This is a genomic window from Actinoplanes sp. NPDC026670 (assembly GCF_040638175.1).
Classification (GTDB): Bacteria; Actinomycetota; Actinomycetes; order Mycobacteriales; family Micromonosporaceae; genus Actinoplanes.
The window spans coordinates 55297-168645 of record NZ_JBEZXU010000002.1 but is presented as its reverse complement, the minus strand read 5'-3'; the positions used below and the strand labels follow the sequence as shown (position 1 = coordinate 168645).

General features: G+C 70.7%; 109 protein-coding genes, 1 tRNA gene and 2 pseudogenes (2 of these 112 cut by a window edge). 63 read left to right on the top strand and 49 right to left on the bottom strand.

Annotation, left to right across the window (positions count from 1 at the left end; all coding sequences use genetic code 11):
* Positions 1–1217, bottom strand: the 5' portion of a protein-coding gene (locus tag AB0E94_RS02535) for an MFS transporter (RefSeq protein ID WP_360321338.1). 10 nt of this gene lie to the left of the window's left edge; 1217 of the gene's 1227 nt are visible here — the first part of the coding sequence; its start codon is at positions 1215–1217; the stop codon falls past the left edge of the window.
* A gap of 74 nt (positions 1218–1291) precedes the next feature.
* Here AB0E94_RS02535 and AB0E94_RS02530 point away from each other — a divergent pair, with 74 nt between their 5' ends.
* The gene (locus AB0E94_RS02530; protein ID WP_360321335.1) at positions 1292–2047 is read left to right on the top strand and encodes a DeoR/GlpR family DNA-binding transcription regulator; all 756 of its coding nucleotides are present in this window, start codon (positions 1292–1294) and stop codon (positions 2045–2047) included.
* A 95-nt stretch (positions 2048–2142) separates the two neighbouring features.
* On the top strand, positions 2143–3321 hold the full coding sequence (locus AB0E94_RS02525) for a GTP-binding protein (protein WP_360321332.1): 1179 nt from the start codon (positions 2143–2145) through the stop codon (positions 3319–3321).
* On the opposite strand, the gene AB0E94_RS02520 is transcribed toward AB0E94_RS02525, so the two are convergent.
* Complete coding sequence (locus AB0E94_RS02520) at positions 3283–4125, bottom strand: hypothetical protein (protein WP_360321329.1); 843 nt, start codon at positions 4123–4125, stop codon at positions 3283–3285. The genes AB0E94_RS02525 and AB0E94_RS02520 overlap by 39 nt on opposite strands.
* A gap of 300 nt (positions 4126–4425) precedes the next feature.
* On the opposite strand from AB0E94_RS02520, the gene AB0E94_RS02515 reads away from it, so the two are divergent.
* The 5 genes from AB0E94_RS02515 to AB0E94_RS02495 all read left to right on the top strand — a co-directional run bounded on the left by AB0E94_RS02515 (position 4426) and on the right by AB0E94_RS02495 (position 9450).
* Positions 4426–5172, top strand: a complete 747-nt coding sequence (locus tag AB0E94_RS02515; RefSeq protein WP_360321326.1) for an NAD(P)H-binding protein — start codon at positions 4426–4428, stop codon at positions 5170–5172.
* 120 nt (positions 5173–5292) lie between these two features.
* Positions 5293–5967 (top strand): hypothetical protein, encoded by a 675-nt coding sequence (locus AB0E94_RS02510; protein WP_360321323.1) that lies wholly within the window; start codon positions 5293–5295, stop codon positions 5965–5967.
* 39 nt (positions 5968–6006) lie between these two features.
* Complete coding sequence (locus AB0E94_RS02505; protein ID WP_360321320.1) at positions 6007–7116, top strand: TetR-like C-terminal domain-containing protein; 1110 nt, start codon at positions 6007–6009, stop codon at positions 7114–7116.
* A gap of 40 nt (positions 7117–7156) precedes the next feature.
* Positions 7157–8371, top strand: a complete 1215-nt coding sequence (locus AB0E94_RS02500) for an MFS transporter (protein WP_360321317.1) — start codon at positions 7157–7159, stop codon at positions 8369–8371.
* A 140-nt stretch (positions 8372–8511) separates the two neighbouring features.
* A complete protein-coding gene (locus AB0E94_RS02495) occupies positions 8512–9450 on the top strand; it encodes a DUF2332 domain-containing protein (RefSeq protein ID WP_360321314.1) in 939 nt (312 codons plus the stop codon).
* On the opposite strand, the gene AB0E94_RS02490 is transcribed toward AB0E94_RS02495, so the two are convergent.
* On the bottom strand, positions 9423–10004 hold the full coding sequence (locus AB0E94_RS02490) for a hypothetical protein (RefSeq protein ID WP_360321311.1): 582 nt from the start codon (positions 10002–10004) through the stop codon (positions 9423–9425). The two genes, AB0E94_RS02495 and AB0E94_RS02490, sit on opposite strands and share 28 nt — an antisense overlap.
* An 11-nt stretch (positions 10005–10015) precedes the next feature.
* Between AB0E94_RS02490 and AB0E94_RS02485 the strand changes: the two genes are divergently transcribed.
* The 4 genes from AB0E94_RS02485 (at position 10016) to AB0E94_RS02470 (ending at position 14588) form a co-directional block, all read left to right on the top strand.
* A complete protein-coding gene (locus tag AB0E94_RS02485) occupies positions 10016–10540 on the top strand; it encodes an NUDIX hydrolase (protein WP_360321308.1) in 525 nt (174 codons plus the stop codon).
* Positions 10537–10728, top strand: coding sequence for a hypothetical protein (locus tag AB0E94_RS02480; protein ID WP_360321305.1), 192 nt, complete (start codon positions 10537–10539; stop codon positions 10726–10728). Before AB0E94_RS02485 ends, AB0E94_RS02480 begins: the two co-directional genes overlap by 4 nt.
* Before the next feature lie 564 nt (positions 10729–11292).
* Complete coding sequence (locus AB0E94_RS02475; RefSeq protein WP_360321302.1) at positions 11293–13581, top strand: serine/threonine-protein kinase; 2289 nt, start codon at positions 11293–11295, stop codon at positions 13579–13581.
* A gap of 140 nt (positions 13582–13721) precedes the next feature.
* A complete protein-coding gene (locus tag AB0E94_RS02470) occupies positions 13722–14588 on the top strand; it encodes a metallophosphoesterase (protein ID WP_360321299.1) in 867 nt (288 codons plus the stop codon).
* A gap of 237 nt (positions 14589–14825) precedes the next feature.
* On the opposite strand, the gene AB0E94_RS02465 is transcribed toward AB0E94_RS02470, so the two are convergent.
* Positions 14826–16253, bottom strand: a complete 1428-nt coding sequence (locus tag AB0E94_RS02465) for an MFS transporter (RefSeq protein WP_360321296.1) — start codon at positions 16251–16253, stop codon at positions 14826–14828.
* 83 nt (positions 16254–16336) lie between these two features.
* Between AB0E94_RS02465 and AB0E94_RS02460 the strand changes: the two genes are divergently transcribed.
* Both AB0E94_RS02460 and AB0E94_RS02455 read left to right on the top strand, forming a co-directional pair.
* On the top strand, positions 16337–16993 hold the full coding sequence (locus AB0E94_RS02460; RefSeq protein WP_360321293.1) for a TetR/AcrR family transcriptional regulator: 657 nt from the start codon (positions 16337–16339) through the stop codon (positions 16991–16993).
* Positions 16990–17799 (top strand): phosphotransferase, encoded by an 810-nt coding sequence (locus tag AB0E94_RS02455; protein ID WP_360321290.1) that lies wholly within the window; start codon positions 16990–16992, stop codon positions 17797–17799. The genes AB0E94_RS02460 and AB0E94_RS02455 overlap by 4 nt, the downstream gene beginning before the upstream one ends.
* Here the strand turns inward: AB0E94_RS02455 and AB0E94_RS02450 are convergent.
* Entirely contained in the window at positions 17794–18354 is a 561-nt protein-coding gene (locus AB0E94_RS02450) for a suppressor of fused domain protein (protein ID WP_360321287.1), read from the bottom strand. The two genes, AB0E94_RS02455 and AB0E94_RS02450, sit on opposite strands and share 6 nt — an antisense overlap.
* A gap of 116 nt (positions 18355–18470) precedes the next feature.
* Here AB0E94_RS02450 and AB0E94_RS02445 point away from each other — a divergent pair, with 116 nt between their 5' ends.
* Positions 18471–19631, top strand: coding sequence for a site-2 protease family protein (locus AB0E94_RS02445; RefSeq protein WP_360321896.1), 1161 nt, complete (start codon positions 18471–18473; stop codon positions 19629–19631).
* Here AB0E94_RS02445 and yidC read toward each other — a convergent pair.
* The 3 genes from yidC to AB0E94_RS02430 form a co-directional block, all read right to left on the bottom strand.
* Entirely contained in the window at positions 19615–20397 is a 783-nt protein-coding gene (yidC, locus tag AB0E94_RS02440) for a membrane protein insertase YidC (protein WP_360321284.1), read from the bottom strand. The genes AB0E94_RS02445 and yidC overlap by 17 nt on opposite strands.
* A gap of 70 nt (positions 20398–20467) precedes the next feature.
* Complete coding sequence (locus AB0E94_RS02435) at positions 20468–20749, bottom strand: DUF6412 domain-containing protein (protein ID WP_360321281.1); 282 nt, start codon at positions 20747–20749, stop codon at positions 20468–20470.
* A gap of 9 nt (positions 20750–20758) precedes the next feature.
* A complete protein-coding gene (locus tag AB0E94_RS02430; protein WP_360321278.1) occupies positions 20759–21067 on the bottom strand; it encodes a TM2 domain-containing protein in 309 nt (102 codons plus the stop codon).
* A gap of 135 nt (positions 21068–21202) precedes the next feature.
* Between AB0E94_RS02430 and AB0E94_RS02425 the strand changes: the two genes are divergently transcribed.
* From AB0E94_RS02425 to AB0E94_RS02400, 6 genes are all read left to right on the top strand, one after another.
* Entirely contained in the window at positions 21203–22288 is a 1086-nt protein-coding gene (locus AB0E94_RS02425; RefSeq protein WP_360321275.1) for a glycoside hydrolase family 19 protein, read from the top strand.
* A gap of 66 nt (positions 22289–22354) precedes the next feature.
* A complete protein-coding gene (locus tag AB0E94_RS02420) occupies positions 22355–24559 on the top strand; it encodes a tetratricopeptide repeat protein (RefSeq protein WP_360321272.1) in 2205 nt (734 codons plus the stop codon).
* Positions 24560–24667: 108 nt separating this feature from the next.
* Entirely contained in the window at positions 24668–25339 is a 672-nt protein-coding gene (locus AB0E94_RS02415) for a FadR/GntR family transcriptional regulator (RefSeq protein WP_360321269.1), read from the top strand.
* A gap of 132 nt (positions 25340–25471) precedes the next feature.
* Positions 25472–28192 (top strand): glycoside hydrolase family 95-like protein, encoded by a 2721-nt coding sequence (locus AB0E94_RS02410; RefSeq protein WP_360321266.1) that lies wholly within the window; start codon positions 25472–25474, stop codon positions 28190–28192.
* Entirely contained in the window at positions 28189–29349 is a 1161-nt protein-coding gene (locus AB0E94_RS02405; protein ID WP_360321263.1) for a ThuA domain-containing protein, read from the top strand. The genes AB0E94_RS02410 and AB0E94_RS02405 overlap by 4 nt, the downstream gene beginning before the upstream one ends.
* Before the next feature lie 12 nt (positions 29350–29361).
* A complete protein-coding gene (locus AB0E94_RS02400; protein WP_360321260.1) occupies positions 29362–32145 on the top strand; it encodes a PQQ-dependent sugar dehydrogenase in 2784 nt (927 codons plus the stop codon).
* Positions 32146–32180: 35 nt separating this feature from the next.
* Here the strand turns inward: AB0E94_RS02400 and AB0E94_RS02395 are convergent, their stop codons facing one another.
* Entirely contained in the window at positions 32181–33203 is a 1023-nt protein-coding gene (locus AB0E94_RS02395; protein WP_360321257.1) for a LacI family DNA-binding transcriptional regulator, read from the bottom strand.
* Between the two features lie 163 nt (positions 33204–33366).
* Between AB0E94_RS02395 and AB0E94_RS02390 the strand changes: the two genes are divergently transcribed.
* The 5 genes from AB0E94_RS02390 (at position 33367) to AB0E94_RS02370 (ending at position 41817) form a co-directional block, all read left to right on the top strand.
* On the top strand, positions 33367–34644 hold the full coding sequence (locus AB0E94_RS02390) for an extracellular solute-binding protein (RefSeq protein ID WP_360321254.1): 1278 nt from the start codon (positions 33367–33369) through the stop codon (positions 34642–34644).
* Positions 34645–34707: 63 nt separating this feature from the next.
* A complete protein-coding gene (locus AB0E94_RS02385; protein ID WP_360321251.1) occupies positions 34708–35589 on the top strand; it encodes a sugar ABC transporter permease in 882 nt (293 codons plus the stop codon).
* Positions 35586–36410 carry a carbohydrate ABC transporter permease gene (locus AB0E94_RS02380; protein ID WP_360321248.1) on the top strand — a complete coding sequence of 275 codons (825 nt, stop codon included), beginning with the start codon at positions 35586–35588 and terminating at the stop codon, positions 36408–36410. Before AB0E94_RS02385 ends, AB0E94_RS02380 begins: the two co-directional genes overlap by 4 nt.
* On the top strand, positions 36407–39064 hold the full coding sequence (locus tag AB0E94_RS02375) for a LamG domain-containing protein (protein WP_360321245.1): 2658 nt from the start codon (positions 36407–36409) through the stop codon (positions 39062–39064). Before AB0E94_RS02380 ends, AB0E94_RS02375 begins: the two co-directional genes overlap by 4 nt.
* Entirely contained in the window at positions 39061–41817 is a 2757-nt protein-coding gene (locus AB0E94_RS02370) for a discoidin domain-containing protein (RefSeq protein WP_360321242.1), read from the top strand. Before AB0E94_RS02375 ends, AB0E94_RS02370 begins: the two co-directional genes overlap by 4 nt.
* On the opposite strand, the gene AB0E94_RS02365 is transcribed toward AB0E94_RS02370, so the two are convergent.
* Genes AB0E94_RS02365 through AB0E94_RS02350 form a run of 4 tightly spaced genes read right to left on the bottom strand, consistent with a single transcriptional unit; the run spans position 41804 to position 45182 of the window.
* Positions 41804–42412 (bottom strand): LUD domain-containing protein, encoded by a 609-nt coding sequence (locus tag AB0E94_RS02365; RefSeq protein ID WP_360321239.1) that lies wholly within the window; start codon positions 42410–42412, stop codon positions 41804–41806. The genes AB0E94_RS02370 and AB0E94_RS02365 overlap by 14 nt on opposite strands.
* Positions 42409–43809 carry a lactate utilization protein B gene (locus tag AB0E94_RS02360; RefSeq protein ID WP_360321236.1) on the bottom strand — a complete coding sequence of 467 codons (1401 nt, stop codon included), beginning with the start codon at positions 43807–43809 and terminating at the stop codon, positions 42409–42411. Before AB0E94_RS02360 ends, AB0E94_RS02365 begins: the two co-directional genes overlap by 4 nt.
* Complete coding sequence (locus AB0E94_RS02355; RefSeq protein ID WP_360321233.1) at positions 43806–44501, bottom strand: (Fe-S)-binding protein; 696 nt, start codon at positions 44499–44501, stop codon at positions 43806–43808. The genes AB0E94_RS02360 and AB0E94_RS02355 overlap by 4 nt, the downstream gene beginning before the upstream one ends.
* A gap of 12 nt (positions 44502–44513) precedes the next feature.
* On the bottom strand, positions 44514–45182 hold the full coding sequence (locus tag AB0E94_RS02350; RefSeq protein ID WP_360321230.1) for a GntR family transcriptional regulator: 669 nt from the start codon (positions 45180–45182) through the stop codon (positions 44514–44516).
* A 115-nt stretch (positions 45183–45297) separates the two neighbouring features.
* Between AB0E94_RS02350 and AB0E94_RS02345 the strand changes: the two genes are divergently transcribed.
* Genes AB0E94_RS02345 through AB0E94_RS02295 form a run of 11 tightly spaced genes read left to right on the top strand, consistent with a single transcriptional unit; the run spans position 45298 to position 57159 of the window.
* Complete coding sequence (locus AB0E94_RS02345) at positions 45298–46350, top strand: substrate-binding domain-containing protein (RefSeq protein ID WP_360321227.1); 1053 nt, start codon at positions 45298–45300, stop codon at positions 46348–46350.
* 12 nt (positions 46351–46362) lie between these two features.
* Positions 46363–47448 (top strand): mandelate racemase/muconate lactonizing enzyme family protein, encoded by a 1086-nt coding sequence (locus AB0E94_RS02340; RefSeq protein WP_360321224.1) that lies wholly within the window; start codon positions 46363–46365, stop codon positions 47446–47448.
* Entirely contained in the window at positions 47445–48506 is a 1062-nt protein-coding gene (locus AB0E94_RS02335) for an ABC transporter permease (RefSeq protein WP_360321221.1), read from the top strand. The genes AB0E94_RS02340 and AB0E94_RS02335 overlap by 4 nt, the downstream gene beginning before the upstream one ends.
* Positions 48503–49477, top strand: coding sequence for an ABC transporter permease (locus AB0E94_RS02330; protein WP_360321218.1), 975 nt, complete (start codon positions 48503–48505; stop codon positions 49475–49477). Before AB0E94_RS02335 ends, AB0E94_RS02330 begins: the two co-directional genes overlap by 4 nt.
* The gene (locus AB0E94_RS02325; protein ID WP_360321215.1) at positions 49477–51000 is read left to right on the top strand and encodes a sugar ABC transporter ATP-binding protein; all 1524 of its coding nucleotides are present in this window, start codon (positions 49477–49479) and stop codon (positions 50998–51000) included. The genes AB0E94_RS02330 and AB0E94_RS02325 overlap by 1 nt, the downstream gene beginning before the upstream one ends.
* Positions 50997–51956 (top strand): aldo/keto reductase, encoded by a 960-nt coding sequence (locus AB0E94_RS02320; RefSeq protein ID WP_360321212.1) that lies wholly within the window; start codon positions 50997–50999, stop codon positions 51954–51956. The genes AB0E94_RS02325 and AB0E94_RS02320 overlap by 4 nt, the downstream gene beginning before the upstream one ends.
* Complete coding sequence (locus tag AB0E94_RS02315) at positions 51953–52780, top strand: amidohydrolase family protein (RefSeq protein ID WP_360321209.1); 828 nt, start codon at positions 51953–51955, stop codon at positions 52778–52780. Before AB0E94_RS02320 ends, AB0E94_RS02315 begins: the two co-directional genes overlap by 4 nt.
* Positions 52777–53610, top strand: a complete 834-nt coding sequence (locus AB0E94_RS02310; RefSeq protein WP_360321206.1) for a fumarylacetoacetate hydrolase family protein — start codon at positions 52777–52779, stop codon at positions 53608–53610. Before AB0E94_RS02315 ends, AB0E94_RS02310 begins: the two co-directional genes overlap by 4 nt.
* Positions 53607–54887 carry an enolase C-terminal domain-like protein gene (locus AB0E94_RS02305; protein ID WP_360321203.1) on the top strand — a complete coding sequence of 427 codons (1281 nt, stop codon included), beginning with the start codon at positions 53607–53609 and terminating at the stop codon, positions 54885–54887. The genes AB0E94_RS02310 and AB0E94_RS02305 overlap by 4 nt, the downstream gene beginning before the upstream one ends.
* Positions 54878–56413 (top strand): aldehyde ferredoxin oxidoreductase N-terminal domain-containing protein, encoded by a 1536-nt coding sequence (locus AB0E94_RS02300; protein ID WP_360321200.1) that lies wholly within the window; start codon positions 54878–54880, stop codon positions 56411–56413. The genes AB0E94_RS02305 and AB0E94_RS02300 overlap by 10 nt, the downstream gene beginning before the upstream one ends.
* Positions 56410–57159 carry an SDR family NAD(P)-dependent oxidoreductase gene (locus tag AB0E94_RS02295; RefSeq protein WP_360321197.1) on the top strand — a complete coding sequence of 250 codons (750 nt, stop codon included), beginning with the start codon at positions 56410–56412 and terminating at the stop codon, positions 57157–57159. Before AB0E94_RS02300 ends, AB0E94_RS02295 begins: the two co-directional genes overlap by 4 nt.
* Here AB0E94_RS02295 and AB0E94_RS02290 read toward each other — a convergent pair.
* The 3 genes from AB0E94_RS02290 to AB0E94_RS02280 form a co-directional block, all read right to left on the bottom strand.
* Positions 57145–58137 carry a glycerophosphodiester phosphodiesterase family protein gene (locus tag AB0E94_RS02290; RefSeq protein WP_360321194.1) on the bottom strand — a complete coding sequence of 331 codons (993 nt, stop codon included), beginning with the start codon at positions 58135–58137 and terminating at the stop codon, positions 57145–57147. The genes AB0E94_RS02295 and AB0E94_RS02290 overlap by 15 nt on opposite strands.
* A 22-nt stretch (positions 58138–58159) precedes the next feature.
* Positions 58160–60637 (bottom strand): rifamycin-inactivating phosphotransferase, encoded by a 2478-nt coding sequence (rph, locus tag AB0E94_RS02285; protein WP_360321191.1) that lies wholly within the window; start codon positions 60635–60637, stop codon positions 58160–58162.
* A 110-nt stretch (positions 60638–60747) separates the two neighbouring features.
* Positions 60748–61359 carry a PilZ domain-containing protein gene (locus tag AB0E94_RS02280; RefSeq protein WP_360321188.1) on the bottom strand — a complete coding sequence of 204 codons (612 nt, stop codon included), beginning with the start codon at positions 61357–61359 and terminating at the stop codon, positions 60748–60750.
* Positions 61360–61463: 104 nt separating this feature from the next.
* Here AB0E94_RS02280 and AB0E94_RS02275 point away from each other — a divergent pair, with 104 nt between their 5' ends.
* Positions 61464–61907, top strand: coding sequence for an AAA family ATPase (locus AB0E94_RS02275; RefSeq protein WP_360321185.1), 444 nt, complete (start codon positions 61464–61466; stop codon positions 61905–61907).
* Positions 61908–62051: 144 nt separating this feature from the next.
* On the opposite strand, the gene AB0E94_RS02270 is transcribed toward AB0E94_RS02275, so the two are convergent.
* Together AB0E94_RS02270 and AB0E94_RS02265 are read right to left on the bottom strand one after the other, a co-directional pair.
* On the bottom strand, positions 62052–63044 hold the full coding sequence (locus AB0E94_RS02270) for a HEAT repeat domain-containing protein (protein WP_360321182.1): 993 nt from the start codon (positions 63042–63044) through the stop codon (positions 62052–62054).
* A 22-nt stretch (positions 63045–63066) separates the two neighbouring features.
* Entirely contained in the window at positions 63067–63591 is a 525-nt protein-coding gene (locus AB0E94_RS02265; protein WP_360321179.1) for a GNAT family N-acetyltransferase, read from the bottom strand.
* A gap of 465 nt (positions 63592–64056) precedes the next feature.
* Between AB0E94_RS02265 and AB0E94_RS02260 the strand changes: the two genes are divergently transcribed.
* A complete protein-coding gene (locus tag AB0E94_RS02260; RefSeq protein WP_360321176.1) occupies positions 64057–64437 on the top strand; it encodes a hypothetical protein in 381 nt (126 codons plus the stop codon).
* Positions 64438–64516: 79 nt separating this feature from the next.
* Here AB0E94_RS02260 and AB0E94_RS02255 read toward each other — a convergent pair whose 3' ends face one another.
* The 3 genes from AB0E94_RS02255 to AB0E94_RS02245 form a co-directional block, all read right to left on the bottom strand.
* Positions 64517–65236, bottom strand: a complete 720-nt coding sequence (locus AB0E94_RS02255) for an FKBP-type peptidyl-prolyl cis-trans isomerase (protein WP_360321173.1) — start codon at positions 65234–65236, stop codon at positions 64517–64519.
* 65 nt (positions 65237–65301) lie between these two features.
* A complete protein-coding gene (locus AB0E94_RS02250) occupies positions 65302–65919 on the bottom strand; it encodes a hypothetical protein (protein WP_360321170.1) in 618 nt (205 codons plus the stop codon).
* 90 nt (positions 65920–66009) lie between these two features.
* Positions 66010–66453, bottom strand: a complete 444-nt coding sequence (locus AB0E94_RS02245) for an SRPBCC family protein (protein ID WP_360321167.1) — start codon at positions 66451–66453, stop codon at positions 66010–66012.
* Between the two features lie 179 nt (positions 66454–66632).
* On the opposite strand from AB0E94_RS02245, the gene AB0E94_RS02240 reads away from it, so the two are divergent.
* Both AB0E94_RS02240 and AB0E94_RS02235 read left to right on the top strand, forming a co-directional pair.
* A complete protein-coding gene (locus AB0E94_RS02240; protein ID WP_360321164.1) occupies positions 66633–66818 on the top strand; it encodes a hypothetical protein in 186 nt (61 codons plus the stop codon).
* A complete protein-coding gene (locus tag AB0E94_RS02235; RefSeq protein ID WP_360321161.1) occupies positions 66785–69523 on the top strand; it encodes an AAA family ATPase in 2739 nt (912 codons plus the stop codon). The genes AB0E94_RS02240 and AB0E94_RS02235 overlap by 34 nt, the downstream gene beginning before the upstream one ends.
* Before the next feature lie 62 nt (positions 69524–69585).
* Here the strand turns inward: AB0E94_RS02235 and AB0E94_RS02230 are convergent, their stop codons facing one another.
* The 5 genes from AB0E94_RS02230 to AB0E94_RS02210 form a co-directional block, all read right to left on the bottom strand.
* Positions 69586–70305, bottom strand: coding sequence for a methyltransferase domain-containing protein (locus AB0E94_RS02230; protein ID WP_360321158.1), 720 nt, complete (start codon positions 70303–70305; stop codon positions 69586–69588).
* Between the two features lie 354 nt (positions 70306–70659).
* Complete coding sequence (locus AB0E94_RS02225; protein WP_360321155.1) at positions 70660–72795, bottom strand: hypothetical protein; 2136 nt, start codon at positions 72793–72795, stop codon at positions 70660–70662.
* 42 nt (positions 72796–72837) lie between these two features.
* Positions 72838–72964, bottom strand: a tRNA-OTHER gene (locus AB0E94_RS02220).
* A gap of 44 nt (positions 72965–73008) precedes the next feature.
* Positions 73009–73605, bottom strand: coding sequence for a permease-like cell division protein FtsX (locus AB0E94_RS02215; RefSeq protein ID WP_360321152.1), 597 nt, complete (start codon positions 73603–73605; stop codon positions 73009–73011).
* 21 nt (positions 73606–73626) lie between these two features.
* Positions 73627–74520 (bottom strand): SDR family NAD(P)-dependent oxidoreductase, encoded by an 894-nt coding sequence (locus AB0E94_RS02210; RefSeq protein ID WP_360321149.1) that lies wholly within the window; start codon positions 74518–74520, stop codon positions 73627–73629.
* A gap of 104 nt (positions 74521–74624) precedes the next feature.
* On the opposite strand from AB0E94_RS02210, the gene AB0E94_RS02205 reads away from it, so the two are divergent.
* Together AB0E94_RS02205 and AB0E94_RS02200 are read left to right on the top strand one after the other, a co-directional pair.
* Entirely contained in the window at positions 74625–75290 is a 666-nt protein-coding gene (locus AB0E94_RS02205) for a TetR family transcriptional regulator (protein ID WP_360321146.1), read from the top strand.
* Positions 75291–75333: 43 nt separating this feature from the next.
* On the top strand, positions 75334–75786 hold the full coding sequence (locus AB0E94_RS02200; RefSeq protein ID WP_360321143.1) for a hypothetical protein: 453 nt from the start codon (positions 75334–75336) through the stop codon (positions 75784–75786).
* Here AB0E94_RS02200 and AB0E94_RS02195 read toward each other — a convergent pair.
* Together AB0E94_RS02195 and AB0E94_RS02190 are read right to left on the bottom strand one after the other, a co-directional pair.
* Entirely contained in the window at positions 75753–76943 is a 1191-nt protein-coding gene (locus tag AB0E94_RS02195; RefSeq protein ID WP_360321140.1) for a HAMP domain-containing sensor histidine kinase, read from the bottom strand. The genes AB0E94_RS02200 and AB0E94_RS02195 overlap by 34 nt on opposite strands.
* A complete protein-coding gene (locus tag AB0E94_RS02190; RefSeq protein ID WP_360321137.1) occupies positions 76940–77593 on the bottom strand; it encodes a response regulator transcription factor in 654 nt (217 codons plus the stop codon). The genes AB0E94_RS02195 and AB0E94_RS02190 overlap by 4 nt, the downstream gene beginning before the upstream one ends.
* Before the next feature lie 120 nt (positions 77594–77713).
* Between AB0E94_RS02190 and AB0E94_RS02185 the strand changes: the two genes are divergently transcribed.
* From AB0E94_RS02185 to AB0E94_RS02165, 5 genes are read left to right on the top strand one after another with little or no spacing between them, the layout of a single operon-like run.
* The gene (locus AB0E94_RS02185) at positions 77714–78751 is read left to right on the top strand and encodes a peptidoglycan-binding protein (protein WP_360321134.1); all 1038 of its coding nucleotides are present in this window, start codon (positions 77714–77716) and stop codon (positions 78749–78751) included.
* Positions 78748–79410 carry an ABC transporter ATP-binding protein gene (locus AB0E94_RS02180; RefSeq protein WP_360321131.1) on the top strand — a complete coding sequence of 221 codons (663 nt, stop codon included), beginning with the start codon at positions 78748–78750 and terminating at the stop codon, positions 79408–79410. The genes AB0E94_RS02185 and AB0E94_RS02180 overlap by 4 nt, the downstream gene beginning before the upstream one ends.
* The gene (locus AB0E94_RS02175; RefSeq protein ID WP_360321128.1) at positions 79407–80603 is read left to right on the top strand and encodes an ABC transporter permease; all 1197 of its coding nucleotides are present in this window, start codon (positions 79407–79409) and stop codon (positions 80601–80603) included. The genes AB0E94_RS02180 and AB0E94_RS02175 overlap by 4 nt, the downstream gene beginning before the upstream one ends.
* A gap of 46 nt (positions 80604–80649) precedes the next feature.
* Entirely contained in the window at positions 80650–81255 is a 606-nt protein-coding gene (locus tag AB0E94_RS02170; protein WP_360321125.1) for a DUF402 domain-containing protein, read from the top strand.
* A gap of 2 nt (positions 81256–81257) precedes the next feature.
* Positions 81258–82133, top strand: a complete 876-nt coding sequence (locus AB0E94_RS02165) for a hypothetical protein (protein WP_360321122.1) — start codon at positions 81258–81260, stop codon at positions 82131–82133.
* A 134-nt stretch (positions 82134–82267) separates the two neighbouring features.
* Here AB0E94_RS02165 and AB0E94_RS02160 read toward each other — a convergent pair whose 3' ends face one another.
* The 7 genes from AB0E94_RS02160 to AB0E94_RS02130 all read right to left on the bottom strand — a co-directional run bounded on the left by AB0E94_RS02160 (position 82268) and on the right by AB0E94_RS02130 (position 89142).
* A complete protein-coding gene (locus tag AB0E94_RS02160; protein WP_360321119.1) occupies positions 82268–82795 on the bottom strand; it encodes a GNAT family N-acetyltransferase in 528 nt (175 codons plus the stop codon).
* A 131-nt stretch (positions 82796–82926) separates the two neighbouring features.
* Positions 82927–83655 carry a phosphotransferase gene (locus AB0E94_RS02155; RefSeq protein WP_360321116.1) on the bottom strand — a complete coding sequence of 243 codons (729 nt, stop codon included), beginning with the start codon at positions 83653–83655 and terminating at the stop codon, positions 82927–82929.
* A 10-nt stretch (positions 83656–83665) separates the two neighbouring features.
* Positions 83666–84628 (bottom strand): DUF1152 domain-containing protein, encoded by a 963-nt coding sequence (locus tag AB0E94_RS02150; protein WP_360321113.1) that lies wholly within the window; start codon positions 84626–84628, stop codon positions 83666–83668.
* A 5-nt stretch (positions 84629–84633) separates the two neighbouring features.
* On the bottom strand, positions 84634–85326 hold the full coding sequence (locus AB0E94_RS02145; RefSeq protein ID WP_360321893.1) for a VOC family protein: 693 nt from the start codon (positions 85324–85326) through the stop codon (positions 84634–84636).
* A gap of 2 nt (positions 85327–85328) precedes the next feature.
* Positions 85329–86252: a phosphotransferase gene (locus tag AB0E94_RS02140; protein ID WP_360321110.1), complete on the bottom strand. Its 924-nt coding sequence runs from the start codon at positions 86250–86252 to the stop codon at positions 85329–85331.
* 42 nt (positions 86253–86294) lie between these two features.
* Entirely contained in the window at positions 86295–88331 is a 2037-nt protein-coding gene (locus tag AB0E94_RS02135; RefSeq protein ID WP_360321107.1) for a prolyl oligopeptidase family serine peptidase, read from the bottom strand.
* Positions 88267–89142 carry a helix-turn-helix transcriptional regulator gene (locus AB0E94_RS02130; RefSeq protein WP_360321104.1) on the bottom strand — a complete coding sequence of 292 codons (876 nt, stop codon included), beginning with the start codon at positions 89140–89142 and terminating at the stop codon, positions 88267–88269. Before AB0E94_RS02130 ends, AB0E94_RS02135 begins: the two co-directional genes overlap by 65 nt.
* Before the next feature lie 88 nt (positions 89143–89230).
* Here AB0E94_RS02130 and AB0E94_RS02125 point away from each other — a divergent pair, with 88 nt between their 5' ends.
* Complete coding sequence (locus tag AB0E94_RS02125) at positions 89231–90244, top strand: NAD-dependent epimerase/dehydratase family protein (RefSeq protein ID WP_360321101.1); 1014 nt, start codon at positions 89231–89233, stop codon at positions 90242–90244.
* Between the two features lie 167 nt (positions 90245–90411).
* On the opposite strand, the gene lepB is transcribed toward AB0E94_RS02125, so the two are convergent.
* Positions 90412–91023 (bottom strand): signal peptidase I, encoded by a 612-nt coding sequence (gene lepB / locus AB0E94_RS02120; RefSeq protein WP_360321098.1) that lies wholly within the window; start codon positions 91021–91023, stop codon positions 90412–90414.
* 131 nt (positions 91024–91154) lie between these two features.
* Between lepB and AB0E94_RS02115 the strand changes: the two genes are divergently transcribed.
* The 3 genes from AB0E94_RS02115 (at position 91155) to AB0E94_RS02105 (ending at position 92724) form a co-directional block, all read left to right on the top strand.
* A complete protein-coding gene (locus tag AB0E94_RS02115) occupies positions 91155–91508 on the top strand; it encodes a hypothetical protein (protein WP_360321095.1) in 354 nt (117 codons plus the stop codon).
* A 10-nt stretch (positions 91509–91518) separates the two neighbouring features.
* Positions 91519–92043 carry a hypothetical protein gene (locus tag AB0E94_RS02110; protein WP_360321092.1) on the top strand — a complete coding sequence of 175 codons (525 nt, stop codon included), beginning with the start codon at positions 91519–91521 and terminating at the stop codon, positions 92041–92043.
* A 156-nt stretch (positions 92044–92199) separates the two neighbouring features.
* On the top strand, positions 92200–92724 hold the full coding sequence (locus AB0E94_RS02105) for a DUF4303 domain-containing protein (RefSeq protein WP_360321089.1): 525 nt from the start codon (positions 92200–92202) through the stop codon (positions 92722–92724).
* Here the strand turns inward: AB0E94_RS02105 and AB0E94_RS02100 are convergent.
* The 3 genes from AB0E94_RS02100 to AB0E94_RS02090 form a co-directional block, all read right to left on the bottom strand.
* Positions 92697–93002 (bottom strand): hypothetical protein, encoded by a 306-nt coding sequence (locus AB0E94_RS02100; RefSeq protein WP_360321086.1) that lies wholly within the window; start codon positions 93000–93002, stop codon positions 92697–92699. The two genes, AB0E94_RS02105 and AB0E94_RS02100, sit on opposite strands and share 28 nt — an antisense overlap.
* Positions 93003–93080: 78 nt before the next feature.
* A complete protein-coding gene (locus AB0E94_RS02095; protein WP_360321083.1) occupies positions 93081–93506 on the bottom strand; it encodes an ankyrin repeat domain-containing protein in 426 nt (141 codons plus the stop codon).
* Positions 93507–93606: 100 nt separating this feature from the next.
* Positions 93607–94488 (bottom strand): LysR substrate-binding domain-containing protein, encoded by an 882-nt coding sequence (locus AB0E94_RS02090; protein ID WP_360321080.1) that lies wholly within the window; start codon positions 94486–94488, stop codon positions 93607–93609.
* 114 nt (positions 94489–94602) lie between these two features.
* Here AB0E94_RS02090 and AB0E94_RS02085 point away from each other — a divergent pair, with 114 nt between their 5' ends.
* Together AB0E94_RS02085 and AB0E94_RS02080 are read left to right on the top strand one after the other, a co-directional pair.
* Positions 94603–95736: an amidohydrolase gene (locus AB0E94_RS02085; protein ID WP_360321077.1), complete on the top strand. Its 1134-nt coding sequence runs from the start codon at positions 94603–94605 to the stop codon at positions 95734–95736.
* Positions 95736–96797 carry a pyridoxal-phosphate dependent enzyme gene (locus AB0E94_RS02080; RefSeq protein WP_360321074.1) on the top strand — a complete coding sequence of 354 codons (1062 nt, stop codon included), beginning with the start codon at positions 95736–95738 and terminating at the stop codon, positions 96795–96797. Before AB0E94_RS02085 ends, AB0E94_RS02080 begins: the two co-directional genes overlap by 1 nt.
* Here the strand turns inward: AB0E94_RS02080 and AB0E94_RS02075 are convergent.
* Positions 96782–97735 (bottom strand): WYL domain-containing protein, encoded by a 954-nt coding sequence (locus AB0E94_RS02075; RefSeq protein ID WP_360321071.1) that lies wholly within the window; start codon positions 97733–97735, stop codon positions 96782–96784. The two genes, AB0E94_RS02080 and AB0E94_RS02075, sit on opposite strands and share 16 nt — an antisense overlap.
* Before the next feature lie 98 nt (positions 97736–97833).
* Between AB0E94_RS02075 and AB0E94_RS02070 the strand changes: the two genes are divergently transcribed.
* Positions 97834–98229 (top strand): RidA family protein, encoded by a 396-nt coding sequence (locus tag AB0E94_RS02070; RefSeq protein ID WP_360321890.1) that lies wholly within the window; start codon positions 97834–97836, stop codon positions 98227–98229.
* Between the two features lie 23 nt (positions 98230–98252).
* Entirely contained in the window at positions 98253–98729 is a 477-nt protein-coding gene (locus tag AB0E94_RS02065) for an HIT domain-containing protein (protein WP_360321068.1), read from the top strand.
* Between the two features lie 8 nt (positions 98730–98737).
* Here AB0E94_RS02065 and AB0E94_RS02060 read toward each other — a convergent pair whose 3' ends face one another.
* Entirely contained in the window at positions 98738–99376 is a 639-nt protein-coding gene (locus tag AB0E94_RS02060; protein ID WP_360321065.1) for a DUF4241 domain-containing protein, read from the bottom strand.
* A gap of 89 nt (positions 99377–99465) precedes the next feature.
* Between AB0E94_RS02060 and AB0E94_RS02055 the strand changes: the two genes are divergently transcribed.
* A complete protein-coding gene (locus AB0E94_RS02055) occupies positions 99466–99879 on the top strand; it encodes a hypothetical protein (RefSeq protein ID WP_360321062.1) in 414 nt (137 codons plus the stop codon).
* Between the two features lies 1 nt (position 99880).
* On the opposite strand, the gene AB0E94_RS02050 is transcribed toward AB0E94_RS02055, so the two are convergent.
* The gene (locus AB0E94_RS02050; RefSeq protein WP_360321059.1) at positions 99881–100264 is read right to left on the bottom strand and encodes a hypothetical protein; all 384 of its coding nucleotides are present in this window, start codon (positions 100262–100264) and stop codon (positions 99881–99883) included.
* Between the two features lie 137 nt (positions 100265–100401).
* Positions 100402–100863: a peptidoglycan-binding protein gene (locus AB0E94_RS02045; RefSeq protein WP_360321056.1), complete on the bottom strand. Its 462-nt coding sequence runs from the start codon at positions 100861–100863 to the stop codon at positions 100402–100404.
* Between the two features lie 193 nt (positions 100864–101056).
* Between AB0E94_RS02045 and AB0E94_RS02040 the strand changes: the two genes are divergently transcribed.
* Positions 101057–102067, top strand: a complete 1011-nt coding sequence (locus AB0E94_RS02040; protein ID WP_360321053.1) for a hypothetical protein — start codon at positions 101057–101059, stop codon at positions 102065–102067.
* A 511-nt stretch (positions 102068–102578) separates the two neighbouring features.
* Here the strand turns inward: AB0E94_RS02040 and AB0E94_RS02035 are convergent.
* The 3 genes and pseudogenes from AB0E94_RS02035 to AB0E94_RS02025 all read right to left on the bottom strand — a co-directional run.
* Positions 102579–103922: pseudogene (locus AB0E94_RS02035) on the bottom strand (glycoside hydrolase family 43 protein); the annotation flags it as partial.
* An 11-nt stretch (positions 103923–103933) separates the two neighbouring features.
* A complete protein-coding gene (locus AB0E94_RS02030; protein ID WP_360321887.1) occupies positions 103934–104056 on the bottom strand; it encodes a hypothetical protein in 123 nt (40 codons plus the stop codon).
* Positions 104057–104134: 78 nt separating this feature from the next.
* Entirely contained in the window at positions 104135–105202 is a 1068-nt protein-coding gene (locus AB0E94_RS02025; RefSeq protein WP_360321050.1) for a ricin-type beta-trefoil lectin domain protein, read from the bottom strand.
* Positions 105203–105590: 388 nt separating this feature from the next.
* Here AB0E94_RS02025 and AB0E94_RS02020 point away from each other — a divergent pair, with 388 nt between their 5' ends.
* Positions 105591–106925 (top strand): endo-1,4-beta-xylanase, encoded by a 1335-nt coding sequence (locus AB0E94_RS02020; protein WP_360321047.1) that lies wholly within the window; start codon positions 105591–105593, stop codon positions 106923–106925.
* 2 nt (positions 106926–106927) lie between these two features.
* Here AB0E94_RS02020 and AB0E94_RS02015 read toward each other — a convergent pair whose 3' ends face one another.
* Positions 106928–108019 carry an NYN domain-containing protein gene (locus AB0E94_RS02015; protein WP_360321044.1) on the bottom strand — a complete coding sequence of 364 codons (1092 nt, stop codon included), beginning with the start codon at positions 108017–108019 and terminating at the stop codon, positions 106928–106930.
* A gap of 156 nt (positions 108020–108175) precedes the next feature.
* On the opposite strand from AB0E94_RS02015, the gene AB0E94_RS02010 reads away from it, so the two are divergent.
* The 3 genes from AB0E94_RS02010 to AB0E94_RS02000 all read left to right on the top strand — a co-directional run bounded on the left by AB0E94_RS02010 (position 108176) and on the right by AB0E94_RS02000 (position 110458).
* Entirely contained in the window at positions 108176–109147 is a 972-nt protein-coding gene (locus tag AB0E94_RS02010) for a histidine kinase (RefSeq protein ID WP_360321041.1), read from the top strand.
* Entirely contained in the window at positions 109144–109788 is a 645-nt protein-coding gene (locus AB0E94_RS02005; RefSeq protein WP_360321038.1) for a response regulator transcription factor, read from the top strand. Before AB0E94_RS02010 ends, AB0E94_RS02005 begins: the two co-directional genes overlap by 4 nt.
* A gap of 73 nt (positions 109789–109861) precedes the next feature.
* Positions 109862–110458 (top strand): hypothetical protein, encoded by a 597-nt coding sequence (locus AB0E94_RS02000; protein WP_360321035.1) that lies wholly within the window; start codon positions 109862–109864, stop codon positions 110456–110458.
* 43 nt (positions 110459–110501) lie between these two features.
* Here AB0E94_RS02000 and AB0E94_RS01995 read toward each other — a convergent pair.
* Positions 110502–110771: pseudogene (locus AB0E94_RS01995) on the bottom strand (hypothetical protein); the annotation flags it as partial.
* A gap of 140 nt (positions 110772–110911) precedes the next feature.
* Here AB0E94_RS01995 and AB0E94_RS01990 point away from each other — a divergent pair.
* Positions 110912–111067, top strand: a complete 156-nt coding sequence (locus AB0E94_RS01990) for a hypothetical protein (RefSeq protein WP_360321032.1) — start codon at positions 110912–110914, stop codon at positions 111065–111067.
* Between the two features lie 62 nt (positions 111068–111129).
* Here the strand turns inward: AB0E94_RS01990 and AB0E94_RS01985 are convergent, their stop codons facing one another.
* Positions 111130–112896 carry a DUF6461 domain-containing protein gene (locus tag AB0E94_RS01985; protein ID WP_360321029.1) on the bottom strand — a complete coding sequence of 589 codons (1767 nt, stop codon included), beginning with the start codon at positions 112894–112896 and terminating at the stop codon, positions 111130–111132.
* Positions 112897–113007: 111 nt separating this feature from the next.
* Here AB0E94_RS01985 and AB0E94_RS01980 point away from each other — a divergent pair, with 111 nt between their 5' ends.
* Positions 113008–113349: the 5' end (the start) of a 2-oxoglutarate and iron-dependent oxygenase domain-containing protein gene (locus AB0E94_RS01980; protein WP_360321026.1), read on the top strand. The gene runs 621 nt beyond the window's last position; only the first 342 of its 963 coding nucleotides appear in the window; its start codon is at positions 113008–113010; its stop codon lies off the right edge, out of view.

Sequence of the window (113349 nt, the reverse complement as noted above, 5' to 3'; positions counted from 1 at the left end):
GGGGACGGGGACTTGACCGCGGGCTCTCGGATCGGGAGGGGGCGGACCGCGGTGGCGATCAGGGCGGCCAGGCCCAGCAGGGCCGCTACCAGGATCAGGGCACGTAGGACGGTGATCCGGTCGCCGAGGAAGCCGATCACCGGTGGGCCGGCCAGGAAGGCGCAGTAGCCGATCGAGGCGATCACGCTCACCCGGGCGGCGGCGCGGGTCGGGTCGTCGCCGCCGGCGCTCATGCCGACCGGGAAGCCGAGGGAGGCGCCCAAACCCCAGAGCAGGGCGCCCGCGTAGGCGAGGATCGGGTTCGGGGCGAAGACGAACAGGGCCACTCCGGCGGTGCCGATCAGGGCCAGGACACGGATCACCGGGGTACGCCCGTGGCGGTCCAGTATCGCCGGGCCGTACCAGCGTCCGATGGTCATCGCGGTGAGGAACCCGGCGAAGGCCAGCGTGCCGAGCGCCGGGGAGACGTGGTGGCCGTCGATGGCGGCGATGCTGATCCAGTCGTTGCCGACGCCCTCGGTGAACGCGAAGGCCAGCACGAACACGCCGATCAGCAGGGTGCGCGGCTCCTTCCAGGCGGTCAGGGCGCTGACCTTCGGCGCCGGTTCGGACGCGTCGTGCGTGGTCTCGTCGTGGGAGTGGTCGGCGACGAAGTGGCGGGCCTGCCACACGACGGCCGCCACGACCAGCACGGTCACGCCGGTGAGGTGGGCGGCGACCGGCACGTGCAGGGCGACCATCCCGGCGCCGAGGAGGGCGCCGGCGACGGTGCCGAGGCTGAACCCGGCGTGGAAGCGGGACATGATCGAGCGGCCGAGGTGGCGTTCGACGACGGTGCCCTGCACGTTCATGCCGACGTCCCACGCGCCGTTGGCGAAGCCGAGCAGGAACAGGCCGATCACAACCGGGACCACGCCGGCCAGGGAGCCGAGGGCTGCGGTGGTCAGGCCGACACCGAGCAGGAGGGCCATCGCCATGACGGTGCGCGACGAGCCGATCCGGGTGACGACCGGGCCGGAGAGCGGGAGCGCGAGCAGGGACCCGGCGGCGATGGCGAGCAGGACGAGGCCGAGGGCGGCCGGGTCGAGGCCGAGCTGGTCGCGGACCTGCGGGATGCGGGAGGCCCAGCTGGCGAACGCGAAGCCGGAGCCGATGAAGGCGACGTAGGTGGCCGTGGTGGCTGCCCGGACCGTCTCCGGCCGTACGGTTGTGAACATGTTTTCGAACATAACAAACAGATCTGATGTTCGAAACGTTGTGACGGGGCCATCTTTACGGTTCAATGACGGGCATGACTCTCACCGACCGCCACCGGCAGATCCTCGACGCGGTGAAGCAGGACGGGACGATCACCGTCCGGGAGCTGTCCAGGCTGACCGCGACCTCGGAGATGACCGTCCGCCGCGACCTGGAGCAACTCGCCGAGCGCGGCATGATCACGCGGTTTCGTGGCGGGGCCCGCAGTCTGACGCTGCGGGGTGAGGAGCCACCGTTCATGCTACGCGCGCAGAACGGTCAGGAGACGAAACGCCGGATGGCCGCGGCCGCGGTCGGCATGCTCGCCGACGGTGAGGCGATCGTGCTGGACAGCGGCACCTCCTGTGTCGAGGTGGCCCGGTTGCTGCCGGGCCGGCGGCTGACCGTGATGCCGATGTCGCTGCATTCGGTCGACGTACTGATCGGCGAGCACGGGGTGCGGCTCCTGCTGCCCGGTGGCGAGCCACGCCCCCACGAGCTCGCGCTGACCGGCCCGCTCGCGCTGGCGTCGCTGGCGGCGCTCCGGTTCGACACGGCGATCATCGGCTGCTGCGGGCTGACCCCCGACGGCATGACCGCCTACGACCTGGAGGACGCCGCGATCAAGCGCGCGGTGATCGCCTCCGCGCACCGGGTGATCGCGCTGGCCGACCCGGCGAAGTTCACCCGGACCGCGCTGGCGTTCGTCGCGCCGGTCTCCGCCTTCGACGTCGTGATCACCACGGACGACGCCCCCGAGGAGCAGACCGACGCCCTCGCCGCGGCCGGCACGGTCGTGCACCGGGTGTGACGCCCACGCCGGAGGCGTCCGGCGTGGCTGCCGAAGCTGGACTCGGCGACATGCCGCTACTTTACAATGAAAACCGTTTCCAACAAGATGGTCCGGTGAGCGTCCAACTGACCACCACCGCCGTCACCGTGCTGTCCGGGTTCGTCCCGAGCGCGGTCCAGGCCACCGCCCAGGCCCTCCTGCTCGCCGACGACCGGCTCGTCTCGGTGAGCCACGACATCACCGGCATCCGGGACGGGATCGTGCTGCGGACCGTTCGTACCGCCACCGAGGTCCTCGAACACGAGACGGTCCGGATCGAACACGGGTGCGTCGCGTGCACCCTGCGCGAGGACGTCGTACCCACCCTGGCCCGCCTTGCCACCGGACGACCCGGACATGATCTGCTGCTCGTCCTGCCGCCCACGATCGAACCGGAAGCCGTCGCGACCGCCTGCACCCCGCTGGCCGAGGTGCGGTTCGACTCGTACGTCACCGTCGTCGACACCGACCGGTTCCTCGACGACCTGGTCAGCACCGACGACCTGCGCCATCGCGGGCTGCACGCCGCCGACGACGACCACCGCGCAGTCGCCGACGTGGTCGTGCACCAGGTGGAGTTCAGCGACACGGTCGTGCTGTGGAGCCGGCCCGGCAGCGATCCCGACCACCTCGACCGGCTCGGCGCGCTGGTGCACCGGCTCGCGCCGTGGGCCGTCCAGATCCCCACCGGCACCACCCACAGCCTCGACATCGGCGGACTGTCCACCCTGGTCCGCGGCACCCGCCGGCACGACCCGGAACGGCCCGGCCTGCTCGGGCTCGCGCTGGAGGGCCGGGCGATCGGCGTGCACGACCCGGAGACCAGTGTGGTCTTCCGCGCCCGGCGGCCGTTCCACCCGCAGCGCCTGCACGACGCGCTCGACGAACTGACCGCCGAGGCGATCCGCGGGCGCGGCCAGCTCTGGATCGCCAGCCAGCCGGACACCGTGATCGCGTTCGAGTCGGCCGGCGGCGGACTCAGCTTCGGCAGCCTCGGCTACTGGCTGGACGCCCTGCCCGCCGACCGGTGGATGGAGGCCGGCGGCCAGCGGCGGATCGCGGCCGACCTGTCCTGGCACCCCTACTACGGCGACCGCAACACGGTGCTCGCGCTGATCGGTTTCGGCCTCGACGACACAGCGTTGATCGGGCTGCTCAGCTCCTGCCTGCTCACCGACGACGAGGTGGCCGCCGGGTTCGAGGCCTGGCGGGCGCTACCCGATCCGTTCGAGGGCTGCTTCCCACTCCAGTGACGGGTTCGCGGCGGCGTCGGTGGCCAGTCCCGGGTCGTCGAGCAGGGCGGTGATCCGGCCGGTGGGCAGGCGCGGGCAGCGGGCCGCCGCCGCGCGGACCCGTCCGGCCGGGTCACGGGTCAGGAGGTCGGCGACGGCCGGATCGAGGGCCGGGTCGCGCAGGGCGAGGCAGCGCACCTCGGCGTCGTCGTGGACGGCGAACCGGGCCAGGCCGTGGATCGGGAACTGTGGCCGGGCCGGCAGCGCGTGCCTCGCCTGGCCGTCGAGGAAGCAGCGCAGCAACAGTTCGCCGGGGACGCCCGGGTGGGTGGTGGCGAGCTCTCGCCGTACCGCCGGATCGGGGTCGTCGGTGAGCACCGCAACCAGATCGGAGGGCAACCCGGTGACCGACGCGGCCCGACGGCGAAGCCGCGGGTTGTCCGATCGCGCCCACCGCATCGCGCGCGGCAGATCCGGCTCGGGCAGCGACAGTGCGGCCCGGTCGTCGTCGCTGACATAGGCATACTGCTCGATCGTGATGCGGACCGCCTGGTCCGGGTCGGCGGCCAGCGACCGGATCAGATCATCGGGCAGGCCGGGCCGGGCGGCAACGGCCCGGCGGACCGCCGGGTCCTCATCGAGGGCGAGCCGCCGCACCTGCTCAGGAGTGAGGTCCTGGCCGGTGAGCGCCTCCCGGATCGGGGCGTGCGGGTGCCGGGACAGGGTGTCGATCAGGTCGGGCGGGGTGGTCGGGTTCGCGGCGACCGACGCCATCGCCGACAGGTCGCCGGATGCCGCCACCTGTTCGGCCAACTCGCGTGACAACGGCAGGTGCAGCGTGGTCCAGAACGCAGGGCCGCCCGCAGGGTGAGATCGGCGGCCGGATGGGTGCCGAGGGCGGATCGGATCTTCCGCGACGGGTGCACCGCCATCGCCTCCTGCACCGGCCTCGGCAGGGTGGCCCGAACGGAAAGTCCGCAGCTCATCGCGTCCGGCCAGTCCGGCAGCAGGCGCAGGAGGGCGGCCGCCGGCACCGACGGGTTCCGGGCGAGGCCGCGCACCACCTGTTCACGATCCACCGGGCGAAGACTGTCACATTTCCGCGGGCCGGTCCGTCCTGTGGGCATGAAGCGCATCCTCGTCACCGGTTCCACCGGCACCCTCGGCCGCCCGGTGGCCGAACTCCTCACCTCCCTCGGCCACGACGTCCGCGGGCTGAGCCGCCGTCCCGGTAGCGCCTACCAGGGCGATCTCGCCTCCGGAGCCGGGCTCGACGCGGCCCTCGACGGCGTCGGCACGGTCGTGCACTGCGCCAGCGACACCCGCCGGCAGGGGAAGACCGACATCCAGGCCACCCGCAACCTGCTCGACGCGGCCGCCCGGGCCGGGCGGCCGCACGTCGTCTTCGTCTCGATCGTCGGCGTCGACCGGATCCCGTACCCCTACTACCGGATCAAGCTGGAAGCCGAAGGACTGATCGAGGCCTACGGCGGCACCACGCTGCGGGCCACCCAGTTCCACGACTTCGTGCTGGCCGGCGCCCGGATCGCCGCCAAACTCCCGATGGTCCTCGCGCCGGACGTCAAGGTGCAGCCGATCGCCACCCACGACGTCGCCGCCCGTATCGCCGAACTCGTCGACCAGCCGGTCGCCGGGCGCGCCGACGATCTCGGCGGACCCGAGGTGCTCTACGCGCCCGACCTGTTCCGCGACTACCTCGCGCGGATCGGCAAACACCGCCGGGTGGTCCCGGTCCGCCTTCCCGGCGCCGCGTTCCGCGCCTTCCGGGACGGCGAACACCTCACCCCGGAGCATCGGTCCGGCGGCGAGCGCTGGTCCGGCTTCCTCGGCGGTACGGCCATTCAGCGCTGATCCGACGCGGCACCGATGTCGCGCGCTGATCCGGCGCGGAACGGCCGCCGGGTGCTGATCTGATTCGGGCGGCCCGGTGCCCTCGCCGGGCCGCGATCACGCTGTGTCATCATCACCGGCATGAGTGCTTGGGTCTACAACGACCGCCCCGAGGGTGTGAGCTTCCTGCCTGCCCGGATCACCGGTCCGGCGCGCACCGAGATCGAGGAGGAGATCTGGACCTGGATCGTCCGGGGCGAGGACGACCCGGCCGAGTTCGTCGACTACCTCGAGGACGACGAGGAGCGGCACGGGCTCACCGATGAGGAGCTGACCGCGGCGTACGAGACGGCGCTCACCGCCCGCCGCGATCAGCAACGGTCATGGGGTGAGGTCCGCAGCAACCTGACGCGGGCCTTCGACGAGCTCAACTCGGTGGGTGTGCTGGCCCGGGAGAACTTCAGCTGCTGCGGCACCTGCGCGTCGGCCGAGATCCACGACGAACGCGACGACTCCCGGCACTGGCACGGCTACGTCTGGTACCACCAGCAGGACACCGACTCGCTGATCGCCGACCCGAGCGGCTCGGTGTACCTGGGTTACGGCGTCTACCCGCCCGTCGACTTCGACGAGAACGCCTACGAGAAGCTCTCCGACCAGGAGAAGCAGGCGACCTACCAGGCCGACCTGGAGAAGCTGATGGACGAGGTGGTCTTCCCGATCCTCCAGGACCACGGCATGCAGGTCGTCTGGAACCGCGACCAGGCCAAGCGCATCCTGGTCACCGGCGCCCGCTGGTACACCCCCATCGACTGACCCCCGGCCCGGTTGCGCCGGGTCCATAGCTTCGATCGCGTGGATGACCTTGACCCGGAGTTCGTTCGAGCCTTCGTCGACGCGGTCGAAGCCGAGTACAGCCCGCGCTGGGGGTCGCGGGCCTTCCCGGTGCAGGCGGTCGCCAGGCGGCTGAACATGGACGTCGACGAGCTGAAACGGATCTGCCCCGATCCCGACCTGTTCTACGCCAGGGAACTGGGCCGGACCCGCGAGATCCTCGACGAACCGGATCACCCGAGCACCCGGGGCGATCTCGCCCGCATCCTGACGTGGCTGGCCGGCAACTACCACGGCCAGTCTCCGACCAGCAGGAGACTGCTGGGCCTCGCGTTGACGCCGACCTATGACAACACCCGGGCCGAACAGATCCGCGAACTCGGCGACGGCGGCTGGCGAGCCGTTCTCAAGGCTTCGCTCGAACGTGGGATCACCCGCGGGGACCTGCCGCCGGACACCGACATCGACACCATCGTCGACGTGCTGGCCGGTGCGCTCACCTATCACAGTGTCTACGGCACGAACTGGGATCGGGTGGTACGGATGCTGCTCGACGCGGTGTTCTCCGCGGCGGTGCCGGTCCGCGCGCTGGAACAGGAACGGTTCGGCGGACAGCCGGCGACCGCCACCCCCGCGGTCGAGCGGGCGTTCAAGTGGATCGACCAGGTGCCGATGGGCACCGTGCTGCCGGCCGCCGATGTGCCGTTGCTCCTGATGACCCAGGCGCCGCAGAAGACAGCGGTGCTGAACGGCTGCCCGGTCACCGTCTCGGTACGGCTCAACCGGAACCTCTCGGCCGGGATCCTGTCCCGCGATCCGCTGATCCAGGACACCGACGCCCACGGTCGCCTCACCGCGTCGGTCCGGGTGAGCACACCCAAGCCCGGCATGCTCCCGCCCTACCTGCGCGCGGACCGGATCCTCGTGGCGCACGGCGACCAGGTGTGGGTGGCGCCGCTGGCCGCACCGTATCCCCCGGCCAGGCTCACCCGCGAGATCACCGCCGGTGCACGCCTGGGCCCGAAGTGGGAACCGGGGGCACGGGCCGACGTGGTGGTCCGGCTGCACGCCCCGGACGACTCGTTCGGCCTGGTCCGCCTGATCGACCAGACCATCGACTCCACCGAGTAATTCAGCGGACTCGATGAGCCGGTTCTGTTAGACAGTTTCGATGCCCGGACGCCGACGACTGATTCCGCTCGCTCTGGCGCTCGCCGTCGACATGTTCGGCAGCGGCCTGTTCCTGCCGGTGTCGCTGCTGTATTTCACCCATGTGGCCGGGTTGCCGCTGGCCACGGTCGGTGTGTTGCTGAGCGTGGCGGCGATCGGGTCGCTGCCGGTGCCGCTGCTGGTCGGGCAGGTGGTGCATCGGTTCCGGCCGGTCGACCGGGTGATCCTGGCGCAGGTGGTGCAGGGGGCGGCGTTCGCGGCGTACGGCTGGGCGCACACCCCGGCCGCGGTGCTGGCGGTGGCGATGCTCGCGGCGATCGGGCAGCGGCTGTTCTGGTCGTCGTTCTTCTCGGTGGTCGCCGGCCTGGCCGAACCGGGTGAGGACCGGGCGAGGACCGACCGCCGGTACGCGCTCACCGGCATGATCCAGATGGCGTCGATGGGCGCCGGCACGCTGCTCGGCGGGCTGGTCGTGGCGTACGGCTGGGATCAGCCGGTGATGTGGTTCAACGCGGCGTCGTTCCTGGTCTCGGCGGTGCTCCTGACGCTGGTCCCCCGCCACCGGACGGCCGTGCCCGCGGGTGCGGCCGTGGGCGGCTACCGGGCGATGCTGCGGGACCGGCCCTATCTGCTGCTGATCGCGGTGAACACGATCTTCGCGCTGTGCAGCGTGTTCATCGGGGTGGCGCTGCCGGTCTACCTGATCGAGGCGCTACCCGCCCCGGACTGGCTGGTCGGGCCGCTGCTCGCGGCCAACACGGTGCTGCTCGCCTCCGGGCAGGCGCTGGCCGTCCGGCTGGTCCGGCCGCTGTCACGGCCACGGGGCCTGGCGCTGGCCGGTGTGCTGTGGGTGGTGTGGGCGCTGCTGTTCGCGGCGGCGGTCAAGGTGCCGGGGGCGGCGCTCGTCCCGTACCTCATGGTGGGGTTGATCTTCTTCGCGGCCGCCGATCTGATCCACGCGCCGCTGTCGAACGCCCTGTCCGCGGCGGCCGCGCCACCCGCGCAGCGGGATCGGTATCTGGCCGTCTACCAGTACTGTTTCGCGTTCGCGAGCATCCTGGCGCCGGCGTTCTTCACGCTCCTGTACGCCCGCGGCCCGGCTGTGCCGTGGCTCGCGCTGGCCGCGGTGACCGTGGTCGCGACGGCGGTGGTCCACCTCCTGGACGCGCCGCTGACCGCGCGGGAAACCGCCGATCAAAATCTGCAAACCCGCTGATGGGTACGAACGACGACGGTACCCTCATAACGGAGCATTTCTGGCATCTCGTGGCCAGATCAATCTGCCTCCGCGATGACCGGAATCGGACACGGGTGACGGGGCGGCACTCCGCGAGCGCCTGTGCCAAGATCGTCTGAGTGACGACAGCTGAGTTGTATGCCGAGTTCGCCGCCCGGGAAGCCCACGGAATCTCCCCCACCTACGAGCGCCTGGCCCGGGCCGTCGCCGGTGACACGGCGATCCACGAGTTGCTGGCGGCGGTTCCGGAGGCCAAGCGGCAGCCGAACCTGCTGTTCGGGGTGGTGCGGCTGCTCGGTGGACCAGTCGACGACCCGGAGGCGTTCCACGAATTCACGGTGGCGCGCTGGGCCGACATCGCACCGAACCTGCGGTCCCGGGCGACCCAGACCAATGAGCCCGGCCGATGTGCGCTGCTGTTGCCCGTACTGCAGAGGCTGCCGCAACCCCTCGCCCTGCTGGAGGTCGGCGCATCGGCCGGCCTGGGGCTTTATCCCGATCGGTACGCCTACCGCTACGGTGACCGGCGGATCGGGGCCGGAGATCCGGTCCTGGAGTGCGAGCTGACCGGGATCGAACCGGCGGACCGGCTGCCGGAGGTGGTGTGGCGGGCCGGGCTCGACCTCAACCCGCTGCGCGTGACCGATTCCGACGATGTCGCCTGGCTGGATGCGCTGATCTGGCCGGAGCACGAGCATCGCCGTGCGCGACTGAAGGCGGCCGCCGCGATCGCCGCCGCCGATCCGCCGCACCTGATCCGTGGCGATCTGGTCGACGACCTGCCGGGCCTGGCGGCGCAGGCACCGGCCGGGGCGACCCTGGTGATCTTCCACACCTCGGTGCTGTACCAGGTGCCGGACGAGCGTCGGCAGGCGTTCGAGAAGCTGGTCGGGACGCTGCCCGGGCACCGGATCTCGGTCGAGGCGCCGGGGGTCGTCCCGTTCGAGGACCTGCCGCCGGCCCCGGACGACACGCTGCACAACGTGGTCGCCCTGGACGGGGTGCCGCTGGCCTGGGCCCGCGGCCACGGTCAGGCGATGTCCTGGTTCGCGGGCTGACGTTGCCCGTCGATCCACCGGCGCAGCTCGGCGGCGGACTCCTGGACCGTCCGGCCGGTCGTGTCGATGACCGAAACCGACCAGGTCTCCGGACGTGCCCAGCGCATCTGGTCCCACCCGCCGTTCATGATCACTTCCGGCCGGTGATCCGGGTCGGCGGCGTGGGCCCGTTGCCATTGCGCCCAGCCGATGAACGCCTCGGTGGCGCCGGCATCCCACCGACCGGGGTCACGCTGAGCAAGGCGCTGCCGCCGCACCTCGTCGTCCACGTCGAGCAGGCAGGCGGCGATGCCATTCAGCTCCGGCGCGGACGGGCAGGCCAGCACCTCGCCGAGCGGGGACTGGCCGGTGAGCAGCATGTCCAGACCGGCGGCCTGGTAGCCCAGGGCCCGCCGGATCCAGCCTTCCAGACTGCGCTGCCGCCACACCACGTCGGCGTCGCCTGGCACGCCGATCTCGTCGAAGTCGTGCCAGACCAGACCCTCGACCGGGCCGCAGGCGCGGACCGTGGTCGTCTTTCCGGAACAGCTCGAACCGGAGACCGTCAACAGCATCGGAGTCCTCCATGGAGCAGGTGAACAGCCGCGTCGTCTACCAGAACCCGTGGATGACGGTACGGGAGGACGAGGTCCGCCGCCCGGACGGCAGCCCCGGCATCTACGGCGTGGTCGAGAAACCCGACTTCGCGCTGGTGCTGCCCCGGTGGGAGCACGGGTTCTGGCTGGTGGAGCAGTTCCGGTATCCGGTCGGGCGGCGGGCGTGGGAGTTCCCGCAGGGCAGCTGGGGCGCCGGCGGCGAGGGTGATCAGGCCGCGCTCGCCCGGCGGGAGCTCGCCGAGGAGACCGGGCTGCGGGCCGACCGGATGATCCATCTCGGACATCTCTACGAGGCGTACGGGTACTGCACCCAGGGCTTCGACGTCTACCTGGCGACCGGTTTGGCCGAGGGCGAGCCCGACCGGGAGGCCACCGAGCAGGACATGATCCATCGTGCGTTCACCGACGACGAGGTCACCGCCATGATCCGCAGCGGGGAGATCGTCGACGCCCCCTCGCTGGCCGCCCTCACCCTGTACCGTCTCGCCGGGTGAACACGGTAGAGCGACGCGCCGACACCGCCCGCATCGTCGGCACCATGGCCATCGGCGTCGGACTGTTGATCACCCTGATCGGGCTGGTCACCGATGCCACTCCGGCGAAGGGGTACTTCTTCGCCGGCGTGCTGGTGGTCATCGGGTCCGGGCTACGTCTGGAGACCGCGATCACCCGCCGGAAATAGCCACTTCACGGCGGATTCGTCCTCCGACCAGCCTTGTAAATCTTGCATGTTTCTCCATACTCGCGGCGATCTTGCATGGTTCTTCACGTCTGGGCATGGTTTGTCGTGCAAGGTCCACTGCGCCGGGGAGACCTTGCAGCTTTCTTCCTGCCGGGACGAGGAAAGGGCTGCAAGATCGGCGCGAGGGCGATGAATCGTGCAAGATCGGCGCGAGGGGCAAACTTGACTTTCGCACTTTTGTGAAGCCGCTGCCTGACCCCGCCCCCGGAGTCTCCGCAGGTGACGCCGGTCGCGGACTTCAACGCCGGGAATATCGCGACTCCGCGCTGACCTCGACAAACGCAAGATCCATCGCTACGGCGCGCCCTACCAGCGAGGACTCGGCTCTAAAGTGCGAAAGTCGAGGGCAAAGAATCGTGCAAGATCCGCGAGCAGCAAGCCATCCTGGTGCGGACCGGCCGGTCCTGACGATGGGGTGCCGCTCGGTCCGAGGTCGGCTGATCGGGACAGATCGGTCCGTTTCGTGGCGCTGAGGACGAGCGCCGGAGCGGTAAGTTCGTCGATATGGAGAGGGTGGTCGCCGGCCGTTACCGGCTGCTGGCGCTGCTCGGGCGCGGTGGCATGGGTGCGGTCTGGCGGGCCCACGACACCCTGCTGGGCCGGGACGTGGCGATCAAGGAGATCTGGTCTCCCGGCGAGGAGACCGCACCGCCGGCACCGGCCGTGGTCCGGCGGGCGCTGCGGGAGGCGCAGGCCGTCGCGCGGCTGCGGCATCCCGGCATCGTGACCGTGCACGACGTGGTCACCGAGGCGGACCGGCCGTGGATCGTGATGGAGCTGATCGACGGACGATCCCTCGCCGGGGCCATCGAGGACCACGGCTTCCTGCCCGAGCGGCGGGTGGCCGAGATCGGACGGCAGGTGCTGCTCGCGTTGCGGGCCGCCCATCGCGGCGGTGTCGTGCACCGGGACGTGAAACCGGCCAACATCCTGCTCGACGGTGACCGGGTGATGCTGACCGATTTCGGGATCGCGGCCGTCGACGACGCCACGGCGCTCACCGCCACCGGGCAACTGGTCGGCTCCCCCGGATATCTGTCGCCGGAACGGATCAACGGCAAGCCGGTGACGGCGGCCGCCGATCTGTGGGCGCTCGGGGTGACCCTGTACACGGCGGCGACCGGACGTTCACCGTTTCGCCGGGACGACACCCCGTCCACCCTGGCCGCCGTTCTGGCGAGCCGACCCGATCCACCGGCCCACGCCGGACGGCTCTGGCCGGTGATCAAAGGTTTGCTGGTCAAGGATCCGGCTGGGCGTCTGGGCGCCGAGCAGGCGCTGCGGCTCCTGGAAGCGGTGGCCGCGCCGCCCGTGCAGCGTCGCGCGCCCCGGTGGTGGCGCCGGAGGCCACGGTCCACGATGGCCTCGGGTGCGACTTCCGCCGTGGCTGACACACCGCCGACGGTCGTCGCGCCGCCGCCGACCCTCGCCGCGACGACCGAGCACCGCCCGGCGGCCCGGTCCACCGCTCCGGCCGATGACGCGGCGCCCGCCCGATCCGAAACCTTCCCAGACGGGCCAACCGAAACAAACGGGCAAACTGAAACGGCCGGGCCAACCGAAACGGCTGGGCTAGGCGAACGTGTCGGGCCAGCCGAAACGGGCGGGCCAGCCGAAACGGGCGGGCCAACCGAAACGGCTGGACCAGGCGGACCTGTCGGGCCAGCCGAAACAGGCGGGCCAACCGAAACGGGCGGGCCGGGCGCGCCTGTTGCCGGGGTTCGGGTCCGGCGGCGCTGGCGGCGCCGGGTGAGTGTCGGCGTCGTGCTCGTGGTCCTCGCCGTGGCCGGTACGGTCGCCGCTGTCTGGCCGGGCGTGCTCAAGCCGCTGCTGGGGGCGACGCCGTCCACGGGGTCGTCGCCGTCTGTTCCGGCCACGGCGGGGGCGCGGCCTTCGGTGGCGGCGAGTGCGATCGCCACGGACCCGTTCGTGCTGGCATCCGGGATCGCCGAGACCTGGGACTTCGCGGTGAGCCGGAACGGGAAGGTCCTGGTCACGCATGACCGGCAGAGTGTGCGGTTCTTCGATCTGGCCGGTCCCCGGTCACTCGGCGGGCCGCTGGCCACGTCGGTCGGTGACATCTGGTCGGTGGCGCTCAGCCCCGACGGCACCCTGCTGGCGGTCGGCGGGAAGGACGGCCGGTTGCAGCTGCTGGACGTGGCCGGCCGCAAGCCGTCGGGCCGCACCCTGACCGGGCCCGACCCGGTGTCCGCCCTGGACTTCAGCCCGGACGGCCGGCGGCTCGCCGCCGCACACTGGGAAGGCGAGGTCACCCTGTGGGACGTCCCGGCCCGCAGATCGCTGGGCACCCTGTCCAACGGCCGGGGCGGCTGGCTGAACACGGTCGAGTTCAGCCCGGACGGCCGGACGATCGCGGCCGCCGGGATCGCCGGGGCCACCCTGTGGGACGTGGCCTCACGGCGGCGCACGCATCTGGCCCACGACGACCCCGCCTACACGGCCGTGTTCAGCCCGGACGGGCGTACCGTCGCCACCGGCACCACCCGCGCCCGCGTTCACCTGTGGGATGTCCGCACCGGCAAGCGGACCGCCGCACTGGATGGCAAGACCGACAGCAGCACCGACTTCGTCGCGTTCAGCCCGGACGGCGGGTGGCTGGTCGCCAAGCCGTTGCGGATCTGGAACCTCGGCACCCGGTCGGTCGTCGCCCGCGCCGCATGGGCCGGGTTCGTGCCGTCGCAGGCCCGGTTCACCCCGGACGGCAGGTACCTGATCGCGGTCCGGCTGGAGTACGGCGACGTCACCCTGTTCGACGCGTCCTGGATGGGCTGACCCCGAATCGCCTTGCCGCCGGCTCCCCCACCGGCCTAGCCTGGGCGGACACGACTGGCGCGGGTGGGTCACCACCGGGGAGTGACGTCGGGGGCATCGACCGCCTGGGTGCTCATCCATCACTGGATGAGGAGCTGCCCGTGATCACCCATCGCATTCTGCATCTGTCCGACACGCACGTCACAGGTTCCGGCTTCGACGAGGACGGGGTCGACGCGGCGGGCTCGCTGGACCGGATCCTGCACGACGCGCGGTTCGTACCGGATCTCGACCTGGTGCTGGTCACCGGGGACATCGCCGATGACGGGTCGGCCGAGGGGTGTGCCGCCGTGTTGCAGCGGGTCGGCGCGTTCGCCCGGGAGCGCGGCATCCCGCACGTGTACACGACCGGTAATCACGATGCCCGGGAGCCGTTCGCGAAGGTCTTCGGAAGCGCACATCTCGGGCCGGACGGCGTGGATCTCGGATCGCCGGGGCCGCAGCGGACGGCGGTCAGTGAGGTGTCCGGGCTGCGGATCATCACCCTGGACAGTCTCGTTCCCGGTTCGGTGCACGGATTCGTCGACGAGGAGCAGCTGGCCTGGCTGTGTGGGCTGCTGTCGCAGCCGGCGCCGGCGGGTTCGATCGTGGCCCTGCACCATCCGCCGATCGTGACCGGCGCGTCGCCGTCGATGGCGCGGGTCAACCTGCAGAACGGCGAGCGGCTGGCCGAGGTGCTGGCCGGCAGTGATGTCCGGGCGGTGCTGTGCGGGCACTACCACTCGCAGTTGTCGGGTTTCCTGGCCGGCATCCCGGTGTGGGTGACGCCGGGGGTGGTAACCCGGATCGATCTGACCGCGCCTCCCCATCTGGTACGCGGGGTGCTCGGCGCAGGCGCAACGGTCGTCGACCTGGGCGGGCCGTTCTCGCCGGTGTTCCACACGTTGCACGCGCGTGATCCGCGGGCGGGCGAGCAGGTGTACCTGGTCGACACCGGGTCCGGGCAGGACGTGACCAGCGAGGAGTGACGCTCCCGGGGCGTCGGCCTGCCGCGGCGCCGATCGGCGCGGCGATACCGGGCCCGGCCGCACGGCGTGGCGACACCAGGCCCAGCCGCACGGCGCGGCGACACCGGCCCCGGCCGATCGGCGCGCCGCCACCAGGCCCGGCCGCACGGCCTGGCGGCACCAGGTTCGGCCGATCGGCGTGGCGACACCAGGCCCGGTCGTGCGGTGTGGCGACAGCGAGTCGGGCGGCGTGGGTGGTCAGGTGCGGGCACGGCGGGCGGCCCACGTGACCAGGGCGGCGCAGATGGCGGTCAGGGCCAGCGTCGCGGTGGTGACGGCGTTCTCGAAGGCGTGGGCGGAGGCCGTACCGCTGGTGATGTCGGAAAGGGAACCGGTGAGGGCGGCAGCCACGATGGTGCCGGTGACGGCCATGCCGATGCTGCCGGCGACCTCCTGGCTGGTGTCGCTGAGGGCGGCGCCGGTGGAGGTCTGGTCTTCGGGCAGCCCGCGCATGACGGTGACCCCGGCGATGGTGGCGACGACGCGCATGCCGGCGGCGGTGAGCGCGAGCGCGACCGCGATCCAGACGTAGTCGTAGCGGCCGAGCAGGGCGTACACGAGCAGGCCGGTGATGACGGCGGCGGCGCCGATGCGGGCGGCGCGCTGGGTGCCGAGCTTCGTGACGATCTTCTCGACGAACGGGCCGATCGCGAGCATCACGATGACCTGCGGGAGGTTGCCGAGGGCTGCCTGGGCGGGTGTCCAGCCCCAGACGAGCTGGAGTTGCAGGGAGACGCTGAAGGCGATGACGGCCATGCCGAGGCCCATGGCCGCTTCGTAGGCGAGGCTGGCGGAGACGGCGGGCCGCTTGATCAGGGCGAAGTCGAACAGCGGGTGGGCGGTGCGGCGTTCGTGGATCACGAAGACGATCGCGGCGGTCAGCGCGCCGAGGCCGGCCAGCCACGGGGTGGCGTGGCTCCAGCCCTCTTCGACGGCGAGGGTGGCGGTCCACAGGGCCAGCACGATGGTGACGGTGCCGAGCAGGGCGCCGGGCAGGTCGAGGGGTGAGGTGTTGCGCTGGGCCGGGTCGTCGGCGGGGATGCCGCCGCGGATGCAGAGGATGGCGAGCACGGCGATCGGCACGTTCATGACGAGCAGGGTCTGCCAGGGCAGCACCTGGAGGACGAGGCCGCCGACGGTGGGACCGATCGCGAGGCCGACGAGCCCGACCGTGGTGATCAGGGAGGTGGCCCGCATCAGCAGGTTCTCGGCGTCGAAGAGGCGGAAGCAGAGGGCCATGGTGCCGGGGGCGGTCATCGCGGCGGTGATGCCGATGAGCGCGCGGACGGCGATCAGCTGGCCGGGGGTGTGCACGATCAGGACGGCGAGGTTGGCCAGGGCGAACAGGACGAGGCCGATGAGCATCATCCGGCGGGTGCCGAACCGGTCTGCGATGGCGCCGAAGGCCATCATCAGGCCGCCGAACAGCAGCGAGTAGCCGGAGGTGATCCATTGCAGGTCGGTGGCGGAGGCGTGCAGTTCGCGGGCGATGGTCGGCAGGGCGACGTTGAGGACGGAGTTGTCGAGCATCTCGACGAGGAAGACGACGGACAGGCCGAGGATGGCGGGCCAGACGGCGCGCAGGGAGCCTGCTCCGGCCGGCTTGTCCAGGGTGATTGCGCTCATATGCGGACCTTTCTTCGATATCGCTGGAACGTCGTTCCAGAAGCAAGCTTGGAACGTTGTTCCAGACATGTCAAGATGGGCACATGGCAACCAGGACCGGTCAGGACGGCCTCTCACGGGACCGCATCGTCGAAGCGGCGATCGCGATGCTCGACGACGGCGGCGAGAACGCGCTGACCTTCCGCGCGCTCTCCACCAGGCTCAAGACCGGCGCGGGGGCGATCTACTGGCACGTGGCGAACAAGGAGGAACTGCTCGCCGCCGCCACCCAGGCCGTCCTCGCCGACGTGCTGCGAGGTGACGAAGGCGACACCACACCCCGCGATGCGGTACGCGCCATCGCGCTGGGCATGTTCGACGCGATCGACCACCACCCGTGGATCGGCGGGCAGCTGGGCGGGCTGGCGTCACGGTCGGCGTCGATGCGGATCATCGAGCGGATCGGGCAGCAGGTGCAGGCGCTCGGCATGCCGCAGGAACATCAGTTCTTCGCGACGTCCACGCTGTTCAGCTTCATCCTCGGCGTCGCCGGGCAGAACGCGGCGAACGCGCGGGCCCGGGTGGGTGGCCGGGGCCGGGCCGAGCTGCTCGGCGCCGAGGCCGCCATCTGGGCGAGCCTCGATCCGGCCGAGTTCCCGTTCCTGCGCTCGGCGGCCGGCCAGATGGGCGATCACGACGACCGCGAGCAGTTCCTGGTCGGCATCGACCTGATCCTGAGCGGAATCGGATCGGCACGGTGACGCCGTGGTCCCGATGGGGGCTGGCGAACCGGCGGGCGCTCACCGAGCGGGTCAACGGCACCTGGGCCGCCGACCGCGACGGGGTCCCGGTGATCGTCAAGTTCTTCACCGAGCGCGACTGGCGCTACCCGCTACGGGTGGCCGCCGCACTGCGAGCGCTGGGCTGGCCCACCCCTGATCCGATCGAGGAGCCGCTGGTCGTACCGGATGGGGCATGGATGTTGTTCGAACGACTCCCTGGAACGCCGAAGGACCGGGGGCCCGCCGAGCAGCGGGCGCGGGGGCGGCTGCTCGCCGAGTTCCATGCGGCGGCCGCCGAGACCGGCATCAGCGATCAGCGTGGCGGCTTCGCGTCGCCGGCCCAGGTGGTCGGCGATCCGGAGCTGGAGCACTGGCTACGCGTGCACGAAAGGTCGAAACCCGAGGAGGGCAGGATTCTGCGGCGCTGCCGGGACGCCGCGGTGATCTGGTTCGCCGATCACCCCGAGCCGGACGTGCCGCGCAGTGTCATCCACGGCGACTTCGCCCCCTGGAACCTGCTGTACGAGAACGGCCGGCTGACCGGCCTGATCGACTTCGAGGCCGCCCATCACACGTTCCAGGTGGCCGACTTCGTGCTGTCCTGGCGCGGGTACCAGGACGAGGTGTTACGCGGCTACCAGGAGGTGCGACCACTGTCGGAGCTGGAACTGGAGATGATCCGGCCGGTCTACCGGGCGTGGATGTTCTTCGGCCTCAAGGAGCAGCTGGCCGCGGGCACGCCGCCCGACCTGAGCTGGCAGATCACCCACATCGGGCGGCTATGACCAGAGGTCTCGCTGGGTGAGCAGGGACTCGGCGAAGACGAGCGGGGACATCAGGCGGCCGCGTTCGCGCTCGGCGTCGGTGATCGGCACGACGTTGAGGATGCGGACGGCGCCCTCGCCGGTGCGGACGTAGTCGAGGGCCTCCGGGGACAGCGGGCCGGACAGGAACACCGAGCGGCGGCCCGGGAAGGCCGGGAACTCCTCGCTGAGCCCGATCATGTGCCCCCAGTTGAGCTGGTCGCCGGTGAGGAACGGGTGCACGGCGAGGTTCGCCAGCCGTACCGCGACCGCATGCTCTTCGGAACGCTGCAACCGGCCGCGCCGGGCCAGGCGCAGCTCGGCCCGGCCTCCCCCGCCCGGTCCCGGGGCCGAAGGCATCGGCTGGGCGGCCATGCCGATGGTGGCGAAGGTGGTCAGGTCGAGCGACCGGTAGACGAACACGTCGAGCCGGGGCAGCGGACCGTAGGGGTCCTCGAAGAGGAAGCCCTCGTCCTCCTCACCGTCGCGCTCACGGTAGGTGAGGAACACGTCGCGGAGAATCGCGGGTGCAGGCATGTCGGTCTCCGCTCCAAGCTCAGGAACAAGTTACAGGTGGGCGGGCCGCCCATGATCATCCCTTCGCTCCGGCGGGGCGATACTACGCGGCCGGTCCGGCGTACGATCGCCGCGTGCTGGCATACGTCATCGGGGTCACGCTGTTCGTCGCCGGGTTGTGTCTGTCCCTCGCGCTGCACGAGGCAGGGCACCTGCTGTCGGCCCGCGCGTTCGGGCTGCGGGTGCGGCGGTACTTCGTGGGCCGTGGCCCGACGGTGTTCTCCTTCCGGGTGAGACACCGGACCGGCGACACGGAGTACGGCCTGAAGGCCCTGCCGATCGGCGGATTCTGTGACATCGCGGGCATGACCACGCTCGACGACCTCACCCCCGAGGAGCGGCCGCGCGCGATGTGGCGCCAGCCGGCGTGGAAGCGGACCGTGGTGATGGCGTCCGGCGCGTTCACCCACGTGCTGCTGGCGATGGCGATCCTGTACGGCATGGCGGTCAGCATGGGCCTGCCGAACCTGAACCCGGTGGCCGAGCCGGTCGTCGCGGCCACCACCTGCCCCGCCACCACGTGCCCGGCCGCCGACGCCGGGATCCGGCCGGGTGATCGGATCACAGCGGTCGGCGCGACGGCCACCCCGCTCTGGTCCGACGTGCTCACCGCCGTGCAGGCGGCGGCCGGGCCGACCGCGGTGACCGTGCGGCGCAGCGGCGAAACGCTGACCCTGACCGTGGACGTGGCGCGGGTGACCCGCGACGGCGCCGAGGTCGGGATGATCGGGGCGACCCCGCAGGCCCCGGCCGCCTACCTGACGTACGGTCCGGTGGACGCGGCCGGCGCCACGCTGGCGTTCACCGGTGACATGTTCGGCCGCACCTTCGATCAGCTGGCAGCCTTCCCGCAGCGTCTGCCCGCGGTGGTCGCCGCGATCGGTGGCGCCGAGCGCAGCGCCGACACCCCGATCAGCATGGTGGGCGCGAGCCGGCTCGGCGGGGAGGCCGCCGAGCGTGGCCTGTGGGAGATCTTCCTGCTGCTGCTGGCGAGCCTGAACCTGTTCATGGCGGTGTTCAACCTGCTGCCGCTGCTGCCGCTGGACGGCGGGCACATCATGGTGATCTGGTTCGAGCGGACCCGGGACGCGCTGCGCCGGCTGCGTGGCCTGCCGGCGGCCGGGCCGATCGACTTCACCAGGCTCTACCCGGTCACGATGGCGCTGGTCCTGGTCGGCGGCGCGGTCATGCTGCTGACCATCACCGCCGACGTGGTGAACCCTATCCGGTTGTCGTAGCCAGGGCCGTCGCCGCCGGATACCTCCGGTTGAGCCAGATCTGCTGGCCGAGGGCGAACAGGTTCTGCGTGGTCCAGTAGAGGATCACGCCGACCGGGAAGATCGGGCCGGAGGCGAGCAGCGACAGCGGGATGCCGTACAGCATGATCCGCTGGACGGTGCGCTGCTGCGGGTTCTCCGACCAGCCGGTCTTCAGGATCGACATCCGGCTGGTCAGGAACGTGGTGGTGACCATCAGCAGGATCAGCACGCCTGCTACGAGTTGCACGGCGCCGCCGGACTGGAAGGTCGAGGCGATCGGCGCGCCGAACAGGTGGGCGCCCGACGCGTCCAGGAACTGCGTCTCCGACCAGCCGTAGAGGGTACGGGTGGCGACGTCGGAGATGGCCGGGTTGAGGTGGCGCAGCACGTGCAGCAGGCCGATGAAGATCGGGATCTGGATCAGCATCGGCAGGAACGCGCCGAACGGGCTGACCTTCTCCTGCTGATACAACTCGGTCAGCTCACGCTGCAGCGACTGCGGGTCGCCCTTGTGCTTGGCCTGCAGCTCCCGGAACCTCGGCTGGAGCCGCTGGAGGGCCTGCTGCGACCGGACCTGGCGCAGGAACAGCGGGAACAGGGCGACCCGGACGGTCAGGACCAGGAAGACGATGCCGAGCACCCAGGCCCAGTCGGTGCTCAGGCCGTGCGGATCGCCGAGCAGGGCGTCCCAGGCGGAGTGCCAGAACAGGAGCACGGCGGAGATCATGGAGTAGATGGCGGACATGGTGGAACCCCCAGGGGCAGCTGTCGACAGGATGATCGGCAGCGGCCACCCGACGCGGGCAGCAGCGAGGTCAGGCGGCCGCGAAGGCCGCTGTCGGTCCTCGGGGGCGGGTGCGCCCGGACGCATCCGGATCACGGTGGCGGGGCACTCCGGCGCGCTCGGAGCGGGTGCGCAGGGCTCCCCCGGCGGCCCGGGCGTCGGCCACGGGAGTGGGGCGGGAGAGCAGGACGCGGGCCAGGACGGCGATCAGGACCACGCCGACCAGGGCGCTCGCGCCACCGGCCAGGTCGGACGTGCCGGTGGCCTCGGCCAGCATGCTGACCAGGCGCCAGAGCGCGTCCCACCATTTCACCGGCACAACCTAACACCCGTTGTCGAGGATCCCGTACCTCGCCATGATCATTGCCCGGCGGTCGCGGTTGACGGCACGCACCCGCCGCCCCACGAAGAATACGTCGGCCAGCGTCCAGACGCCGAGGCCGCCGAGTGTGAACAGCATCGCGACCGACCGCCACGTGTCACCGAGATAGAAGCGATGGCCGCCGATCAAACCGGTCAACCCCCAGAGGATGTACGCCACCCGCGTCTCCTTGCGGACCGAGGCGAACTCGTGCTCGGCCCGGAGCACGCGAAGGCGCTCCCACTCGGGTAGTGGTTCGGCGGCGGTCACCGGCGGATCTTAGCCCGACATAATTTCTGAACTTTCTTAACAGATATCTTGACGCCGGGTCTCGGTATCTAGTCGAATCGATATACCTCTCATCCCTCTCGCACCATGCGTCCCCCGGCGCACGGAAGGTGAAGCATGCCCAGAAAACGGGTGTTATCCATCCTGGCCACGATCGGTGTCGCGGTGGCCGGCGCCGCCGCGGCGATCCTGCCGATGACCGCGTCCAGCGCCGCCGAGGCCTGCGTCGCGGCGTACAACAACTCGGCCGTCTACACCGGCGGGCAGCGGGCCTCCTACAGCGGGCGCAACTGGACCGCCAAGTGGTGGACCCAGGGCGAGACGCCCAGCACCGGCGGCTCCGGTGTGTGGGCCGACAACGGCGCCTGCGGTGGCGGCACCACCAACCCGCCCACCACCTGCAACTACCCGAACTGGGTGGCCGGGCAGTTCTACCCGGCCGGGTCGATCGTGCGCTACACCAACGGGCTGTACTACCGGGCCACCAACGAGAACCCGGGCTACGACCCGGTGATCAGCACCTGGTACTGGTCGCCGTACACCTGCACCGGCGGCGGCACCACGAACCCGCCGACCAACCCGGGCAGCTTCCCGGTGTCCGAGGCGCAGTTCAACCAGATGTTCCCGAACCGGATCGCGTTCTACTCGTACGCCGGCCTGATCGATGCCGTGAAGAAGTACCCGGCGTTCACCACCACCGGCAGCGACACGGTGAAGAAGCAGGAGGCGGCCGCCTTCCTCGCCAACATCAACCACGAGTCGGGCGGTCTGGTCTACGTCGAGGAGATCAACCAGGCGAACTGGCCGCTCTACTGCGACCGCAGCCAGCCCTACGGCTGCCCGGCCGGGCAGAGCGCCTACCACGGCCGCGGCCCGATCCAGCTGAGCTGGAACTTCAACTACAAGGCAGCCGGTGACGCGCTCGGCATCGACCTGCTCAACAACCCGGACCGGGTCAAGAACGAGTCGTCGGTCGCCTACCAGACCGCCGTCTGGTACTGGATGACCCAGCGCGGGCCGGGCACCATGACCCCGCACGACGCGATGGTCAACGGCCGCGGTTTCGGCGAGACGATCCGCAGCATCAACGGCTCCCTCGAATGCAACGGCGGCAACCCGGCGCAGGTGCAGAGCCGCGTCGACGCGTACAACCGCTTCACGTCGATCCTGGGCGTCGCCCCGGGCGGCAACCTGTACTGCTGATTCACCCGTCGTGGGCCGGTCGCTTGCGACCGGCCCACGCATTGACCAAAGCCCTACCATTGAGCGATGGCACGGCGACGGTCGGTAATCTTTCGAGTCGCGGTTCCCCTGCTCGTCATCGTCGACGGCGCGGTAATCGCGCTGTATTTCCTGAACGGCCTCGAGTTCGGCGACCAGATCTCATCGATCCTCGCCATGCAGGTCGGCCTTTTCGCGACGACCTTCGCTGTGTTCGCGCATCTGCGTCATCGCGAGACGACCACAGCCACGGTGTCACGCCCGGCCCAACTGCCGGCGATCCATTCTCGCTTCGACGGCCGGGTGGATGACCTGGGCCGCCTCGGCGAACTGCTGAAACGTCACGGCGCGGTGTTGATCTCAGGGACCGCCGGAGTGGGCAAGACAGCCCTTGTCGTCCACTGGGCGTACCGCCGGCGCCACCGATTCCGAGATGGTCTGTTATTTGTCGACCTGCGCGGCTATGATCCGGATCGGCCGGTCACCACCGCGAAGGCGTTGGGTCTCCTCCTTGAGGGACTCGGCGTGGATCGCACCGCCGTCCCCACAACACTCGATGCCCGAGTCACGAAATACCGCAGTCTGATCGCAAACCGAAAAATCCTCCTGGTGCTGGATAATGCAGCGACGGCCGACCAAGTCCGCCTACTGATTCCCGGCCCCGGCCCGGCCAGGGCCGTGGTGACCAGCCGCAGCCGACTTGGCGGTGATTTGGCTCTCGCCGAGATCCGCCTGGAGCGCATGTCCGACGAGGACTGCCAGTCGCTGCTGGCGACGCTGATCGGCCCGCGCGCACGAGACGACGCCGACGCCTTGATGGTGGTGGCCCGTTACTGCGCCGGGCTTCCGCTGGCCATGCGTCTGGCGGCGTGGCTGCTCTACGACCAGCCCCGGCAGACGCTCGCCGATTTGGCTGGGGAGTTGGCCGATGCCCAGGCCTTGGAGGCGCTGAGCCCCGCCGGTGACCCAAAGGGCGCGATGCGAACAGTCTTCTCATGGTCCTATCAAGGGCTATACAGCGAAAGCGCCCGGCGGGCATTTCGCCTGGCCGGGCTACACCCCGGACCTGACTTCGACGCCCATGCCCTTGCCGCGCTGACCGGCCACGACATAGCCACCGCCGAGAAGCTTCTCGCCGAGCTGGGCCGGGCCAACCTGGTCGAAGCTCGCGGCCGGGGCCGTTACGCACTCCACGATCTACTGCGCCTCTACGCGCTGGACCTGTCGGCCTCCACAGGCGAGGATGACGCCGCCCGACTCCGGCTGTTCGGCTACTACCGGGCCGCCTCGGCTTCGGCGGCCACGACGGCCTACCCAACGCTGCAGCACACCCTTCGCCGGTTCCCGCCCGGCGACGACGTCACGGTACCGGGTCTGCCCGACGCGGCAGCCGCGCAGACCTGGTTCGCTGCCGAGGTGCCAACCCTGGTCCGGCTGGCTCTCACCGCCTCCAAGCAGGGCCACCCAGAACAGACGACCGACCTGTCGGAGATCATGTTCAGACACCTCGATGTGACCGACTTACAGGCTCAGGCAACGCTGGTGCACGGTGCCGCTGTGGAGGCCGCTGTCGACCACCGAGCCCGCGGAATCGCGCTGCACAATCTCGCGGCGGCCAAATTCCGGCACAGCCGCATAGAAGAGGCACGTGACCTGGCCAAGCGTGGGCTCGCCGAACTTCGTGCGGCCGGTGACGAGCGCGGCCAGGCACTCTGTCTGGTACTGCTCGGGCTGATCGCCTTCTGGCATGACGAACGCGCCACCGCCCTGCCTTTCTACGAGGAGGCTGCCCGGCACGCACTCGCCGCCGACGACAAGCTGCTGCACGGACGGCTCCTGCACAACATCGGCAACATCTACTTCTACGCAGGGGACTACCCGAATGCGGTGGACGCCTTCCACCGGGCGCTGGCCCTAGCTCTGCGGCTCGGCGATAGCCGATGCGAGGCTGCTGCCCATTCGGGCCTCGGAATTGTCGCTGCCGCCGAAGGCCGGACAGAAGACTCCGTCGGTCATCACGAACAGACCCTCCTCATCTTGCGTCGGATCGGTGACCGGACCCTCCTGGCGGGGGCATTGGCGGAGAGCGCCGATTCGATGCTCGAGCTCGAGCAGTTCGATCGGGCATTGGCGATGTACGAAGAATTGCTAGCCATCAGCCGGGAGCTTGCGGATACCGGTGATGCCGAGCTAGCCCTTGCCGGACGAGCTAAGACGCTGGCGCTGCAGCGCCGGAAACGCATGCACCACTAGTCCTATGCCCTGGCCTGGAGTCGCTGGTGCGGTAGGGCGGGTTCGCGACCGGATGGCGGCGGTATGGTCGGGGCGAGCTGGTCTGTTCGCATCGACGGGAGATGACGCGTGGCGCTTACCGATGATGCGATCGGGAAGATCAAAAGCATGATCACGTCGGGTGAGCTCGGGCCCGGGGACCGACTGCCGCGGGAGGCCGATCTGGCCGCTCGCCTCGGGCTGTCGCGCAGTTCGCTGCGGGAAGCGGTGCGGGCGCTGTCGATGATCCGGGTGCTCGACGTACGTCAGGGTGACGGCACCTATGTGACCAGCCTCGATCCGGGTGTGCTGCTGGACGCGCTGAGTTTCGTGGTCGACTTCCATCGCGACGACACCGTGCTGCAGTTTCTCGAGGTGCGCCGGATCCTGGAGCCGGCGGCGACGGCGCTGGCCGCGGAGCGGATGTCCGACTCCGACATCGGGAAGTTGCAGGCGCTGCTCGACGAGCTCGGGCCCGACCCGACTCTGGATGCGCTGGTCGCCAACGACCTGGAGTTCCACCGGCAGATCGCGGCTGGCGCCGGTAACGGGGTGCTGTGTTCGCTGATCGAGGGGCTGTCCGCGCCGACCAGCCGGGCCCGGGTGTGGCGGGGGCTGACCCAGGAGGGCGCGGTCGAGCGGACCCGTGAGCAGCATCAGGCCATCCATGACGCGCTGGCCGCCCGCCGGCCGGAGCTGGCGCGGTCCTGGGCCACGATCCACATCGCCGGTGTCGAGGAGTGGCTCCGCCGCGCCCTCTGATCGTCATTCATCGGATGTCTAGCCGCCCAGAACTGCAAAGTTAGTTCACTTTCATCGATTGACCGTGTCAAACATCGGATGTTAAATCCATGTTGCGGCACCCCTCCCTTCCCACCGAAAGGGACTCACCCGATGAAGGTGCGTTCATCCCTGGCCGTCGCCCTGTTCACGTTGGCGGCCACTCTCGCCGTCCCGCCCCCAGCCCAGGCGTCCACCACCGACGCCGCGTTCAACTCCGGCACCGGCGCCCTCAACGTCGACTACGCCTCCTACCTCTCCCGGCACGACGTCGTCTACAACTCGTCGAACACCGACCCGGTCAAGGGACTCACCGTCGGCAACGGCCGGACCGGCGCGATGGCCTGGGACCAGAACGGTCTCACCATGCAGGTGTCCGGCGTGGACCTGGCCCAGCAGTCCACCTACGCCGCCGGGAACGTGAACCTCACCGGGGTCGGCGCCAGCACCCAGTCACGCCTGTCGCTCTACGACGGCACGCTCACCACCAGGTACTCCGGCAACCGCACGGTCACCGTGCTGGGCTCGCCGAACTCCGAGGTGATGGGCCTGCGCGTCGAGGGCTTCGGATCCACCACGGTCGGACTGGACCTGAGCCTCTGGGACCTGAACACCGTGCAGAACATCGCCGACGTGCCCGACCTGAACACCTGGCGGCAGGCCGCCACCTTCGCCGACTCCACGGGCGTGGGCCTGAGCCGCGGCCAGACCGACGCCAACGGATTCGGATACACCCTCGCCGCCACGGTCGAGGGCACCGCCTTCACCTCCCAGGTGGTCAACGGCACCCGGGTCCGGCTGACCATCACCCCGGCCAGCAGTTACACCATCTGGTTCACCGCGGCGAGCCGGGTCAACGCGCCGAACCGCAACTCGGTGCAGGCGGCCCGCGACCAGCTCGCCGCGGTCAAGCAGACCGGGTACGCCACCACGCTCACCAACTACAAGAACTGGTGGCACGACTTCTGGGCGAAGTCGTTCGTGCAGTACAACACCGGCGGGTCGGACGCCGACTACCTGGAGAACGTCTACTACCTGGCCACCTACATGATCGCCGCGGGCGGGTACGGCAACTATCCGGTCCACTTCATCAACGGCGTGTTCCGGGCCACCCAGGACAACTCGAAGTGGAGCAACGGCTACTGGTACTGGAATCAGCGCGACGTCTACAACTCGTTCTACAGTTCCAACCACCCCGAGCTGATGCGTACGTTCAACAACCTCTACGGGCGCAACTACACCGCGCTGCGCGCCTACACCCAGACCCGGTACGGCTCGGACTCGCTGTGGGTGCCCGAGACGATGGGCTGGGACGGCAACGCCCGCGGCACGATCAACAGTGACTACGTCAACGACCTGTACTCGACCGGCTTCGAGGCCGCGTACAACATGTACCTGTACTACCGGTACACCAACGACGCCGCCTACCTGCGGGACGTCGCCTACCCGTTCATCAAGGAGTCGGCCCGGTTCTACCAGAACCGGCTGTCGCGTAACGGCGCCCAGTACTACATGGCCAGCTCGAACGTGCACGAGACGTACTGGGACCAGCGCAACGCGATCACCGACCTGGGCGCGATCCGTAAGCTGTTCCCGCTGGCCATCGAGGTTTCCACGCAGCTCGGGCTGGACTCGGGGCTGCGGGCCGGCTGGCAGGACGTGCTGAACAACCTGGCCCCGTACCAGGTCCAGAACGGCGCCTACCTGCCGCACGACCCGCCGATCTCGCAGACCCGCAACAACGAGAACCCGGTGCTGGAGCTGGTCTGGCCGTACGACCTGAGCGGCATCGGCTACTCCGACACCCAGACGCTGATCAACTCGTTCAACGTGCGGCCGCACCCGTACGGCAACGTCTGGTCCAACGACCACGTGCACGCCGCCCGCCTCGGGCTTGGCCAGCAGGCGCTCGCCGGGATGCGGACCATGCTGCAGAAATACCAGAACCACCCGAACGGCATGACCACCAACACCAACGGCGTCCTGGAGTACCTCGGCATCCACCTGGCCGCGATGAACGAGTCGCTGATGCAGTCGTACAACGACAAGATCCGGGTCTTCCCGGCCGTACCGTCGGATGCGAATTTCGTCGGGAAGTTCACCCTGGCCGCCAAGGACGGTTTCCTGGTCAGCGCCGAGCGGGAAGCGAACGAGACCAAGTATGTCGGTCTGCGCAGCCTGCACGGCAAACCGGCCCGGGTGGTGAACCCGTGGGGCACCCAGGAGATCCGGGTCCGGCGCGCCTCGGACAACACGGTCCTGACCACGACGGCCGCCGGTGAGGTCACCTTCGCCACCGCCGCGAACACCACCTACGTGATCGAGCGGACCGCGAAACCGCTCAGCGCCTACACCGCGACCACGCTGACCGCCTCACCCAACAACGGCGTCAAAGCCCTCAGCGGTACGGCGTCCACGCTGGGCACCGGCGGCGGGCAGCCACCCCAGGCCGGGTACGCGCTGCGGTCGGTGGCCAACAACAACTACGTGACCGCGTCCGGGACGTCGCCACTGATCGCGAGCGCGACCTCGATCGGAGCGAACGAACGATTCGACGTGGTCGACCTGGGCAGCGGCAACGTGGCGCTGCGATCCCGGGCGAACAACCAGTACGTGTGCGCCGAGAACGCGGGCGCGAACCCGCTGGTCGCCAACCGGGCCGCGGTCGGGCCGTGGGAGACGTTCGCCCGGGTCAACAACAGCGACGGCACGATCAGTCTCCGGGCCACGGTCAACAGCAAATACGTGGTCGCCGAGAACGGCGGTGCGGCTGCTCTCGTCGCCAACCGCGACGCGATCGGGCCGTGGGAGAAGTTCTGGCTGGTGACCGGATGAGAGGGCGACGACTGACGGCGCTGCTGCTCGGCGTGGCCCTGGCGGTCACCGCCACCCCGCCGGTGGCGGCCGTCGCGGCACCGGTGACGAAGGTGCTGGTGTTCTCGAAGACGGCCGGGTTCCGGCATTCGGCGATCCCGAACGGCATCGCCGCGATCCGGCAGCTCGGCGCCCAGAACGGGTTCACCGTCACCGCGACCGAGGACGCCGGCCAGTTCACCGCGGCCAACCTGGCGCAGTACCAGGCGGTGATCTGGCTGTCCACGACCGGCGACGTGCTGGACGCAGCGCAGCAGACGGCGTTCCAGTCCTACATCGCCGCCGGCGGCGGTTATGTGGGCGTGCACGCGGCCGCCGACACCGAATACGACTGGGCCTGGTACGGCGGGCTGGTCGGCGCGTATTTCCAGTCGCATCCGGCCACCCAGCAGGCGGCCGTCCGGGTCGAGGACACCGCCAACGTCGCCACCGCCCACCTGCCGCAACGCTGGATCCGCACCGACGAGTGGTACAACTACCGGGCCAGTCCGCGGGCCCGGGTGCGGGTGCTGATGAACCTGGACGAGTCCAGCTACTCCGGCGGGTCGATGGGCGACCACCCGATCACCTGGTGCCACAACTACGGCGGGGGCCGGTCGTTCTACACCGGTCTCGGGCACACCGAGGAGTCGTACGCCGATCCGAACTTCACCCGGGTCCTGCTCGGCGGCATCCAGTTCGCCGGGGGCGCGGTGGCGGCCGACTGCACGCCCCGGACCACCCCGGTGCCCACCGGGACGGCGTTGCGGGCGCGGGCCAACGGCAAGTTCGTCACCGCCGGTGCGACCAGCCTGATCGCGAGCGCCACCACGGCCGGCACCGCCGCGGAACGGTTCGAGATCGTCACGCTGTCGCCGGGCACCGTCGCCCTGCGGTCGCGGGCCACCAACCTGTTCGTCTGCGCCGAGAACAGCGGCAACGCGCCGCTGATCGCCAACCGGGCGTCGGCCGGGCCGTGGGAGACGTTCGTCCTGGTCACCAACAGTGACGGGACGACGAGCCTGCGCGCCCAGGTCAACGGCCGGTACGTGACGGCCGAGAACGCGGGCGCCGCGCCACTGATCGCCAACCGGGCCGCGATCGGCGGCTGGGAGAAGTTCGACCTCGTCACCGGCTGAAGGGAACACCCGATGCGTCTTCCCCGGCTCCTTGCTGCCTCCGTCCTGGTCGCGGTGCTCCTTCCCGCGCCGGTGGCCGCCGACCCCGTACCCCCCGCCGATTATCAGCAGGTGGCCCTGGCCACCGGATCCGCCGAGCTCGGCGAGGCCATGTCGCTGGCCGTGCTGCCGAACCGCTCGGTGATCCACACTGCCCGCAACGGAACGGTCCGCGTCACCGACGCCGCGGGCAACACCCGGGTGGCCGGCAACATCCCGGTCTACACCCACGACGAGGAGGGCATGCAGGGCGTCGCCGTCGACCCGAACTTCGCCACCAACAGATGGATCTACCTCTACTACTCCCCGCCGCTGAGCACCCCGGCCGGGGACGCGCCGACCACCGGCACGGCGGCCGACTTCACCGCGTGGAAGGGGCATCTGAACCTGTCCCGGTTCACCCTCAACGCCGACGACACGATCAACCTGGCGAGTCAGGTGGTGGTGCTGACCGTCGACAACGACCGCGGGCAGTGCTGCCACGTCGGCGGTGACCTGGACTTCGACGCCGCCGGCAACCTGTATCTGAGCACCGGCGACGACACCAACCCGTTCGAGTCGGACGCGTTCACGCCGATCGACGAGCGGACCAACCGCAATCCGCAGTTCGACGCGCAGCGCTCGTCGGCCAACACCAACGACCTGCGCGGCAAGGTGCTGCGGATCAAACCGCAGGCCAACGGCACCTACACGATCCCGGCGGGCAACATGTTCGCGCCGGGAACGCCGAACACCCGGCCGGAGATCTACGCGATGGGGTTCCGCAACCCGTTCCGGATGAGCGTGGACAAGCCGACCGGCATCGTCTACCTGGGCGACTACGGGCCGGACGCCGGGGCCGCCAATGCCAGCCGTGGACCCGGCGGGCAGGTGGAGTTCAACCGGGTCACGTCGCCCGGCTTCTACGGCTGGCCGTACTGCACCGGCAACAACACCACCGCCGAGACCTACAACGAGTACACCTTCCCGTCCGGGCCGTCGCAGGCGAAATTCAACTGCGCGGGCGGGCCGGCCAACAACTCCTTCCGCAACACCGGGCAGGCGACCCTGCCGGCCGCAAAACCCGCCTGGATCCGGTACGGCTTCGACTTCACACCTCCGGAGTTCGGCGGTGGCTCGGAGTCGCCGATGGGCGGGCCGGTCTACCGGTACGACCCGGCGCTGAACTCGGCGGTGAAGTTCCCGCAGTCGCTGGACGGCCGGTACTTCGCCGGCGAGTACGGCCGCCGCTGGATCAAGGCGATCACGGTCAACAGCAACGGGACGTACGGCGAGATCAGCGCTTTCCCCTGGAGTGGCACCCAGGTGATGGACATGGCGTTCGGGCCGGACGGCGCACTGTATGTCCTGGACTACGGCACCGGGTCGAACAACCAGGCGCTGTACCGGATCGAGTACATCGGTGGCGGCAACCGCAGCCCGATCGCGGTGGCCGCGGCGAACCGGACGTCCGGCCCGAGCCCGCTGACCGTCACGTTCTCGTCGGCCGGCAGCTCCGACCCGGAGGGTGGCGCACTGACCTACCTGTGGACGTTCGGCGACGGCACCACGTCGACGGCGGCGAACCCGACGAAGACGTACGGCACGAACGGGCGGTTCACGCCGACGCTGCGGGTGACCGATCCGGCCGGGCTGTCGGCCACCGCCAGTGTGGTGATCAACGTCGGCAACTCGGCGCCCACGGTCAACCTGTCCGTGCCGGCCGACGGGACGCTGTTCAGTTTCGGGGACACGGTGCCGTTCACGGTGTCGGCCAGTGATCCGGAGGACGGCACGATCGACTGCTCGCGGGTGACCGTGGCGTACCTGCTCGGTCATGACAGTCATGCGCACCAGATCACGTCGAAGACCGGGTGCAGCGGGACGCTGACGGTGCCGGCCGACGGGGAGCACGACAACGCGGCCAACATCTACGGGGTGTTCGTCGCGTCGTACACCGACAACGGCGGGCTGACCTCGACCAGCCAGCGAACGCTGCAACCGCGGCACCGGCAGGGTGAGCACTTCGGCACCCAGTCCGGTGGGGTGCAGGTCGCCAACCACGCCACCGCCGAGGGTGGCGCGGTCGCCGGGTTCATCGACAACAACGACTGGATCTCGTTCCAGCCCTACGCCCTGTCCGGTGCGACCCGGTTCACCGCCCGGGTGGCGTCCGCGGGCGCGGGAGGCACCATCGAGGTCCGCAGCGGCTCGGCCACCGGCCCGCTGCACGGCACGGCCACCGTCGCCAATACCGGCGGGTGGGAGAACTACGTGAACGTCACGGCCGCCCTGACCGGCCTGCCGACCGGCGCCACCCAGCTCTACCTGGTCTTCAAGGGCGGCGCCGGGAACCTGTTCGACCTGGACGCGTTCACCTTCGACAGCGACGGCGGCTCGACGTTGCGGGCGCTGGTCAACAACCAGTTCGTCAGCGCCGCGAACGCGACGACCCCGCTGATCGCGAACAAGGCGACGGCGGGCGCCACCGAGCGGTTCGACGTGATCGATCTGGGCGGCGGCAACGTCGCGCTGCGGTCGCGGGCCACCAACCTCTATGTGACCGCGGACAACGCCGGGGCGAACCCGCTGATCGCCAACCGGGCGGCGGTCGGGCCGTGGGAGACCTTCGCCCTGATCCGTAACGCCGACGGCTCGGAGAGCTTGCGGGCCGGGGTCAACTCGCGGTACGTCACCGCGGAGGGCGGCGGCGCGCAGTCGCTGATCGCCAACCGGACGGCGATCGGCCCGTGGGAGAGGTTCGACCTGCAACCGTGATCGGCACACTCCCCGCGGCTCCGGTCGGGATAACGTTATCCGACCTCCTCCGGCCGGATCTCGCCGGAGCCGCGGGGGATCAACTCGGTCGGCACGGTGACCGTCTGCACCGGACGGGCCGGGTCGGCCGTGCGCTTGACCAGCAGGTCGATGGCGACCGCCCCGATCTGCCGGCTGTCCTGGGCGACCACGGTCAGCGCCGGGCGCAGGATGTCGGCCAGCGGGAAGTCGTCGAACCCGATCATCGCCAGCCGGCCGGCGTCCGGGCCGAGCTGTCGCAGCACCTCGATGGTGGTCTCGGCGTTTCCGGTGATCAGCGCGGTGGCGCCGGCCCGCCGCAGGCCGTCGAGGACCGCGGTGATCCGGGCCGCCGAGAGCGGTCCGGGATGCACCATGCCGTCCAGCGGGCCGCCACCGGCCGCCACACAGGCCCGGAAGGCGGCGGCCCGCTCCCGGCCGGTGAAGATGCGCTCGTCGTCGCCGAGGTAGCCGATCCGGTGGTGGCCGTGCACGGCGAGCTGCCGGTACGCCATCCCGATCCCGGACGCGTTGTCGGAGATCACCGCGTCGACGGCGATCCCGGCGGCCGGCCGGTCCACCGCGACCACCGGCATCCCGGCGTCGATCTCCGCCGCCAGGTAGTCGTGCCGGAGCCCGATCGGCTCGATGACCAGGCCGTCGACCCGGCGGCGGCACATCGCCAGGACCGCCTCGCGCTCGCGGTCCTCGTCGTCGTCGGTGGACACCGCCAGCAACGCGAGCTGCTCGGCGCGGGCCGCGCGGTCGACCGCGTCCAGGACCGGGTGGGCGTCGGCCAGGTTGCGCACGGCCGCGCCGATCGTGCCGCTGCGGCCGCGGCGCAGCTGCTGGGCCCGCTCGTCGGGGACGTAGTCGAGGTCGGCGATCGCCGCCTGGACCCGGCTGACCAGGTGCGACCCGACCGTCGGGTCGGCGTTGACCACGCGGGACACGGTGCGCAGGCCGACACCCGCGGCCGCCGCGACGTCGAGCATGGTGGCCCGCTTACGTGGCCCGCGCTGCTCCGAAACCTCGACCATCGGCCCATCCTTCCGTCTCCGCCACGCGACGGCCATCATTTCCGGCCGCCGCCGGGCCGGTGCAACACCCTTGACACCGTCCCGAAACTTCGTAAGCTCCGGGATAACGTTATCTCAAGTGATCTTCACTCTTCCACCAGCCCTCATCGGCAGGAGTGCAACCGTGAAACGAAAGCCGCTGCTCGCGGCGGGTCTCGCCGGTCTTCTCGCCTTCGCCGCCGCCTGTTCCGGCGGCGAAGGCTCAGGTGGCAAAGGCGGGCAAACCGCGCTGACTTACCTTGTCTTCGAAACTCCGAGCCTGACCGCGACGTTCTGGGATCAGTCGATCGCCGCCGCGGTTGCCGAGACCCCCGGCGTCACGATCCAGAAGATCGTCGCGCCGAGCACCGACCGCGACGCGTACGCCAAACAGCTCCAGCAGTCCGGCCAGTTCCCCGACCTGCTCCAGTCGATCACCCCGTCCAACTTCGCCGGGGCCGGGCTGCTCAAGCCGTACGACAAGACCTGGATCGACGCCAACTTCCTGCTGCCGTCGGCCAACACGCTCAAGGGCCAGGTCTACATCCCGCCGACCAACTCGCAGATCGTGCCGCAGGTCTACTACCGCAAGAGCCTGTTCGCCAAGGCCGGAGTGACCGAGGCGCCGAAGGACTGGGCCGGGTTCCTGGCCGCCTGCGACAAGCTCAAAGCGGCCGGGATCACCCCGATCGAGCTGGGCGGCGCCGACCCGTTCGCGGCGGGCATGCCCCTGGTCGGCATCCTCAGCGCCGACATCCTCGGGAAGAACCCGAACTGGCTCCAGGACCGGTACGCCGGCAAGGTCTCCTTCAGCGACCCGGACGTGGTCACCGCGGTCGGCAAATACCGCACGCTGGTGGCCGCCGGGTACTTCGACAAGGGTGCGCTCGGCGTGAAGTACGCCGACTCGATCACCCGGTTCACCGGCGGCAAGTCGGCGATGTACCCGATGGGCAGCTGGTTCCTCGGCTCGGTGCCCAAGGAGAACGCCGACGACTTCGGGTCCTTCCCGTGGCCCACCGACGACGGCTCGGTGGTGGTGCCGTTCGTGGGCGGCGGCTCGATGGCGATCAGCGCCAAGGCGGAGAGCACCGAGCTGGCCGAGAAGTTCGGCCGGGCCTGGTCGCTCAACCCGGCCAATCTCAAGGCCCTGATCGAGACCGACGGCGCGTTCCCGATGATCAAGGGCAAGACCCTCGACGACTACCAGGTCACCGTCACCCAGGTGTTCAAGGACTCCTACGCGTACGTGACCGGCCAGAACAACAAGGTGTCGGCGATCGCCTGGGCCACCAACGACGACTCGCTGCCGCCCGGGGTCAACGACGCGTTCTACGCCACCGGGCAGGCGCTGTTCACCGGTGACGACGTGGCCGGGGCGATGAAGAAGCTCGACGACGCCTGGAAGACCGCCACCCAGTAGCCGGCCGGCCGGGGTCCCGCCCCCTCTTGTCAGGGGCCCCGGCCGGTCCTTCTAGGAGAGTGAATGCGCACCACCCTTCGTGGCGATCGGGGGCTGGGCCTGCTGGCCGCCCTGGCGATCGGCCTCTACCTCGTCTTCCTCGTGCTGCCGCTGCTGATGAGCCTGCGCAGCAGCCTGACCAACGAGAACCCGCTGCGCGGCACCGCCGACTTCATCGGGCTCGACAACTACCGGGAGACCGCCGGCGACGAGCGGCTGCGGGCCAGTGTGAGCTTCACGCTGATGCTCGCGGCCGGGGTGACCGTCGCCGCCAACGCGCTCGGTGTCGGGTTCGCGCTGCTGCTCAACCGGACCAGCCTCAGCTACCGGGTGATGCGGACGCTCGCGTTCCTGCCGCAGGTGCTCAGCGGTGTGATCGTGGCGTTCGTCTGGCAGACCATCCTCACCCAGAACGGGCTGCTCAACACCGTTCTGCTGAAGGTCGGAGTGCTCGACGAGCCGTACCCGTGGCTGGGCAGCCCGGCCGCCGCCCTGATCTCGATCGGCGTGGTGGTCACCTGGGTGCTCAGCGGTTTCACCACGGTGGTCTACCTGGCCGCGCTGCAGAACATCCCGCTCGAACTGCACGACATGGCCTCGATCGACGGTGTCCGCGGCACCCAGCGCTTCCGCAAGGTCATCTGGCCGATGATCGCCTCCGGCACCACGATCAGCGTCACCATCTCCCTGATCACCGTGCTCAAGCTGTACGACATCATCGCCGTGCTCACCGGCGGCGGACCGGCCGAGTCCACCCAGTCGACCGCGCTCTACATCGTCAAACTGGCCTTCACCAGCGACCGGGTCGGCTACGCCAGCGCCGTCGCGATGATCCTTCTCGCCCTGTCCGCGGTGATCGCCCTGTCGGTGACCGGGCTCCTGCGCCGACGTGAGGTGACGCTGTGACCCGTCGTGCACCGTTGCGGCTGCTGGCCGCCACGATCGTCACGGTACTGTTCGTCGCGCCGATCTACCTGATGCTGGTCAACGCGTTCAAGTCGCAGCCAGACATCCTGCGCAACCCGGTGTCGCTGCCGCTGCCGCCCACCCTGGACAACCTCACCCAGGCACTGACCCGCCCGGACCGGCTGATCCTGCTCGGCCTGCGCAACTCACTGATCGTGGTGGCCTGCTCGGTGGCGCTGCTGGTGCCGCTCGGATCGGCGCTGAGCTTCTGGCTGTCCCGGCGCACCGGCCGGGCCAAGGCGGTCATCCTGTTCGTGCTGGCCGCCGGGCTGATGATCCCGCCGCAGGTCACGCTGCTGCCGACGATCCGGATCCTGACCTGGCTCGGCCTCGACCACAGCTATCCCGGGCTGATCCTGTCCAACCTCGGTGGCGGCTACCTGTCGTTCGCGGTCTTCGTCTACGTCGGGTTCCTGCGGTCGGTGCCGGACGACATCGTCCAGGCGGCCCGCCTGGACGGCGCGAGCGGCCTGCGGATCTGGTGGCAGATCGTGATGCCGCTGGTCCGGCCGGCCACCGCCACCGTGGTCATCTTCCTGGCCCTGTGGATCTGGAACGACTTCCTGAACCCGCTGTTCATCCTCGGCCCGCTCCAGGGCCAGACCATCACCACCGGCCTCTATCTGACGATCGGACAGTATTCAGTGGACTACGGCCAGCTCTTCGGCATCATGTTCCTGGCCGGCATCCTGCCGGTCATCGGCTACCTGACCGTGCAGAAGCAGTTCGTCGCCGGCCTGACCGCAGGCTCAGCGAAATGAGCCCGGCCGACCGCGGGCACAGCGACAAGAGCCCGGCCGACCGCGGGTCCGGCGCGATGAGCGCGGTGCCCAACCTCGACGACGTCGCCGGCGAATGGGTCCACGCGGACGACCTCGGCCACCTGCCGTCGCTGCGCAACCAGCGTGGTCAGGCGCACGTCAACCACGACCTGACCTCGATCTCCTGGCTCGCCGCTCCCCCGTTCACCGGCGGGTACCACACCGGGACGCTGACCGTCGACGGCACCGCGGTGGCCGCACAGCGGTTCCTCTGGAAACCGTGGGGCGTGCGCCGCGAACACCGCGGCGACACGGTCACCGTGGTCACCGACACCCGGATGGCGTACGAGAAGGATCTGCTGCTCTGGCGGGTCACCGTCACCAACAACCGGCCGGAACGGGCCGTCGTGGAGATCGGCCAGGACCTGTACGCGCCGATCGCACACTCCACGACCGGATGGGGCTGGCTGCACACCGTCCCGTGGAACGGGCACGACGAGCACGACTACCACGGCCTGGAACGGATCCGGGAGACGACCCGTGGCGACCGGCCGTGGCTGCTCGGCGCCGGGCCGCGGCGGCTGCGGCTGGGCCGGCCCCGGCTGCCCGGCATCCAGCGGGACGAGGACAGCGCGCCGATGCTCCTGGAGTTCGAGCTGCCCCGGCACGTCAGCGCGGACACCGTGTACCCGCACCGGTCGTCGGTGCGCGGTGCCGTCCGGGGCCTGCCCGGGATGTCCGGCATCGTCCAACTCGATGATCAGAGCGAGGTCACCCTCGGCACGTTCGCGCTCGTGCCGGGACGGATCGCCGGTGAGGTCCGGCTCGACGACGCCGGGCACGACGGGGTGCTGTTCACCCACGGCAACACGCCCGACTCACTCCAGGTGGGTGTCGAGGACGGCCGGCTCTGGCTGGGGATCAGCGGGGAACGCGAGATCGCCGGCGAACCGCTGACCGAGGGCCGCTGGCACGCCTTCGCGGTCGACGTGACCGATGACCACGTGACCCTGCGGGTCGACGGCGCCGAGGTGGTCAGGACCGGGCACTGGGCACGTGCGCGACGGTGGCGGGCCACGCTCGTCGACGGAACCGTCACGGTGAGCGACACGAGGTCGCCGGCACGGGCCGCGTACGCGTTCGCCGTACCGCCGGATGTGGTGTTGCAGGGCGCCGGTGCCCGGGCGGTGTGGCGCCTTGATCTCGGGCCTGGTGAGACCGCTGACCTGGGTTTTGTCTGTGCCTTCGGCACCGGTGACGTGGCCGTGGCCGCGCAGCGGGCCGCCGATGATCTCGACCGGGAGTTCGCGGCGACCGAGGACGGCTGGCGGCGGTTGTGGCGGGCCGCGTTCACGCCGGGTAACGAAAGCTTCAGCGGGCATCTGCCGACGCTGACCACGCCGGACGCCGATCTGGGCCGGGCCTACTACATGGCCGCGCTGCTGGCGCTGTACCTGCGCAGCACGACCGCCGGGCGGGGTGCGCCGATGTTCCTGACCGGCGGCCCGCGGCTCGGCGCGACCACCACCTACTTCTGGGACCACACCGAGTGGAGCCGGATGTACGCCTTGCTCGACCCGGCCGGGCTGCGGGAATGGCTGGTCCGGGCGCTGTCCGGCCCTTACGAGGAGTCGTTCGGTTTCGACCTGTGGGGCGGCGGGCCGCTCGGCAACTTCTACATCGCCAACGACTATGCGCTGTTCCAGCTGGTCGAGCACTACGTCGGGGTCACCGGCGACGTCGAGTTCCTGTCGTCGCGTGCCGGCGCCCGGACCGTCCTGGAGCATGTCGAACGGCTCGCCTACGGGTTCGCCGACCGGCGCACCACGGCCACCGGCGGGGTGCTCGCCGACTTCGGGCCGGACGCGTGGACCGTGCTGGAATGCGTGCCCGGTTACGTGCACGCGATGGCCTCGTTCAACGCGGCGTACGTGAAGATGCTGCGCTCGTACGCGGCCCTGCTGCGGCATCTCGGCGATCCGGACGGCGCGGTGCTCGCCGAACGGCAGTCCGCGATCATGGCCACGGCCGTCCTCGGCCTGTACGCCGGCGGTGGCCGCTGGCACATCGCCGGACCCGGCGGGCGGACCACGATCGGGCACGTCCTGGACTTCGGGCTGGTCACCGCGGCCCTGGCCGACCACCTGCCCCCGTCGTACCGCGACGAGATGGTCGACTTCGTGTCGGAGGCGCTGCTGGCCGGTCCGTGGATGCGCGCGCTGGCCGCCGACGACCCGATGGCGCCGCACTCGGACCGGCCCGACCACGGCGCGGGCGGCGCGTTCTGCGCGTGGCCCGGCGTCACCGCGTACGGCCTGGCCCGGCTCGGCCGTCGCGACCTGGCCGCCGCCGTGCTCGGCCGGACTCCCCGGGCCGCCTCCGGCGGGCTCTGGGGACAGGCGATGGAGATCGTCCCCGGCTCGTCCCCGGCCCGGGTCCGCGTCGCCGGCCGCGGCGTCGCGAACCGGGACTCCATCGCCGGCGCGGCCATCGGGGAGGCGGTCATCGCCGGCCTCTTCGGTGTCGAGCCGGGCTACCACACCCTCGGCCCGGCCCGGCCCGCGTCCACCGTCACCGTTCCCGGCCTCGGCTCACTGGCCAATCTCAACCTGCAGTCCCAGCGAGGCCGCCCTCTCGAAAGGGCCCATCCGTGAACAGACGCCTCCTGGCCGCGGCACTCGCTGCCGCGGTCACCGTGGCCGGTTCGGCGCTCGCCGTCGCACCGGCTGCGGCCGCCACCCCCACCCCCGACCAGCAGTGGGCCGCGATCCAGTCGCTGCTCACCCCGATCACCGGCCGATGGACCAGCGAGAACTATCCGGACGCGATCGTCCAGGGCATGCCGAGTACGGCACTGCTCGGCAACGGCGACATCGGCATCACCTCGGCCGGCAGCCCCGGCGTGAAGACGTTCCTGGTCGCCAAGGGCGACTTCTGGCGCGGCAACCCCGGCCCGGCGATCGTGCCGGTCGGCGGGGTCACCCTGACCGCGGCCTCCGGAGCGAACACCGGTGGCAACCTCGCTCTCGGGGCGACCGCGACGGCGACCAGCTCACATTCCTCGTTCCCGCCCTCGCGTGCGGTGTCCGGCGCCTGGGGATCGGGCTACGAGGGCTGGGTCTCCGACATCGGCAAACCGCAGACGCTCACCCTCGACCTGGGCAGTTCGAAGACCTTCACGCGGTACGTGGTACGCCACGACAGTGCGGCCCGGCCCTCGGAGACCGCCAACAACACCCGGAACTTCCAGGTGCAGACGTCCACCGACAACGCCACCTGGTCGACCGCGGACACGATCACCGGCAACACCGCGGCGGTCACCGACCGGACCGTCAGCTCGCGGACCGCCCGCTGGGTGCGGCTGGTGATCAGCGAACCGACCCAGGGCACCACCGCCGACTCGCAGCAGAACCCGCGGGCCCGGATCGGCCAGTTCGAGCTCTACGGGGCGGGCGGCAGCGGACCGGCGCCGTCGTTCCTCGAGGAGCAGAGCATCCTGCGCGGCGAGGTGGACACGTCGATGAGTCTCGGCGGGCAGCCGGTGGTGCTCAAGACCTGGGTGGCGGCGAGCACCAACCTGATGGTCACCCAGATCCGGTCGGCCGGGTCGGCGGCGGTCCGGCTGGAGGCCCGTACCTTCGCCGGGGCGGTCACCCCGGGCAGCGGCTACACCCACACCAGTGGGGTCTCCGGGAGCACGCTGTGGGCGTCGCGGACCACCCCGTCCGGATCGAATTTCGTGTCCCGGGCGGCGCTCGCCACCCGGGTGATCGGCGCGACCGCCGGGACCGCGTCGTCGTCCGGTGGGACCGCCCGGTTCCAGTTCGACCTGGCCCCCGGGCAGACCGTGCGCCTGGTGACCGCGGTCGCCGGTGGCGGCGTCAACCCGGCCGAACCGGCGCCGGCCGCCCGCAGCCTGGCCGACGGGCAGTCCGCGGCCGGGCTGGACAGCGCCTACCAGCAGCATCTCGACTGGTGGCGGCAGTACTGGCTGCGCTCGTACGTGGATCTCGGCGACGATGTGCTGGAACGCTTCTACTACGCGGCCCAGTACTTCCTCGGCTCGGCCAGCCGCAACGGCAAGACCGCACCCGGGCTGTACGGGCTGTGGATCACCCGCGACGACCCGTTCTTCAGCGGCGACATGCATCTGAACTACAACTTCATGGCCAACTTCTACGGTACGTACCCGTCGAACCGGGCCGACCTGGCGCTGCCGCACATGGACCTGATCTCGGCGTACCTGCCGGAGGCCCGCCGCCGGTCCACCCAGGATCTGCAACGGGTCAACTCCGGCTACGTCACGCCACGGTTCGGTACCGGCGGCATCTCCGGCGGGGTGCTGTTCCCGGTCGGGATCGGCCCGTTCGGCAGCACCGCGGACAACAACTACTGGCAGCAGGTGAGCAACTCACTGTTCGCGGTCACCCAGTTCATCGCCTACTGGGAGTACACCGGTGACCAGGCCTACCTGCGGGACCGGGCATACCCGTTCATGAAGGAGGTGGCCACGTTCTTCAGCCGCTGGATGGAGTACGACCCGGCCACCCGCCGCTACACCACGTGGGGCGGGCCGCACGAGGGCACCTGGGCCCGCAACCCGAGCCCGGACGTGGGCATGCTGCGCTACCTGCTCACCTCGCTGCTGGCGGCGAGCACCGAACTCGGCGCCGACGCCGGGTCCCGGGCGCTGTGGCAGCAGATGCTCGACGGCCTGCCGCCGGTCCCGACCACCACCTCCGGCGGGCGCAGCGTCTACGCGCTCGGCGACCCCGGCACGGTCAGCGACGGCCGGACGATCCGGCCCGGCGACAACACGGTCAACCTGGAGTTCATCCACCCCGGCGAGGGGCTGGGCCTGAACTCGGCGGCGGCCGACCGGCAGCGGGCGATCGACACCCTCGACGTGATGAACTCGTGGGGCCAGGAGAACAGTTTCCCGAAGGTCTTCACCCAGGCCGCGCGGGTCGGCTATCCGGCCGACGTGCTGATCGACCGGCTGCGGCAGCAGATCGTCGCGAAGACCGACGCCAACCTGCGGATCCGCGACATGCACCACGGGCTGGAGAAGTCCGGCGCCACCGAGGCGGTCAACAATCTGCTGCTGCAGAGCGACGACGGGATCGTCCGGGTGTTCCCGGTGTGGCCGTCCGGGCGGGACGCGAGTTTCGTGCGGCTGCGGGAGAAGGGCGCGTTCCTGGTGTCCAGCCGGCTGGCCGGAGGCCGGGTCGACTACGTGGACGTGACCAGCGAGCAGGGCAAACCGTTGCGGCTGCGCAACCCGTGGCCGGGGCAGACGGTCCGGATCGTCGAGACCGGGGGCGCCACGGTCACGCCGTCCGTGTCCGGTGACGTGCTCACGTTCCCGACCCGGGCGGGCGTGACGTACTCGATCACTTCGCCGTAGGGTTCGGGCCGGCTGCGCGTGGGAGCACCACGTGCAGCCGGCGCGGGCCGTGCACCCCCTCGACGCGGTTCAGCTCGATGTCGCTGGTGGCGCTCGGCCCGCTGATCCACGTCTGCGGGCGGCCCGGGGTGAGCCGGTCGAAGACGTCCGGGACCCGGCCGACGATCTGGCCGGGCCGGATCACCACGACGTGCACGTCCGGGATCAGTGACAGTGCCCGGCGGCCCTGGGCCGGTCCGGCGTCCAGCACGATGGTGCCGGTCTCGGCGATCACCGCGGCGCAGCCGGTGAGCGCCGCGCCCACGGCTTCCAGCTCGGCCGGGGTGAGGCCGTCGTCGACGACCGCCTCGCCGGGATAGCCGTCGAGCCAGGCGGGTGGCAGGTCGGCCGGCACCGCGATCCGGGGCAGCGGCCGCAACGCGTCGACGAGCGACCGGTGGACCACCGCCTGGTAGTCGGTGAGCCGGTCGGCCAGCAGCGCGGTCAGGTCACCGTCGCGGGTCCGGCCGTAGTCGCGGGGAATCGGCTCGGCTGCCGGTTCGTCGGCGAGGGCGGTGCGCAGCCGGGCGAGGATCTCGGTCCGGGCGTCGGTCAACGTCGTCCTCCGTCGGTGCGGGACCACCACTGCCGGAACGTCTCGGGAGCGGGCAGCGGCGCGTCGCGGGAGTCGGTCCAGGCTTTTCCGGGGCCGGGCAGTCGTCGCAGGGCCGGCCGGCGGGTCACGGCGGCGACCACCCGGCCGCCCGCACGGGCCGCGCGCAGGGACCTGCGCCAGCGGCGCGGGTTGCTCATCAGGCGGGCGAGCACGGTCATCGCGGTGCGTTCGCCGGCCGGGTGCGGGCTGCGCTGCCGCAGGTGGACGAGGACCTGCGGGATGTCGATCTTGACGGGGCAGGCGTCGTAGCAGGCGCCGCAGAGCGTCGAGGCGTACGGCAGCGACTCGTGCCGCCCGGGTGCCAGTTGTGGGGCGAGGATGGCGCCGATCGGGCCCGGGTAGACCGAGCCGTACGCGTGGCCGCCGGTGCGTTCGTAGACCGGGCACACGTTGAGGCAGGCCGAGCAGCGGATGCAGGCCAGCGCCTGGCGGCCGACCGGGTCGGCGAGCACGTCCGAGCGGCCGTTGTCGAGCAGCACGATGTGCACGTGCTGCGGCCCGTCCCCGGGCGTCACACCGGTCCAGATCGAGGTGTACGGGTTCATCCGCTCCCCCGTCGACGACCGGGGCAGCAGCTGCAGGAACACTTCCAGGTCGGTGGCGGCCGGCAGGATCTTCTCCACCCCGACCACGCTGATCAGCGTGTCCGGCAGGGTGAGGCACATCCGCCCGTTGCCCTCGGACTCGACCACCACCAGTGATCCGGTGTCGGCGATCGCGAAGTTGGCCCCGGAGACGGCGACCTTCGCGCTGAGGAACCGGGCGCGCAGGTGCAGCCGGGCCGCCTCGGCCAGGGCGGCCGGGTCGTCGGTCAGCCCGGCCGGTGGGTCGTCGAGTTCGCGGGCGAAGATCTCCCGGATCTGGGCGCGGTTGTAGTGGATCGCCGGGACCAGGATGTGCGACGGCCGGTCGTCGGCGAGCTGCACGATGAGTTCGGCCAGGTCGGTCTCGTACGCGGTGATGCCCTGCTCGGCCAGGTGCTCGTTGAGTTCGATCTCCTGGGTGGCCATCGACTTGACCTTGACCACCTCGGTGGCGCCGGCGGCCCGGGTGAGTTCGGCGACGATCCGCCCGGCCTCCGCGGCGTCGCGGGCCCAGTGCACTGTCGCGCCGGCCGCGGTGGCCCGCTGCTCGAACTGTTCCAGCAGCTCGGGCAGCCGCCGCCGGACGTCGGCCTTGATCGCCCGGCCGGCCTCGCGCAGCCGCTCCCAGTCGGGCAGTTCCCCGACGGCGTGCAGGCGTTTGTCGCGGATGGTGTGGGTGGCGTGGCGCAGGTTGGTGCGCAGCTGCGGGTTGCCGAGCGCGACCGCGGCGGCCGGCCGGAAGTCGCCGGTCACGACGCGAGGATCTCGGCGTAGTGCAGCGGGCGGGTGCCGGAGCGGCGGCGGCTGAGACCGCCGCCGATGTGGGCCAGGCAGGAGTTGTCGGCGGCGGCCACCACGTCGGCGCCGGTGGTGGCGACGGCGATGCACTTGTCGGCCAGGATCGCGGCCGACACCTCCGGGTTCTTCACCGCGAACGTGCCACCGAAACCGCAGCACTCCTCAGCGCCGGGCAGCTCGACCAGGTCGATGTCGCGGACCGCGCGCAGCAGCCGCAGCGGCCGGTCGCCGAGGCGCAGCGCGCGCAGGCCGTGGCAGGTGGGGTGGTAGGTGACCCGGTGGGCGAACCGGGCGCCGACGTCCTCGACGCCGAGCACGTCGAGGAGCAGTTCGGACAGTTCGTAGGTGCGGGCGGCGACCGGGGCGGCCGACGGGATCAGCCGCGGGTACTGTTCGCGGATCATGGCGACGCATGAGCCGCTGGGGGCGACGATCGCGTCGTAGTCGCCGAAGGTGCGGGCGAACTGTTCGGCGATCGGCACGGCCTGGGCCGCGTAGCCGGTGTTGGCGTGCATCTGGCCGCAGCAGGTCTGCCCGGCCGGGAAGTCGACGTCGTGGCCGAGCCGCCGCAGCACCCGGGTGACCGCGATGCCGGTGGCCGGGTAGAAGGCGTCGTTGACGCAGGTGACGAAGAGCGCGATCCGCACGGTCGGCCCGTCTCAGTCTTCGAACGCGACGAGGTGCCGCTCGCGGGCGCGGGTCAGGTGCAGGCGCATCGCGGCCTCGGACCGGTCGGGATCACCGGCATAGATGGCGGCGGCCAGGTCGCGGTGCTCGTCGTTGGTGATGGCGATCTGCCCGTACGGGAAGTAGCGGCGGTGCAGGTGCAGGTGGGAGTGCAGCCGGTTGATCGACTCGCGCAGCAACGGGCTCGCCGCGTACTGGGCGACGAGGTCGTGCAACTGGGCGTCCAGGGCGGTGAACGCGGCGTGCCAGTTGCCCTCCTCGCCGCCCTCGACGGTGCGGGCCGCCTCGGCGACCAGGCTCGCGCGCTGGGCGTCGGTGGCGCGCTCGGCGGCCCAGCGGGCGGCGGCGCACTCCAGCAGCAGGCGCATGTCGAACATGTCGTGGAATTCGGCGACGGTGAGCAGTGGGCTGACCGTGTAGCCGGCGCGGGGGCGTTTGCGGACCAGGCCCTCGGACTCCAGGCGGGCCAGGGCCTCGCGGACCGGGGTGGGTGAGACGTCGAGCTCGCGGGCGAGCGCGTCGATGTTGACCCGGTCGCCGGGTTCGAGGATGTGCTCGAGCACCGCGGAACGCAGGGTCTCGTAGACGTCGTCGCCGAGGGTCGGCCGGTGCAGCCGGGCCACGGACAGGGGCCTTGTCATAGTCGCCATCCTTGTTTCGCCCAGGTTTCCGAACACATCTTGACTTGCCTCATTGTGAGCGAGTACACATCCAGGAAAGATCCTATAGGATCTACGACACGGAAAGGAAGCCCGCATGAAGCGGTCCCCGTTCCTCCGCCTCGGCCTCGGGGCAGCGCTGTTCGGCCTGGTCATGACGACCGGGTGCACCAGGAAATCGGACAACGAAGAGGCCGCTGCCACCACCGGCAAGAGCCCCGATCAGGTCAAGGTCGCGCTCATCCCCGGCGGTGCCCACCCCTACTTCCAGCCGTGGAAGACCGCGGCGGCCGATGTGAAGACCGAGTTCAAGCTCGGCGACGCCACCTTCAACGAGACTTCCGGCTGGGACCAGACCAAGCAGAACGACGTGGTCAAGTCGCTCGCCGCGCAGGGATACAACGCGTTCGGCATCTTCGGGGTCGCCCCGGAGAACATCAACTCCACCTTCGAGGACCTCAAACGGCAGGGCTTCCCGGTCGCCTCGCTGGCGTCCTGCCCGGCCGGTGACGTCAACAAGGCCGACTTCTGCCTCTCCACCGACGTCGAGGAGGCCGCCTACAAGGCCACCAAGGCGGCCATCGAGGCGATCGGCGGCAAGGGCAACCTGGTCCACCTGACCGGCAACAAGGTCGACTCCAACACCCAGCGCCGGATCGCCGGCGTGGAGAAGGCGGTCGGCGAGACCGGCGGCTCGGTCAAGATCCTCCAGGTGGTCACCGACATCGACACCGACCTGCAGACCGCGCAGAAAGCGGTCGCCGACCTGCTGGCCGCCAAGGGCTCGGAGATCACCGCGATCGTCAACACCGCCTACAACCCGGCGGTCGCCGCCGCCGAGGGGGTCAAACAGGCCAAACTGCCGATCAAGGTGATCGCGATCGACGACGACAAGACGATCCTGGACGGCATCAAGGACGGTTCGGTGGCCGGCACCGTCCTGCAGAACCCGGTGGGCCAGGCGACCGTCGGGTCGTACGCGCTGATGAAACTCGCCGGCGGCTGCACCATGTCGCAGCCCGGGGTGGTCGTCGACTCCGGCTCGTTCGTGGTGACCAAGGCCAACGTGGACGGCTACGAGACCGACCGGGAGGCCAAGACCACCTCGCTGCGCCAGGACTTCGACAGCCGCTACCTCGTCTGCAAGTAGGGGGAGCCACCCGTGCCCGTCGTCACCCACGCCGAGGCGTACCTGGTCGACCTGCCGGTCGAGACGGTCCGCACCGACGCCCTTCAGACCTTCGTCAAACAGGAGACCGTGTTCGTCGAGATCCGTACGGACGACGGCGGCGCCGGCACCGGGTACAGCTACACCATCGGAACCGGGGGCAGCGCGGTGCTGGCGCTGCTCCGCGACGACCTGCTGCACCGCCTGCCGGGCAGCGACCCGCGCCGGGTCGAGTCGATCTGGCGTGACCTGTTCCTGTCCACCAAGGCGACCACGGTCGGCGCCATCACCGCCCTGGCGCTGGCCGCGGTCGACACCGCCCTGTGGGACTGGCGCTGCCGCGCCGCCGGGCTGCCCCTGTGGGTGCTGGCCGGCGGCGCGAAGGACCGGATCCCGCTCTACGACACCGAGGGCGGCTGGCTGCACCTGAGCACCGAGCAGCTGGTCGCCGGGGCCAAGGCCAGCCAGGACGCCGGGTGGCCGGGCATCAAGATGAAGGTGGGCCGGTCACCGGCCGAGGACGCCGAACGGCTCGGCGCGGTCCGGTACGCGGTCGGCGACACCTTCGACGTGATGCTGGACGCCAACCAGTCGCTGACCGCGGCCGACGCGATCCGCCGGGCCCGGCTGCTGGAGCCGTACGACCCGTTCTGGTTCGAGGAGCCGCTGCCCGCCGAGGACGTGGCCGGGCATCAGGCGCTGGCCGCGGCGACCGCGATCCCGATCGCGGTCGGTGAGTCGCTCTACTCCCCCGGCCAGTTCGCCGAGTACGTGCGGCGCGGCGCGGCCGGGGTGATCCAGGTCGACGTGGCCCGGATCGGCGGCATCACCCCGTGGCTCAAGGTCGCCCACCTGGCCGAGGCCGCGAACCTGACCGTCTGCCCGCACTTCCTGATGGAACTGCACGTGAGCCTCTGCTGCGCGATCCCGAACAGCAGATACCTGGAGCACATCCCGCAACTGCGCGCGATCACCCACGGCGAGATCGACGTCGCCGGCGGGCAGGCGCTCGCCCCGTCCGCTCCCGGGCTGGGCATCGCCTGGAATCGCGACGCGATCGACGACCGGAGAACGAGTTGACCGCCCCAGTCGAGACGCCGGCCCGCCCGGCCGCGCCACCACCACGCACGCCACGCCGGACACCGCTGTGGGCCAACCCCCGGGTCGGCCTGGTGGTCCTGCTGATCCTGCTGGTGACCCTGTTCAGCACGATCCGGCCGGCGTTCCTGGACACCCGGCTGACCCTGACCCCGCTGCAATCCGACATCAGCGTCTACCTGGTCGTCGGCCTGGCCCAGATGAGTGTGCTGTCGCTCGGGCACATGAACATGGCGGTCGGGCGGATGGCCGCGACCAGCGCGTTCGCCATGGGCCTGGTGCATCACACGATCGGCGGCGGGCTGCTGGTCAGCCTGTCCGCCGGGCTGCTGGTCGGCGCCGGGCTGGGCGCGCTGGCCGGGTTCATCATCTCCCGCACCGGGGTGAACTCGTTCGTGGTCACCCTGGCCATGGACTTCGCGCTGGTCGGGCTGATCACCATCCTCTACACCAGCGCCGTCGACGGGGTGGCCTTCCCGACCATGCCGGCCGGGATGGACGCGCTGCGCTTCGACACCTTCGCCGACTACTGCGCCGGCGACGTGTGCGGGCCGCGGATCCCGCTGGTGGTGCCGTTCGCACTGGTCGCGGCGCTGCTGGTGGGGCTGCTGTTCCGCTGGTCGCGGCTGGGCCGGGAGATCCTGATGACCGGCGCCAACGCGACCGCGGCCGAACTGTCCGGTATCCCGGTGCGCCGCCGGGTGGTGCAGGCGCACGCGCTGAGCGGGCTGATCGCGGCGCTGGCCGGGTTCCTGCTGGCGGCCAACAACGGGGCGTTCTCGGCGAGTCTCGGCGACTCGTTCCTGCTGCCGTCGTTCCTGGCGCCGGTGCTGGGCGGCACCCTGCTGGCCGGCGGCGCGGTCAGCGTGCTCGGCACCGCGCTCGGCGCGACCCTCACCCAGGTCATCTACAAGGGGCTCAACCTGTTGCAGTTCCAGCTCGACCAGTTGCAGCTCTACATCGGGCTGGTGCTGCTCGCGGCGTTGTCGCTGGACCGGGGCCGGCACGTGCTGGCCGAACGACGGGGGACCGCGCCATGACGACACTCGCCACGCTGTCCGGGCGGCGGGTCACCCGTACCCCGGAATTCACCCTGGCTGTCATCGCGGCCACCGGATTCGCCGCGCTGGCCGTCGCCACCGGCGGCAACCTGCTCACCGCCGGCACCCTGGAGGCGTTCTTCCGGTTCCTGGCCGTGCCGATCGTGATCGGCCTGTCCCAGATGGTGGTCCTGGCGGTCGGCCAGATGAACCTGTCGGTCGGCGCCCTCACCGGCCTGTGCGCGATGGTGTCGGCCTGGCTGATGCTCGACGCCGGACTGCCCGCACTGATCGCGGTGCCCGCGGCGCTGCTGCTCGGGCTCGGTGTCGGCCTGCTCAACGGCGTCCTGGTGGTGCTGACCCGGATCAACGGCTTCATCGTCACGCTCGCCACCATGACGATCATTCAAGGCCTGCGGTACGGGGTGAACGGCCCCGACACCTACCAGGGCTACTCCCCCGGGCTGCGGGAGTTCGGCCGGGCCTCGATCCTCGGGCTGCCCGCGGTGTTCCTGGTCGCGGTCGTCGTCGCGGTTCTGGTCGCGGTCTTCTTCAGCCGTACGATCACCGGCCGTCAGCTGCTGGCCAGCGGTGGCAGCCCGTTCGCGGCCCGGCTGTCCGGCATCTCCAACGACCGGTCGCTGATCATCGCGCACGGCCTGTCCGGCCTGCTCGCCGGCGTCGCCGCGGTGATCACCGTGGCCGCGTCCGGTTCGGTCAACGCCACCATCGGCGACGACCTGCTGCTGCCCAGTTTCGCCGCGCCGATCATCGGCGGGGTCGCGCTGACCGGCGGCATGGTCAGCGTCCTGGGCACCGCGCTCGCCGCGTTCCTGGTGCGGCTGGTCGATGTGATGCAGGCTCAGTTTGGTATCAACCCCCGCTGGGTGGATCTGATCATCGGCGCCGTGGTGCTCGGTGCGGTTCTGCTCGGCACCGTCCGGCAGCGGATTCGGGAGAGGTCGACCTGATGCTCGTCGCGCAGAACCTGGTCAAGACGTTCCCCGGGGTGCGGGCGCTGGACGGCGCCGGCCTCACCCTGAACGCCGGCAGTGTGCACGCGCTGCTCGGCGAGAACGGCGCCGGCAAGAGCACCCTGGTCAAGCTGCTCACCGGCGTCTACCGGCCGGACGGCGGCCGGATCACCCTGGACGGCGTCGAGCGGCATTTCGCCGGGCCGCTGGACGCGCAGCGGGCCGGGATCGGCGTGGTGCATCAGGAACGCAACCTGATCCCGGCGTTCTCGGTGGCCGAGAACATCGTGCTGCACCATCTGCCCGGCCGGGCCGGGTGGCTGGACCGGGACCGGATGCGTGCCGAGGCCCGCCGCTGCCTGGACCTGCTGGAGGTCGACCTCGACCCGGACACCCCGGTGTCGCGGCTGTCGGTGGCGCAGGGCCAGCTCGTCGAGATCGCCAAGGCGCTCAGCCTGGACAACAAGGTGCTGCTGCTGGACGAGCCGACCGCGTCGCTGACCGGCGACGAGGCCGACCGGCTGTACACCGTGGTCCGGCGGCTGCGCGACTCCGGGCACGCCGTGGTGCTGGTCAGCCACAAGCTGGAGGAGGTCTTCGCGGTCGCCGACACGGTGACCGTGCTGCGCGACGGCCGCAGCGTGGCCGAGGCGGCGCCGCTGGCCGGCTTCAGCCAGGGGCAGATCGTCGACCTGATGGTGGGCCGCGCGTTCGCGTCGATGGAGCTGGCCGAACGCCACGTCGACCCGCAGGCCCGGCCGGCGCTGCGGCTGGACGGGGTGAGCACCGCCCTGGGCCACCGGGACGTGTCGCTGACGCTGCGGCCGGGCGAGATCCTCGGCCTGTACGGGCTGGTCGGCGCCGGCCGCAGCGAGCTGGCCAAGGCGATCCTCGGCCTGGAGCGGATCACCGCCGGCACGGTCGAGGTGCACGGCGAGACCGCCCGCATCCGGGACGTCGGCGAAGCGCTGCGCCGCTACAAGATCGGCTACGTCACCGAGGACCGCAAGGGTGAGGGCCTGTTCCTGGAGCAGCCGGTGACCCGCAACATCGCGGTCACCGTGTGGCGGCGGCTGGCCCGGGCCGGGCTGATCGGCGACAAGCGGGAGAGGTCGCTGGCCGAGACGTATGTGGACCGGCTCGGCATCCGGGTCGCCTCCCCGCGTCAGCCGGCCGGGCAGCTGTCCGGCGGCAACCAGCAGAAGGTGAGCCTGGCCAAGTGGCTGGCCGCCGACTGTGACGTGCTGATCGTCGACGAGCCGACGGTCGGCATCGACGTGCGGACCAAGGCGGCGTTCCACGAGCTGATCGCCGAACTGGCCGCGCAGGGGCTGGCGCTGCTGCTGATCTCCTCGGACCTGCCCGAGGTGGTGGTGCTGGCCGACCGGATCGCGGTGATGAGCGACATGCGGGTGGTCGGCGAGCTGGACAACGATCACGACTATCCGCGGATCAGTCAGCGGATCATCCGGCTGATCCACGCCGAGACGCACGTGGAAGGCGGGGTGAGCGCGGTATGAACCCCCTCGAGAGGGTCCGGCTCGGCCGTACCCCGGTGCACGTGACCCGGCTCGGGCTGGGGCTCGCGCCGCTCGGCGGGCTGTACTCGGTGGTCGGTGACGACGCCGCCCGGGCCACCGTGGAGCACGCGTGGCAGCTGGGCGTCAGGTTCTTCGACACCGCGCCGCTCTACGGCAACGGCCTGTCCGAACGGCGGGCCGGGCCGGTGCTGGCCGGTAAACCCCGGGAGGCGTTCGCGCTGTCCACGAAGGTGGGCCGGCTGCTGCGGCCGGGCGGCGCGGACACCCAGGAGATCTGGGCCGAACCCACCGGGGTGACGCCGGTCTTCGACTTCAGTGCGGCGGGGGTGCGCAGGTCGTACGCCGAAAGCCTGGATCGTCTCGGTCTTGACCGGGTCGACGTGCTGCACCTGCACGACCCGGACGAGCACTTCGACCAGACCGTCCACGAAGCGCTCCCGGCGCTGGTGGAGCTGCGCGGGCAGGGCCGGATCTCGGCGGTGTCGGCCGGGATGAACCAGGCCGGGATGCTGGCCGATCTGGTGCGCACCGGCGAGCTGGACGCGGTGCTGCTGGCCGGCCGGTTCACCCTGCTGGACCAGTCCGGCGCCGACGAGTTGCTGCCGCTGTGCGCCGAGCGTGGGGTGTCGGTGATCGCCGCGGGCGTGTTCAACTCGGGCCTGCTGGCCACACCGGGGCCGGGCGCGACCTTCGACTACGCGCCCGCCGATCCGGGCCTGGTCGACCGGGCGCTCGCGATCCGCAAGGTGTGCCGGCGGCACGGCGTGCCGCTGCGCGCCGCCGCGATCCAGTTCCCGTTCACCCACCCGGCGGTGACGTGTGTGCTGGTCGGCGCGCGCAGCCCGGTCGAGGCCGAGGACGCCGTCGCGATGTCGTCGGTCCCGGTGCCCGGCGTGCTCTGGGCCGACCTGCGTGCGGAGGGGCTGATCACGTGATCATCGACGCGCACCAGCATCTGTGGACGGCCGACTACCCGTGGCTGCAGGACCCGTCGCTGGCCCGGATCCGCCGCGACTACACCGTCGACGACCTGCGGGCGGTGATCGGCGCGGCCGGCGTCGACCGGACCGTGCTGGTCGAGGCGGGCCGCTGCGAGGCCGCCGAGACCCGGGAGTTCCTGCGGATCGCCCGGGACACCCCGGAGATCGCCGGGGTGGTCGGCTGGGCGAGCCTGCTCGATCCGCTGCTGGCCGTGACGATCGACGCCTACCAGGCCGGCCCCGGCGGCCACCTGCTCGCCGGGATCCGCGACCAGGTCCAGGGGCAGGCCGACGACTTCCTGGACCAGCCGCGGGCGCGGGCCGGGCTGGCCGCCGTGGCCGCCGCCGGGCTGGTCAACGAGCTGGTGGTCCGGACCGCCCAGCTGCCGTCGGTGGCGGCGGCCGCGGCCGCCCTCCCGGACTCCACGTTCGTCCTCGACCACCTCGGCAAACCCCCGATCGCGGCCGGCGGGCTGCGACGCTGGCGTGAGCTGCTCGCGCCGGTCGCCGCCCGGCCGAACGTGATCGCCAAACTGTCCGGCCTGGTCGCCGAGGCCGACTGGGCGACGTGGACACCGGCCGACCTGGAGCCGTACGTCGACACCGCGGTCGACCTGTTCGGCACGAACCGGCTGATGTTCGGCTCGGACTGGCCGGTCCTCGAGGTGGCGGCCGGCTACACCGAGGTCAAGGAGACGATGAGCGACCTGCTCGGCGGTCTCCCGGCGGACGTCTTCGGCGGCACCGCCATCAGCACCTACCACTTGGAGCTCATGTGAGATACCTGCGAGTCGGACCCGCCGGCAGCGAGCGGCCGGTCGCCGAGTCGGGCGGCCGGCACTTCGACCTGTCCCCGGTGACCGCCGACATCACCGGCGAGTTCCTGGCCGCCGGTGGCGTCCGGTCCACGGCCGGGCTCCCCGAGACCGACATCGCGGGCGAGCGTCTCGGCCCGCCGATCGCCCGGCCGGGTGTGGTGCTCTGCATCGGGCAGAACTACGCGGCGCACGCGGCCGAGTCCGGCGCCGCCCCACCGGAGCAGCCGATCATGTTCTACAAGGCGCCGGGCACGATCGTCGGCCCGCACGACGACGTGCTTATCCCGCGCCGGGCGGTCCGGGTGGACTGGGAGGTCGAGCTCGGGGTGGTGATCGGGCGGACCGCCCGCTATCTGGAGTCGCCGGCCGACGCGGCCGCCCACATCGCCGGGTACGTGGTGTCCAACGACCTGTCCGAGCGGGAGTTCCAGCTCGAGCACTCCGGCGGGCAGTGGTCCAAGGGCAAGTCCTGCGAGACGTTCAACCCGCTCGGGCCGTGGCTGGTCACCCCGAACGAGGTGGGTGATCCCGGAAAGCTGCGGCTGCGCAGCCGGGTCAACGGCGAGCCGCGGCAGGACTCGACGACCGCCGATATGATCTTCGACGTCGCGTACCTGGTCTGGCACCTGTCGCAGTACACCGTCCTGGAGCCGGGCGACCTGATCAACACCGGCACGCCGGAGGGGGTGGCGCTGTCCGGGCGGTTCCCCTACCTGACCGCCGGGGACGTGGTCGAGGTGGAGATCGACGGGCTGGGCGGCCAGCGCAACACGGTCCGGGACGCCGCATGAAGATCATTTCCCTGCGGACGTACGACGTACGCTTCCCGACCTCGCTGGAGCTCGACGGCTCGGACGCGATGAACCCGGACCCGGACTACTCGGCCGCCTACGTGGTGCTGACCGCCGACTCGGGGCTGGAGGGGCACGGCTTCACGTTCACGATCGGCCGGGGCAACGAGGTCTGCCAGGCCGCCGTCGAAGCGCTTGCGCCCCTGGTCGTGGGCCAGCCGGTGGACGACCTCGGCGAGTTCGCGCGGCGGCTCACCCACGACTCGCAGATCCGCTGGCTCGGCCCGGAGAAGGGGGTCGTGCACCTGGCCGCGGCCGCGCTGATCAACGCCGCCTGGGACCTGGCCGCCACCGCCGCCGGCAAACCGGTCTGGCGCTACCTGGCCGACCTCACCCCGGAACAGATCGTCGACCTGGTCGACTGGCGGTACCTCACCGACGCCCTGCAACCGGCCGAGGCGCTCGAGCTGCTGTACGCGGCCCGGCCCGGCCGTGCGGAGCGAATCGCGCTGCTGGCCGAGCGGGGTTATCCGGCGTACACCACGTCACCGGGGTGGCTCGGCTACTCCGACGAGAAGCTGGTGCGGCTGGCCCGGGAGGCGGTGGCCGACGGCTACCGGCAGATCAAACTGAAGGTGGGCAACGACCTCGACGACGACGTACGCCGGATGGCGCTGGCCCGCCGCACGGTCGGCGACGACATCCGGATCGCGGTCGACGCCAACCAGCGGTGGGACGTTCCGGTGGCGGTGCAGTGGATGACCGCGCTGGCCCCGTACGACCCGTGGTGGATCGAGGAGCCGACCAGCCCCGACGACATCCTCGGGCACGCCGCCGTCCGCCGTGCGCTGCGCCCGGCCGGGATCCGGGTGGCGACCGGCGAGCACGTCCAGAACCGGGTGGTCTTCAAGCAGCTGCTGCAGGCCGACGCGATCGACATCGTGCAGATCGACGCCTGCCGGGTGGCCGGGGTCAACGAGAACCTGGCGATCCTGCTGCTGGCCGCGAAGTTCGGCCGGCCGGTCTGCCCGCACGCCGGCGGGGTCGGGCTGTGCGAGCTGGTCCAGCACCTGTCGATGTTCGACTTCGTGGCCGTCTCCGGCAGCCTCCAGGACCGGGTCATCGAGTACGTCGACCACCTGCACGAACACTTCGCCGACCCGGTGGTGATCACCGACGGCGCGTACCGCCTGCCGACAGCGCCGGGGTTCTCGGCCCGGATGCGGCCGGAGACACTGGAGCGGTTCTCGTTCCCGGACGGGCCCGCGTGGGCCTGACCACGGTCAGCCTCGACGGATCGCCGGTGCACCCGCCGGCCGGCGACCCGGACGAGTTCGACGGGCCGGTGGCGGCGCTGCGGCACCTGCTCGCCGCGGTCACCGGCCCGGTCGATCCGGTCGGCGCGCCACTGGCCATCGTCGCCGGGACGGTCGCCGGAGCGGGCGCGCCGGGCACCGCACGGTGTGCCGCCGTCGGGTTGTCGCCGCTGTCCGGCGGGGTGGCCGAGACCCGGGCCGAGGGGCCGTACGCGGCCGGGCTGCGGGGCGCCGGCGTCACCGGGGTGGTGCTGCACGGGCGGGCGGCGTCGCCGGTGTGCGTGGTGGTCGAGGGCGGGACGGCCCGGCTGGAACCGGCCGGGGAGGTGTGGGGGCTGGCGACCGGGCCGGCCACCGACCTGCTCCAGCAGCGGTACGGTGCCACGGCGGCCGTGGCGGTCATCGGCCCGGCCGGGGAGCGCGGGGTCCCGTACGCCTCGATCATCACCTGCCGTCACCACCCGCTGCCGCGACTCGGTCTCGGCGCCGTGCTCGGCGGAAAACGGGTGAAAGCCGTCGTCTGCGTCGGCACGGACCGGCCGCCGGTGACCGATCCGGCGACGGTGACGGCCCTGGCCGCCGAGTATGCCCGCCTGGCCGCGACCGACGGACTGTCCGGTGTGCAGCGCGGATGGCCCGGTTTCGGGGTCTGGCAGGGCGAGCCCGGCTACGCGCCGGTCGCGCAGTTCACCGACACCGTCCGCCGCGGTGGCGTCGGGACGGTGCCGGACCGGATCGCCCGGGAGGCGACCGTCGCCGCCTGCCCGGATTGCCCGACCGGCTGCATCAAGGTGTACGCCGGCGCCGGACTGCATCAGGAGGCGCTGGCCATGCTCGGCCCGAACCTGGGTGTCGACGATCCGTGGCCGCAGCTGCGCCGGCACGAACAGGACGGCACCGATCCGGTCCAGGCCAGCGGCACGCTGACCGTCCGTGGGGTGGCGATCCCGCCGTTCGATCCGCGGGTGCAGCCCAACCTGGGGCTGGCCTATGTGGTCGCGCCGATCGGGCCGCGCTACGACATCGTCGAACACGATCTGGACTTCGACCCGGAGCGTGGTCTGCCGTCCAGCTATCCGGAGGTGCAGCGGCTCGGTGTGCGGGTGCCCCGGCCGCGCGGTGAGCTGGACGTGCACCGGACCGCTCAGCTGATGCGCCTGTGGAGTGGCCTGGACGCGCTCGGGGTCTGCCTGTTCGCGGCGACGCCGACCCGGCCGTTGACGCTGCGCATGGTCGAGTCGCTGGTCGAGGCGGTCACCGGGCGGCGGCCGGACGTCCTGGCGCTCGGCGCGACCCGGATGCGCCTGCAGCACGAGGTGAATCTGCGGGTGGGCCGCGCCGGCGAGGAGACCCTGCCGGACCTGTTCTTCGACTCCCCGGTGCGGGCCGGCGCCTTCGCCGGCGCTGTGCTCGACCGGCCGGCTTTCACCGCCGCGGCCACCGAACTGCGCCGCCTGCTCGATCTGGAAACGAAAGGACCATCATGACCTCGTTCAGTTCTCTGGTCGCCGTCGTCACCGGCGGGGGCTCCGGCATCGGCGCCGCGGTCACCGCAGGGTTCCGGGCCCGGGGCGCCCGGGTCGGGGTGCTCGACCTGCAGCCCGGCGAGCCCGGCGACGGCCTGCTGCCGGTGGTCGCCGACGTCAGCGACCGGGGCTCGCTGGAAGCCGCGATGGCGGCCGTGGCCGAGGCGTTCGGCGGTATCGACGTGCTGGTCAACAGTGCCGGGATCAGCTCGGTCGGGTCGGTCGAGGGCAACGACGACGCCGAGTGGGCGCGGGTCCTCGACGTCAACGTGACCGGGATCGCCCGTGCCTCGGCGGCGGCGCTGCCGTACCTGCGTAAGAGCGAGAGCGGCGCCATCGTGAACCTGTCGTCGATCGCGGCGACCGCCGGGCTGGTGCAGCGGGCGCTCTACTCGGCGTCCAAGGGCGCGGTGCACGGGCTGACCCTGGCGATGGCGGCCGACCTGGTCGGCGAGGGGATCCGGGTGAACTGCGTGGCCCCGGGCACGGTCGACACGCCGTGGGTGGCGCGGCTGCTGGCCCGGACCGCCGACCCGGAGGGCGAACGGGCCCGGCTGGCGGCCCGGCAGCCGACCGGGCGGCTGGTGTCGGCCGAGGAGGTCGCCGGCGCGATCGCCTACCTGGCGTCACCGGAGTCCGGGGCCACCACCGGCATGTCCCTCGCGGTCGACGGCGGCATGTCGGGGCTGCGGCTACCCGCCCGTTAGCGGTCTGATCACGTCGACCCGGTTGGTCCACAGCCAGCCGGACCAGCCGGAGGGGACGGCGTCCAGGTCCTCCGGCTGGTCGAAGCCCTCCGACCAGGGGCCCTCGCCGCCGACCAGGATCACCCGGGTGTCCGCGGCGCGCATCCGGTCGGCGAACAGGTTCGGCCAGCCCCACAGGTACCGGCCGTAGCGCTGTGGCAGGTGCAGCTCGGTGTGGTGGCAGCTGTCCGGGACGTGGCTGGTCCAGCCGGTCGCCAGGTAGTCGATCAGGCAGTCCTGCATGATCGCCTTCGACGTGGTCCGCAGCTGCGCCAGCCGGTCCCGGACGGCCTGGACCGAGTCGTCGCCGCCGTACACGCTGATCGTGGCCAGCCGGTCGGCGGGCAGCGTGGCCAGGTAGTCGGCGAGTGCCCGGCCGTCAGCCGGTTCGTTGTTCTTCAGATCGATCAGCAGCTCCCGGCCGGGGAACGCGGCCACCACCTCCGGGGCGGTCGGCAGCAGGCCGACGGCTTTGCCGCGCAACGGCCAGGTGGCGCCGTTGTCGGCCGTGTAGCCGTACCCGAGGTCGAGTGTGCGCAGTTCGGCGAGGGTGTGGTCGGCGACCCGGCCGGTGCCGTCGGTGCGGCACTCCAGCGTCGAGTCGTGGAACACCGCCAGCTGCCCGTCCGACGTGAGCTGCACGTCGAACTCCACCATGTCGGCGCCGGCGTCGAACGCGGCCCGCATCGACACGATGGTGTTCTCGACGTAGCCGTGGTCGGGCGGGTGGATCCGGGTCGCGGTGCAGGTGTCGTTGCCCACCCCGTCGAGCGGGAACGTCTGGGCGATCCCCCGGTGCGCGAGCAGCGGCGGCCGGCCCTCCCCGGCGCCCCACAGCACCGAGGAGTTGCCGAGCCACAGACCGCCTGCCACCAGCAGCACCACGGCCAGCGCGATCGACAGTCGGCGACGCCAGCGGCGCGGCTTCGGCTCAGACATCGGGCCAGCATGCCAGAACCGGTCAAACGAACTCGACGAAGCCGTCCGTCCCGTGCACCCGGATCCGCCGGCCGTCCTCGATCAGTGTGGTGGCGTTCTCGACACCTACCACCGCGGGCAGGCCGTACTCGCGGGCGATCACCGCGCCGTGCGTCATCTGGCCGCCGACCTCGGTGACCAGGCCGGCGATCGTCACGAACGCGGGTGTCCAGCTGGGATCGGTGTAGGCGGTGACCAGGATGTCGCCGGGCGCCAGGTCGGCGTCGGCGACGTCCAGGACGACCCGGGCCCGGCCCTCCACGGTCCCGGCCGAGACCGGCAGGCCGGCCAGCGCGCCGTCCGGGACATCCCCGCGCCGGTACGCGCCGTGCACCGCCTCACCGTCGGAGGTCAGCACCCGCGGCGCGGCCAGCGTCTCGTAACGCGCGAACGCCTCCCGCCGCTGCCGGATCAGCCCTTCGTCGGCTCGCCCGCTGTGCACGACGTCTCGGAACTCCTCCAGGCTGAGGAAGAAGACGTCCTCCGGATCGCCGATCACCCCGGCGGCGGCCATCCGGCCCGCTTCGGCCAGCAGCGCCTGCTTGTAGATGAAGTAGCGGCTGACCAGGTAGTACTTCGGGTACTCGCGGTAGCCGATGAAGGTGCGCAGCCGGTCGATCTGCTGTTTCGTCTCGGTGGCCTTCGCCTCGCCGTCCGGCAGCTCCCGCAGCCGGGCCAGCACCTGCGCCTCCTTCTGCGCGGCCTCCCGGCGGCCCTGCTCGAAGCGGCGGGCGGCGGCGCCCGGCTCGGCGTTGCGGATGTTGCTGAGCAGCATCGGCACGATCGCCGACGGCTGTTCGCTCCACCGCGGCCGGGTGATGTCGATCTCGCCGACACAGCGCATCCCGTACACGTCGAGGAACCCGTCGATAGCCGCCTGCGCCGCACGGCCGCCGGTCACCTCCGGCAGGCGGTCCAGGCCGCCTTCTTCGGCGAGCAGATCAACCACCTGGGGGTACGGGCGGAGCACGTCGGCCACCTCAAGCAGCGCCATCCCCATCTCCGAGGTGATGTTGTCCGGCGCCGACCGGGTGAGCACGTCCGCGACGTTCTTCTCCCCCAGCCACTGTTCCAGGTGCTCGTTGAGCCACCAGGTGGCCGACATGCCCGCCATGATCGCCGGCATGTTGCGCGGGTCGAACAGCATCCGCCGGATCTCCTGGACATCGGCCAGCACGAAGTCCAGCAGCTCCGGGCCGGTCTTCCCGGCGATGTCCCGGCGGACCGTCTCGATCATGCGTCTGCGGTCGTCGATCAGGCCGGCCACCACGGCCGGGTCGGTGTCCACCGGCTGCGGCGTCGACGGGCCCGGCACCGGCAGATGGCCGGTGTCCTCGGCGAGCGGGACGAAACCACGGTCCACCACGCTCCTGAGCGCGTCGCCCATCAGCGGGTCGGACTGGGCCATCATCGTCAGCAGGGTGGCGTTGACCCGGCCGGTGACGTCGACGAACAGGCGGCCGCCGGCGTCACGCATCTCGCCGGGGGACGTCAGTTTCCACACCGACAGGCCGAGCGGTTTCATCGCCTCGGTCATCATCTGCTGGTGGCCCACCGAAACGTACACGCGCGGGGTGCCGTCACCGCCCTCCGGAACGGGGAACAGCGTGGTGATCGGACGGCTCTGGACGATCGCGAAACCGTCGTCGTCCAGGCACCATTCGATATCCTGCGGCCGGCCGAAACGGGCCTCCAACTGACGACCGAGCTGGGACAACCGTACAATTTCCTGGTCTTGAAGAACCGGGACGTGCCGCTGCCCCTCGCTGATCGCCTGCCGTTCGGTCCCGCCGCCCTCCGAGGGTGTGATCTGAAGCCGCTTCGCGGCGATCGCCCGTTCGGTGACCACCTCGTCGCGGACCTTGTAGACATCCGCGTTGACCAGGCCGGAAACCAGCGCCTCGCCGAGGCCGAAACCCGCGTCGATCGAGGTCACCCGCCGGTTTCCGGTGACCGGATCGGCGGTGAACATGATTCCCGACGCTTTCGGGAAGACCATTCGCTGCACGACGACGGCCATTCGCACCGACCGGTGATCGATGCCGTTGCGCAGCCGGTAGGCGACCGCACGGTCGGTGAAAAGCGAGGCCCAGCACCGCCGCACGTGTCCGAGAACCGCGTCCCGCGGCACGTTGAGGTAGGTGTCGTGCTGGCCGGCGAACGAGGCCGCCGCCGAATCCTCGCCGGTCGCGCTCGACCGCACCGCATACCGGCCGTCCGCCAGCGCCGTCTCGATCGCCGCCGCCAGATCCTCGGGAATCGGCATCGACTCGATGATCTCCCGGGCCGCCTCCGGATCCTTCTCGAATGCCGGGGCGACCCGGTCGAATGCCTCGGTCGTCACCACGAATCCCGGCGGCACCCGGAGGCCGTCGATGGCGGAGAGCTGCCCCAGATGTGCGCCTTTACCGCCGACCAGTTCCGGGTCGGTCTCGTTCAGATTCACGACGTAGCGGAACACCGCTGACCGTCCTCTCACCTTGCGGGCAGAAACGACCCGATTCTGCGCGCACCCCCGGGTCTTGCGGCAAGATCCCACCTGCGATATAGCTTAGAAGTGGAAGGGGCCGGTCACCGCTCCTCGATGAATCTGTTGATCTGCGCCCGCATCTGCGGTTTCACGTCGACGAAAAGCAGCCGCACATCACCCAGGTCGTCGCCACCGCCGCCGACCTGACAGGTGACGTCGAGCGGCCCGTCCGGCAGCAGGACCTCCAGGTGGACCTGCGCGCCGCGGGTCAGGTCCTCGGACAGCCGGATGATCGCGTCGTCGCCGACGTCGTCCAGATCGACGATCACGTGCGCGCCGCCGGCCGACAGGTTCATCGTCCGCCCCGGGAACAGGTGTCCCGACGGCAGCACCACCACGACCGGCACCTCGACCGGGAGCCGCTCGTTGCGGCGGCGCTCGATGCCACTGGTCGTCTCGTCCACCCGCAGGTAGATGCCGGGCATGCTGTTCGGCGGGGCCGCCACGACGGTCCCGGTGATGCTGAACCCGCGGCCGTTCTGCGTCCACAGCACGGTGGCGTCGACGCCGACCATGGCGAACACGCTCAGGCCCAGCCGCAGCGTGCCGTCGACCTCCCGGGTGGCCCGGCAGGTGCGGGCCTCGCCACCACCGATCGACACGGTGACGCTCGGGACAGCCCACGGCTGCGGATTCTCGGTTGTGCTGCCCATGATCGTCGGCTCTCTCGTGCTGGACGGCCGGTTCCTCCCACCGGGAACGTTATCGGCACGGCGGGGTCGTGCACTCCGGTTGCCGCCTTTCGTAGGATTCGGCGGTGGCGCGGATCCTGGTGACGGGCATGTCGGGTGCGGGCAAGACCACGGTCCTCGGCGAGCTGCGCCGCCGGGGCCATCACACCGTCGACACCGACTACGGCGGCTGGGAGCGGCCGGACGGCACGTGGGACGAGCCGCGCATGACCGCGCTGCTCTCCGCCCACGACTCGGTGATCGTCTCCGGCACCGTGCAGAATCAGGGCCGGTTCTACGACCGCTTTCACCACGTCGTGCTGCTGAGCGCCCCGCTGGAGGTGCTGTTGCAACGGGTCGCCGACCGGGCGAACCCCTACGGCCGGACGCCGGAGCAGTGCGCGGAGATTGCCGGATATGTCCGGACGGTGGAGCCCCTGCTACGCCGGGGAGCCACGCTGGAACTCGACGGCCGCCGCCCGGTCACCGACCTGGCCGACACCATCGAGGCCCTGACCCGCACGTCGTGATGTTCACCCGACGTAGTCGGTGAGGCACTCGTGCCCGCGCGTCGTGATGCTCACGCCACGTAATCGGTGAGGCACTCCCGCCCGCGCGTCGTAATGTTCACGCCACGTAATCGGTGAGGCGCTCCCGCCCGCGCGTCGTGATGCTCACACCACGTAATCGGTGAGGCGGTCGCGCCCGTGCGGAAGCCCGTAGTCCGACACGAGCAGCCGGACGTTAGTGAAGTCCACGCCGTCGTAGAGCCAGGCCCCGGGCGTATCGGCCAGTGCCCGGACGACACGCTGCTGCCGAGCGGTGAGTGAACCGAACGCGGTGCCGGCCACCACCGGCCCGTCCGGGAAGGCCTGCCGCAACAGCACCCCGACAGTGGTCAGCGCCGGCTCGGCGCTGACGTGGGCGAGGCGGGCCAGGGCGGGTTCGAGCACATCCCCGCAGAACGATTCCAGCGACAGCAACGCCAGCCCCGCGACGTCGCCGTCCAGGTAGCCGACGGTGGGCTCGCCCGGGTGATCACTCGTCGCCCATCGCAGCAGCTCCGGCCGGGCGCCGTCACCGCGCAGCCGGGCCAGGGCGACCGCCGCCGCCCAGCGTGTCAGGGGCCGCTCGTCGGTCAGCGACCGCTCGGCGACCGGAACGCCCTCCGGCAGGCCGACGAGTCCCAGCGCGACCAGAGCGGTCGGGGTGTTCAGCCGCTCCAGGACGGGCACCGATTCCCGCCGCCCCGGATACCAGCCGATCACGTAGGCGGCGGAGTCCGCGAGCTCCGGATCAGCGGTCAACGCGTCGAGCACCGGCAGCCCTTTCCCGACCGCGTCGTAGGCACTCGTCTCGTCCGGGCCGAACTCCTCCCGCCGCACACCACCGGGCAGCCACGCCGCATCAGCACCCACCGCGATCAGCCCGAGCAGATACAGCAGCAGATCCCGATCCGGTACGGCCGGGTCCGCCACCGCCTCCAGCAGCGCCGGCACGGCAGCGCCACTGGCCGAGTACCGGTTGCCCTGGTGGGTGATGCTCGCGTACAACTCCCCGAACGCCGCCCGACGCTCCTCCTCATCGGCCGACCGCAAGGCCGCCAGATGCCCGGGCGTGTCCAGCGCCGGCCCGTACGCATGCCGCAACGCCGCCCAGTCGACCATCGCGCCATCATGCCAGCGCCGGTCAGCGCCCGGCCGGCCCGGCATCGTCCGCACCCGGCAGAGAAATGCTCATGTCGAAGTTCCGCAACCGCTGCCCACGAACCTCCACGACCCGGGCGGCATCGACAACGAACCCGAAGCGCTCGAACGCCGGCCGGGCGGTGAGACTGGCATGCACATGCAGCCGCCGGTGCCCGGCCGCGACCGCCTCCCGCAGAACACGGCCGACCAGCGCGCGAGCCACCCCCCGGCCACCGGCGTCGGGATGAACGAACAGCATGTCCAGCAGCCCCTCATCGGTGAAATCACTGAAACCGACGACCACCCCGTCAAGACAGGCGACATAGGTGTACGCAGCCGCCCGCCGCCCTTTCCACCGCACCTCGTCGACGGTGTCCGGAGCCCACGCCCGAACCTGCTCGGGCGTGTAGTCACGACTGGCCGTGCCATGGATCGCCGCATGGAACACCCGCCACGTCGCGCCGGCATCAGCCTCCACATAGCGGCGAATCACAAGCTTCCCCAGCGACCGGCCCTCGTTGGACATGCTCGAATTCTCAACCACCGCAGGCTTCGAGTCGTACCCGCACTGCCGTTCGTTCCCCGCGATCGAGGCCGTCCGCTCAGACCGCGAGCCGTCGCTCACCACCGGAATGCGTGCGCCTTTCCCGTGCTGAGCGACGGCTGGGGGGCGTGGGCCGGTGACGTCGATCAGCGCACAGGCCGGCCGGGCCGAGGTCCGCCGGGAACCTGCGGTGACAGGCGCACACGGTGGCGTTGTGCGTGCTCCGGTCGTCGCCCGGGCGTGGATGAACGTCCACGATCAGCCCAACGTGTGCGCGTGACCCCGCGGCGACGACGACGGAAGCCCACAATCGGCGATCGTGTGCTCTCATCGACGCTGGCCAGGTCACGCAATGGCAGCGGGCCGAAACAGATGACGACCGCGACCGCTTTCGGGCGCATGACGGCAGCCCGGAGCGGGATGCGCCACGGTCGTACTCTGCGCCTTGTGCCTTCGGAGGAACTCTTCTCGCGACTGGTCGAAGCCCAAGCGGCGTCGGATGGCCCGGGAGCGTCCAAGGCCCGGACAGTCGGGCTGCTCACCGTCTTCAACTCCCTGTGGGAGTTCTACCTACTGACCCCGGCCGGGGAAGTGCTTGTCGACCGGGATGACGGCGCTCCCGTGCCCGCGACTCCTGTCGAGCGCGAACTCGCGTACGTCCAAGCTGCTCGCCGTTTTCCGGAGCTGCGTCATCTGATGCCGAAGCGGCCGCCGGCCGCCCGCACCTGCCCGCATTGCGGCGGTTCCGGAGTGATCATCCTGGACGACGGACCGAACGTATTCTGCGGCCCGCCCTGCAACACCCGGGGATGGGTCGTGGACGGGTAGGACGGCTCGCCGCCGGTCATTCGGGGAGGTGACGGGACGGCGATGCGGCCCGTGAACGCGGGCCGCATCGCCGTGGCGGTCAGGCCGCTGAGAGGACGTCGACGACGAAGCGGAGGGCGCCGCCCGGACGGCCTTCGCCGGGGTTCTCGCCATACGCCTGGTCGGCCGGGATGTCGAGCTGGACCCGGCTGCCGACCTTGACGCCGACCAGGCCCTTGTCCCAGCCCTGGATGACGTTGCCGGCGCCGAGCTGGAAGCTGAACGCCTCCTGCCGCTTCCAGGAGTTGTCGAACTCCTTGCCGTCGGCGTAGGTGACACCGACGTAGTTGACCTGGATGGTCTGGCCCGCCTGGGTGGCCGCGCCGGTGCCCTCGATCAGGGTGGTCGCCGTGAGCTCCTTGACCGTACCGGAGCCGGCTTTGGCCTCGGGTTTCTGGCTCAAGGCCGGGTCGGCGCCCTCAGGAACCGGCGGGAACGCGACGGCCGACGGGGTGGCGGCGGCGCCCGGATCGAGGGCGGCGGCGCTGGAGGCGTCGGCGGTGGGGCTGGTCCCGGTGGGCGTGTTGCCGATCCACAGGACCAGGCCGACGACGACCGCGATCACCGCCGCCGCGGAACCGACGACCGACAGGGTCTGGCGACGCTTCTGCATCGCCCGGGCGCGCGCCTTGTTGGCCTTGGCCTCGGCTCGTTTCTCCGCCTTGGTCTTGAGCGGCGGTCCGGAGGCGCCACGGCGGGACGGAGCGGCAACGGCACGTTTGGCGGCCGCGCTGTCGCGGCGAACTGCGGATTCGGGCACGGGCCGACGATACGACACTCAGCTGAGAGTTGTTCACAGCCGGTGCCTGTTCCCACGGAAACGGGTTACAGCAGGGCGAGCCAGCGGTGGCCCGGATGGACCCGGGTGAGCAGCCCGGCCAGGGTCGCCCGCTGCTGCGGGGTCAGGGCGGGCCGGGTTGCGTCGAAGTCGGCCTGGTCCTTCGGCCGCGGGTTCTTGGCTTTGAAGAGCAGAACCAGCTCGGGTACGAGGTACGGGACGCCGTCGGCGGTGCGGCGGATGATCCGGTCGTACGGGAATCGGATGGTCTCGTCCCGGCGGTAGATCCAGGTGTCGCCGTGGTGCGGTTCGCGGAACACGTCGAGCAGGTAGTCGCCGGTGGCCGGGTCGCGTAGCCAGGTCTGGTGGGTGGCCGCGATCTCGTCGGGAGTGGCGTCCTCGCCGATGCGGCCGCTGCCGACCGCGTCGAACACGTATCCGGGGAAGCGGCCGCGGATCTCCGGGAAGCGGGCGGCGGGAACGCCGATCTCGATGTCGCCGTGGGAGCGGGTCTGTTCACCGCGGAACAGGTCCAGTGCCCAGCCCGCGGCCACATACCAGGGCGTCGTCACGCCGGACAGGCGCTCCGCGACCTGGGCCGGGGTCCAGCAGGACGACCATCGGGCGCCCAGGGCGTCGAGCTCGGCCGGTGTCAGCTGCCTCATTCGGCGGCGCCCAGGGCGTCGAGCTCGGCCGGTGCCAGTTGCCTCATTCGGCGGCGCCCAGGGCGTCGAGTTCGGCCGGTGTCAGTTGCCTCATTCGGCGACCGTGGCACAGCCGTCGAGGGTGTCGGCCCACATGCGGGCGATCAGGCGGGGCATCGGGCCGTGGTGGACCAGGAACAGCAGGGGCCGGAGCAGGAGCTTTCCGCCGGTGGCGGTCCATTCGGCGTGGACGTGGCTGCCTCCGCCGCCGGCCGGCGTGATCCGGACCAGACCGGTTCCGCCGCCGCCGTAGCTGCTCTCCTCGACGGTCCAGCGGATCTCCGCCGGGTCGGACCAGTCGTAGCGGGCGACGACCCAGAACGGGGAGCGGGGCGTGCTCTCCCGGGCGACCGCCCAGGTGTCGCCGAGTTCGCGTAGTTCGTACCGCTGCGGGTCGAGGGTCTTGCTCCAGATCCGGGCGCGGCGGCCGGTGAAGTCGGTGAACGCCTGCCGGGCCTGCTCGGGTGTGGCTGTCGTGTCGATGTCGAAGCGCACCCACTTATCCGAGCACAGGGCCGCGAGGGTGTCCAGGTAGGTACCGCCTAGGTATGCCTAGCCGGGTTTAGTGGACCTTCTAATCCGTCCTGAGCTGGGAAGATAGGTAACGCCGCCGCATGTGCCGGCCCTCCTTACCGACGACGATTGATGCATCGACGGAGAACGAGGAGATGGCGATGTTCGCTAACCCGGAACTCATGCTCAACATGGCGCACGACCGCAACCGCGAGATGATCGCGGAGGCCGATCGGGAGCGGCTGCTGTCCAGCGCCCGGCTGACCCGCCGTGGGCGCAAGGCCCGCGGACGCCCCGCCGGTACGCTGTCGCCGTGCGAACCAACCGCGGTGGTGCCAGCCCGGTGATGATCGGGCGGGCGAGCGAGCTGCGCCGGCTGACGCAGCTCGCCAAGTCCCGCGAGCCGGCCGTGGCGATCATCGCCGGTGAGCCGGGCATCGGGAAGACCCGGCTGGTGCAGGAGCTGCTGGATGTCGTTCCAGCGGGGACGATCGTGCTGGTCGGGCAGGCTGAGCCGGGGTCGTTGGCCCGGCCGTATGAGGTGTTGCTCGATGCGATCGACGGCCGCCCGGAGGTCGGCGACGCTCGGCTGGCTGCGCTGTCGGATGCCGAGCGCAGTCCGGTGGAGCGGCTGCACACGGGGCTGGCGATCCTGGCCGACCTGATCGGAGACTCCCCCGCCGTGATCGTGTTCGAGGATCTGCACTGGGCCGACTCGGAGAGCGCCGCGCTGTTCGAGCGGATCGCCGACCAGCACGGGCCGCGGCTGCTGATCGGGACGTACCGGCCGGACGAGGTGACCCGCCGGCAGCCGGTGGCGGGTCTGCTGGCTCAGCTCGAGCGCCGGCATGCCGTCACGCATGTGCGGCTGGATCGGTTGTCCCGGGCCCAGACCGCGGCGTTGCTGGCGGCGGCCACCGGGGGTCCCGCGCCGGTGCGTGCCGCGACGGCGCTGCACCAGCGCACCGGTGGCAACCCTTTCTTCCTGGAAGAGCTTTTGCGGGCCCTGCCGGGGCATGACCTGGAGGCGCTCGTCGAGCAGCCGCTGCCGTGGAGTCTGGCCGATGTGCTGCGCCGTCAGGTGGAGGATCTGGATCCGGTCAGTCACCGGATCGTCGAGGCGGCCACCGTGCTCGGTCACCGGATCCTGTTCGACCTGCTGGCCGACGTGACCGGCACCGGTGAGGACGAGCTGATCGCGGTGCTGCGCAACCTGGTGACACGGGGTGTGCTGGTGGAGTCCGGTGAGGATGAGTTCGCGTTCCGGCACGCGCTGGTGCGGGAGGCGATCGCCGGGCAGATGCTGGGCCGGCAGCGGCGGCGGCTGCACGAGGCGGCGCTCGACGTGCTGTTGCGTGGTGGCGGGTCGGATCCGGCGATGGTGGCGCATCACGCCCGTGGCGCGGGCCGGTATGAGGACATGATCGCGGCGGCGCGGCACGGCGCGGCGCTGTATCTGTCGATCGGTTCGGCGTTTCAGGCGTTGCAGCTGGCCGAGATGGGCCTCGACGAGGTTCCGGACGATCCGGAGCTGCTCGGGGCGGCGGCGCGGGCGGCGTGGCTGGCCGGGCTGCTCGACGACGCGTTGCGGCACGGGCGGCGCTGGCGGGAGCACGCGCACGATCCGCCGGATCAGGCGGAGGCGCTGTATCTGCTGGTCCGGCTGGCGTGGGAGTCGCGGGAGGCGGCCGAGGTGCGGGCGCTGACCGCCGATATCGAAAACCTGATCGCGCAGCTGCCGCCGGGCGCCGGGCAGGCGCGGGCGATGACGGCGATCGCCCAGTCGGCATATCTGTATGACGAGACCGAGACGGCGCTGCTGTGGGCGGATCGGGCGCTGGCGCTGGCCGACGAGTTCGACCTGCCGAGTGTGCGGCTGACCGCGCTGCTGGAGAAGGGTTCGGCGATGTCGGACTGGCCGCAGACGGCGTCCGACGGCAGCAAGATCCTGTCCGCGCTGGTGCACGAGGCGGAGCAGGCCGGTGAGTGGGTGATCGCGGCGCGGGCGCTGAATGTGCTGGTGCAGGGTGAGCCGCCGACGTCGTCGGCCGAGCACGCCGAGATCCTGGAGCGGATGCGGGTCAACGCGGAGCGGGCCGGCTTCGAGTCGTTGTCGGTGGCCGCCTACTTCCAGGGCCGGGCGCGGCTGGCGTTGCGGGCCGGTGACCTGGGCGCGGCGATCGCGGCGTTGCAGGAGGGCCGGGCCCAGGACCGTAGTCTGCGCCGTCGTGGGCGGTGGGCCGACTTCCACGGGGTGTTCCTGGCCGGGTTGTCGCTGGAGGCCGGCGACCTGGACCTGGTGGAGGAGCTGATCGCCGATCTGTCGGCGTTGCCGAACAATCCGCCGACCGTGATTCCGGGGCTGGCGTTCCATCTGGCGTGCCGCCGTCATGACCGGCCACGGGCCGAGGCCGCGCTCGCCGAGCTGGTCACCGCGCTGGAGGGGCAGGTGTGGCGCAGCGGGGAGCAGGCGCACGACCTGATCTCGGCGGCGCTGGAGCTGGGGCTGCCCGCTGACGATCTGGACCGGATGGCGGCGACCCTGCTGGATTCGGAGGTGTGGGACGCGCACCGGATGCTCGTGGAGGCTCAGGTCACCGAGGCTCACGGGTGGCACGCCCAGGCGCTGGCCGGCTATCTGTCGATCACCGAGTCGAACCCGCTGGGGCCTGCCGTCCGGGGCACGGTGCGGGTGAGCGCCGCCCGGTGCCTGCTCGCGGCCGACCGGCGGGCCGAGGCGCAGGAGCAGGTCGAGGCGGCCGGCCTGCTGCTGGCGGGGTGGCGTGGCTGGCGGGTCGCGCAGCTGGACCGGGTGCGGGCCCAGCTCGGCATGGCGCCGGCGGACGCGCCACCGGCGGTCACCGGCCCGGCCGCGCTCACGCCCCGGGAGCGGGAGGTCGCGGTGCTGATCAGCGACGGTCTGACCAACACGGAGCTGGCGCAGCGGCTCTACATCTCGCCTAAGACGGCGGCGGTGCACGTGTCGAACATTCTGCGCAAACTCGGGGTGTCGTCACGCACCGAGGTCGGCGATCTGGTCGGGCGGCACTGAGTTGTCGCCCTATCCGGACCGGCCGTGGGATCCGGACTGCACGCGGCACCAACGTGGGGTCGTCACCGTAGTCGAGCCCGGGTGCAGCGGGTGACGTAGGGCAGGTCGAACTCGTCGCCCAGTCCGTAGGTGTCGGCCAGTTCGAGGACGCCGTCGAGCAGTGTTCGCCGATCGGTTTCGGACAGCAGGATGACGTAGCTGCGGGAGGTGACCATGTCGAGCAGTTCGGCACGGTTCAGGGTGTGCCGCCAGCGGAACTCGGTGTGCTCCGGTTCGCCGAACGCGCCGCCGATCGGTGGGGCGGTGTCGATCTCCTGCCTGGTGTGCCGGTGCAGGACGTCGTCGAGGGCGGCCACCCACGGTTCGGTGTGGTCGCGGATGTTCCAGATCAGCGACAGCGTGCCGCCGGGCCGGAGTACGCGGGCCATCTCCGGGACGGCCCGCGCGGGGTCCACCCAGTGCCAGGCCTGCGCGCACACGACGGCGTCGACGGAGGCGTCCGGAAGTGGGACGTGCTCGCCCGTACCCTCGAAGATGGAGGCCTGGCCGGCGGAGACCGCGAGTTGATCGCGCATTTCGGGTGATGGCTCGACGGCGTCGACCTCGAATCCGGCGGCCAGCAGGATCCGGGTCAGCTTTCCGGTGCCGGCGCCGAGATCGAGCACGCGGCGGGCCTGCGACGGCACCGCCCACGCCACGGCCTGCGCCGGATAGGGCGGGCGCCCACGCTCGTAGGCCGCGGCCGCGTTCCCGAACGACGCCGCGTGAAGATCAGAAGACATTCGACCAACCACCCTTTTCGGTACGACGTGGACCGTCCCGAAAACTACACCCGCCCATGATCAACAACGCGGCGCGGGCGGTCGCTCCGCCCATCACCGCGCCTTACGGGCGGAAGCCGCTGGTCACCGGCCGGCCGCGATCCTGTGACCTGCGACTGTCCGCCGGGCGAACCTCATAAGGCCGCCGGTCGATGGCGTGCGGCTGCCGGCGTGGTCGTGGCCGGCGGCTGTGACAGCCGCCGGCCACGGGCCGAGGAGAGCGCGGGCGCTGTATGCCAGAGCCTCCGCAAGCGGAGGTTCCCGATTCGAACGGAATAGAAGGAAGCGCCCGCATGACCTCGGTGGTCGATGGAATTATCCGGGGATCAGCTCAGCGAGCCGGTCCAGCGTGTACGTCTCCGATCCGTCCGGCAGGCCCTCCGGCGCCTCGATGCCGATGTAGGTGACCGGCTCGTCCGGAAGCACCCCGTCCCACAGGGTGATCCCGGCCGGGGCCCGCCACCTGCCGAGCAGGTAGGACACCGTCAGGTACTGCCGTTCCAGCAGGGCGCGGACCCGGTGCGCCGTGGTGAAGGTGTTGCCCTCCACCCGGTTGAACGCCGGGTACCCCTGGAGGTACAGGTGCAGCCACACCGCCTGCCAGCCGGTCTCGCCGCGGGCGAAGACCATCGGCAGCGCGACCCGGCCGCGGCCGCGCATCTGCGAACGTGCCCGCACCGTGCGTGGCTCGAACGGGGCGCCCTTCTGCTTCTTCGTGCGCGTCTGGTAGCCGAACATCGACTCGGCGACCTTCTCGAACGATTCGCCGGCGAAGATGTTGACCTGCGGCACCACGTACGGCGCGTCGACGGTCAGCGGGACGTCGATGAACTCGGTCGCCCCGTCCTTCGCGCTGGTGATGTCACCGGAGTGGACCATGCCGTTGCCCCGCAGGTTGGTCCACGACACCTGGCCGGCGCTGTGGAACTCGTCGTCGAGCAGGAGCATCGACAGGTCGTAGTCGGTGGACCGTTCGGCCTGCCGCCAGTACATGAAGAACCGCAGCAGCTCACCGGAGACCGGCGCCCGCGAGCCGCGTGGCAGCACCGCGAAGCCGTCCTCGGACGCCTTGCCGGACAGCGGCAGGGCGACGTCGAGCACGTCCGGGTCGATGAGCAGCGGTCGTTCCCACTGCGGCAGCCGGGCGCTGATCTCGTCGTCGAGCAGCGCCGACAGCTCACCGATCAGCTCAGCCGGCAGTGGCGCACGGGTGTCCGGGCCGACCCAGGAACGCTGGGACCGGTTCACGTACATCCGTGCCGTGGCCGGGGCCAGCCGGTTGGCGACGTGCTCGCGCAGCGACAGCAGCACCCGGCCGGACGCCGTGCCGAGCGCGCCGGTGACCAGGTCGACGACCGCCGCCTGTTCGGACGCCGGCGCCAGGCGCAGCAGCCGGTCGGCGGAGCGCAGCAGCAGACCCGGAGCGCCGGACAGCACCCGCGCCGCCTTGGCGACGTCACCGGCGTGGATCGCCGTCTCGGCCCGGCCGGCCAGCGTCGGCGCCTTCCGCTCGCCACGGGCGACCGCGAACACCTGCTGGGCGTGCGGCCACTGGGCGTACTCGTGCGGGTGGAGCCGTTCGCCGAGCCGCTTCCACCGCTCCGCGTGACGGGCGACGTCGGCGAGCTTGGCCGGGGAAGCGCCGATGACCGTGTCGAGGGCGGCGAGCAGCACCCGCCGTTCCGGGCGCCGGAACGCACGGAACCGGGTCGGCTCGGCCAGCGACACGTCGCCGCCGGAGACCTGGCAGGCCAGGCGCAGCACGTCGGTGACGGTGTCGACGGCGACCAGCGGCCGGCCGAGGACGATCCGGATGCCGTTGAGCACGGCCCGGTTCTCCCGCACCGGGATGGTGTCCGGCTGCGGCCCGTCGGCGCAGGTGAGGGCGAGTTCGCTGAGGATCGCGAGGTCCGCTTCACCGAGCGGCGTGACGCTGCCGGCCAGCTGGAGGTAGAGCTTCTCCGCTTCACGGTCGGCGGTGTCGCCCAGGTGCAGCACGGTGAGCCGGTCGCCGGCCGAGGCGATCAGTTCGTCGTGGACGGCCAGCATGTCGGCGTAGGTGTGCTGGTAGGAGCCGTACCCGGGAAGGTCGAGGAGGTTGACCCATCCGGGCTGGATCATGTCGCCGCCGCCGATCAGGGCGGCGGCCTGCATCCGCTCCAGCCAGAACGCGATGGTGTCCGGCACGCCGTCCGGGAAGGCGATGAAGTAGGTGTTGTGCTGGACGTGGTCGCCGACCAGTTCCCGGACCGCCGACACGACGGTCGCGGCGAGGTCCATGGCCGGTGCCGGGGCGAGTCCGCCGATGTGGTCGAGCAGTGCCCGCGAGGCCGCGAACCCGGCGTCGAGCAGCGCCGCGTCGAGCTGCCGGGCCACGGCCGTGCCGTCACCGCTGTCCCCGTTGCTCGCGGGCACGCGCAGCGTCTTCTGAATGATCGTCTTCTCGTGCACGTGATTCCTCCGTCCCCCGCAGGCGGTGTCTCCGCTTCGAAGTGGGCCGCCGGGGACTCGAACCCCGAACCCTTCGATCCCATAGGAGAAGGAAGCACACCCATGCCCGCAAGATGCGGAAGGCGGACGTGCTACCAGCCGAATGCTCTGCCAGTTGAGCTAGCGGCCCGCCGCGAATCTTGCCAAAGTCCGGCGCGGCGGGCCATCGAGTTATCAACGGTCGTACTCGGCGTCGCAGATGATTTTGGCGCCGTATCCGTTGACGCTGCGCTGCGCGACCTGGACCTCGCGGACACCCGGCATGTGACGGACCGCCGCGTATCCGGCGCAGTCGAAACTGAAGCCCTTGGTCCACATCTGGAAGCTCTCGGGCAGCACGTCCTTTTCGACCTCCGGCAGGCTGGGGACGTCTTTCCGCAGCTTCTCGTAACGCTCGAAAGCCCGGTCGTGATCTTCGAAGACGACCTCGCCGACGGGTTCGAAGAGCGGCAGTTTCGCCTCGACGGCCGCTTTCTGTTCGGCGGTGGCCTCGCTCAGGAAGTAGATGTTGACCCCGTAGTCGTGCACCGGTTGTCCCGGCAGGCCGACGAGCGTGAGCACCCCGAAGGTGGCGGCCGCGCCGACCAGCATGGCGAAGACCAGGGCCGCGGCCGCCAGGACCGGCCGTCGCCAGGCGGGTTTGCCGGCCGGCTCCGAGGAGACCTGTTCGACGGTTGCCGCGGCCGGGTCCGGGGACGGCCCGTCGAGGTGGTCGGAGGTTGCCGCGGCCGGTTCCGGCGATGGCTCGTCAGAATGATCAAGGGTGGTCACGGCGGGTGAGGATACCTGTGGTCAGATCGGGAAGTTCACGCCGGTGAGTGTCTCGGAGATCGACCACAGCCGGCGCTGGACGGCGGTGTCGTGGGAGGCCGGGCTGGAGCTGACCGGGCGCGGGTGCCCGCGCAGTTCGCCGCGGCCGCCGGGGCCGTAGTACTGGCCGCCGTCGACGGCCGGGTCGGTGGCGGCGCGCAGGGTCGGCAGGGCGCCCATCGAGGCCGGCTGGGTGATGATCGGGGCGAGCCAGGTGACCGGCAGGCGGAGGGCGGCCGGGGTGTTGCGGGCGAGTTCGGTGTTGGACAGGCCCGGGTGTGCGGCGGCCGCGATCGTGGTGCCGTGCGCGGCGAGGCGTCGCTGGAGCTCGTAGGTGAACATGAGGTTCGCGAGTTTGGACTGTCCGTAGGCGCCGATCCGGCTGTACGAGCGTTCCCATTGCAGGTCGTCGAAGTGGATCGCGGCCTGGATGCGGTGGCCGGTGCTGCTGACTGTGACGATCCGGGAGCCGGGCACCGGCAGGAGCCGGTCGAGCAGCAGGCCGGTGAGGGCGAAGTGGCCGAGGTGGTTGGTGCCGAACTGCATTTCGAAGCCGTCGCGGGTGAGGCGTTTCGGGGTGTACATCACGCCGGCATTGTTGATCAGCAGGTCGATGCGCGGGTGGGCGGCTCGTAGCGCTGCGGCGGCGGCCCGCACCGAGTCGAGCGCGGTCAGGTCGAGCTCCTGGACGGTGACGTCGCCGCCGATCCGGGCCGCGGCCTGTTTGCCCTTCTCGACGTCGCGCACGGCCAGCACCACGGTGGCCCCGCGCCCGGCGAGCGCCCGGGCGGTCTCGAAGCCCAGTCCGGTGTTGGCGCCGGTGACGATCGCGGTCCGGCCGTGCTGGTCGGGGATGTTGGGTTCGGCCCAGTTCATGTCGCGCTCCTTTAACGTACCGCTGGTCTGTTATTGATTTCGACGTTAAGAGACCATCGGTCTGATGTCAAGAGACCGGCGGTTCGTAATGTAGGGTTCGGGGTGTGACGTTCCAACGGGCTCGAAGTGAGGAGCAGCGCGAGATCCGCCGCCGCGCGATCCTGGACACCGCCGCGGCGATGCTCGACGAGATGCCCGTGGCCGAGGTCAGTCTCAACGAGCTGAGCCGCCGGGTCGGGCTCGCCAAGTCGAACGTGTTGCGCTATTTCGAGACACGCGAGGCGGTGCTGCTGGAGCTGCTGGCCCGGTTCCTGCGCGAGTGGCTGGCCGCACTCGCCGACGAACTGGCCGCCGGAGTCGATCCGCACCTGCCCGCCGCCGAGCGGGCCGCCCTGCTGACCGGCGTGCTCAGCCGTTCGCTGGCCGACCGGCCGGTGCTGTGCGGGCTGTTCGGCGCGCAGGGCAGCGTCCTGGAGCAGAACGTGTCGGTCGAGGTCGTCACCCGGCACAAAAGGGATTCGCTCGAGTTGCTCGCCACCATGACCACGCTGATCCGCAAGCACGTGCCGGAGCTCGGTGACGGCACGCAGGCGTACTGCCTCCAGGTCCTGGTCCTGGCCGGCGCGCTGTCTGCCTATCTGCCGCCGCCGCCCAGCGTGCTCACCGTCTACCAGGCCGATCCGTCGCTCGCGACCCTGGACACCGACCTGCACGGCGCCCTGCTCCTTGCGGTCACCATGACGACGTCCGGCGCGCTGCCGCGTACCTGAACGCTCACCGGGAGGAAACCGGCCGCCGCGCAGTCTGGCAGGCATGAGGAAGACAACAGCCGTCGCTGTCGCGCTGGGTCTCGCGCTGTCCGGATGTGCCGCCACCACCGGGGATCCGGACGGTCCCGGGGACACACCGCCGTCCGGGATCGCCGACCCGTTCACCAAGGTGGTCGCCTACGCCGAATGCCTCCGGGAACAGGGCCTGCCGGTGAAGATCAACCCGGGTGACGGATACACAATGCCGAAAGGGACCGATCCCGCGAAGATCGAGGCCGCGGAGGCCGCCTGCCGCAACGTCGCGCCACCCGGCATGTATCAGAAACCGTCGGCCGAGGAGCTGGACCGGTACGTGAAGGTCGCCCAGTGCCTGCGCGACCAGGGCATCAAGGTGAGCGACCCGACGATGGAACGGCCGCAGCTCCAGATCGACCAGCAGCCGCCGCCGAACCTGAAGGAGCTTCAGGAGGCATGCGAGGAGAAGGCCGGCATGTGAGCCGGCAGGTCGACCCGGACGGTGAGGCCACCGTCCGGGTTGGGGGTGAGCGTGGCGGTTCCGCCGTGGGAGCGGGCGATGGCGGCGACGATGGACAGTCCCAGCCCGGCCGACGACGAGCCCGCGGTGCGGTCGGCGTCCAGCCGGCGGAACGGTTCGAACAGCTCAGCGGCCCGGTCGGCGGGCACCACCGGGCCGGTGTTGGTCACGGTCAGCCGCCCCGGCCGGGTCAGGCTGACGGTCACGGTCCCGCCGGGCACGTTGTAGCGGACCGCGTTCTGCACCAGGTTGGCGACCAGCTGGGCGAGCATCACCTCGTCACCGGGCACCACGACCGGCCCAGGCGAGTCCACCGTCACCGCGACCGGCCCGGGCGAGTCCACCGTCACCGCGACCGGCCCGGGCGAGACAGCCGGCACCACGACCGGTCCGGGCGACTCGACCGTCACCGTCACCCCGTCCCGGTTCTGCGTCACGACCTCGGTCACCACCGCGGACAGATCCACTGAGGTACGCACGTCCGGCCCCCGCTCCCCCTTGGCGAGCAGCAGCAGCCCGGCGATCAGACGTTCCGAGCGCAGCGTGTTGCGCAGCAGCTCGGCACGAATCACCGCGAGCCGTTCCGGCGAAGGGTCGGCCAGCCCCACCTCGATCGCGGTCCGCTGCACGGCCAGCGGGGTGCGCAACTCGTGGGACGCGTTGGCGATGAACCGCCGCTGACTGTCGACGGCCCGTTCCAGCCGGTCCAGCATCGCGTCGAAGGTGTCGGCGAGGCGCCGCAGCTCGTCATCCGGCCCGCCGAGGGCGATCCGCTCGTGCAGCGTCGACAGTGACAGCCGCCGGGCGGTGGCGGTGATCCGGTGCAGCGGCCGCAGCAACCGCCCGGTCAGCCACCAGCAGACCGCGAACCCGAGCACCGCGATCACCGCGATGGCGGCCAGGATCACCAGCCGCTGCCCCTGCCGGACGCCCTCCTGGATGTCCTGCACCGGCGGCGCGTCACACTCGGTGCCCCGGCACTCGTCTCCGCCGCGGCCGAGCGCGACGGCGGTGACCCAGCCCTGGAAGCCGAGAGCGAGCAACAGCACCGCGACCGTGATGACGGTGAAGAACCCGCCGTAGAGCAGGGTGATCCTGGTCCGGACCGAGCCGTTCACAGTCGGTAGCCGCTTCCGGGGACGGTGACGATGACGGGTGGGTCGCCGAGTTTGGCGCGCAGTTTGCTCATGGTGACCTTCACCGCGGTGGTGAACGGGTCGATGTGCTCGTCCCAGGCGCGTTCCAGCAGTTCCTCGGTGCTGACGACAGCGCCTTCGGCTCGCAGCAGGACCTCCAGCACGGCGTACTCCTTGAGGGCCAGCCGTAATGGCCGGCCGTCACGCGACGCCGAACGCACGGCGGTGTCCATGGTGATGCCGTGCCGGTGCAGAACCGGTGGCAGCGGCCGCCCGGACCGCCGCCCGAGGGCCCGGATCCGGGCGATCAGCTCCTCGAACGCGAACGGTTTGGCCAGGTAGTCGTCGGCGCCGAGGTTGAGGCCGCCGACCCGGTCGTGGAGCTCGCCGGAGGCGGTGAGCATCAGGATCCGCACCGGGCCGCCGCGCCGGGTGACCTCGCGGCACACGTCGTCGCCGTGCACGCGTGGCAGGTCACGGTCGAGGACGAGCACGTCGTAGTCGTTGACGTCGAGCCGCTCGAGGGCGGCCGCGCCGTCGTGGGCGACGTCGACGGCCATCGCCTGCGCGCGCAGGCCGTCGGCGACCAGGTCGGCCAGGAACCTCTCGTCCTCGGCCACAAGTATCCGCATCGCTCGATTCTGGCAAAACCAGGGGTTTCGCCGCGGTCACCGCCGCGAGCCGCGAGTCGCAGTCACCACCGCGAGTCGCGGTCACCACCGCGAAACCTGGGGACGACGACGCTGGGCCGCATGTCGCACCGATTTCATCCGGTTCTGGCCGTGCTCTGCCTGAGCGCGTGCAGCGCTCCGGTCACTCAGACACCGCGAGCCCTTCCGACCGTTTTCGTTCAGCGGACCGACCTGTCCGCCGCGACCCGGGCCGACGGGTCGCTCGGGTATGCCGGGTCGTTCACGGTGCTCGGGCCGGGGTCCGGGCGGATCACCTGGCTGCCCGCGCCCGGCGACGTCATCGGCCGCGGACGGGCGGTGTTCGGTGTGGACGGGCGGGCGGTGCCGCTGCTGTTCGGCGGGACGCCGTTCTTCCGTACCCTCGGATCAGGGGTTTCTCGCGGCAGCGATGTGAAAATCCTCGAACAGAACCTCAAGACCATGGGGTACGGCCCGGACCTCACCGTCGACACGAGGTTCACCTCGGCCACCCGGGCAGCGATCAGGCGCTGGCAGCACGACCTCGGCGTCACCGTGACCGGCACGGTCTCCCCGAAACATGTGGTGGTGATGCCGGGTCCGATCCGGATCACCTCGGTGGACGCCGTTCCGTCCGGGCCGGCAGCCGGTAGGGTGCTGACCGCGTCCGGGACCGGCCGTCAGGTGACCGTGCCGCTGCCGGTGGCGTCGCAGCAGCTGGCGAAGCCGGGCGCGCCGGTCGGCATCGAGCTGCCCGGTGGCACGTCGACGACCGGCCGGGTGACCGAGGTCGGCACCGTCGCGACCGCCGAGACGACGAACGCCCGCTCCCAGACCGGCCTGAGCACCGAGTCGGCGACCATCACGGTCCGGATCGGCCTGGACCGGCCGTCCGACGCCGGCCGGCTCGACGGCGCCCCGGTGACCGTCGCCTTCACCAGCGAGGAACACCGCGACGTCCTCGCTGTGCCGGTGAACGCGCTGCTCGCCGCGGCGGACCGGGGCTACACGGTCGAGGTGGTCGCCGACGACGGCACGGTCACCGCGGTGCCGGTCACGCTGGGCATCTTCGACGGCGATCTGGTCGAGGTCGCCGGCGCGCTGACCGAGGGCACGAAGGTGCAGGTGCCGGCCTCATGAACAGCCCGATCGTCACCGTCGAGAACGCGGGCCGGGAGTATCCCGGCGGTGTCCGCGCCCTGCACGAGGCATCACTGACGGTGCATGCCGGTGAGCTGGTCGCGATCGTCGGCCCGTCCGGGTCCGGCAAGTCGACGCTTCTGCAACTGATGGGCACCCTGGACACCCCGACCAGCGGGCGGGTGCTGCTGCACGGGCACGACGTGGCCCGGCTGCCGGACCGGCGGCTGGCCGCGGTCCGGGCCCGCTGGATCGGGTTCGTGTTCCAGCAGTTCTTCCTCACCGCGCACCTGTCCGCCCTGGACAACGTGGCCACCGGCCTGCTGTATCACGGTGTCCCCCGGCGCCGGCGGCGGGAACTGGCCGCGTCGGCGCTGCACCGGGTCGGTCTCGGACACCGCCTCGAACACCTGCCGCACCAGCTGTCCGGCGGCGAGAAGCAGCGTGTCGCGATCGCCCGTGCCGTGGTCGGCGAACCGGCTCTGCTGCTCGCCGACGAACCCACCGGCAACCTCGACTCCGCCGCCGGCGCCGGCGTGCTGGACCTGCTGACCAGCCTGCGCAGCAGCACCGCGGTCGTCGTCATCACCCACGACCGGGACGTGGCCGCCGCCCTGCCGCGCCGGCTGGAGATCCGCGACGGCCGGGTGATCGCATGAGCGTCCGGCTGCCCGAACCCGCCCGCCTGCACACCCGTGACCTGGCCCGTGTGGGCTTCGAAGGGCTCCGCGGCCGCCCACTGCGGGCCGTCCTGTCGGCGCTCGGCATCACCATCGGCGTGGCCGCCATGGTGGGGCTGGCCGGCATCAGCACGGTCAGCCGGGCCGGGCTGATCGCCGAGATCCGGGCGCTCGGCTCGAACCTGCTCGCCGCCTCTCCCGGCCGCAGCCTCACCGGACAGGACGCCGAACTGCCCGGCACCGCGGAAAGCATGGTCACCCGCATCCCCGGCGTCACCGACGTCTCCGCGATCGGCCTGGTCAACGACGCCACGGTGCGCCGCAACGACCGGATCAACCCGGCCGACACCAGCGGCATCGCCGTCCAGGCAGCACGCGTCAACCTGCTCGGCACCCTCCAGGGCACGATCCGATCGGGAGCCTTCCTCAACGCCGCCACCAGCCGATATCCGGCCGTGGTGCTCGGCTCGGTCGCCGCCGACCGGCTCGGCATCACCGGCGCCGGCGCGCACGTCTGGATCGCCGGGCGATCATTCCTGGTCACCGGCATCCTCGACACACTGCCGCTGGCGCCCGAGATCGACCGGTCCGCGCTGATCGGCTGGTCCTACGCCACCGGTCTCGGCTTCGGCGGCCATCCGAGCACGCTCTACACCCGGACCGATCAAAATCGGACCACGCAGGTGTACGCCGTACTGGCCCCCACGATCAACCCACGCAGTCCCGCCGAGGTCGAGGTGAGCTCCCCCGCCCAGGAACTGGAGGCGCAGGCCGCGGCCGAGGAGACCTTCGACGCGCTGTTGCTGGCCGTGGGCGCGGTCGCGCTGCTCGCCGGCGGGGTCGGGGTGGCCAACGTGATGGTCATCTCGGTGCTGGAACGCCGCCAGGAGATCGGGCTGCGCCGCTCGCTGGGGGCGACCCGCCGGCAGATCCGGATGCAGTTCCTCACCGAGTCGGTGACCCTGTCGGCGCTGGGCGGGCTGGCCGGGGTCGTCGCCGGGCTCGCGGCCGCCGCCGGGTACGCGCTGGTGATGGGCTGGCCGATGGCGCTGCCGCTGCCCAGTGTGGCCGGTGGCGCGAGCGCGGCCGTGGTGATCGGCGCGCTGGCCGGCCTGTACCCGGCGCGGCGGGCGGCCCGGCTGACTCCGACCGAGGCGCTGGCCACGGCCTGAACCGCGGTTGCCGGGCGGGCTGGCGCGTTCGGGATACGGTGCCCGAATGCGATACGTTCCGGGACAGACCGTCACCCGCCGTTACCTTCGCGGCGAATGGCTGATGTGGGCGCAGGCCATGCGGGTGATCCGCGACGACGCCGACGGGCTGCTGCTGTGGCAGCCCGTCGGCGGTGACTTCGCGAAGCTCGTCGACGCCGACGGGACCACCGCCCACGAGGTCTCCCCCGACGCGATGTCCGCACCGGAGCTGGTCAGCGTCGGCTGGCTCTACTACGACGTGCTGATCCTGATGCCGCCGGACGCCGCCCACTCGGTGTGGTGGTTCTTCCAGAACGGGACGTTCGCCGGCTGGTACGTGAATCTGGAAAGCCCGTTCGTGCGGCGCGGCGACGCCGTCGAGACCACCGATCACGTGCTCGACGTGGTCGCCACGGCACAGCGGGAATGGCAGTGGAAGGACGAGCACGAGTTCGCGGGCCGGATCGGTCATCCGCTCTACTTCGACGCCGACGAGGCGCCGGTGATCCGCGCCGAGGGGGAACGTCTGATCAAACTGATCGAGGCCGCGGAGTTCCCGTTCGACGACACCTACACCGGGTTCCGGCCCGATCCCGCGTGGCCGGTGCCCCGGTTCCCGGAGGCGGGCTGATCATGGACGAGACCCTGGGTGTCCTCGCCCACCACGGCGGACTGATCGCGGAGCACCCGGTGCTCACGGTCGGGATTCTGCGGGCGGTCGCCCGGCCCGGCGGCCTCGAGCTCGAACTGATGGCACGGCGGCCACCAGGCCGGGCCCGTTCTGCACCCACACCACGAAACCTTCTTCCGCCGTACGACGAAGGCCTTGATCTGCGCATTGCCTGGCTCGACGAGACGGGGCGTGCCCGTTGGGAGTACCCGGCGGGTTCGTCGTCGTCCAGCGGCGCGCACGGCCACAACTTGCAGCTGCTGATGCGCCTGCCCCCGATGTTCGACAGGCTGTCGCTGGTGCTCGCGTGGCCGGAGATCGGCTTCCCGGAGACCGTCGTCGACCTGCCGCTGCCCTCGAGAGCAACCGTCGACCGGGACACCGTCTCGATCTGGGACGCCCCGGTCCGCACGACCCGCCCGCCCGCGGCGCTGACCTACCGGTCCGGCGACTTCGCCCACTCCGAGCCGGACGCCGAAACCGGCCGGATGATCGCCCCGCCCCAGGTCCTGGCCCGCACCTCGGACGCCGTCGTCGTGCTGAACCGCCTCACCGGGATCGGCGACACCCTGTCCTTCGAGCTCGTCTGCCTGGCCGCCGCCGACATCCCGCACGACCTGACCCGCATCGCCGGGGCCTCGGTGGCGGTCGTGCAAGGCGCCGAGGCGGTGTGGGCGCGGTCGCACACGGCCAGCGCCTCCGGCGGCGACAGCTCCTTCGAGTCGGCAGCCGAGTACACGGTGGCCCGCCCCGCCGGAGACGTCCTGCACCTGCTGATCTCCTGGCCGGAATCGGGTCTCCCTGACACCGTCGTCGCCATCCCCCTCAACGCGGGGTGAGCCGGCGGCTCACCCCGCGAGCGCAGGGCCGGTCGCCGCGGGCCGGTTCGCTCACGCGCCGTCCGGCAGACCGCGAGCCGTCGCTCACGTGCCTTTCGGGGCCTCTATTTCCGTGGTAGGCGACGGCTGGCGGGCTACAGCGTGATCCAGTAGCGGCGGCGAGGTCCGGCCGGGGTGTCGCGGACGTCCTCCAGGACCCCACCCTGCTTCTCGATCACCCGGGCCGACGCGGTGTTGTCCACATCGCAGGTGATCAACACGGATTCCAGGTCCCGTCGCCGGGCGGCGGCCAGCACCTCACCGAGCGCCCAGCCGGCGACGCCCCGCCCGCGAGCCGACGGTCGCACGCCGTAGCCGATGTGCCCGGCCGCCAGCAGCAGGAAGTCGTTGAGCGCGTACCGCAGCGAGATGCTCCCGAGGACCGCGCCGTCCTGGTCGACGACCCACCAGTAGGCGGCGTGCACGAGCCCCGGCAGCGGCGGCCGGCTCTCGTCACCCTCGCGGCGCAGCCGCTCCAGCCAGGCGGCGAAGCCCTCCGCCGAGTCGACGTCATCATCGCCGCGCAGCCCGCTGCCGGGCTGATGCACCCCGCGACCCCACTCGTCGCGCGACGCCAGCCAGGCCGCGTGCAGGTCAGGGGTCGGTTCGATCAATGCAAGCACGCCCCAGCTTCCCGGTCACGGCAAGGTCCACGCAACTCCTGAGCGACCGCCGCCGGGGCTGGCCATGGCCGCTGCCCCGCGGCCCTGAGACAACGGCCAGAACCAGCCGAGGACCATCGGGTGTCCGCCGGTCAGAGCGGCCGGACCTCGGCGAGGCGCCTTTTCGAGTAGTCGTCGTCCCAGCAGACGGCGGCCTGCCACGCCGCTGAGGCCTGGGCGGCGATGTCATACGCGTCGTCGTCGAAACCGGCCGCGTTGCCCGGCAGGGCCAGGTCGAGTTCGGGCACGTCGGCGTGTGACTCGTCCCAGTCGATCAGCGCGACCCGGGCGCCGGTCATCCGGATGTTGCGCGGGTTGAGATCGCCGTGGACGACACACGTCGGACGTCCGGCGAGCCGCGCCCACGCCGCCCGGCACCGGGCCACACCGTCCGGCGGCATCGCGCCCAGGTCGATCCGCGTCCCGGCCGAAGCGTGCAGCAGGTCGAGCGACGACCGCCAGCCGGGCCGCTGCGGCCAGCCTTGGGTGACCCGGTGCAGCTCACGGACGGTGTCGGCGACCCGCCGCCAGTCAGCCGGAGCCGACGGCGGCCCGCCTTCCAGATAGGTCATCACCACCAGACCGTCGACGAACAGCCGGCCGTCAGTCGCGGGGATCGGCACCGGCACGGTCAGACCGGCCCGGTCGAGGTGCTGCAGAAGCCCGGTCTCCCACGCGAGGTCGGCGTCGCCGCGGGTCCCGAGGCGGGCGACCGCGAGCCGCCCGCCGACCCGCACACTCCACACGTCGTTGGCGACACCGCCGGTGAGCGGTTCGACCCGGGTGACGTCACCCCACTGCCCGAGCGCCTCCCACCCCACCGGCCCCACCCTAATGCGGGTAGGCACGCGGAATCCGCGTCCCGGCGATCTCGTTGCGGAACGCCTCGATGCGCGTGATCACCTGGCGGCGGCTGACGGTGTTCTCGATCCGGTCGAGATAGAGGCAGCGGGCGGCCAGCCGGTCCAGGTCGACGGTGAAGTAGATGGCCATCAGCGGGTTGACGAACAGCGTGCTGCCGCTGGTACGCCGGGTGAACTGCACGTCCCCGAAAGCGCCACCGACGGCGGCCGCGATCTGCCCGTTGACGATGCTGGGCCGTTCCGGGGTGGCGGCCTGCGCGTCGGCGACCGCCTCCCGGTACAGCACCGCCTCCCGGCTGTCGCCGGGAATGGACAGCGCGCCCAGATAGCCGCCCGCACGGTCGAGGGCGGCGAGGTTCTCCAGCACCTGCACGTGGTTGACCCCGTGGTAGGCGTCGATCCCGAACCCGAGGCAGGTGACCAGTTTGATCGGCACGTCGAGGGCGGTGACCGCGGCGACGCTGGTGATGTCCTCGACCGGGGTGCCGAGGGCGTGCTCGTCACCGCGCATCAGGATGTCGGTGCCGCCGTCGACCAGGACGACCGCGTCGATGTCCAGAAGGTCGACGAGATGGCGGTACGCGTCGCGCAGCGCCGGAACACCGAGCGGCGGGAACGCGTACACGGTCGACGGCATGTCGTGGGCGGCGAGCCATCGGGCCAGGGTGCGTTCCGGGAAGTACCAGTCGGGGCTGGCGGTGTCCGGGGTGACCGCGGCGACGTTGCGTTCCACCCACGACTCCTGGTCGATGAGTTCCAGTTGGGAGAACGACAGGCTGGCCAGGTGCACCTCGGCGCCGGTCGCCCGCAGAGCCAGCGCGAGGGGCAGTCCGGCGTACACGTCGAAACCGCCGCCGGCTCCGGCGATCAGGATCCGGCGAGCCGGTGCGAGGGCGGCGAACAGCGGCGGGGTGTTCAGCGAATATGTCAACGCCGCTACTTCACGGCCAGGAGGCGGAAGTCGTTGCCGTCCGGGTCGGCCAGCCGGACCCAGCCGGGGCCTTCTTCGAGGTGGGTGGCGCCGAGGGCGATCAGGCGGCGGGTCTCCTGCTCGTCGAAACCGCTGATGTCGTACGACCAGCGCGGCTTGCCGTCACGCGGATCCAGCGGCGGACCACCCCAGGTGATCTTCGTGCCGCCGGCCGGGGACTGGACGGCGGTCTCCTCGTTCTCGTCCCACACCAGCGGCCAGCCCAGCGCCTGCGCCCAGAAGTAGCCGACCGCCTGGCTGCCGTCGCTGGCCAGCGCCCCGATGAACCCGCACCCGGCGAGGAAGTTGTTGCCCGGCTCGATCACGTCGAACTCGTTGCCCTCCGGATCGCCGAGCACCACATGATCGACGTCGCCCTGCCCGATGTCGAGGTGCCGTCCGCCGAGCGCGAGCGCTTTCGCGACCGTCTGTTCCTGGTCCTCGATGGAGGTGCTGGTCAGGTCGAAGTGCATCAGGTTCGCGGTGGTCTTCGGCCCCTGCTCGGGCTGGAACCGTAACCGGAACCCGCCGTCGCCGCCGATCAGCACTCCCCCGTACTGGTCGTGGACCGCCTGATAGCCGAGCATCGCGGCCCAGAACCCGGCGAGCCGTTCCGGCTGTCGCGCGTCGATGCGGAGGGCGTACAGGTCCAGGGCCATGGTCACGTCCGATCGGTGAGGATGTCGGGGCGGCGGGTTCCCAGCCAGGCCAGCAGCGCTTTCGCCTGCGCCCGCTGGAAGTCACGGACGGCCGGCGCCGCGGGCGGCGGTGGCAGCAGGGAACGGCTGACAAAATACCCGGCCGCCGCGACCAGCACGGTATCCAGGTCGTCGCGGTCGACGCCGGCGGTCAGCGGGTGCTCGCCGATCAGGGTCTCCACGTCGACGCCGTGCATGGCGAGACTCGGGGTCATCAGCAGCAGATCGAACCAGGCGGCGCCGGTGCACGCGTTGGGCCAATCGACGATCCACACCCGGTCGCCGGCCCGGATCATGTTGTCCAGCCGCAGGTCACCGTGGACGAGCGCGGTCCCGTCGGCGACCTGCGACCAGCGTTTCTCCCGGGCCGCCAGCGCGTCGAGTGAGGCAGCGGCGAGTTCCGGGTAGCCGCCGACGATTGCGTCCCACGAGTCGACGGCGCGCCAGCTGACGAAGTCCTCGGCGTATTCGTCGACGAGCCGCGGAAGCCCGGACGGGCCGGGTGTCGCCCCGAGCGCGGCCACCGCCGCCAGGACCGGGTCGAGGTCGGCGATCTGCGGGGTACGGCCCTCGACGTACTCGAACAGCATGACGATCCACACGCCGTCGTCGTGCCACCAGAGCAGCCGAGGGCTGGGCACCTGCGGCGGCAGCGCCTCGGCGAGCAGCGCCTCCCGCAGGTAGGAGCCGGCCACCTCGGACGTGTGCCGGGCGATGGCCTTCACGAAGAACCGCTCCCCCGACGTCCCGGCGACCGCCGAGGCCACGCCGGGGGTGAAGCCGCCGGGTGCGCTGGCGACCTCCCGTAGCGGGGTGGCCACAGCGGCCTCGGCACGGCTCCGGAGGGAGTCCGGGATGTCGGACCAGCGCAGCCGGGTGAGATTCATGATCCGGCACGGTACCGCCGGACTCCCGCACCGGCACCGCAATTACGACAGGTTCAGGGACTGCTTCAGGAAGGCCAGTTCGTACTCCCAGAGGCCCTCCACGGCGCCCATGTGGGAGGCGCCGGGCAGGGGCAGGACGGTGTGCGGGCGGCCCGCGGCGAGCAGGGCCGCGGACAGTTTCATGGTGTGCACGGGCAGGACGTTGTCGTCGACCAGGCCGTGGATCAGCAGCAACGGGACACGCAGATTGGGGGCGTCGTCGATCAGCGACGACTGGGCGTACATCTGCGGGTTCTCGGCCGGCAGGCCCAGGGTCTTCTCCTGCCAGTGCGAGCTGTAGAGCAGCATGTCGGTGACCGGCGCCCCGGCGATGCCGGCGTGGAAGACGTCGGGGCGGCGCAGCACGGCCAGCGCCGCCAGGTAGCCGCCGGCCGACCAGCCGCGGATGCCGACCTTGGACAGGTCCAGGTCGTAGTGCCCGGCGGCGGCCTGGAGGGCGTCGACCTGGTCCTGCAGGCGCGGGGCCGGGTGGTCGTCGCCGCGGGACCGGTCCCAGGCGGGGCCACGGCCGGGGGTGCCGCGGCCGTCCGCGATGACGACGGCGAAGCCCTGGTCGGCGAACCACTGGGAGGCCCAGTAGCGGGAGCGGGCGGCGACGGCGCGCTGGGCGGCCCGGCCACCGTACGGGTCCATCAGCACCGGCAGCGGGCCGCCGGTGTAGCCGGCCGGCAGGAGCACGGCGGTGCGGATGCGGCGTTCGCCGAGCCAGTGCAGGTTCGGCCGCGGGATGATCGGCGGGGTCGCGGCGAAACCTTTGAGGGGGCGGCCGTTGACCGTGATCGTCTCGCCGTCGAGGGTGCGGGCGTCGACGACCGTGGTGCCGCCGGCGAGGCGGCCGTCGTGCAGGCCGTCCTCGGTGGTGACCTGCCGCAACGCGGTCGGCGACCAGGTCCACAGGTGCCGGACGGCCGGGTCCTCGAAGGCGGTGAACAGCACCGAGTCGCCGTCGACCGACAGCACCCGGTCGATCTGCAGGCCGGGCGGGGTCACTGGCACGCCGTCGACCGTCAAGCGCCTGGTGTCGCCCTCGTCGACGGCCCACAGCAGGGCGCCGGACGCGGTGTGGGCGGGCACCCCGGAGACGATCGTGGTCCAGTCCGGGGCGGTGTCCTCGCGCAGCACGGTGGTCCGGCCGGTGGCCGGGTCGGCGGCGAGGATCCGCATCGCGGTCTGCGGGCGGTTCTGCACCGTCACCAGCAGGGCGGTCGCGTCCCACGTCACCCGGGTCACGTATTCGAACGCCTTACGGTCCCAGTCGATCTCGGTACGGCTGCCGTCGAGGCCGAGCACGTGCAGGCTGACGTCGGCGTTCGGGGTGCCGGCGGCCGGGTAGCGCAGGGCGGTCGGCGGGTGCTCCGGGTGGGCCGGGTCGCTGATGTGCCACACCTGGACCGGGCTGTTGTCGACGCGGGCGGCGACCAGGGAACGGCCGTCGGGCGCCCACCAGTAGCCCTGGAACCGGTCCATCGACTCGGACGCCTCGTGCTCGGGCAGACCCCAGGTGACCTCGGGGCCGTCCGGTTCGGCCAGGGCCCGGTCGTCCTTGCCGTCGCGGCTGATCACCCGCAGCTCGTCGTCGTGGACGTAGGCGATCCACTGGCCGGTCGGGTCGATGCGTGCCTCGGCGGCCGGCTCCTTCGCGCCGACTTCGGTGACCTGACCGGCGGACACGTCGGCCACGAACAACCTCATGTCGAGGGTGAATGCGATCGTCCGTACCGCTGCGTCGGTGTTGAAGACGCTGATCCCGGCGGACCTGTCGCGGGCCCGCTCACGCCGCGCCCGTTCCCGCTCGGACATCGGTCCGGCGTCGGTGGCGCCCAGCGCCGCCGCGTCGGCGAGCAGGGTTTCCGTGCCGGTCGCGACGTCGTAGGTCCAGAGGCTGGCGACCGGGTCCTCGCCGCCGGGGGTGCGCAGGAAGACGACGCGGGTGCCGTCCGGGGAGATCGCCAGGTTACGGGCGAGACCGAGTGTGAACCCCTGGGTGCGGGCGACTTGCCCGGGAAACGTCGACGTCATCCGAATACTGTGCCGCAAGTGAGGCGAGCAGTGTGAGCTTGTCGGCGGCTTCGCTGCCGGTGTCCGGGTGGTAGATCACGAGCATGATTCCGTCGGTGCCGCTGACCAGCAGTTTCTCCCGGTTGAGGACGAGTTCGCCGACCTGTGGATGTTGGAAGGAGATGACCGCTCCGGCCCGCGGGCGGACGTCGTGGCGGGCCCACAGTTTCCGGAAGAGCGGGCTGGCGAGGGAGAGTTCGCCGACCAGTTCGATGAACCGTGGGTCGTCGGTGTCGGTGCCGACCGCCTCACGGAATCCGGCGACCAGGTACATGCAGGCCAGCTCCCAGTTCGGGAAGAGCGCCTGCTCGGCCTCGTCGAGGAAGACGTCGCGCAGCCGGTTGCCGCCCGGGACGAGTCTCGGGGACAGCGCGGTGGCCATCGGGTTCGCGGCGAGGACGTCGAGGCAGCGGCCCTCGACGAAGGCCGGCAGCGGCAGGGCGGCGACGAGTTTCGCGGTACCAGGCGGCAGCGTCTCCCGGTGGATCCGCCTCCGGCGTGGCTTCGGCCCGGCCAGGCCGATCAGGTAGGCGCGGGTGTCGTCGTCGAGGCGCAGCACCCGGGCCAGGGCCTCCAGCACCTGGAGTGACGGGTTGAGGTCGCGGCCGCGTTCCAGTCGCAGGTAGTAGTCGGCGCTGATGCCGGCGAGCATGGCGACCTCCTCGCGGCGCAGGCCGGCGACCCGGCGCACGCCGGTGACCGGGATCCCGGCTTCCTCGGGGGTGACCAGTTCGCGGCGGGCCTGAAGAAACGCGCCCAGTTCCGATGCCATGCCACCACGGTAGGTCGCGGCCGGCCCGTCAGAGGGGGTCCTGTCAGGGCTCTGGCTGTGCCGTCGCGGCCGCCGGATCGTGGTTGGCATGACACAGCGTGTTCTCGTCACCGGTGGTTCAGGTTTCATCGCCGGTCACTGCATCCAGGTTCTTCAAGATCAAGGCTTTGCGGTACGGGCGACCGCCCGCTCCCCACGGCCGGGTTTCGTGGCGGCCGATCTGCTGTCCGACGAGGGCTGGGCGGCGGCCGCGTCGGGCTGCGACTACGTGCTGCATGTGGCGTCGCCGGTGCGGCCCGGGCACGTCGCGAACGAGGACGACCTGATCGTCCCGGCGGTCGAGGGGACGTTGCGGGTGCTGCGGGCGGCGGTCGACGCCGGGGTGAAGCGGGTGGTGCTGACGTCGGCGTTCCATGCGGTCGGGTTCGGTCATCCGCACACCGATCACGTGTTCACCGAGGACGACTGGTCGGTGATGAACGGGCCGGGGATGGACGCGTACGGCCGCAGCAAGGTCCTGGCCGAGCGGGCCGCGTGGGAGTTCGCCGCCCGGGAGGGCCTGGAGCTGACCACGATGCTGCCGGTGGCGGTGATGGGCCCGGTGTCCGGCGGCTCGGTCTCGGGTGGCTCGGTTTCCGCGGCCTCGGTTTCCGGGGCTAATCACATCGTGCAGCGGATGCTCGCCGGGGAGATGCCCGGGTTCCCGGACCTGCACATCCCGATCGTCGACGTCCGGGACGTGGCGAGCGCCCACGTGGCGGCGCTGACCGCGCCCGGCGCCGCCGGTGAGCGGTTCCTGCTGGCCAGTGGCCCGGTGACGCCGATGCGGGAGATCGGCGCGGTGCTGCGCTCCCACCTGGGTGAGGCGGCGTCGAAGGTGCCGACCCGCAATCTGCCGAACGTGGTCGTCCGTCTCGGTGCGGTGTTCAATCCGCAGTTGCGGGCGTTCGCGGGCGAGCTCGGCTACGTCAAGCAGATCTCCAACGCCAAGGCACGCCGGATCCTCGATTGGACGCCACGGCCTTCCGAGCAGGCGATCATCGCCGCCGGCGAAAGCTTGGCGGTACGTTTGCCCGCCCCGCCCGCACGCAATAGGCGGTGAGGCCGCCCCGGCCACGGCGGAGGCCCGGGCCGCCGGCTGCGAGTGGCTGCACGTCGACTTCGAGCCCCACCTCGCGGGGTTCTACCTCGAGGGCTGCGGTTTCCGGGCGACGCAGGCGGGGCTGATCCGGCTGTCCTGATGGCCGGCAGTGACCCCGGGAGTCCGTGTCATCGAGGGGCCGGGACGTCGGCGAATGTCGCGGGCACCGTCAGGGTCCGGGCTCGCGCCGCCGGCCAGAAGAGCACGAACGCCCGGCCCACCAGCCGGTCCTCCGGGACGGTGCCGCTGGCGGCATCGAGGTGTTCCCGCGAGTCGCCGGAGGCGCTGCGATGGTCGCCGAGGACGAACACGCTGCCCGCGCCGACGGTCACGTCGAAGCTCTTGTCGGACGGGGCGTCCCCGGGGTACAGGTAGTCCTCGTCGAGCGCCTGCCCGTTCACGGTGATCCGCCGGTCCTTGTCGCAGCAGACGACGCGGTCGCCGGCCACACCGATGACGCGCTTGATGTAGTCCTGTCCGGGAGCGGCCGACCATGCCGGCGGCGGCTCGAAGACCACGACCTCCCCGCGGCCGGGCGGCTGGAACCAGTAGGCGGTCTTGTTGACCAGGACCTTGTCGTCGAGAAGCAGCGTCCGCTCCATGGACGACGACGGAATGTAGAACGTCTGGAGGAGAAACGTCCGGACCGTGGCGGCGACCACGACGGCCACGACGATCAGGATGAGGAACTCGATCCAGCGCGCCCGGCCGGTCTTGGGAGCATTGGTGCTTGTGGACACAGCCGCACCCTACAAGCCGCGACCAACCGCCGCACGGGTCCCGCCGCGGTGTGTTGACGTGCTGATTTGGCGAACCCGCCGGCCCGCGAGCATGATCTTGGCAAATCGGGGGCGCACGGGGAGGCAGCAGGTTGGCGACACGGAAGACTTCGGTCACCGAGGTGCCGTACGACGAACGCGGGAATCTGCTGTTCTACGTCGAGCGTGACGGCGGCTACTCCTACCTGGAAGGTGACCCGTATCGGGTGGCGTACACCATGCGGCCCAACGTCACCTTCGACGCGACCCTGACCATCGACTCGATGCGCACCGGGCAGTCCGCGAAGTATCTGATCTGGCGGGACACCGACGGCCATCACTACCCGATGTTCATCACCGACCTCACGGCCATGCTGCCGCTGGTGGACGTGCGCCGCGGGGTCGTGTCCGGCACGTGGATCGTGCGCAAGAAGGGCCAGAACTACGGGATCGCGCTAGCCCCTTAGGAGATCGTTCGTGGCTTCGTTCGCTGACATCCGTGCCGCGCTGCGCGCCAGGACGGCCGTCGAGCCGCCCGCGCCGTGGCGCGGCCGGCCCATGCGGATCGGCGGGATCACGGCGGTGGGCTTCGCGCCGGGCACCGATCTGCTGGTGGTGCTCTCGCACAACGGTGTCGGCGTGATCGACCCGTTCACCGCGCAGACGCTCGGCCGTAGCGACGATGACGACACCTACGGCGACCACTATCCGGTCGCGGTGGCCGGCATCGGGCCGGTCGCCGGCATCCGGATCCCGCTTGCCGGGCTGTGGGGCGGCGGGCTGCGGACGTTCACCCCGGACGGGTGGCGAGTCGTGGTGATCGCTCCCGATTGGCCTGGCGAGAAGGTCGCCCTGATCCCGCCGGGCGCCCCCGGCCCTGACGAGGCCCCCGAGTCCGCCCTGATCATCCACGATGACGACCCGATCCGGGCGGCCGGCTTCTCCGACTCGGGCCGGGTCCTGGTGGTGGCCACCTCGCGTCTCCACCTGTGGACCCGATAGCCACTTCCGGCCTATCGGCCCGGCCGTCGCTCAGCACGGTAAAGCCGCCCACATTCCAGCGTTCAGCGACGCCTGGCGGTCGTCGTCTGATAGCCCTGGCCGGGGCTGGGGCTGGGCTGGGCGATCACCAGGCGGCTGCCACGGTAGCGTGCTGCGGTGGACTGGGACGCGTTCGAGGCGGCATGGCATGACAGCGGATGCCGGGCTCTGGCGAGCCTGGCGGCGGCCCATCCGGACGAGACGCTGTATGCCGCGGCTTTCCACCTGTTCTACAGCGACGGTACGACCGTCCTGTCCCCGGCGCTCGCCGCCAACACCGAGTCGGCGGTGCACGATCGGGATGGGTATTCGACGCGGTTCGTCCCGCCGGAATGGCGGTGGGATGTCCTTGCCGCCGCGAGTGACGCGATGCAGCCCTGGTACCAGGATATGACCGACGATGTCCGGCACGATGCCGCCATCGCCAGGGTCTGTAAAGCGTTGACGGCGACCGCCCGGCAGGGCCGGATCCACAGTTCGTTACCGGCCGACTTCGTAGTCGTCATCCTCGACGGTCAACGCGGCGACGGGGAGGCCGACCTGATTCGCGCGAGCGTCGACCCGCGATTACTGGCGGCCGTCCCCGGGCTGGCCGAACATCTGCGGGAGATCGATCACTCGATCGGCGGTGACACCAGATAGACGATGCCGCCGACGATCATGCCCAGCCCGACCAGCATGAATCCGCCGCCCGCGACGAATCGCCCCAGGTTGAACCCGAACTTGAAGCGTTCGGTGTTCCGGAACTCGTCCGCACTTCCGGTTTCACCGGCCATCCACCTGTTCACGCGGCTCTCGGAGATCCGCTTGGCATGGTCGTCCGCCATACCGAACAGGTTGGCGACCCAAATGAGCCCGAAAAAACCGACGAGCAGGCCAACCCCGATGAGAGCAAGGCCCCTCTGTACGTACAACGGCATAGCGACTCCCCCAAGCGCCGGCCTGTTGCTGCTGGTCCACGGACCGTCAGCGTAGCGACGCCGGCCAATACCCGCCGATCATGTCGGTTCGGGCCGGATCGGCGGCGTGGAGAGCAGTTCGAGGGTGTCGTGATGGCCGCCGGCCTCAGCCCACTCGACCGCCGTACGACCGGATCCGTTGTCCTCACGCAGGTGCGGGTCGGCCCCGCCGGCCAGCAACTCCCGGACCGCGCCGGCATGCCCCCAGCAGGCGGCGGCGCACAGCGGCAGTCCTTCGTCGCCGGTGCCGCTTTCGGCGTTCGGGTCCGCTCCGGCCGCTACGAGCGTTCGCACGTTGTCCGCCCGGTCCTGGACGCTCGCCCGATACAGCGGTGTGGTGCCGTCCAGGTCGGGCAGGTTCGGGTCGGCACCGTCGCGCAGCAGCCGGGCGACCTGCCCGACCTCACCCCAGGCCGCGGCCTCCACCAGTCGCTGCTGCAATTTCTTACGCTGACGCCTGTTCACGGGCCTCACCGTAGGGGAATCCCTCCAGAACAGGCCGGCTCCACACTGCGGTGATCATCAAGGTGGGGGCGCGAGCTGAGTCGCGCGTCACCGTGCGGGATCAGCCGGCCGCGAGCGCGGCCCGGAGTGCCCGGATCGCCGGGTGGGTGGCGTGGCCGCGGCGGACGGCGGTGAGGATCCGGCGGTGGGCCTGGAGTTTCGGCAGTGGGCGGGTCGCGACGGTGGACCGGCGGCCGGCGAAGACCAGGCCGGGCAGGAACGCCGCGGCGTGGCCCGCTTCGACGAGACGTACGTGCAGGGTCAGATCGCTGGTCTCGTAGCGGACATCCGGTTCGAAGCCGGCCTTGCGGCAGACGGTGACGGCCCAGGCGCGGGCGGCGGTTCCGGTGGGTTCCATCACCCACGGGTGGGTGGCCAGGTCGGCGAGGGCGGCCTGGTTGCGGCGGGTAGGCAGGCCGGTCGGGTGCGCGAGGCGGATCGGGTCGGTGAGCAGGTCCGCGGTGTCGAGCCCGTCCGGGCGTGGCTGCGGGTGGTCGGGGTATTCCTCGGCGATGACCAGGTCGAAGTCGCGGGCGAGCAGGGCGGGCAGGGCCTGTTCGGGTTCGGCTTCGGTGAGGTGGAGGCGGAGCCGTGGGTGGGTGGCGGCGAGGATGGTGATGGCCGGCGGGAGCAGGGCGTGTGCGGCGGTCTGGAAGGCGGCGACCCGGATGACTCCGGCGAGGTCGTCGGCGGCGAGGTCGGACTGGGCCTGTTCGAGTTGTTCGAGGATGCGTTCGGTGTGTTCGACGAGGATGTGGGCCCGGTCGGTGAGGCGGACCCGGCGGCCCACATGTTCGAGCAGTTGGACGCCGGTTTCGGTTTCGAGTTGGGCGAGTTGTTCGGAGACAGTCGACGGGCTGTAGTTGAGGGCGGTGGCGACGGCGTGCAGGGTTCTACGGTGGGCGAGTTCGCGTAGCAGGCGCAGTCGGCGTAGGTCCAGCACTCCGGCCCCTCCTCGGCGCACCCGGCTGGCGCCGGAATCGTTCGGCTGAACCGAACGGTACTGGTCGGGAATGTTCGCTGGACGCAGACCGGGTGGGCGTCCGAGGCTGAGACGGTGAGCATTGATGACGTTCGCCGGTGGCGGCACGACCTGCATCGGATTCCGGAGCTGGGGCTGCGGGAACACAAGACCTCGGAGTACGTGGCGGGGGCGCTCGGCGCGATGGGGGTCGCGGTCACGCGTGGGGTCGGCGGTACCGGGGTGGTCGGGACGATCGCCGGTGGGCCGGGGCGGGTGATCGGGCTGCGGGCCGACATGGATGGGCTTCCGCTTCAGGAACGCGGGGATCAGGCCCACCGGTCGGGGCATGACGGCGTGATGCATGCGTGTGGGCATGACGGGCACATGGCGATGCTGCTCGGCGCCGCTCGCCGGTTGAGTGCCGAGGGCGGTTTCGCGGGGGCGGTTCATCTGGTCTTCCAGCCGGCTGAGGAGCATGGGCTCGGAGCCGAGGCGATGATCGCGGACGGCCTTTTCGAACGGTTTCCGATGGAGACGATGTTCGGGCTGCACAACATGCCCGGGCAGCCGGCCGGGACGATCAGCACGCGGGTGGGCGGGCTGATGGCCGGGGAAGACAATTTCGAGATCCGGATTGCCGGGCGAGGTGGGCATGCCGCTCGTCCGCAGATGGTGGTGGATCCGATTCCGATCGCGGCGCAGATCATTCTGGCGTTGCAGACGATCGTGGCGCGGAATGTGGATCCGGCGGAGCCGGCGGTGGTGTCGTGCACGGAGATCCTCACCGACGGGGCGCGTAACGCGATTCCCGGTGAAGTGGTGATCCGCGGTGACACCCGCAGTTTCCGTGACGACGTGCGGGAGTTGCTGGAGCTGCGGATCCGGCAGGTCGCCGACGGTGTCTGTGCTGCTCACGGCGCTTCGAGTGTGGTGACCTATACGCACGAGTTCGAGCCGACGATCAACGATCCGGTCGCGGTGGCTGCTGCCGTCCGAGCGGCGCGGGCGACCGTTGCGGCCGGCATGGTCGATGACGACGTCACGCCATGGACGGCCAGTGAGGACTTCGGTGCTTTCCTGCGGCGGGTTCCGGGGTGTTTCGCGATGCTGGGGAACGGCGTGGACGGGCCGTCCCTGCACAGCCCCGACTATGACTTCAACGACGACATCCTCGCGACGGGCGTCGACTATTACGTGAATCTCGTTCGCGCCGAACTGCCTCGCTGATGGGATGGGAAAGTGTGACCCGTACCGAATATGTGGCGAATGCCGGCCGGGATGAGGCCTGGACGTGCGCGCCTGCGCCGGTCGATGTTCTTGAATTTCACCGGGCTCTGCCCGGATACGCACCGACCCGGCTGGTGGGCCTTCCGGAAATGGCACGGGAATACGGTGTGGCGCGATTGTTCGCCAAGGACGAGTCGTCGCGGCTCGGGTTGCCGGCATTCAAGGCGCTCGGCGCGTCGTGGGCCATCCATCGGGCGCTACAGAACGTCACTGATCGACCGGTGACCATCGTTACGGCGACTGATGGTAATCATGGGCGGGCGGTGGCGCGGTTCGCGAGGGAGTTTGGGCAGCGGGCGGAGATCTTCGTGCCGGATGGGTTGCATCCGGCGGCGATCAAGGCGATCCGCGACGAAGGTGCAGTGGTCACTCATGTTCCGGGCAACTACGATGCGGCGGTCGAGGCGGCTGCGAGTGCGCGGCGTGGGCTGCTGGTTCAGGACACCGCCTGGGAGGGGTACGAGGAGACGCCCGGCTGGATCGTCGACGGCTACTCCACGCTGTTCCATGAGATTGACGGACAGTTGGGTGACTCGCCCGGCCTCGTGATCGTCCCGGCCGGGGTCGGTTCGCTGTTGCAGGCTGCGCTGGCCCACTATCGCAGCCGTCCGTCGGCGACGCGGGTGGTCAGTGTGGAGCCGGTCGTGGCGGCGTGTGTGTCGGCGAGTGTCGCCGCCGGACGTCCGGTGACCGTCGAGACGGGCGCCACGAGTATGGCCGGCCTGAACTGCGGGACCGTGTCGGCGCTGGCCTGGCCGTACATCCGGGCTGGACTTGATGGTTGTGTGACCGTCCCGGATGCCGCGGTGGCCGGGGCCGCGCGGGCGCTGGCCGCGGTCGGTGTCGACGCCGGGCCGTGCGGTGCGGCGCCGCTGGCCGCGCTTCCCGCGGTGGCAGCGTCGGATGCGACGGTGATCCTGTTGGTCACCGAGGGTGCGGCCGCCAATCCGGCCGATGCCGATCCGGCGGGGACCGGTCTCGCCGGTTACTCGCCGGCGTAGCGGGCGGCCATCGTCGCGGCCCGTTCGTGGAGGGCGGCGCGTAGCGCGGGCGGGGTCAGGGCTTCGGCGTCCGGGCCGAGTCGCCACAGCGCCCAGACGGCGTGGCGCAGGTCCTGGAAGGTCACCTCCAGCCGCAGCCGGCCGCCGGGTTCGGGCTCTTCCGCTCGGACGGCGACCGCGCTGGTCAGCAGTTCCTCGCGGCGGGCCGGGTCGACGACGGCCTGGACGACGATGTGGTCCTCGGACAGGAACCGGGCGCAGCGGTCGCGCCAGGCGCGGTCGAGGTCGACCCGGTTCGGGCGCTGGGCCGGTTCGGGGAGTTCCTCGGCGGCCAGCATCCGGGACAGGCGGTAGGTGCGGTCCTCGCCGTCCCGGGTGGCCAGCAGGTAGAGGCGGTCGCGGACGGTGACCAGGCCGATCGGGTCGACGGTGCGCCACTGTGGCGGGCCGCTGGTGGGCGCGTAGTGGATCCGGAGCCGGCGCCCGGCCAGGACCGCCCGCCGGACCTCGATCATGGTGGGGTCCGGCACCTCGTCGACGATCGGGCGGCGGGACAGCAGGTCGGTCTCGGGTTCGACGAGGAACCGCTGGGCGGCGTCGTCCACGGTGGTCCGGTGGGTCTCCGGGAGCGCGTCGACGACCTTGCGCATCGCCGAGGCCCGTGCCGGCCCCAGCCCGAACGGCGCTCCGGCGGTCAGCAGGGCGAGGGCCTCGTCGTGGTTCAGGCCGGTCAGTTCGGTGCGGAAGCCCGGGAGCAGCGCGAATCCGCCGTGCCGGCCGCGTTCGGCGTAGACGGGGACACCGGCAGCGGAGAGGGCCTCGATGTCGCGCAGCACGGTCCGGGTGGAGACCTCCAGTTCGGCGGCCAGCGCGTCCGCGGTCAGCCGGCCGCGCTGGCGCAGGAGAAGCACCAGGGAAACCAGCCGGTCCGCACGCATCCACGCCACGTTATCCGAATACCTGACAGTGGGTGTCGTGATTTCCCGGCAGGCTCTGCGGTGTACGAGATGAACTGACGAACGGAGCCGAAGTGGCAGTGCAACGAGTGGCGGTCAACCCGTGGCCGTGGTCGGTGGAGCTGGGGTTCAACCAGGGCGAGGTGGCCTCCGGGCAGCGCCGGACCCTGTACTGCTCGGGTCAGACGGCGATGGACGCCGACGGCAAGCCGCAGCACGACGGGGACATGGCCGGGCAGCTGGCGTTGAGCCTGGCCAACCTGGAGGCGGTGCTCGCCGAGGCCGGGATGTCGCTGGCGAACGTGGTCCGGCTCAACGTCTACACCACCGATGTGGACGCGCTGTTTCCGCACTACGGGGTGCTGGCGGGGCGGCTCGGTGCCGCCGGGGTGGCGCCGGCAACGACCATGCTGGGCGTGACCAGGCTGGCGATTCCGGGGCAGATGATCGAGCTGGAGGCGACAGCCGTCGACTGAACGGTCGTCGATAGATTGCTGTCGTGCACAACCATGAACCTGACGACTACGCCTGTCCGTTCTGCCGTCTCGTCGGCGGTCTCTACGATCTGCGGAGCATCAACGATCCGCGGGACGTGGTCCGCCGGACTTCGCTGGCCACGGCGTTCGTGTCGCCACGCTGGTGGCCGAACAATCACGGGCATGTGCTGGTGGTGCCGAACGCCCATCACGAGAACCTCTACGACCTGCCGCCGGAGTATGGGCATGCGGTCCACGATCTGGTGCGTGAGGTGGCGATCGGTATCCGCAGCAGCTACGGCTGTGACGGGACGTCGGTGCGGCAGCACAACGAACCGGCCGGTTATCAGGATGTCTGGCACTATCACGTGCACGTTTTTCCGCGGTATGACGGGGATGAGCTTTATCTGTCGCCGGCGCTGGGGGAATTCACCACTGTCGAGGATCGGCTGCCATATTCGGATCGGCTGCGCGCCTTTTTCTCGAATGGGGGCGGGTAGCCGTACCGCTAAAGGGTTGGAATCACCAGGAAATCGGTGACGAAACCGCAGACCGTGCCGTCCGCGGCGTATCCGACGAAGGTCGGATAGACACCGTCTCCCCAGCCGGAGGCGACGGTGATGACGTTCGCGCCGGTGGCCTCGTCGACGATGCCGTCGATCGGGGCCGGGCCCGGCGGGATCTGCGCCGGGATGTAGACGTCCTCGAGCTGGTCGTAATCCCAATCGGCCAGGATGGCGACGGCGGACAGGTCGGCGAGGGTGCCGACACCGGCGTCGACCGGGTAGCCGAAATAGCCGTCGGCGTCGAGGACGCCGACATCCTGGCCCTCGTTGAGGGCCATCTCCCAGCGCACGGCAGGCTGATCATTCACGGTCAAAGCCAATGCGGCGGTACGGTGGTCCGGCGCTCCGCCGTCCTGACTGACCACGGCCACCCAGGCGGTCAGCGGATAGCGGCCCGGGGCGATCGTGGCGGTGAACGGCTCGGCGCCGGACGCGCAGGTCAGCGGGTCGCAGGCGGTGATCTCGCCGGTCGGGACGACGACCGTGCCGACCGGCAGGCGCTCGATCACGTAGGCGATGCCGTCGGCCTCGAACCGTGCCCCTTCGGTCAGGATCGCGGCGAGATCAGGCGAATACGGCACACATCCTCCAGCCCTCGGCTACCGAGATCATGTTCCCACGTCCCGGGCCGGTAATCGCTGTCCGGTTCTGATCCGTAAGAATGGGCGCCGTGGCTGAGCAGTACATCACGGCGTACGCCGCCGACCCGTCCGCAGTGGGACCGGCCGGAACCCCGGTCGGCGAGGCGACCCTCCCCGGCCGGCACTGGCACGAGCTGGCGGAGGCGTTCCGGAGCTGGGGGCTGACTGCGCTGGCCGACCTGTGGTCGCGGCCGTGGCCCGGCACCGACGCCGACCCGTGGCCGTTCCCGATGTACGCCGATCCGGACCATCTGGTCCGCATCGAGGCCGAGCTGGCCGATTTCGATCCGGACCGCATCCTGGAGGACTACGACCTGCTCCCGGGCGGCGACGACGACGCGGAGGAGGCGCACTGGCTGGTCAGCGAGAAACTACCGGAGTGGATCACCGCCGCCCGCACCGCCGGCGGTGGCCTCTACCTGGTGCGCGGCGGCGCGAAATAGCTCAGATCGCGCTGACGATGGCGGCGACCGCGGCGACCAGAACCGCAGCGACGCAGATCTGCGATGTCGGGGCGCCGAGCGTGGGCGGGGTGGCGAAAAGCAGCGGCAGCGCGGCCGGGAGAAAAAAGAACCCGCCGAGGCAGAGGCCGCCCACCAGGAGCCCGATCGCGGTGTAACAGGCGCCGTTGAATGCCCGCGAATCACGGAAGAACAGCGGCAGGGCAGTGACCGCGGCAAACACGACGGCGGCTGCCAGCAATTCGTATGATCCGGTCTTCAGGGTCAGCGCCGCAGTCATGACGAGGCAATAGACCGGTGCGAGCGCCGCCATCGCGCGTCTCGGCCGGCCTATCGTCAGCCAGGTCAGGGACACCTTCGTTCTCATGATCACGATGCTAGGCGTATTGATGATCGATCCGGCCGGCCGGCCCGTCACCTCCGCGAACCCGACACCGGATCTCCACAGGCTGCCCTCCGGAACCGGGACAGCCGGGCCGGCAGCAGCGCCGGCCCGGAGCCGTTTCAGAACGACAGCATTCCGCTCACCAGGGCCTGCCAGGTCATCGGGCCGACGATGCCGTCGACCGCCATCGACGGGACGTCGGCGTGGATCGCGGCCTGGAAGTCGCGTACCGCCTGATCGGTTTTCGGGCCGAAGATCCCGTCGACCGCGAGGCCCTGCGATGGGTCGCCGGACAGGTTGCGGAACTGGAACTCCTCCTGGACGCCGCGCACCGCGTCGCCCTCCGCGCCCTTGCGGACCTCGATGATCAGCGCGGTCCAGGTGTTCGGGCCGACGATGCCGTCGACCACCAGGCCTTTGTCGCGCTGGTAGGCGCGTACCGCCGTGTCGGTCTGCGGTCCGAAGATGCCGTCGACCGTCACCGTCTTACCGCGGGCTCGCAGCAGGTATTGCAGGGTCGGAACCGGGTGCTCCTTGGCGCCCTGGCTGATCAAAGGCCACGGGCTCAATGTGCCAGTCATGTCTATCGCCTCCTTCACACCCGTCCTACCGCCGGGCCCGGCCCGCGTCGCCCCTACTGTCCTTGATCTTCATCGATCCGCTACGCCGTCGACATCCGTACTCTGTAGGGCCGAGGCAGGTATCCCGGCGGGCGGAGGCACGATGGCTGACCAGCGGGGCGAATCATCCTCGGATCGAGGGCGCCCTGACGTCGTGCTTCGCTTCCTGCCGGACACCGGGCCGCAGACGCGACCGGTCCCGAACGAGCCGGGCACCGGGCAACCGGCCGCCGGGCAACCGGTGGCCGGGCGGCGGGCCGGTGCTGCGGCGGGCGGATCACGGCTGGTCGGCCGGGCGACCCTGGCGCGGCTGCGAGGCAAGTCGTCCGCGCTGGACGAGCCGACCGCGCCGCAGCCGATCATCACGCCGTCTCCGCCGAGCAGCAGCAGCGTGGGACGGGTCACGCTCATCTATGAGCAGGTCCGTAAGCCGTGGCGGCTGTGGGTGTTCACGGCCATGCTGGTGTCGCTGACCGTCGGGGTGCTGCTGGGCCAGGCGGAGGCCTACCGGTCGACGCCGCCGCGGGTCGTGCCCACCGTCGCGGACGTGGTGCAGCCGTCCCCGGTGCCGCTGACGGCGTCACTCGGCACGGTCCGGCAACGCCGGCTGGAGATCACCGGCTCGGCGACCACCCTGCGCATCCGCACGGCACAGCTGGGGTCGTCGCTGTACACGATCACCGGGTTCGATCCGAACGTCTCGCCCGCGGTCACCGAGGTCGGCGACGGTTCGGTGCTCACGCTGGGGCCGGGCACGGGGGCCGACGTGGTGCTGAACTCGGCGGTGGCGTGGACGATCAAACTCACCGGCGCGGCCAATGAGCTCGACGTGGACACGCGGGCCGGTGGCCTCGCGGGGATCGAGTCGACCGCCACGGTGGCGCGCGGCCTGTTGCAGCTGGCCAAGCCGAAGGGCACGGTTCCGATGAACCTCACCGGGCCGATCGGCGACCTGACGGTACGCACCGAGGCGGGCGCGCTGGTCCGGGTCCGGGCGGGTCAGGGCGCCGGGCAGGCCACGATCGGCGGCAAGACCCGGCAGGACGTCAAAAGCGGCACAACCCTCCAGGAGTCCGGATGGCGGGCCACCCAGAGCCGATACGACATCCGCCTCACCGTCAGGGCGAACACGATCCTGGTCGAACGCCTGCCGGCATCCGGCTAGCCGCCTCGGTGATTCATTTCGATGGGCCGAGGTCGCCGGTTACGACCCATAGGAACAGGCTCCAGAGCGGTGACGGAAGCACACGTTGACATTGCGTGTGCTCGGTTTAGTCACCCCAGCGTGGATGAACGCTCACGATCGACCGTGCGTGTGCTCCTGCCCCTGCTGGGGCAACAACCGGAGCACACGCACCGCCAACGTGTGCGCTGGACGACGTTGCCGATCCACCCGACCCACAACTGCCGACGCCGCGGAACGGACCGCGACCCCACCGGCCGTCGCTGAGCACGGTAAAACCGCTCGCATTCCAGCGGTAGCCGACGGCTCGCGGCTCAGCCGTCGCACAGCACGGTGAAACCGCCCGCATTCCAGTGCTCAGCGACGGCTCGCGGTCCGGCCGTGACCGAGCCGCCTGACCGCCAACCACGGAAGGACTCCAGACCCGCCGCCGGCTGAGTTGGTACGTCCTCTCTCATGCGCCCGTTTCGGTGGAAGGGGCGGAGCTGGGTCAGGTGAACTGCCACCAGTTGACGTTGAACAGGTAGCCGCTGCCGCCGGTGAATCGCAGGTAGAGGTCCTGGGTGCCGGTGGCGCCGCTGACTCCGCAACTGACCGTGGTCCAGGTCTGCCAGCCGCCCGTGCCGGGTACCGTGCAGGTTCCGGCGAGCGTGCCGGTGGGGCTGCCGAGGCGCAGTTCGAGGCGGCCGCCGGTGGTCGCGGAGGCGACCCGTGCCGAGAACGAGGTCGCGCCGGATCCGAAGGCGACACCTTTGACCTTGAGGTAGTCGCCGTTCTCCAGGTAGCCGACGTTCATGCCGCCTTCGCTGGCCCGCTCGGTCTCGACGCCGGAACTCCAGGCGATCGTCTCGGCCTCCTGACGGACGTACGGGTTGAGGGTTCCGTTCTGCGGCGCACCCCCACTGGTCATGGTGATCTGCGGGATGGTGCCGTCGGCGTTGTAGGTGAACTTCTCGACGGCGACCGAGCGGGTGAAGCCGCCACCGCCGGGCAGCGCGCCGTTGTGGTAGAAGAAGTACGAGCCGCCGTTGAAGTCGACGATGCCGGCGTGGTTGGTGAAGCTGCTGCCCTGGGTGGGCATGACGGTTCCGCGGTAGGTCCACGGGCCGGTCGGGCCGGGCGCGGTGGAGTAGGCGATGAACTCCGAGCAGCACTTGGCGGCGAAGACGTTGTAGTAGAGGCCGTTGCGTTTGTAGACCCACGGGGCCTCTTCGTACAGGGTGGGGCGGCTGGTGTTCCCGGTCCGGGTCCCGTACCCGGCGGCGGTCAGCGGGATCTGGGCGGGGCTGCCGGAGAAGCTGAGCATGTCGGTGTTCAGGCGCGCGTACCAGAGGTTGGGGTTGCCCCAGTAGAGGCAGGCCTGGCCGTTGTCGTCGATGAACACGTTCGGGTCGATTTCGCCGTTCTCGACCAGGGGGCGGCCGATCGCGTCGGTGAACGGGCCGGTCGGGCTGCTGGACACGCCGACGCCGATGGCCATCCGGCCGGTGGCGCGGTTGGTGACCGGCACGTACCAGTAGAACCTGCCGTTGCGCGCGGCGACATGGCCGGCCCAGGCGTTGGTGCTGGCCCAGCTGAAGGTGGCCAGGTTCATCGGGCTGCCGTGGTCGGTCCAGTTGACCATGTCGGCGGACGAGTAGACCCGCCATTCCTTCATAGTGAAGTTCGTCGAGCCGTCCTCGTCGTGTCCGGTGTACAGGTAGACGCGGCCGTTGTGGACCAGCGGCGCCGGGTCGGCGGTGTAGATGGTCTGCACGATCGGGTTGTCCGCGTGGGCGGGGGCCGGCGCGACCGCCGCCAGCACGCACACGATCAGGGTGAGCAGGGCGGTGAACATCTTCCTGGGCATCAGGCTCGGCTCCATCGCTGGTTGGCGGCGGTGCAGGTCCACAACAGGACCAGGGTGCCGTTGGTGGTCAGGTTGCGGTCGACGTCCAGGCAGAGGCCGGAGGCGGTGCCGTCGTTGTTGATCGTCCATTGCTGGTTGGTCTGGCCGTTGCAGGCCTAGCAGCAGGCCCGCGGCCAGCAGGTTTCTGAGCCTTCGCATGGTCACCTCCGGGTCCAGAGCTGGTTGGCCGTGCTGTTGCAGGTCGACAGCACGACCGGAGTGCCGTTGGCGGTGGCACCGGCGTTCAGGCAGAGGCCGGACTGGGCGTTGCGGATGGTGCTGCCGGAGGCGAAGGTCCAGCGCTGGTTGGCCGCGCCGCTGCAATCCCACAGCTGGGCCTTGGCGCCGGAGGTCGCGCCGGTCGGTGAGTCGAGGCATTTGCCGAGCGCCTTGACGGTCTGGCCGTCGTAGGTCCAGCGCTGGTTGGCGGCGCCGCTGCAGTCCCAGATGATCGGCTGGGCGCCGTTGGCGGTGCTGCTACCGGGCACGTCCAGGCAGCGGCCGGAGGCGGCGGAGACGAGTGCGTTGCCGGTGCCGGGGTCGCCGATGCTGCCGGGCACCGACCGTAGGGCCGAGTACCAGGTGGCGGCCATCTTGTCGTAGCCGTTGGCGGTCGGGTGGACGCCGTCGATCAGGTCGGCTGTGGTGAGCGCGGCGTGCATGTCGACCAGGTGCACCCGGCTGCCTTTGCTCTGCACGATGCCGGGGATCGCCGCGTTGAAGGTGCGGGCGGCGTTCTCCTGGCCGGAGTTGGCCAGCGGGATGATCGTGGCCACGAAGACGTCGGCCGACGGCGCCGTGGTGGTGATCCGGTCGATCAGGGTCGACAGCCGGTTCGGGGCGCCGCTGACGTTGTAGTTCTGCAGGATGTCGTTGGTGCCGATGTGCAGGAGCACGGTGCGCGGGGTGGTGGCGCGCAGCCAGCCGGTGATGTTGGCGTCGATCTGGTCGATGCGCCATCCGGGGTGGCCCTGGTGGTCGTGGTCGCCGAGAGCGGCCGGGCCGTTGAACTGGGATCCGACGAAGTCGGTGCGGTATCCGCCGGCGACGAGCCGTTGCCACAGGCCGGTCCGGTAGCCGCCGGGGATCTGGGTGCCTTCGGTGATGGAGTCGCCGAGGGGCATGACGCGGGTGCCGCCGTTGGATTCCGCGGCCGCCGGGCTGGGCTGGACGAATACGGCCGCGAGCAGTGCAGCGGCAAGGATGAGCCACCGTTTTCGCATGGGCATGGCGAAGCCTCCTGGGGGATCGGGTGCTGTTACCGCTCACACGGGCTGATCACGGTGATCACCGGGGATCGGCTGTGGGGATGAGAGCGCTAACAACCTGATTCCGAAGGTTGCCAGGATGTTTCCGGACATTCAAGAGGGCCTCTAGGTAATCCTGCTTTCAAATCGCGCGATATTCGTACGCCGAAATCTGTTACGCATTAGCCGGAAGGAAGGTCGCGCACCCGAAGTGTTATGCCGGAAAGGGCGGGATGGTCGCGGGTTGCCATTCCGGAAATGTGCTGGAACATTGGCACCAGCGGTGGAATCGCTCCCACCGGTGACCGGTATCGCGATCCCCCATCTGCGCGACCGGTCCGGCCGCCCCGTCCGGAAAGGTTCCCCAGTCATGCCCCTGTCCCAGAGAAGCCGCTCCCTGCTGCTGGCCGTGGCCACGGCGGGAGTCGTCGTCGCCTCCGGTGCCGCCGTGATCGGCAGCGCCGAAGCCGCCACCACGCTCGGCGCCTCGGCGGCCGAGAAGGGCCGCTATTTCGGGGCGGCGATCGCCGCCGGCCGGCTCGGCGACGGCACCTACACCGGCATCCTGACCCGCGAGTTCAACTCGGTCACGCCAGAGAACGAGATGAAGTGGGACGCCACCGAGCCGTCTCAGGGCCGGTTCACCTTCACCAACGGTGACCGGATCCTCAACCAGGGCCTGTCCAACGGCTCCAAGGTCCGCGGCCACGCTCTGCTCTGGCACGCCCAGCAGCCCGGCTGGGCCCAGTCGCTGTCCGGCAGCGCCCTGCGCAGCGCGGCGATCAACCACGTCACCCAGGTCGCCACCCACTACAAGGGCAAGATCTACGCCTGGGACGTGGTCAACGAGGCCTTCGCCGACGGTGGCAGCGGCGGCCGCCGCGACTCCAACCTGCAGCGCACCGGCAACGACTGGATCGAGGCCGCCTTCCGGGCCGCCCGGGCCGCCGATCCGGCCGCCAAACTCTGCTACAACGACTACAACACCGACGGGGTCAATGCGAAGTCGACCGGGATCTACAACATGGTCCGTGACTTCAAGTCCCGTGGCGTGCCGATCGACTGTGTCGGCTTCCAGTCGCACCTGGGCACCGGTCTTGCGAGCGACTACCAGGCCAACCTGCAGCGGTTCGCCGACCTCGGCGTCGACGTGCAGATCACCGAGCTCGACGTTGCTCAGGGTGGTAACCAGGCGAACATCTACGCCGCGGTGACCCGGGCCTGCCTCGCGGTGTCACGGTGCACCGGCATCACCGTGTGGGGCATCCGCGACAGCGACTCCTGGCGTGCCGGGGAGAACCCGCTGCTGTTCGACAACTCCGGCAACAAGAAGGCCGCGTACACCTCGGTTCTCAACGCCCTCAACGCCGGCGGCACCACCACCCCGCCCAGTTCCTCGTCGCCGCAGCCCGGCGGGGCGTGCAGCGCCACCGTGTCGCTCAACTCATGGAACGGTGGATTCGTCGCCACCGTCCGGGTCACCGCCGGATCAGCGGGCGTCAGCGGCTGGGCCGTCGGTGTCGCCCTGCCGTCCGGCAGCGCGGTGACCAGCACCTGGAGCGCCGGCGGCAGCGGCACCACCGGCACGGTCACCTTCCGCAACGTCTCCTACAACGGCCGGCTCTCCCCCGGCGGGTCCACCGAGTTCGGCTTCCAGGGCACCGGCGCCGGGCCTGCCGCCACGCCCACCTGCGCGGCCGGCTGATCTCAGGCGTCGCCTGTCCGGCTGGTCGTCACCGCCGTCTCGGCCCCGTCAAGACAGCGGTGCGGACCAGCCGTGGCCGTGCCTTCTCCACAGTGCTTGCACGTGCCCCGGCGGCGCAGGTGGTAGCAGATGGTGGCGGCGCCGAGGGCCGCGCCCCAGAGCACCCAGGGGATGCTGGGCAGGCGTAGTCCCCAGCCGTCGCTGACCGCCGGATCCCAGGCCATCATCAGCCCGGCCGGAATGAGGACGACGGCGACCACGGACGCCGGGATCGTCGCGAGGGCCGGCGGCACCGGTTTGCCGGCCTTGAACCAGATCCACCGCGGATAGACCTCGCCCCACCGGCTGATCAGCCCGTGGGTGAGCACGCCGCCCAGCACCGACGCGATCGCGCAGCCCAGTCCGATCGACAGCATGCCCGGTGTCTGCTGCATCATGACGAGGAAGTCCCGGCGGATGCCCAGCGGATACCCGAGGTACCAGGCGAGCCGGGTGACCTCGTAGGGCACCGGCGCGAGACAGGCGACCAGGACCGCCCAGCGTCCCCACCGCAGCAGTGTCTGCCGGGACGGTCCGTCACCGCCCGGTCCGTGGCGGCGACCGCAGTGGGCGCATGCCTGCCGTCGGCGACGCTGGTAGGCCAGGGTGGCCGCCGCCCACAGCAGGCCGCCGACGAACAGCAGGATCAGGTTCGTCCGGTGCCAGTACAGGATGTCGCCGATGCCGTCCTGCGGGCCGGGCACCCCGGTGAAGGCGAACACCAGTAGCAGCGGGGCGAACGCCACCAAGGCGATCAGCGTGTAGTCGGGGATGATCAGGGTGAGGACCGCCGCCGTGATCCAGCCGAACACGATCAACGCCGCTCCCCCGCGGCCGGAGAGGCCACCCCGGGCCATCACCAGCGCGACGACGGTTGCGATCAGGCCGAGCACCACGATGACAGGCGCGCCGACCTCGGCTGGAGTGCCCTCCAGGACCGAAGCCGACCGGCGGTCCTCCTCGATCGACGCGAACGGGAACCCGCCGCCGCCGGCCATCCAGTACAGCCCGAGCATCGTGTACATCAGCGACCATCCAGCCGCCGCGTAGCCCACGCAGGTCGGCCAACTCCTTGAAAGAACGAGATTCACTTCCACAGCCTCAGCGGTACGGGGTATGCGTCACCATCTGCCGAAGTGGCGAGGTCGTCCCGGATTCGAGGGGTGTCCTATGCCGATCGGCGTACGGCGAGGCCCGCCTACGATCGGGTGATGACGCGGCGGAACCTCGGCTGGATCAGCATGGCGGCCAGTGCGTGCACGCTGTGTGTGGCGTTCGTGATCGGCCTGGACCGCCCGCCGTACCTGTTCATCCTGGTCATCGCCGTCCTGGCGATGCTCGCGGCCCTGGCGGTGCGCTGGGCGCCGGCCGCGCAGATCGCCCCGGCGACCGGGTCGGCCGGGGCGGCGATGGCGCTGGTCCTATGGTCGTTCACCGGCGGGATGCCGACGGCGCAACGGATCGCCGCGGCCGCGGTGTGGACGGCACCGGCCGTGGTCGCGCTCGTCGTCGGCGGCTACCCGAGGCTGATGCTGCGCCGGCGGGCGGTCGCGGTCGACGAGGCCCGGCGGGCGCAGCGCCTTCAAGTGGCCCGTGACCTGCACGATTTCGTGGCCCATGACATCAGTGGGATCGTGGCGCAGGCGCAGGCGGCCCGTTTCGTCGCCGGCGTCGATCCGGGGGCGGCCGGTCCGGCGCTGGAGCGCATCGAGGCGGCGGGGCTGGCCGCATTGGACACGATGGACCGGATGGTCGGCCTGCTGCACGAGCCGGAGACCTCCACGGTGTGCCCGTTACCGACCTTGGACGCCCTTCCTGACCTGGTGGAACGGTTTCAAAACGCCAGCCGTGTCGATATCCGGCTCGTCCGGGGCGCACGCATCGGGGAGGCGCCCCGCGACAGCGCCGTCACGGCGTACCGCATCGTGGTTGAGTCTTTGACCAATGTCCGTCGCCATGCGCCGACCGCGACGCGTGTCGAGGTGTCGGTGACCGGCGATGCTCGCGGTGTCGAGGTGCGGGTCCGCAACGACGCCACGCAGCCGCCGCCGCGACGGCGGCGTGGCGGGCGCGGCCTGTCCGGCCTGCGGGAACAGGTCGCCGAGGCTGGTGGCAGTCTGACCGCCGGGCCGTGCGGGCGCGCCTGGGAAGTCGTCGCGATCGTCCCGGCGGTGGCGGCGTGAACAGCACGCGGGTCCTGATCGCCGACGATCATCCGGATGTGCGCAGCGGTTTCCGGCTGGTCCTGGACTCGCAGCCGGACATCACGGTGGCCGGCGAGGCGGCCGACGGGACGGCGGCGCTGGCGCTGGCCCGGCGGCTGCGGCCGGACGTCGTGCTCACCGACATCCGGATGCCGGGCATCGACGGACTGGAATTGACCAGGTTGCTGACCGAAGCCGGCCTGCGGGTGATCGTGGTGACCACGTTCGATCTCGACGAGTATGTGGACGCCGCGCTGCGGCACGGCGCGAGCGGTTTCCTGCTCAAGCGGTCCGGTCCGGCGCTGCTGGTCGAGGGTGTCCGGGCGGCGATGGCCGGTGACGCGCTGATCAGTCCGCAGGTCACGGTCCGGCTGTTACGCGCGATGAGCCGGCCTGCCCGGCCTCCGGTCGCCAACCCCCTGACAGATCGAGAGACCGATATCGTACGGCTGGTAGCGCGCGGTCTGACCAATGCGCAGATCGGCGCCGAGCTGTTCATCTCGGCCGGTACCGCCAAGACGCACATCGCGAACATCCAGTCGAAACTGGAGCTCGGCAACCGGGTGGGCATCGCCGCGTGGGCGTGGCGGGCCGGGCTGGCCGACCCGCACGCTGGGTGAACGCTCTTGACGGACATCAACGTCGATCATAATGTGTGCACGTTCACAGATCGCTCGTGTCGGGAGTTCCCCCATGTCGTTGGCCAGTGCCGCCCGCCGCCCCCGGTTCCTGATCTTCCTGGCGGTGACCGTGGCACTCCTCGCGGCGTCGATCGGCCCGCTGACCCAGTTCGCGAACGCGGCCACCCTGGACTGCGGGCCGGCCAAGGGCGCCTTCGTGTTCGTCCGCAACGCCGGCGCCAACGGCCTCGGCCATGTGGGCTGGGGTTACCGGCTCACCTGCGAGGGCGCCTACGCGTACGGCTCGGTGGAGAACCCGACCGGAAAAGCCCACATCGACAAGGGCTTCGACAACGGCTTCTGGACCGGAACCGGCACCGAGACCCAGATGCTGGCCGACATGAGGACGCACGGCTACAACTCCTACAAGTCGATCACCACCGCCAAGGCCACCTTCGACACCGACCCGGCCGACGTGGCCGCGGCAGCCTCGGGCGGCCGGGGTTACGACGTGATCGGCAACAACTGCGCCGACAACGTGTGGGACGTCCTGCACGCCTACGGGGTCCCGGACCTGCCCTACCTCCAGCTGCTGCCGGCCCCCAACATGTGGTACGCCGCCCTGGGCCGCACCTCGAACGTCGAATGGGCCAAGTCGGCCACCCTGTAGGTCCATGCGCTCGCATACGGCCTTCGCCGAGGTTCTTCTCCGGCTACGGCTTGAGGGTCGCGAACACCGTCTCCAAGCGAGCGTCGAGAGGGCCGTTCAGCTCCAGGACGGGGGTGTCCGGCCAGGCGTCGAGTGGGTCGTCGTAGACCAGTTCCAGCAGGGCGTCGTTCATCCGTGAACGGAGGCCGGGCAACTCCGCGGGCGGCAGGATGCGCTCGGTCTCCGCGGTGATCACCGTGATGACCAGCAGATCCAGAGTCGCGAACGCTCGACGCAGCGTGGCCGCGTCGGCCTGCTCCGACGGGTCCGGGCCAACCAGATGATCACATAGCTTTCCGGAGCCCACCTGAAGACCTGACCGTCTGCCCACCGGGTGGCGGCCAGGATTGCTCGCGAGAGGCACTGGGTAGTGAGGCGTCGGGCGGGGACACCCGCGGACGGACGGAGAAGGAAATGCTTGTCATCGGGCTCATCCTGTTGCTTCTGGGCTACCTGCTGAACGTGTCGATCCTGTACACGATCGGCGTCATCCTGCTGGTGATCGGCGCGGTGCTCTGGGTTCTGGGCGCCGTCGGCAGGCCGGTCGGTGGCCGAAAAGTCTGGTTCTGACCCCACCGCGGTGGAGCCGGGCAGCCACGAAGTAGGGCTGCCCGGCGACACCGCGGAGACCGTCAGTTCACAAGGGCGAAAGCGGCCCGGAAAGCGGGTATCACGGTTTCCGGTTCGTAGTTGACGACGGCATTGTGGACGGTGTCCATGACGGCGAGCAGCGGATCATCCTGACGGGCGGCCAGGACCGTGTGCATCGCGATGATCGCCGGATCGATACGGACCGGCTCGCTGGGCCCCATAGTGACAGTCACGGAATGCGTGATGCTCTCGGGCGGAACGTCGCGCCAGCGGGCGAAAGCGGCGTCGAAGTCCGTGAACCACTCAGGTGGTGGGTCGCCCCGCTCCAACGCGAGCACGCCAGCCTCGACCCAATCCCTCTCGATCATGCCGGAACGGGTGCAGCAGTATCGTGCCGTCCAGACGGCCATCGCGCGCTGCACCTCGGCCGGGGCGGCGGCGATCTGATCGATCAGATCGCGGTCGTACGGGACCAGGGCGGCCGCGTGCATCTGCACCTCGGAATCCAGCAACCGCTCGTCGGTGGGGATCCGGCCGCCCCACCTCCGTTCCAGATTTCGTCGTTTCCATTCGGCTTCCTCCCGTTCCCGCGCCTCGCGCTTGCGGCGCACCGCGGCGCGCTCGACCGGTGGCGGTGACGGCTGAGGTGTCTCGACGTGATCGAGTTCGGGGAACGCCTGCCTCAGCGCGGTGAGCAGGTCGGGCAGTTCACCGGCGCCGGCGCCTTCGGCGTGGGAGAAGGCCGAGCACAGGTCGGCCGCCGGGCCGTCCGAATCCCACTGGGCCAGCAGCACTCCGACCGCGTTCCGCCGCCGGCTCTCGTCGTCACGCATCCAGATCGGCAATGTCGTCCGCAGGAACGGATCCATCCGCTCCTCGACCAGTCGCTGATCCTCGGCTGCGGGACGGTCGCCGCGCCGAACGAGGTCCCTGATCGGCCCGAACCACGGTTCGTCGGCGATGCCGGCGAGCCGGAACGGCCTCTCCCAGGTCCACGCGGTCATCCGTTCGAGCAACTCGGCGGGAGCGTAGGCGATCGTGGTCGCCAGGTCGCTGTCCTGCTCGAACACCCGGATTCCGGCGTGTCCGAGCGCTCTGATCCGCTGGTCGGTGACTCCGATCTCGATCCACTGCTCGCGCTGGAGCTCATCGTTCCAGTCGCGTGGATCGTCGGCGAACGCGGCCAGTTCCTCCTGAACCTCGCCGTACCACGGCTGTTCGGCGGCTCCGCGGCCGACGCCGGCGCAGCGGAACGTCGCCTGTTCCAGGAAGTCCGCGTCCCAGTCCACGCCGGTGAGCTGGTCCATCAGTGCGCCGGTCTCGTCCTTGAAGTCCTCGGCGAACCCGTCTTCGTCGGTCTGCGGTTCGAAGCCGAGTCCGCTCAGCCGTCCGGGGTCGGTGCCGTACCGGTCCGCCGGGTAGGACGGAACGAACCCGACCACCTCGTGGCCGTCGACGGACCAACTGAAGCGCGGAGTGGTGTTCTCGTTGTAGTAGAACGACACCATCTCGCCGCCTGCGGACAACGTCGCCTGCACGGCGGAATCGGTGCAGTGGAACCCGTTCGGTTCGACGATCATCGCCCAGTCACCGATCTGCGTGACCGCCACGTAGTCGAGGTGGGTCGGATGAGATTCGCCATCCTCGTCCACCCATTCCTCGATGGCGTCGGCCGCGCCGAAGGCGACGTCGGCCGACACGATCGAGACCGGATCCGCCCCGCCGAGCAGCGAGATCACCTCGTCGGGGCCACGCCCGCGGACAAACGTGAGACAGAAGTCGAGGGGCAACGCGTCGATGTCGGCCACCCGCCCAGCCTGCCCCACCGCAGGGTCGCCGGTTCGGCGAAGCCGGAGAAAGGACGTAACAGGGGCCGCGTAGGGTCGGGGAGGATGCCCTTCTCGGCTGGGATGTGAATGATGAGCACGCCGGACATTCCGCTCTTCGACATCGGCGCGTGGCGGGCCGCGGACCCCGCGGAACGGGCCGGGCTCGCCGGGCGGCTCGACCGGGCCATGCAGGATTCCGGGTTCTTCCTGGTCGGCGGGCACGGCATCGACGACTCGCTGAAGGAGAGCATCCGGGCGGCGTCCCGGGCGTTCTTCCTGCTGCCCGACACCGTCAAGGAGTTGTACGCGACGGGTGTCGGCGGGCGTGGGTGGATCGCCTGCGGCCGGGAGGCGAACGCGTTCTACGGTGAGGTCGCCGACGCGGACCGGGCCGACCTGAAGGAGACGTTCACACTCGGGCGGGAGGATCTC

What these genes read in the sequence shown, in the direction of transcription:
- AB0E94_RS02475 (WP_360321302.1), top strand. Translation starts at nt 11,293, where the DNA reads ATGGAGAGGGTGGTCGCCGGCCGTTACCGGCTGCTGGCGCTGCTCGGG.
- AB0E94_RS02180 (WP_360321131.1), top strand. Translation starts at nt 78,748, where the DNA reads ATGAACAGCCCGATCGTCACCGTCGAGAACGCGGGCCGGGAGTATCCC.
- AB0E94_RS02075 (WP_360321071.1), bottom strand. Translation starts at nt 97,735, where the DNA reads ATGCGTGCGGACCGGCTGGTTTCCCTGGTGCTTCTCCTGCGCCAGCGC.
- AB0E94_RS02345 (WP_360321227.1), top strand. Translation starts at nt 45,298, where the DNA reads ATGAAGCGGTCCCCGTTCCTCCGCCTCGGCCTCGGGGCAGCGCTGTTC.
- AB0E94_RS02450 (WP_360321287.1), bottom strand. Translation starts at nt 18,354, where the DNA reads ATGCCTGCACCCGCGATTCTCCGCGACGTGTTCCTCACCTACCGTGAG.
- AB0E94_RS02045 (WP_360321056.1), bottom strand. Translation starts at nt 100,863, where the DNA reads ATGACTGGCACATTGAGCCCGTGGCCTTTGATCAGCCAGGGCGCCAAG.
- AB0E94_RS02175 (WP_360321128.1), top strand. Translation starts at nt 79,407, where the DNA reads ATGAGCGTCCGGCTGCCCGAACCCGCCCGCCTGCACACCCGTGACCTG.
- AB0E94_RS02515 (WP_360321326.1), top strand. Translation starts at nt 4,426, where the DNA reads ATGAAGCGCATCCTCGTCACCGGTTCCACCGGCACCCTCGGCCGCCCG.
- AB0E94_RS02125 (WP_360321101.1), top strand. Translation starts at nt 89,231, where the DNA reads ATGACACAGCGTGTTCTCGTCACCGGTGGTTCAGGTTTCATCGCCGGT.
- AB0E94_RS02375 (WP_360321245.1), top strand. Translation starts at nt 36,407, where the DNA reads ATGAGCCCGGCCGACCGCGGGCACAGCGACAAGAGCCCGGCCGACCGC.
- AB0E94_RS02490 (WP_360321311.1), bottom strand. Translation starts at nt 10,004, where the DNA reads ATGCTGTTGACGGTCTCCGGTTCGAGCTGTTCCGGAAAGACGACCACG.
- AB0E94_RS02460 (WP_360321293.1), top strand. Translation starts at nt 16,337, where the DNA reads ATGGCAACCAGGACCGGTCAGGACGGCCTCTCACGGGACCGCATCGTC.
- AB0E94_RS02400 (WP_360321260.1), top strand. Translation starts at nt 29,362, where the DNA reads ATGCGTCTTCCCCGGCTCCTTGCTGCCTCCGTCCTGGTCGCGGTGCTC.
- AB0E94_RS02140 (WP_360321110.1), bottom strand. Translation starts at nt 86,252, where the DNA reads ATGAATCTCACCCGGCTGCGCTGGTCCGACATCCCGGACTCCCTCCGG.
- AB0E94_RS02010 (WP_360321041.1), top strand. Translation starts at nt 108,176, where the DNA reads ATGACGCGGCGGAACCTCGGCTGGATCAGCATGGCGGCCAGTGCGTGC.
- AB0E94_RS02050 (WP_360321059.1), bottom strand. Translation starts at nt 100,264, where the DNA reads ATGAGAACGAAGGTGTCCCTGACCTGGCTGACGATAGGCCGGCCGAGA.
- AB0E94_RS02385 (WP_360321251.1), top strand. Translation starts at nt 34,708, where the DNA reads ATGCGCACCACCCTTCGTGGCGATCGGGGGCTGGGCCTGCTGGCCGCC.
- AB0E94_RS02025 (WP_360321050.1), bottom strand. Translation starts at nt 105,202, where the DNA reads ATGCCCATGCGAAAACGGTGGCTCATCCTTGCCGCTGCACTGCTCGCG.
- AB0E94_RS02170 (WP_360321125.1), top strand. Translation starts at nt 80,650, where the DNA reads ATGCGATACGTTCCGGGACAGACCGTCACCCGCCGTTACCTTCGCGGC.
- AB0E94_RS02020 (WP_360321047.1), top strand. Translation starts at nt 105,591, where the DNA reads ATGCCCCTGTCCCAGAGAAGCCGCTCCCTGCTGCTGGCCGTGGCCACG.
- AB0E94_RS02290 (WP_360321194.1), bottom strand. Translation starts at nt 58,137, where the DNA reads ATGTCTGAGCCGAAGCCGCGCCGCTGGCGTCGCCGACTGTCGATCGCG.
- AB0E94_RS02280 (WP_360321188.1), bottom strand. Translation starts at nt 61,359, where the DNA reads ATGGGCAGCACAACCGAGAATCCGCAGCCGTGGGCTGTCCCGAGCGTC.
- AB0E94_RS02425 (WP_360321275.1), top strand. Translation starts at nt 21,203, where the DNA reads ATGCCCAGAAAACGGGTGTTATCCATCCTGGCCACGATCGGTGTCGCG.
- AB0E94_RS02210 (WP_360321149.1), bottom strand. Translation starts at nt 74,520, where the DNA reads ATGAACTGGGCCGAACCCAACATCCCCGACCAGCACGGCCGGACCGCG.
- AB0E94_RS02165 (WP_360321122.1), top strand. Translation starts at nt 81,258, where the DNA reads ATGGACGAGACCCTGGGTGTCCTCGCCCACCACGGCGGACTGATCGCG.
- AB0E94_RS02420 (WP_360321272.1), top strand. Translation starts at nt 22,355, where the DNA reads ATGGCACGGCGACGGTCGGTAATCTTTCGAGTCGCGGTTCCCCTGCTC.
- AB0E94_RS02510 (WP_360321323.1), top strand. Translation starts at nt 5,293, where the DNA reads ATGAGTGCTTGGGTCTACAACGACCGCCCCGAGGGTGTGAGCTTCCTG.
- AB0E94_RS02410 (WP_360321266.1), top strand. Translation starts at nt 25,472, where the DNA reads ATGAAGGTGCGTTCATCCCTGGCCGTCGCCCTGTTCACGTTGGCGGCC.
- AB0E94_RS02080 (WP_360321074.1), top strand. Translation starts at nt 95,736, where the DNA reads ATGGGATGGGAAAGTGTGACCCGTACCGAATATGTGGCGAATGCCGGC.
- AB0E94_RS02305 (WP_360321203.1), top strand. Translation starts at nt 53,607, where the DNA reads ATGAAGATCATTTCCCTGCGGACGTACGACGTACGCTTCCCGACCTCG.
- AB0E94_RS02465 (WP_360321296.1), bottom strand. Translation starts at nt 16,253, where the DNA reads ATGAGCGCAATCACCCTGGACAAGCCGGCCGGAGCAGGCTCCCTGCGC.
- yidC (WP_360321284.1), bottom strand. Translation starts at nt 20,397, where the DNA reads ATGTCCGCCATCTACTCCATGATCTCCGCCGTGCTCCTGTTCTGGCAC.
- AB0E94_RS02200 (WP_360321143.1), top strand. Translation starts at nt 75,334, where the DNA reads ATGAGGAAGACAACAGCCGTCGCTGTCGCGCTGGGTCTCGCGCTGTCC.
- AB0E94_RS02530 (WP_360321335.1), top strand. Translation starts at nt 1,292, where the DNA reads ATGACTCTCACCGACCGCCACCGGCAGATCCTCGACGCGGTGAAGCAG.
- AB0E94_RS02240 (WP_360321164.1), top strand. Translation starts at nt 66,633, where the DNA reads ATGTTCGCTAACCCGGAACTCATGCTCAACATGGCGCACGACCGCAAC.
- AB0E94_RS02270 (WP_360321182.1), bottom strand. Translation starts at nt 63,044, where the DNA reads ATGGTCGACTGGGCGGCGTTGCGGCATGCGTACGGGCCGGCGCTGGAC.
- AB0E94_RS02265 (WP_360321179.1), bottom strand. Translation starts at nt 63,591, where the DNA reads ATGTCCAACGAGGGCCGGTCGCTGGGGAAGCTTGTGATTCGCCGCTAT.
- AB0E94_RS02130 (WP_360321104.1), bottom strand. Translation starts at nt 89,142, where the DNA reads ATGGCATCGGAACTGGGCGCGTTTCTTCAGGCCCGCCGCGAACTGGTC.
- AB0E94_RS02145 (WP_360321893.1), bottom strand. Translation starts at nt 85,326, where the DNA reads ATGGCCCTGGACCTGTACGCCCTCCGCATCGACGCGCGACAGCCGGAA.
- AB0E94_RS02325 (WP_360321215.1), top strand. Translation starts at nt 49,477, where the DNA reads ATGCTCGTCGCGCAGAACCTGGTCAAGACGTTCCCCGGGGTGCGGGCG.
- AB0E94_RS02500 (WP_360321317.1), top strand. Translation starts at nt 7,157, where the DNA reads ATGCCCGGACGCCGACGACTGATTCCGCTCGCTCTGGCGCTCGCCGTC.
- AB0E94_RS02485 (WP_360321308.1), top strand. Translation starts at nt 10,016, where the DNA reads ATGGAGCAGGTGAACAGCCGCGTCGTCTACCAGAACCCGTGGATGACG.
- AB0E94_RS02405 (WP_360321263.1), top strand. Translation starts at nt 28,189, where the DNA reads ATGAGAGGGCGACGACTGACGGCGCTGCTGCTCGGCGTGGCCCTGGCG.
- AB0E94_RS02320 (WP_360321212.1), top strand. Translation starts at nt 50,997, where the DNA reads ATGAACCCCCTCGAGAGGGTCCGGCTCGGCCGTACCCCGGTGCACGTG.
- AB0E94_RS02190 (WP_360321137.1), bottom strand. Translation starts at nt 77,593, where the DNA reads ATGCGGATACTTGTGGCCGAGGACGAGAGGTTCCTGGCCGACCTGGTC.
- AB0E94_RS02295 (WP_360321197.1), top strand. Translation starts at nt 56,410, where the DNA reads ATGACCTCGTTCAGTTCTCTGGTCGCCGTCGTCACCGGCGGGGGCTCC.
- AB0E94_RS02250 (WP_360321170.1), bottom strand. Translation starts at nt 65,919, where the DNA reads ATGAGGCAGCTGACACCGGCCGAGCTCGACGCCCTGGGCGCCCGATGG.
- AB0E94_RS02100 (WP_360321086.1), bottom strand. Translation starts at nt 93,002, where the DNA reads ATGCCGTTGTACGTACAGAGGGGCCTTGCTCTCATCGGGGTTGGCCTG.
- AB0E94_RS02230 (WP_360321158.1), bottom strand. Translation starts at nt 70,305, where the DNA reads ATGTCTTCTGATCTTCACGCGGCGTCGTTCGGGAACGCGGCCGCGGCC.
- AB0E94_RS02000 (WP_360321035.1), top strand. Translation starts at nt 109,862, where the DNA reads ATGTCGTTGGCCAGTGCCGCCCGCCGCCCCCGGTTCCTGATCTTCCTG.
- AB0E94_RS02395 (WP_360321257.1), bottom strand. Translation starts at nt 33,203, where the DNA reads ATGGTCGAGGTTTCGGAGCAGCGCGGGCCACGTAAGCGGGCCACCATG.
- AB0E94_RS02330 (WP_360321218.1), top strand. Translation starts at nt 48,503, where the DNA reads ATGACGACACTCGCCACGCTGTCCGGGCGGCGGGTCACCCGTACCCCG.
- AB0E94_RS02350 (WP_360321230.1), bottom strand. Translation starts at nt 45,182, where the DNA reads ATGACAAGGCCCCTGTCCGTGGCCCGGCTGCACCGGCCGACCCTCGGC.
- AB0E94_RS02185 (WP_360321134.1), top strand. Translation starts at nt 77,714, where the DNA reads ATGTCGCACCGATTTCATCCGGTTCTGGCCGTGCTCTGCCTGAGCGCG.
- AB0E94_RS02135 (WP_360321107.1), bottom strand. Translation starts at nt 88,331, where the DNA reads ATGACGTCGACGTTTCCCGGGCAAGTCGCCCGCACCCAGGGGTTCACA.
- AB0E94_RS01990 (WP_360321032.1), top strand. Translation starts at nt 110,912, where the DNA reads ATGCTTGTCATCGGGCTCATCCTGTTGCTTCTGGGCTACCTGCTGAAC.